This is a genomic window from Micromonospora sp. NPDC051141 (genome assembly GCF_044455765.1).
Lineage (GTDB): Bacteria > Actinomycetota > Actinomycetes > Mycobacteriales > Micromonosporaceae > Micromonospora.
Map to the genome: position 1 here is coordinate 1 of NZ_JBITFD010000004.1, position 111,334 is coordinate 111,334.

Annotated in this window: 108 protein-coding genes, 1 pseudogene and 1 riboswitch (1 of these 110 cut by a window edge); of the genes and pseudogenes, 34 read left to right on the forward strand and 75 right to left on the reverse strand. The window is 72.6% G+C overall.

The features are described 5' to 3' along the window. The 3 genes from ACIA6B_RS08240 to ACIA6B_RS08250 all read right to left on the reverse strand — a co-directional run. Nucleotides 1-197 (reverse strand): hypothetical protein (locus ACIA6B_RS08240; RefSeq protein WP_396772099.1); only part of this gene is annotated, 197 nt, incomplete at its 3' end. A gap of 388 nt (nt 198-585) precedes the next feature. Beyond that, nucleotides 586-879, reverse strand: coding sequence for a WXG100 family type VII secretion target (locus ACIA6B_RS08245; RefSeq protein WP_396772100.1), 294 nt, complete (start codon nt 877-879; stop codon nt 586-588). Nucleotides 880-900: 21 nt separating this feature from the next. Then, nucleotides 901-1,218, reverse strand: a complete 318-nt coding sequence (locus ACIA6B_RS08250; RefSeq protein WP_396772101.1) for a WXG100 family type VII secretion target — start codon at nt 1,216-1,218, stop codon at nt 901-903. Nucleotides 1,219-1,463: 245 nt separating this feature from the next. On the opposite strand from ACIA6B_RS08250, the gene eccE reads away from it, so the two are divergent. The 4 genes from eccE (at nt 1,464) to rarD (ending at nt 5,181) form a co-directional block, all read left to right on the forward strand. Next, a complete protein-coding gene (gene eccE / locus ACIA6B_RS08255) occupies nt 1,464-3,245 on the forward strand; it encodes a type VII secretion protein EccE (RefSeq protein WP_396772102.1) in 1,782 nt (593 codons plus the stop codon). Between the two features lie 47 nt (nt 3,246-3,292). Continuing rightward, nucleotides 3,293-3,679, forward strand: a complete 387-nt coding sequence (locus ACIA6B_RS08260) for a phage holin family protein (protein ID WP_107154690.1) — start codon at nt 3,293-3,295, stop codon at nt 3,677-3,679. Between the two features lie 100 nt (nt 3,680-3,779). Next, the gene (locus tag ACIA6B_RS08265; protein WP_396772103.1) at nt 3,780-4,211 is read left to right on the forward strand and encodes a GNAT family N-acetyltransferase; all 432 of its coding nucleotides are present in this window, start codon (nt 3,780-3,782) and stop codon (nt 4,209-4,211) included. 52 nt (nt 4,212-4,263) lie between these two features. Next, the gene (gene rarD, locus ACIA6B_RS08270) at nt 4,264-5,181 is read left to right on the forward strand and encodes an EamA family transporter RarD (protein ID WP_396772104.1); all 918 of its coding nucleotides are present in this window, start codon (nt 4,264-4,266) and stop codon (nt 5,179-5,181) included. 88 nt (nt 5,182-5,269) lie between these two features. On the opposite strand, the gene ACIA6B_RS08275 is transcribed toward rarD, so the two are convergent. Continuing rightward, entirely contained in the window at nt 5,270-5,959 is a 690-nt protein-coding gene (locus tag ACIA6B_RS08275) for an anti-sigma factor family protein (RefSeq protein WP_396772105.1), read from the reverse strand. After that, nucleotides 5,956-6,471, reverse strand: coding sequence for a sigma-70 family RNA polymerase sigma factor (locus ACIA6B_RS08280; protein WP_107154686.1), 516 nt, complete (start codon nt 6,469-6,471; stop codon nt 5,956-5,958). Before ACIA6B_RS08280 ends, ACIA6B_RS08275 begins: the two co-directional genes overlap by 4 nt. Before the next feature lie 252 nt (nt 6,472-6,723). Here ACIA6B_RS08280 and ACIA6B_RS08285 point away from each other — a divergent pair, with 252 nt between their 5' ends. Continuing rightward, nucleotides 6,724-8,847 carry a PhoX family protein gene (locus ACIA6B_RS08285; protein ID WP_396772106.1) on the forward strand — a complete coding sequence of 708 codons (2,124 nt, stop codon included), beginning with the start codon at nt 6,724-6,726 and terminating at the stop codon, nt 8,845-8,847. A 70-nt stretch (nt 8,848-8,917) separates the two neighbouring features. Here ACIA6B_RS08285 and ACIA6B_RS08290 read toward each other — a convergent pair whose 3' ends face one another. Next, the gene (locus ACIA6B_RS08290; RefSeq protein WP_396772107.1) at nt 8,918-9,700 is read right to left on the reverse strand and encodes an IclR family transcriptional regulator; all 783 of its coding nucleotides are present in this window, start codon (nt 9,698-9,700) and stop codon (nt 8,918-8,920) included. Between the two features lie 152 nt (nt 9,701-9,852). Here ACIA6B_RS08290 and ACIA6B_RS08295 point away from each other — a divergent pair, with 152 nt between their 5' ends. Beyond that, nucleotides 9,853-11,034, forward strand: a complete 1,182-nt coding sequence (locus ACIA6B_RS08295; RefSeq protein WP_396772108.1) for an MFS transporter — start codon at nt 9,853-9,855, stop codon at nt 11,032-11,034. Between the two features lie 377 nt (nt 11,035-11,411). On the opposite strand, the gene ACIA6B_RS08300 is transcribed toward ACIA6B_RS08295, so the two are convergent. From ACIA6B_RS08300 to paaA, 27 genes are all read right to left on the reverse strand, one after another. Next, nucleotides 11,412-12,452, reverse strand: coding sequence for a polyprenyl synthetase family protein (locus ACIA6B_RS08300; protein ID WP_281943592.1), 1,041 nt, complete (start codon nt 12,450-12,452; stop codon nt 11,412-11,414). A 90-nt stretch (nt 12,453-12,542) separates the two neighbouring features. After that, on the reverse strand, nt 12,543-14,096 hold the full coding sequence (gene nuoN / locus ACIA6B_RS08305) for an NADH-quinone oxidoreductase subunit NuoN (protein WP_396772109.1): 1,554 nt from the start codon (nt 14,094-14,096) through the stop codon (nt 12,543-12,545). Further along, entirely contained in the window at nt 14,093-15,625 is a 1,533-nt protein-coding gene (locus ACIA6B_RS08310; protein WP_396772110.1) for an NADH-quinone oxidoreductase subunit M, read from the reverse strand. Before ACIA6B_RS08310 ends, nuoN begins: the two co-directional genes overlap by 4 nt. A gap of 64 nt (nt 15,626-15,689) precedes the next feature. Next, nucleotides 15,690-17,615: an NADH-quinone oxidoreductase subunit L gene (nuoL, locus tag ACIA6B_RS08315; RefSeq protein ID WP_396772111.1), complete on the reverse strand. Its 1,926-nt coding sequence runs from the start codon at nt 17,613-17,615 to the stop codon at nt 15,690-15,692. A 10-nt stretch (nt 17,616-17,625) separates the two neighbouring features. After that, the gene (gene nuoK / locus ACIA6B_RS08320; protein WP_089154544.1) at nt 17,626-17,925 is read right to left on the reverse strand and encodes an NADH-quinone oxidoreductase subunit NuoK; all 300 of its coding nucleotides are present in this window, start codon (nt 17,923-17,925) and stop codon (nt 17,626-17,628) included. Then, the gene (locus tag ACIA6B_RS08325; RefSeq protein ID WP_281943597.1) at nt 17,922-18,692 is read right to left on the reverse strand and encodes an NADH-quinone oxidoreductase subunit J; all 771 of its coding nucleotides are present in this window, start codon (nt 18,690-18,692) and stop codon (nt 17,922-17,924) included. The genes nuoK and ACIA6B_RS08325 overlap by 4 nt, the downstream gene beginning before the upstream one ends. Continuing rightward, nucleotides 18,689-19,327, reverse strand: coding sequence for an NADH-quinone oxidoreductase subunit NuoI (gene nuoI, locus ACIA6B_RS08330; protein WP_396772112.1), 639 nt, complete (start codon nt 19,325-19,327; stop codon nt 18,689-18,691). The genes ACIA6B_RS08325 and nuoI overlap by 4 nt, the downstream gene beginning before the upstream one ends. Nucleotide 19,328: 1 nt before the next feature. Further along, nucleotides 19,329-20,684: an NADH-quinone oxidoreductase subunit NuoH gene (nuoH, locus tag ACIA6B_RS08335; RefSeq protein ID WP_281943601.1), complete on the reverse strand. Its 1,356-nt coding sequence runs from the start codon at nt 20,682-20,684 to the stop codon at nt 19,329-19,331. Continuing rightward, nucleotides 20,681-23,170: an NADH-quinone oxidoreductase subunit G gene (locus ACIA6B_RS08340; protein ID WP_396772113.1), complete on the reverse strand. Its 2,490-nt coding sequence runs from the start codon at nt 23,168-23,170 to the stop codon at nt 20,681-20,683. The genes nuoH and ACIA6B_RS08340 overlap by 4 nt, the downstream gene beginning before the upstream one ends. Continuing rightward, nucleotides 23,170-24,486, reverse strand: coding sequence for an NADH-quinone oxidoreductase subunit NuoF (gene nuoF / locus ACIA6B_RS08345; protein ID WP_396772114.1), 1,317 nt, complete (start codon nt 24,484-24,486; stop codon nt 23,170-23,172). The genes ACIA6B_RS08340 and nuoF overlap by 1 nt, the downstream gene beginning before the upstream one ends. Then, nucleotides 24,483-25,664 carry an NADH-quinone oxidoreductase subunit NuoE gene (gene nuoE, locus ACIA6B_RS08350; RefSeq protein WP_396772115.1) on the reverse strand — a complete coding sequence of 394 codons (1,182 nt, stop codon included), beginning with the start codon at nt 25,662-25,664 and terminating at the stop codon, nt 24,483-24,485. The genes nuoF and nuoE overlap by 4 nt, the downstream gene beginning before the upstream one ends. Next, a complete protein-coding gene (locus ACIA6B_RS08355) occupies nt 25,661-26,986 on the reverse strand; it encodes an NADH-quinone oxidoreductase subunit D (protein WP_396772116.1) in 1,326 nt (441 codons plus the stop codon). The genes nuoE and ACIA6B_RS08355 overlap by 4 nt, the downstream gene beginning before the upstream one ends. Beyond that, nucleotides 26,983-27,720, reverse strand: coding sequence for an NADH-quinone oxidoreductase subunit C (locus tag ACIA6B_RS08360; protein ID WP_396772117.1), 738 nt, complete (start codon nt 27,718-27,720; stop codon nt 26,983-26,985). The genes ACIA6B_RS08355 and ACIA6B_RS08360 overlap by 4 nt, the downstream gene beginning before the upstream one ends. Then, nucleotides 27,717-28,394, reverse strand: coding sequence for an NADH-quinone oxidoreductase subunit B family protein (locus tag ACIA6B_RS08365; protein ID WP_091062855.1), 678 nt, complete (start codon nt 28,392-28,394; stop codon nt 27,717-27,719). Before ACIA6B_RS08365 ends, ACIA6B_RS08360 begins: the two co-directional genes overlap by 4 nt. An 11-nt stretch (nt 28,395-28,405) precedes the next feature. Further along, nucleotides 28,406-28,771, reverse strand: a complete 366-nt coding sequence (locus ACIA6B_RS08370) for an NADH-quinone oxidoreductase subunit A (protein ID WP_089154551.1) — start codon at nt 28,769-28,771, stop codon at nt 28,406-28,408. Nucleotides 28,772-28,904: 133 nt separating this feature from the next. After that, nucleotides 28,905-30,179 (reverse strand): geranylgeranyl reductase family protein, encoded by a 1,275-nt coding sequence (locus tag ACIA6B_RS08375; RefSeq protein WP_396772118.1) that lies wholly within the window; start codon nt 30,177-30,179, stop codon nt 28,905-28,907. Nucleotides 30,180-30,313: 134 nt separating this feature from the next. After that, the gene (locus tag ACIA6B_RS08380; RefSeq protein ID WP_396772119.1) at nt 30,314-30,535 is read right to left on the reverse strand and encodes a hypothetical protein; all 222 of its coding nucleotides are present in this window, start codon (nt 30,533-30,535) and stop codon (nt 30,314-30,316) included. Nucleotides 30,536-30,605: 70 nt separating this feature from the next. After that, complete coding sequence (locus tag ACIA6B_RS08385) at nt 30,606-31,316, reverse strand: demethylmenaquinone methyltransferase (RefSeq protein ID WP_396772120.1); 711 nt, start codon at nt 31,314-31,316, stop codon at nt 30,606-30,608. A gap of 90 nt (nt 31,317-31,406) precedes the next feature. Continuing rightward, entirely contained in the window at nt 31,407-32,666 is a 1,260-nt protein-coding gene (locus tag ACIA6B_RS08390; protein WP_396772121.1) for a cell wall anchor protein, read from the reverse strand. 420 nt (nt 32,667-33,086) lie between these two features. Continuing rightward, nucleotides 33,087-34,277, reverse strand: coding sequence for a cyclic dehypoxanthinyl futalosine synthase (mqnC, locus tag ACIA6B_RS08395; RefSeq protein WP_396772122.1), 1,191 nt, complete (start codon nt 34,275-34,277; stop codon nt 33,087-33,089). A gap of 76 nt (nt 34,278-34,353) precedes the next feature. After that, a complete protein-coding gene (locus ACIA6B_RS08400) occupies nt 34,354-34,764 on the reverse strand; it encodes a PIN domain-containing protein (RefSeq protein ID WP_396772123.1) in 411 nt (136 codons plus the stop codon). Then, nucleotides 34,761-35,039: a type II toxin-antitoxin system Phd/YefM family antitoxin gene (locus ACIA6B_RS08405; protein ID WP_396772124.1), complete on the reverse strand. Its 279-nt coding sequence runs from the start codon at nt 35,037-35,039 to the stop codon at nt 34,761-34,763. Before ACIA6B_RS08405 ends, ACIA6B_RS08400 begins: the two co-directional genes overlap by 4 nt. Before the next feature lie 87 nt (nt 35,040-35,126). Next, nucleotides 35,127-36,248 carry a 1,2-phenylacetyl-CoA epoxidase subunit PaaE gene (gene paaE / locus ACIA6B_RS08410; protein ID WP_396772125.1) on the reverse strand — a complete coding sequence of 374 codons (1,122 nt, stop codon included), beginning with the start codon at nt 36,246-36,248 and terminating at the stop codon, nt 35,127-35,129. Continuing rightward, nucleotides 36,245-36,721: a 1,2-phenylacetyl-CoA epoxidase subunit PaaD gene (paaD, locus tag ACIA6B_RS08415; protein ID WP_396772126.1), complete on the reverse strand. Its 477-nt coding sequence runs from the start codon at nt 36,719-36,721 to the stop codon at nt 36,245-36,247. Before paaD ends, paaE begins: the two co-directional genes overlap by 4 nt. 55 nt (nt 36,722-36,776) lie before the next feature. Next, nucleotides 36,777-37,502: a 1,2-phenylacetyl-CoA epoxidase subunit PaaC gene (gene paaC / locus ACIA6B_RS08420; RefSeq protein ID WP_396772127.1), complete on the reverse strand. Its 726-nt coding sequence runs from the start codon at nt 37,500-37,502 to the stop codon at nt 36,777-36,779. Beyond that, nucleotides 37,499-37,843, reverse strand: coding sequence for a 1,2-phenylacetyl-CoA epoxidase subunit PaaB (gene paaB / locus ACIA6B_RS08425; RefSeq protein ID WP_396772552.1), 345 nt, complete (start codon nt 37,841-37,843; stop codon nt 37,499-37,501). Before paaB ends, paaC begins: the two co-directional genes overlap by 4 nt. A 110-nt stretch (nt 37,844-37,953) precedes the next feature. Next, nucleotides 37,954-39,021, reverse strand: coding sequence for a 1,2-phenylacetyl-CoA epoxidase subunit PaaA (gene paaA / locus ACIA6B_RS08430; protein WP_396772128.1), 1,068 nt, complete (start codon nt 39,019-39,021; stop codon nt 37,954-37,956). Nucleotides 39,022-39,391: 370 nt separating this feature from the next. On the opposite strand from paaA, the gene ACIA6B_RS08435 reads away from it, so the two are divergent. Both ACIA6B_RS08435 and ACIA6B_RS08440 read left to right on the forward strand, forming a co-directional pair. Next, nucleotides 39,392-40,384 carry a hypothetical protein gene (locus tag ACIA6B_RS08435; protein WP_396772129.1) on the forward strand — a complete coding sequence of 331 codons (993 nt, stop codon included), beginning with the start codon at nt 39,392-39,394 and terminating at the stop codon, nt 40,382-40,384. Next, a complete protein-coding gene (locus tag ACIA6B_RS08440; RefSeq protein WP_396772130.1) occupies nt 40,384-41,319 on the forward strand; it encodes a hypothetical protein in 936 nt (311 codons plus the stop codon). The genes ACIA6B_RS08435 and ACIA6B_RS08440 overlap by 1 nt, the downstream gene beginning before the upstream one ends. A 32-nt stretch (nt 41,320-41,351) precedes the next feature. Here the strand turns inward: ACIA6B_RS08440 and ACIA6B_RS08445 are convergent, their stop codons facing one another. From ACIA6B_RS08445 to ACIA6B_RS08465, 5 genes are all read right to left on the reverse strand, one after another. Next, on the reverse strand, nt 41,352-42,203 hold the full coding sequence (locus ACIA6B_RS08445; protein ID WP_396772131.1) for a menaquinone biosynthetic enzyme MqnA/MqnD family protein: 852 nt from the start codon (nt 42,201-42,203) through the stop codon (nt 41,352-41,354). Between the two features lie 92 nt (nt 42,204-42,295). After that, nucleotides 42,296-43,552, reverse strand: a complete 1,257-nt coding sequence (locus tag ACIA6B_RS08450; protein WP_396772132.1) for an MFS transporter — start codon at nt 43,550-43,552, stop codon at nt 42,296-42,298. A gap of 42 nt (nt 43,553-43,594) precedes the next feature. After that, nucleotides 43,595-44,176, reverse strand: coding sequence for an ArsR/SmtB family transcription factor (locus ACIA6B_RS08455; RefSeq protein WP_396772133.1), 582 nt, complete (start codon nt 44,174-44,176; stop codon nt 43,595-43,597). A gap of 55 nt (nt 44,177-44,231) precedes the next feature. Further along, nucleotides 44,232-44,552, reverse strand: coding sequence for a helix-turn-helix domain-containing protein (locus ACIA6B_RS08460; RefSeq protein ID WP_396772134.1), 321 nt, complete (start codon nt 44,550-44,552; stop codon nt 44,232-44,234). Then, nucleotides 44,549-44,920 (reverse strand): type II toxin-antitoxin system RelE/ParE family toxin, encoded by a 372-nt coding sequence (locus tag ACIA6B_RS08465; RefSeq protein WP_396772135.1) that lies wholly within the window; start codon nt 44,918-44,920, stop codon nt 44,549-44,551. The genes ACIA6B_RS08460 and ACIA6B_RS08465 overlap by 4 nt, the downstream gene beginning before the upstream one ends. A gap of 221 nt (nt 44,921-45,141) precedes the next feature. On the opposite strand from ACIA6B_RS08465, the gene ACIA6B_RS08470 reads away from it, so the two are divergent. The 4 genes from ACIA6B_RS08470 to ACIA6B_RS08485 all read left to right on the forward strand — a co-directional run bounded on the left by ACIA6B_RS08470 (nt 45,142) and on the right by ACIA6B_RS08485 (nt 49,779). Next, nucleotides 45,142-47,214 carry a HelD family protein gene (locus tag ACIA6B_RS08470; RefSeq protein ID WP_396772136.1) on the forward strand — a complete coding sequence of 691 codons (2,073 nt, stop codon included), beginning with the start codon at nt 45,142-45,144 and terminating at the stop codon, nt 47,212-47,214. Between the two features lie 77 nt (nt 47,215-47,291). Further along, nucleotides 47,292-48,179, forward strand: coding sequence for an ABC transporter ATP-binding protein (locus ACIA6B_RS08475; protein ID WP_396772137.1), 888 nt, complete (start codon nt 47,292-47,294; stop codon nt 48,177-48,179). A 9-nt stretch (nt 48,180-48,188) separates the two neighbouring features. Beyond that, nucleotides 48,189-48,926, forward strand: coding sequence for an ABC transporter permease (locus tag ACIA6B_RS08480; RefSeq protein ID WP_396772138.1), 738 nt, complete (start codon nt 48,189-48,191; stop codon nt 48,924-48,926). Between the two features lie 94 nt (nt 48,927-49,020). Continuing rightward, nucleotides 49,021-49,779, forward strand: a complete 759-nt coding sequence (locus ACIA6B_RS08485) for a VOC family protein (protein ID WP_396772139.1) — start codon at nt 49,021-49,023, stop codon at nt 49,777-49,779. Nucleotides 49,780-50,046: 267 nt separating this feature from the next. On the opposite strand, the gene ACIA6B_RS08490 is transcribed toward ACIA6B_RS08485, so the two are convergent. From ACIA6B_RS08490 to ACIA6B_RS08505, 4 genes and pseudogenes are all read right to left on the reverse strand, one after another. Beyond that, nucleotides 50,047-50,823, reverse strand: coding sequence for an ABC transporter ATP-binding protein (locus ACIA6B_RS08490; protein WP_396772140.1), 777 nt, complete (start codon nt 50,821-50,823; stop codon nt 50,047-50,049). Between the two features lie 173 nt (nt 50,824-50,996). Further along, entirely contained in the window at nt 50,997-52,085 is a 1,089-nt protein-coding gene (locus ACIA6B_RS08495; RefSeq protein WP_396772553.1) for a FecCD family ABC transporter permease, read from the reverse strand. 68 nt (nt 52,086-52,153) lie between these two features. Further along, nucleotides 52,154-53,086 carry an ABC transporter substrate-binding protein gene (locus ACIA6B_RS08500; RefSeq protein ID WP_396772141.1) on the reverse strand — a complete coding sequence of 311 codons (933 nt, stop codon included), beginning with the start codon at nt 53,084-53,086 and terminating at the stop codon, nt 52,154-52,156. 108 nt (nt 53,087-53,194) lie between these two features. After that, a riboswitch (cobalamin riboswitch) is annotated at nt 53,195-53,288 on the reverse strand. 120 nt (nt 53,289-53,408) lie between these two features. Next, nucleotides 53,409-54,719: pseudogene (locus ACIA6B_RS08505) on the reverse strand (M14 family metallopeptidase); the annotation flags it as partial. A gap of 206 nt (nt 54,720-54,925) precedes the next feature. Between ACIA6B_RS08505 and ACIA6B_RS08510 the strand changes: the two are divergent. Further along, on the forward strand, nt 54,926-56,266 hold the full coding sequence (locus ACIA6B_RS08510; protein WP_396772142.1) for a C39 family peptidase: 1,341 nt from the start codon (nt 54,926-54,928) through the stop codon (nt 56,264-56,266). Nucleotides 56,267-56,325: 59 nt separating this feature from the next. Here the strand turns inward: ACIA6B_RS08510 and ACIA6B_RS08515 are convergent, their stop codons facing one another. Genes ACIA6B_RS08515 through mqnE form a run of 3 tightly spaced genes read right to left on the reverse strand, consistent with a single transcriptional unit; the run spans nt 56,326 to nt 58,270 of the window. Then, nucleotides 56,326-56,604 (reverse strand): DUF4229 domain-containing protein, encoded by a 279-nt coding sequence (locus ACIA6B_RS08515; RefSeq protein WP_281943650.1) that lies wholly within the window; start codon nt 56,602-56,604, stop codon nt 56,326-56,328. 27 nt (nt 56,605-56,631) lie between these two features. Further along, on the reverse strand, nt 56,632-57,093 hold the full coding sequence (locus tag ACIA6B_RS08520; protein ID WP_396772143.1) for a hypothetical protein: 462 nt from the start codon (nt 57,091-57,093) through the stop codon (nt 56,632-56,634). A gap of 7 nt (nt 57,094-57,100) precedes the next feature. Beyond that, nucleotides 57,101-58,270 (reverse strand): aminofutalosine synthase MqnE, encoded by a 1,170-nt coding sequence (gene mqnE, locus ACIA6B_RS08525; protein ID WP_107154643.1) that lies wholly within the window; start codon nt 58,268-58,270, stop codon nt 57,101-57,103. Nucleotides 58,271-58,499: 229 nt separating this feature from the next. On the opposite strand from mqnE, the gene ACIA6B_RS08530 reads away from it, so the two are divergent. The 4 genes from ACIA6B_RS08530 (at nt 58,500) to ACIA6B_RS08545 (ending at nt 64,844) form a co-directional block, all read left to right on the forward strand. Then, on the forward strand, nt 58,500-60,146 hold the full coding sequence (locus ACIA6B_RS08530; protein WP_396772144.1) for a C40 family peptidase: 1,647 nt from the start codon (nt 58,500-58,502) through the stop codon (nt 60,144-60,146). Nucleotides 60,147-61,591: 1,445 nt separating this feature from the next. Then, on the forward strand, nt 61,592-62,119 hold the full coding sequence (locus ACIA6B_RS08535) for a hypothetical protein (RefSeq protein WP_396772145.1): 528 nt from the start codon (nt 61,592-61,594) through the stop codon (nt 62,117-62,119). Between the two features lie 187 nt (nt 62,120-62,306). Then, entirely contained in the window at nt 62,307-64,115 is a 1,809-nt protein-coding gene (locus tag ACIA6B_RS08540; RefSeq protein WP_396772146.1) for a DEAD/DEAH box helicase, read from the forward strand. A gap of 108 nt (nt 64,116-64,223) precedes the next feature. Further along, nucleotides 64,224-64,844: a putative glycolipid-binding domain-containing protein gene (locus ACIA6B_RS08545; protein WP_357304824.1), complete on the forward strand. Its 621-nt coding sequence runs from the start codon at nt 64,224-64,226 to the stop codon at nt 64,842-64,844. 16 nt (nt 64,845-64,860) lie between these two features. Here ACIA6B_RS08545 and ACIA6B_RS08550 read toward each other — a convergent pair whose 3' ends face one another. The 4 genes from ACIA6B_RS08550 to ACIA6B_RS08565 form a co-directional block, all read right to left on the reverse strand. Then, the gene (locus ACIA6B_RS08550; protein WP_396772147.1) at nt 64,861-65,013 is read right to left on the reverse strand and encodes a hypothetical protein; all 153 of its coding nucleotides are present in this window, start codon (nt 65,011-65,013) and stop codon (nt 64,861-64,863) included. A 49-nt stretch (nt 65,014-65,062) separates the two neighbouring features. Next, nucleotides 65,063-66,154 (reverse strand): PLP-dependent cysteine synthase family protein, encoded by a 1,092-nt coding sequence (locus ACIA6B_RS08555; protein ID WP_396772148.1) that lies wholly within the window; start codon nt 66,152-66,154, stop codon nt 65,063-65,065. Between the two features lie 10 nt (nt 66,155-66,164). Next, a complete protein-coding gene (locus ACIA6B_RS08560; RefSeq protein WP_396772149.1) occupies nt 66,165-67,007 on the reverse strand; it encodes an SDR family oxidoreductase in 843 nt (280 codons plus the stop codon). A gap of 333 nt (nt 67,008-67,340) precedes the next feature. Then, nucleotides 67,341-67,799, reverse strand: coding sequence for an Lrp/AsnC family transcriptional regulator (locus ACIA6B_RS08565; protein WP_396772150.1), 459 nt, complete (start codon nt 67,797-67,799; stop codon nt 67,341-67,343). Between the two features lie 268 nt (nt 67,800-68,067). On the opposite strand from ACIA6B_RS08565, the gene ACIA6B_RS08570 reads away from it, so the two are divergent. Then, on the forward strand, nt 68,068-68,334 hold the full coding sequence (locus ACIA6B_RS08570; RefSeq protein WP_013473529.1) for a BldC family transcriptional regulator: 267 nt from the start codon (nt 68,068-68,070) through the stop codon (nt 68,332-68,334). 46 nt (nt 68,335-68,380) lie between these two features. Here ACIA6B_RS08570 and ACIA6B_RS08575 read toward each other — a convergent pair whose 3' ends face one another. Further along, nucleotides 68,381-69,040 carry a UbiX family flavin prenyltransferase gene (locus ACIA6B_RS08575; RefSeq protein ID WP_396772151.1) on the reverse strand — a complete coding sequence of 220 codons (660 nt, stop codon included), beginning with the start codon at nt 69,038-69,040 and terminating at the stop codon, nt 68,381-68,383. A 99-nt stretch (nt 69,041-69,139) separates the two neighbouring features. Between ACIA6B_RS08575 and ACIA6B_RS08580 the strand changes: the two genes are divergently transcribed. Continuing rightward, the gene (locus ACIA6B_RS08580) at nt 69,140-70,105 is read left to right on the forward strand and encodes a terpene synthase (protein WP_396772554.1); all 966 of its coding nucleotides are present in this window, start codon (nt 69,140-69,142) and stop codon (nt 70,103-70,105) included. Between the two features lie 31 nt (nt 70,106-70,136). On the opposite strand, the gene mqnP is transcribed toward ACIA6B_RS08580, so the two are convergent. After that, nucleotides 70,137-71,039, reverse strand: coding sequence for a menaquinone biosynthesis prenyltransferase MqnP (gene mqnP, locus ACIA6B_RS08585; RefSeq protein WP_396772152.1), 903 nt, complete (start codon nt 71,037-71,039; stop codon nt 70,137-70,139). Next, a complete protein-coding gene (locus tag ACIA6B_RS08590; RefSeq protein ID WP_107154633.1) occupies nt 71,039-72,496 on the reverse strand; it encodes a menaquinone biosynthesis decarboxylase in 1,458 nt (485 codons plus the stop codon). The genes mqnP and ACIA6B_RS08590 overlap by 1 nt, the downstream gene beginning before the upstream one ends. Before the next feature lie 108 nt (nt 72,497-72,604). On the opposite strand from ACIA6B_RS08590, the gene ACIA6B_RS08595 reads away from it, so the two are divergent. Beyond that, nucleotides 72,605-73,477, forward strand: coding sequence for an alpha/beta fold hydrolase (locus ACIA6B_RS08595; protein ID WP_396772153.1), 873 nt, complete (start codon nt 72,605-72,607; stop codon nt 73,475-73,477). Nucleotides 73,478-73,489: 12 nt separating this feature from the next. Here the strand turns inward: ACIA6B_RS08595 and ACIA6B_RS08600 are convergent, their stop codons facing one another. Together ACIA6B_RS08600 and ACIA6B_RS08605 are read right to left on the reverse strand one after the other, a co-directional pair. After that, nucleotides 73,490-73,681 (reverse strand): DUF397 domain-containing protein, encoded by a 192-nt coding sequence (locus tag ACIA6B_RS08600; protein WP_281943667.1) that lies wholly within the window; start codon nt 73,679-73,681, stop codon nt 73,490-73,492. After that, the gene (locus ACIA6B_RS08605) at nt 73,669-74,460 is read right to left on the reverse strand and encodes a helix-turn-helix transcriptional regulator (protein ID WP_396772154.1); all 792 of its coding nucleotides are present in this window, start codon (nt 74,458-74,460) and stop codon (nt 73,669-73,671) included. The genes ACIA6B_RS08600 and ACIA6B_RS08605 overlap by 13 nt, the downstream gene beginning before the upstream one ends. Before the next feature lie 238 nt (nt 74,461-74,698). Between ACIA6B_RS08605 and ACIA6B_RS08610 the strand changes: the two genes are divergently transcribed. Beyond that, on the forward strand, nt 74,699-74,974 hold the full coding sequence (locus tag ACIA6B_RS08610; RefSeq protein WP_396772155.1) for a hypothetical protein: 276 nt from the start codon (nt 74,699-74,701) through the stop codon (nt 74,972-74,974). A gap of 60 nt (nt 74,975-75,034) precedes the next feature. On the opposite strand, the gene ACIA6B_RS08615 is transcribed toward ACIA6B_RS08610, so the two are convergent. Further along, on the reverse strand, nt 75,035-75,589 hold the full coding sequence (locus ACIA6B_RS08615; RefSeq protein ID WP_396772156.1) for a carboxymuconolactone decarboxylase family protein: 555 nt from the start codon (nt 75,587-75,589) through the stop codon (nt 75,035-75,037). Between the two features lie 63 nt (nt 75,590-75,652). Here ACIA6B_RS08615 and ACIA6B_RS08620 point away from each other — a divergent pair, with 63 nt between their 5' ends. Beyond that, a complete protein-coding gene (locus ACIA6B_RS08620; RefSeq protein WP_396772157.1) occupies nt 75,653-76,123 on the forward strand; it encodes a MarR family winged helix-turn-helix transcriptional regulator in 471 nt (156 codons plus the stop codon). Between the two features lie 52 nt (nt 76,124-76,175). On the opposite strand, the gene ACIA6B_RS08625 is transcribed toward ACIA6B_RS08620, so the two are convergent. Beyond that, entirely contained in the window at nt 76,176-77,387 is a 1,212-nt protein-coding gene (locus tag ACIA6B_RS08625; protein WP_396772158.1) for a pectate lyase, read from the reverse strand. Between the two features lie 111 nt (nt 77,388-77,498). Here ACIA6B_RS08625 and ACIA6B_RS08630 point away from each other — a divergent pair, with 111 nt between their 5' ends. The 4 genes from ACIA6B_RS08630 (at nt 77,499) to ACIA6B_RS08645 (ending at nt 81,377) form a co-directional block, all read left to right on the forward strand. Next, nucleotides 77,499-77,699, forward strand: coding sequence for a hypothetical protein (locus ACIA6B_RS08630; protein ID WP_396772159.1), 201 nt, complete (start codon nt 77,499-77,501; stop codon nt 77,697-77,699). 147 nt (nt 77,700-77,846) lie between these two features. Continuing rightward, nucleotides 77,847-79,208: a DNRLRE domain-containing protein gene (locus ACIA6B_RS08635; RefSeq protein ID WP_396772160.1), complete on the forward strand. Its 1,362-nt coding sequence runs from the start codon at nt 77,847-77,849 to the stop codon at nt 79,206-79,208. A gap of 502 nt (nt 79,209-79,710) precedes the next feature. Beyond that, nucleotides 79,711-80,046 (forward strand): hypothetical protein, encoded by a 336-nt coding sequence (locus tag ACIA6B_RS08640; protein ID WP_396772161.1) that lies wholly within the window; start codon nt 79,711-79,713, stop codon nt 80,044-80,046. Next, nucleotides 80,046-81,377: a hypothetical protein gene (locus ACIA6B_RS08645; protein WP_396772162.1), complete on the forward strand. Its 1,332-nt coding sequence runs from the start codon at nt 80,046-80,048 to the stop codon at nt 81,375-81,377. Before ACIA6B_RS08640 ends, ACIA6B_RS08645 begins: the two co-directional genes overlap by 1 nt. 41 nt (nt 81,378-81,418) lie before the next feature. On the opposite strand, the gene ccsB is transcribed toward ACIA6B_RS08645, so the two are convergent. The 6 genes from ccsB to hemL form a co-directional block, all read right to left on the reverse strand. Next, entirely contained in the window at nt 81,419-82,396 is a 978-nt protein-coding gene (gene ccsB / locus ACIA6B_RS08650) for a c-type cytochrome biogenesis protein CcsB (protein WP_396772163.1), read from the reverse strand. Next, nucleotides 82,396-84,015: a cytochrome c biogenesis protein ResB gene (locus tag ACIA6B_RS08655; protein ID WP_396772164.1), complete on the reverse strand. Its 1,620-nt coding sequence runs from the start codon at nt 84,013-84,015 to the stop codon at nt 82,396-82,398. Before ACIA6B_RS08655 ends, ccsB begins: the two co-directional genes overlap by 1 nt. After that, nucleotides 84,015-84,866 (reverse strand): cytochrome c biogenesis CcdA family protein, encoded by an 852-nt coding sequence (locus ACIA6B_RS08660; RefSeq protein ID WP_396772165.1) that lies wholly within the window; start codon nt 84,864-84,866, stop codon nt 84,015-84,017. Before ACIA6B_RS08660 ends, ACIA6B_RS08655 begins: the two co-directional genes overlap by 1 nt. Beyond that, nucleotides 84,866-85,441: a TlpA family protein disulfide reductase gene (locus tag ACIA6B_RS08665; protein WP_396772166.1), complete on the reverse strand. Its 576-nt coding sequence runs from the start codon at nt 85,439-85,441 to the stop codon at nt 84,866-84,868. Before ACIA6B_RS08665 ends, ACIA6B_RS08660 begins: the two co-directional genes overlap by 1 nt. Next, nucleotides 85,441-86,088: a histidine phosphatase family protein gene (locus ACIA6B_RS08670; RefSeq protein WP_107154617.1), complete on the reverse strand. Its 648-nt coding sequence runs from the start codon at nt 86,086-86,088 to the stop codon at nt 85,441-85,443. The genes ACIA6B_RS08665 and ACIA6B_RS08670 overlap by 1 nt, the downstream gene beginning before the upstream one ends. A gap of 106 nt (nt 86,089-86,194) precedes the next feature. Next, the gene (gene hemL, locus ACIA6B_RS08675) at nt 86,195-87,550 is read right to left on the reverse strand and encodes a glutamate-1-semialdehyde 2,1-aminomutase (RefSeq protein WP_396772167.1); all 1,356 of its coding nucleotides are present in this window, start codon (nt 87,548-87,550) and stop codon (nt 86,195-86,197) included. Between the two features lie 220 nt (nt 87,551-87,770). Between hemL and ACIA6B_RS08680 the strand changes: the two genes are divergently transcribed. Next, the gene (locus ACIA6B_RS08680; protein WP_396772168.1) at nt 87,771-88,088 is read left to right on the forward strand and encodes an STAS domain-containing protein; all 318 of its coding nucleotides are present in this window, start codon (nt 87,771-87,773) and stop codon (nt 88,086-88,088) included. 88 nt (nt 88,089-88,176) lie between these two features. Here the strand turns inward: ACIA6B_RS08680 and ACIA6B_RS08685 are convergent, their stop codons facing one another. Further along, entirely contained in the window at nt 88,177-89,769 is a 1,593-nt protein-coding gene (locus tag ACIA6B_RS08685; protein ID WP_396772169.1) for an ABC transporter permease, read from the reverse strand. Then, the gene (locus tag ACIA6B_RS08690; protein ID WP_396772171.1) at nt 89,766-90,668 is read right to left on the reverse strand and encodes an ATP-binding cassette domain-containing protein; all 903 of its coding nucleotides are present in this window, start codon (nt 90,666-90,668) and stop codon (nt 89,766-89,768) included. The genes ACIA6B_RS08685 and ACIA6B_RS08690 overlap by 4 nt, the downstream gene beginning before the upstream one ends. Before the next feature lie 53 nt (nt 90,669-90,721). Between ACIA6B_RS08690 and ACIA6B_RS08695 the strand changes: the two genes are divergently transcribed. Beyond that, nucleotides 90,722-91,246, forward strand: a complete 525-nt coding sequence (locus tag ACIA6B_RS08695; RefSeq protein WP_396772172.1) for a GbsR/MarR family transcriptional regulator — start codon at nt 90,722-90,724, stop codon at nt 91,244-91,246. A gap of 4 nt (nt 91,247-91,250) precedes the next feature. On the opposite strand, the gene ACIA6B_RS08700 is transcribed toward ACIA6B_RS08695, so the two are convergent. Together ACIA6B_RS08700 and ACIA6B_RS08705 are read right to left on the reverse strand one after the other, a co-directional pair. Continuing rightward, a complete protein-coding gene (locus ACIA6B_RS08700) occupies nt 91,251-91,808 on the reverse strand; it encodes a two-component system response regulator (protein ID WP_396772173.1) in 558 nt (185 codons plus the stop codon). Continuing rightward, entirely contained in the window at nt 91,805-96,169 is a 4,365-nt protein-coding gene (locus ACIA6B_RS08705) for a HAMP domain-containing protein (protein ID WP_396772174.1), read from the reverse strand. Before ACIA6B_RS08705 ends, ACIA6B_RS08700 begins: the two co-directional genes overlap by 4 nt. 180 nt (nt 96,170-96,349) lie before the next feature. Here ACIA6B_RS08705 and ACIA6B_RS08710 point away from each other — a divergent pair, with 180 nt between their 5' ends. Continuing rightward, nucleotides 96,350-98,410, forward strand: a complete 2,061-nt coding sequence (locus tag ACIA6B_RS08710; RefSeq protein ID WP_396772175.1) for a SpoIIE family protein phosphatase — start codon at nt 96,350-96,352, stop codon at nt 98,408-98,410. A 19-nt stretch (nt 98,411-98,429) separates the two neighbouring features. On the opposite strand, the gene ACIA6B_RS08715 is transcribed toward ACIA6B_RS08710, so the two are convergent. Then, on the reverse strand, nt 98,430-99,908 hold the full coding sequence (locus ACIA6B_RS08715) for an FAD-binding oxidoreductase (protein ID WP_396772176.1): 1,479 nt from the start codon (nt 99,906-99,908) through the stop codon (nt 98,430-98,432). Nucleotides 99,909-100,008: 100 nt separating this feature from the next. Between ACIA6B_RS08715 and ACIA6B_RS08720 the strand changes: the two genes are divergently transcribed. Further along, nucleotides 100,009-102,102, forward strand: a complete 2,094-nt coding sequence (locus ACIA6B_RS08720; protein WP_396772177.1) for a S9 family peptidase — start codon at nt 100,009-100,011, stop codon at nt 102,100-102,102. 8 nt (nt 102,103-102,110) lie between these two features. Beyond that, nucleotides 102,111-102,254 (forward strand): hypothetical protein, encoded by a 144-nt coding sequence (locus ACIA6B_RS08725; RefSeq protein ID WP_396772178.1) that lies wholly within the window; start codon nt 102,111-102,113, stop codon nt 102,252-102,254. 66 nt (nt 102,255-102,320) lie between these two features. On the opposite strand, the gene ACIA6B_RS08730 is transcribed toward ACIA6B_RS08725, so the two are convergent. Continuing rightward, nucleotides 102,321-102,887 (reverse strand): TIGR03086 family metal-binding protein, encoded by a 567-nt coding sequence (locus ACIA6B_RS08730; RefSeq protein ID WP_396772179.1) that lies wholly within the window; start codon nt 102,885-102,887, stop codon nt 102,321-102,323. Nucleotides 102,888-102,990: 103 nt separating this feature from the next. On the opposite strand from ACIA6B_RS08730, the gene ACIA6B_RS08735 reads away from it, so the two are divergent. Then, nucleotides 102,991-103,260, forward strand: a complete 270-nt coding sequence (locus tag ACIA6B_RS08735) for a hypothetical protein (RefSeq protein WP_396772180.1) — start codon at nt 102,991-102,993, stop codon at nt 103,258-103,260. A 15-nt stretch (nt 103,261-103,275) separates the two neighbouring features. Here ACIA6B_RS08735 and ACIA6B_RS08740 read toward each other — a convergent pair whose 3' ends face one another. Genes ACIA6B_RS08740 through ACIA6B_RS08765 form a run of 6 tightly spaced genes read right to left on the reverse strand, consistent with a single transcriptional unit; the run spans nt 103,276 to nt 108,862 of the window. Further along, on the reverse strand, nt 103,276-104,814 hold the full coding sequence (locus ACIA6B_RS08740) for a SpoIIE family protein phosphatase (protein ID WP_396772555.1): 1,539 nt from the start codon (nt 104,812-104,814) through the stop codon (nt 103,276-103,278). Between the two features lie 2 nt (nt 104,815-104,816). Beyond that, the gene (locus tag ACIA6B_RS08745; RefSeq protein WP_396772181.1) at nt 104,817-106,166 is read right to left on the reverse strand and encodes a sensor histidine kinase; all 1,350 of its coding nucleotides are present in this window, start codon (nt 106,164-106,166) and stop codon (nt 104,817-104,819) included. Then, nucleotides 106,163-107,176, reverse strand: a complete 1,014-nt coding sequence (locus tag ACIA6B_RS08750) for a SpoIIE family protein phosphatase (protein ID WP_396772182.1) — start codon at nt 107,174-107,176, stop codon at nt 106,163-106,165. The genes ACIA6B_RS08745 and ACIA6B_RS08750 overlap by 4 nt, the downstream gene beginning before the upstream one ends. Beyond that, nucleotides 107,173-107,592, reverse strand: coding sequence for an ATP-binding protein (locus ACIA6B_RS08755; protein WP_396772183.1), 420 nt, complete (start codon nt 107,590-107,592; stop codon nt 107,173-107,175). The genes ACIA6B_RS08750 and ACIA6B_RS08755 overlap by 4 nt, the downstream gene beginning before the upstream one ends. After that, nucleotides 107,589-108,002: an STAS domain-containing protein gene (locus ACIA6B_RS08760; RefSeq protein WP_396772184.1), complete on the reverse strand. Its 414-nt coding sequence runs from the start codon at nt 108,000-108,002 to the stop codon at nt 107,589-107,591. The genes ACIA6B_RS08755 and ACIA6B_RS08760 overlap by 4 nt, the downstream gene beginning before the upstream one ends. Then, nucleotides 108,002-108,862: an STAS domain-containing protein gene (locus tag ACIA6B_RS08765; RefSeq protein ID WP_396772185.1), complete on the reverse strand. Its 861-nt coding sequence runs from the start codon at nt 108,860-108,862 to the stop codon at nt 108,002-108,004. The genes ACIA6B_RS08760 and ACIA6B_RS08765 overlap by 1 nt, the downstream gene beginning before the upstream one ends. A 159-nt stretch (nt 108,863-109,021) precedes the next feature. Here ACIA6B_RS08765 and ACIA6B_RS08770 point away from each other — a divergent pair, with 159 nt between their 5' ends. Next, a complete protein-coding gene (locus ACIA6B_RS08770; RefSeq protein ID WP_396772186.1) occupies nt 109,022-109,378 on the forward strand; it encodes an STAS domain-containing protein in 357 nt (118 codons plus the stop codon). A 10-nt stretch (nt 109,379-109,388) separates the two neighbouring features. Here ACIA6B_RS08770 and ACIA6B_RS08775 read toward each other — a convergent pair whose 3' ends face one another. Next, on the reverse strand, nt 109,389-110,684 hold the full coding sequence (locus ACIA6B_RS08775) for an MFS transporter (protein WP_396772187.1): 1,296 nt from the start codon (nt 110,682-110,684) through the stop codon (nt 109,389-109,391). A 49-nt stretch (nt 110,685-110,733) separates the two neighbouring features. Between ACIA6B_RS08775 and ACIA6B_RS08780 the strand changes: the two genes are divergently transcribed. Next, nucleotides 110,734-111,334, forward strand: the 5' portion of a protein-coding gene (locus ACIA6B_RS08780; RefSeq protein WP_396772188.1) for a FadR/GntR family transcriptional regulator. 83 nt of this gene lie beyond the right edge of the window; the window shows 601 of its 684 coding nt (coding positions 1-601); its start codon is at nt 110,734-110,736; its stop codon lies off the right edge, out of view.

The window sequence follows — 111,334 nt, forward strand, 5'->3', positions numbered from 1 at the left end:
CCGGCGGCAGCGGTCTCGACCGGTTGCATCGCACTCAACTGGCAGCCCTCGCCGAGCAGATCGTGGGCCTCGACCGGCTCCTGAAAGCCAACCTCACCGAGATCCGCACCCTGGTCGACAAACTCTGCCCGACCCTGCTCGAGCAGCCCGGCATCGGCCCCGTCACCGCCGCGATCGCGCTGAGCGCCTGGTCGCACCGCCAAAACCCGGCAACGCTGCCACCAACCCACCAAGGACTACACCAACCGCCGCACCACCGAAGGCCGCACCCCAGCCGAGATCACCCGCAGCCTCAAACGCTACATAGCCCGCCAAATCTGGCGCACCCTCGAAGCCACCGCTTGACAAACACCTTCACAGATCTTGCACTTCGTGCCCGGACGAAACGGGCAAGACGCCTGAACCGAGGACCGAAAGTGCAAGATCGCGGAAGCGGGGCGGGCCAGGGAGGGGGTCGGGGAGGGGGTCGGGGAGGGGGTCGGGGAGGGGGTCGGGGAGGGGGTCGGGGAGGGGGTCGGGGAGGGGGTCGGGGAGGGGGTCGGGGAGGGCGGCCCGGGTGTGGGCACCCGGGCCGACCCGCCCGGCTCAGTGGAACAGGTTGGCGTTGCGCTTCTCGGTGTCGAGGTAGTCGGTTGCGGAGTCCTCCACCGCCAGCTTGATGTCGCGCAGCATCGCCTGCATGTCCTGCGAGGCGGCCCGCCAGCGGGACTGCCGCTGCTCGTACGCCTCGCGCGCCTCACCGTTCCAGCTCGCCACCAGCGGCGCCGCGTCCCGTTCGAGCTGCCCGAGCTGACTCTCCAGGGTGGTCAGCGCCCGTTGGATGTCGGCGCCGGCCTGTTGCAGGGCGGCGAAGTTGACGACCAGCACACCGTGCTCCATGGGTTCGATCCTTCCGATGGTCTAGAGCGGCAGCTGGATGCCGCGGTTGGTGCCGGCCACCCGGCCGGCGGCCTCGGTGTCGGAGACGTCGTACTGGCGGCCGGCGGTGCGGATCGCGGTGGCGGTTTCGCGCAGGGCCCGTTGCAGGGCCGTCTGATCCTGCGCCCACTGCTGCTTGACCTGCTCGAACGAGCGCCCGCCGGCGCCTCGCCACGCTTGTTGCAGCACCTCCAGCTCGGCCATCAGGCCGCTGAGCATGGTCTGCAGCGACTGGTCGACGTGCTCGAACTTCGCGGCGGTCTGCTGCATCACCGCGGCTTCTGCCTGGGTCTGGGACATCCCGGACGTCACCTCGTCTCCTCGGTCGTGGCTGGCCACCCGGGGTGACCACCGTGGGCTCGTCGGCGCGGCGCTCGCGGCCGCCGGAAGGGGGAGGGAGACGGCGGGCGCACGCGCAACGATTTTCGTCGCTGACGGTAGCGGCCCCAGTCCGGTTCTGCTACCCCCGGGACCTCCCCTGTGGACAACGACGCCACTACGATGTGCCACGGCAGAGTCACCCGGCGACCCGACGAGGAGGTGCGGTGACCGCGAGCACGACGGAGCGGCCCGCGCCCGTGCCGGCCCCACCCCCACAGTGGAGGCTCCGGCGGCTCCGCGCCGGACAGATCGTGACCACACAGGTCGCGGTCGCCGTCCTGCTGGCCGCCCTGGGGCGGGGCGTCGCGCCGACCGCCGTGGCGTTGTGCTGCGCGGCACTGCTGGTGCCCGCCGCATGGGTCCGGTTCCGGGGCCGTTGGCTGCACGAGTGGCTCACCGTCGCTACGGCGTACCTGAGCCGTCGCCGCGCCCTGCCGGCGGCCACCGACCCCTCGGCGCTGCTGGGCCTGGTCGGGCCGGGCACGGTGGTGCACGCCGCGGAGCTGGCCGGCGGTCCGGCCGCCGTGCTGCACGACGCCGCCGGGCTGACCGCGCTGCTGGAGCTCGGCGATCCGGACGACCTGCTCGGCGACGGCCCGCAGGCGCTCCCGGCCCCACCCGACCTGCTCCCGCCCGCCGGCCCGGAGAGCCCTCCGGTCCGGCTCCAGCTGGTCTTCTCGGCCTCACCGGCCCCCGTGCCGCCCGTCGCGGCCGGGCCGGCCGGGACGTCCTACCGCCAGCTCACCGAGGGCCGGCTGGCCGGGCGTACGCGGGTGGTGCTGGCCGTGCGGGTGCTGCGGGCCGACGGCTGGTCGGACGAGGAACTGCTACGGGCGCTCTCCGGGACGGTCCGGCGGATCGTCCGCCGGCTCGGTTCGCTCGGCGGCCGGCCGCTCGGCGCACCGGCCGCCCTGCGGGTGATCGACGAGCTGGCCCATCACGAGACCGGCGCCCCGGCCCGGGAGACCTGGCCGCTGCTCACCGTGGGTGGGCTGGCCCAGGCCACCTGGCGGCTGCGTCGCTGGCCGGATCCGCGGAGCGAGGCCGCCCGAGGGCTGGTGCCCCGGCTGCTGGCCGTGCCGGCCACCGCCACCACCGTCGCGCTCTGCGTCGGCCCCCGCGCCGACGCCGCGCCGACCCCGGCCGAGCTGACCGTCCGGGTGGCCGCCGGGAGCGCGGCGGAGTTGGCGCTCGCCGAGCGGGCGCTCCGCCGGGCGGCCGGGGACGCGGGAGCGGAACTGCACCGCCTCGACGGCGAGCACCTCACCGGGTTGGCCGCCACCCTGCCGCTGGCGGTGACCGGCGGTGTGCCCCCGACCGGGTCGCCACCGGCCGCACCGGACCTGCCGGTCGGTGGGTCCGGCCTGATGGTGGGCGCCAACCGGCGCGGCGGCCCGCTCACCGTCCGCCTGTTCCGCCCCGCGACGACCCGGGTGCTGCTGGTCGGTGGGGTGCCCGCCGCGCAGCTGCTGGTGCTGCGGGCGTTGGCGCTCGGTGCCCGGGTGGCGGTGCAGACCACCAGGCCGCGCGCCTGGGAGGCGTTCGCGCGCGGGGTCGACGGGGTGCCGCTGCTCCCGCCGGGGCGGCCGGTCGTCGGCGCGCCCGGCTCGCCGCTGCGACCGCTGCTGCTGGTGGTCGACGCCGGCCCGGTGCCGCCGGAGGTCGGTCCGGCGGCGTCCTGGCAGTCGGTGCTTGTGGTTCGCGACGAGCTGACCCCGGCGGACGCCCCGGCGCTGGCCCGCGCCGACCTGGCCGTTCTGCAGCCGCTCGACCCGGCCGAGGCCGAGCTGGCCGGCGCCGCGCTGGGGCTCGGCGGTGCCGCCGGCTGGCTCACCCGGATCCGCGACGACATGGTGGCGGTGGTCAACCGGCGGGCGCTGCGGTGGGCCCTGCTGTCGCCGACCCCGGTCGAGTCACAGTTGGTCGGTCGTCCGGCCCGCCGCTGAGGCGTACGCGCTTCCGCCGGTGGGAGCGGCGTGGCACGATCCCGGCCATGGATTTCCTGAAGGGTCTTCTGATCCGGGTGGCGTCGACGGCGGTGGCGTTCTGGCTCGCCACGTTGCTCATCCCGGGCATCACGCTCGACTCCGGGTCCGCCACCGAGACGGTGACGACGCTGCTGCTCGTCGCGGTGATCTTCGGCGTGGTCAACGCGGTGCTCCAGCCGATCATCAAGACCGTGGGGTGCGGCTTCTACCTGCTCACCCTCGGGCTGATCGCGCTGGTGGTGAACGGTCTGCTGTTCCTGCTCACGAGCTGGATCGCCGGGGAGGCCGGGCTGCCCTTCCACGTGGACGGGTTCTGGCCGGCGGCGGTGCTCGGCGCGCTCCTCGTCGGCATCGTCACCTGGATCCTGGGCGCGGTCCTCGACCGCGACTGAGACGTCGTCGCCGCCCGCCCGGCACTCCGTCCGGGCGGGCAGGCCAGTGCGCGGGAATTGGCTGGCGAGCGGCCCCCGAAGCGGCACTAGCCTCGGCCGGGTGTTCACTCTGACGCGCGCCGACGGCTACCAGCTCAGCACCGACCCCGACCGGCTCGACCTGGGCCGCGTGCACACCTGGCTCGCCACGGACGCGTACTGGGCGCGGGGGCGGGAGCGGGAGACGGTCGAGCGCGCCTTCGCCGGCTCGATCGGCTTCGGCGTCTACCGTCCCGGTGACGGCCGACAGGTCGCGGTCGGCCGGGTGGTGACCGACCGGGCCACGTTCGCCTGGCTGTGCGACGTCTACGTGGACCGGGCCGAGCGGGGCCGCGGGCTGGGCACCTGGCTGACCGCGGGCGTCCGCGACCACATGGCCGAGCTGGGCGTACGCCGGATCATGCTGGCCACCGTGGACGCGCACGGCGTGTACGGGAAGCTCGGCTTCCAGCCGGTGGCCGCGGACCGGTACATGGAGCTGGACGAGCGGTGACGCCGGTCACCAGAAAGGACCAATTGCCGGCTTCGCCACTTACGGTGGAGCGGTGAACCAGCTCCGCCTCGGCTATCTGTACGGCATCGGCGCGTACCTGCTCTGGGGTTTCTTCCCGATCTACCTGAAACTGCTCCGTCCGGCCGGGCCGGTGGAGATCCTCGCGCACCGGATCATCTGGTCGGTGGTGTTCGTGGCGCTGCTGCTGGCCGCCATGCGCCACGTCGGCTTCCTGCGGGCGCTGGCCCGGCGACCCCGCGCGCTGGCCGGGATCGCGTTCGCCGCCGCGCTGATCGCGGTGAACTGGGGCACCTACATCTACGGCGTGAACTCCGACCGGGTGGTGGAGACCGCGCTCGGCTACTTCATCAACCCGCTGGTGTCGGTGCTGCTCGGCGTGCTCGTGCTGCGGGAGCGGCTGCGCCCGGCGCAGTGGGCGGCGCTCGGCGTCGGCGCGCTCGCGGTGGCGGTGCTCACCGTCGACTACGGCCGCCTGCCCTGGCTGGCGCTCACGCTCGCGTTCAGCTTCGCCGGGTACGGCCTGGTCAAGAAGCAGCTCGGCCTGCCCGCCGCCGAGGGGCTCTTCGTCGAGTCGGCGGTGCTGGCGCTGCCCGCCCTGGCGTACCTGGGCTGGCTCGCCTCGCGCGGCGACTCGACGTTCGGGCACGTCTCCGCCGGGCACACCGCGCTGCTGGTGCTGGCCGGCGCGGCCACCGCGATTCCGTTGCTGTTCTTCGCCGGCGCGGCCAACCGGCTGCCGCTGTCCACCATCGGCATGTTGCAGTACCTGGCCCCGATCCTCCAGCTCGGCTGCGGCGTGCTGCTCTTCCACGAGCCGATGCCGCCGGCCCGCCTGGCCGGCTTCGCCCTGGTCTGGCTCGCCCTCGTCGTCTTCACCCTCGACGCCCTGAACCACACCCGCCAGGCCCGTCGCACCCGCGCCCCACTGCCCTCCCCCGTTGCGCGCTGATTCCCGGAAAGCGGGGCTATCGGGCCTGAAACAGCCACGCTTTCCGTGAATCAGCGCGCAACAGACGGGGCGGGGGCGAGGTGGACGGTCAGCGGAGGTCGTAGGCGAGGACGGGGGTGTCGGGGGCGCGGAGGAGTTCCAGGCGGACCAACTCCCCCTTGGTGAAACGGGTGACGCCGGAGAAGCGCAGGTCGTCGCCGGGAGCGGCCAGCCAGGACCCGATCTGCTCGGTCGCGCCGTCCGGGCCGTGCGCCACCAGCCGGAACGTGTACGCCTCGCGGTGCCCGGCCCGCCTGTCGTAGCCGCAGTGCATGGTGACCTCGGTGCCCCACGGCGTCTCGGTCAGCCCCACCTCGGCGTGTACCGGCGCGGTCCCGGCGACCGGCCGCATCGAGGTGAGCGCCACCGGCCGGGGAGCCGACTCGGCCGGCGGCCGGAGCAGCGTCACGCCCACGCCGGCCAGCACCGCGAGCGCGGCGGCGGCGAGCGCGGTCGACGCGTACCGTCGTCGGGCGCGGGAGCGGTCGCGGCGCTTGCGCGCCCGCGCGGCGTCGAGCAGCGCGGGCAGCCGTGAGGTCTCCGGGCCGACCTCCAGGAACTGCTCCAACCCGGCCGGGTCGAGCCGACCCAGCAGGCCGGGCAGCACGGCGATCTCGGCCACCGCCTCCCGGCACTGCGCGCACCCGCCCAGGTGCCGCTCGTAGGCGGCGCGGTCGGCCGGGGCGAGGGCGCCCAGCACGTACGCGCCGTCGTCGTGCGCGAACTCGCAGCGGGTCATCCGGTCACCCCCATCTCGGCCAGCGCCAACCGCAGTGAGCGCAGCGCGTAGTGGGTGCGCGACTTCACCGTGCCCGGCGGTACGCCCAGCCGGGCCGCCGCCTCCGCCACCGACCGGCCCTGGTAGAAGCATTCGACGAGCACCTCGCGGTGGGTCGGGCTGAGGCGGTTGAGCGCCTCGGCCACCGTCCACGCCTCCACCGCGCGCTCCGTCTCGTCGACCGTCTCCGCGGTTTCCGGCAGCTCGTCGGTGTAGACCTCGCCGACTCGGGCGGAGCGGCGACGCCAGGCGTCGATGGCCAGGTTCCGGGCGGTGGTGAAGAGCCAGGCCCGGACCGAGCCACGCCGTGGGTCCAGCGACTCCGGGTGCCGCCAGGCCCGCAGCAGCGTCTCCTGCACCAGGTCCTCGGCGCGCGGCCGGTCGCCGTTGACCAGTCGCAGGGCGTGCGCGAACAGCGCGTCGGCGTGCTCGTCGTGCAGCGCGCGCAGCAGTTGGGCGTCGTGGTCGCTGATGGCGGTACCTCGCTTCCGGCGGCGGGGAGACCGGCGATGCGTTCGCCCGTCCGGGCGGTTGCGTTCGTCCTTCCATACGTGCCGGGCCGCCGAACGGTTCAGCCGCAGGTCACGCCGGAGCTGTTCACCTCCGGTTCAGGTTCGGGCCGACGCGCGCTCACCACGTGCTGGCACCGTCCGGCAGGTACGCGTCCGGGTCGACCGCCCGGCACGCCGTCCGACGTCCGACGTCCGACCAGGAGGCTCCACCCCATGAGCGAACGTCCTCGCCTGCTTCCGCTGCTGGGCGGCACCCGCCACGGCAGCCGCGACGCGATGACCTGTCTGTACCGGTGCGGCAACGCCTGCGACCACCCGGTGCCCAACTCGTCCGACAACCCGTACTTCGGCGACCTGGTCGACGCCGAGGTCTCCCGCCGCGGCGTGGTCCGGGCCGGCGCGGTCGGCGCGCTGGTGCTCGGCTTCGGCGGGGCCGCCGCGGGCGCGCTCGCCGGCGCGGCGCCGGCCGCCGCCGCGCCGGCCACCCCGACCGCCCCGGGCACGGACGAGGCTCTCGCCGCGTCCGCCCGCCCGGGCAGCGGCGCGCTGTCGTTCAAGCCGATCCCGCCGAACAAGCTGGACACGCTCGTGGTGCCGAACGGGTACGACCACGCCGTCGTCATCAAGTGGGGCGACGAGGTGGTCCCCGGCGCGCCCGCGTTCGACGTGCGTCAGCAGAGCGCCGCCGCCCAGGCCAAGCAGTTCGGCTACAACAACGACTTCGTCGGCGTGCTGCCGATCGACCGTAGGCGCGCGCTGCTCGTGGTCAACCACGAGTACACCAACGAGGACCTGATGTTTCCCGGCTTCACCAGCCAGGACGCGCTGACCGTGGAGCAGGTGCGGGTGGCGATGGCCGCGCACGGCATGTCCGTGGTGGAGCTGGAGCGGGTCACGGACACCGGCCAGTGGCGGCCGGTACGCCGGGGCCGGCGCGAGTACAACCGTCGGGTCACGGCGTTGGCCACGACGTTCGAGCTGACCGGCCCGGCCGCCGGCTCGGCGTGGCTGCGGACCGCCGCCGACCCGAAGGGCCGCACGGTCGTCGGCACGCTGAACAACTGCGCCGGCGGCGTCACCCCGTGGGGCACCGTGCTCTCCGGCGAGGAGAACTTCAACCAGTACTTCGTCGGCGGCGACGGCGCGCCGGAGGAGCTGAAGCCGAAGCTGGCCCGCTACGGCATCCCGACCGACGTGCGCTACCCGAGCGGCAGCCGCAAGTGGGACCGGGCCGACGAGCGGTTCGACCTGGCGAAGCACCCGAACGAGGCGCACCGGTTCGGCTGGGTCGTCGAGATCGACCCGTTCGACCCGCAGGCCCGGCCGCGCAAGCACACCGCGCTGGGCCGGGTGAAGCACGAGGGCGCGAACGTCATCGTGGCCCGTAGCGGGCACGTGGTCGCGTACATGGGCGACGACGAGCGCTTCGACTACCTCTACAAGTTCGTGTCGGACAAGAAGTTCCTGCCGGGCAACTCCTGGGTGGCCCGCAAGCACAACCTGACGCTGCTGGAGTCGGGCACGCTCTACGTGGCGGCGCTGACCGGCGACAGCCCGGCCGGGGAGATCGACGGCAGCGGCACGCTCCCCGCCGACGGCGGCTTCGGCGGCCAGGGCCGGTGGATCAAGCTGGTCAGCGGCAACCGCTCGTACGTCGACGGGATGACCGCCGCCGACGTGCTCACGTTCACCCGGCTGGCCGGCGACAAGGTCGGCGCGACCAAGATGGACCGTCCCGAGGACGTCGAGCCGAGCCTGCTCACCGGCAAGGTCTACGTGGCGTTGACCAACAACAGCGACCGGGGCAAGACCGGCAAGGCACCGGCCGACGAGGCGAACCCGCGTAACGCCAACAAGCACGGGCAGATCCTGGAGCTGGTCGAGGAGCGCGGCGACAACACCGCCGAGACGTTCACCTGGTCGCTGCCGATCGTCTGCGGTGACCCGGCCGACGCCTCGACGTACTTCGCCGGGTACGACAAGACGAAGGTGTCGCCGATCTCCTGCCCGGACAACGTCGCGTTCGACGCCACCGGGAACCTCTGGATCTCGACCGACGGCAACGCGTTGGGCAGCAACGACGGCCTGTTCGCCACCGCCGTCGAGGGCCCGGAGCGGGGCCACCTGAAGCAGTTCCTCACCGTGCCGCTCGGCGCGGAGACCTGCGGCCCGTTCATCACCCGGGACAACCGGTCGGTGTTCGTGGCCGTGCAGCACCCGGGTGAGATCTCCGGCGCGTCCGTGGAGAACCCGGCCTCCACCTGGCCGGACGGTGACTTCGCCAAGCCCGGCGTGGTGGTCACCTGGCGCCTCGACGGCGGCCCGGTCGGTAGCTGAGCCAACTCGGGGCGGTCCGGCGCTGGACCGCCCGCTGGAGGGCCACCATCCGGCCGGGATGGTGGCCCTCTCAGTTCTCGGTGGCGATTCCGTCGGCGATCGCCCGCGCGACGGTGAGCAGCTTCGCCCGCACCACCCGCGCCGAGGTCATCATCTCGCTGGCCGGCAACGCGCAGGCCAGCACCACCCGCCGCTCGATGTCCTTGTCCGGGGCGACGAGCACCGCGGCGCACGCCACGCCCTGCCGGAACTGGCCCAGTTCCAACTGCATGCCGCGCCGGTCGCCGGCGGCCAGGTCGGCCTCGAACGCCTCGACCGTGGTGAGGGTGGCGGTGGTGAACGGCCGCATGCCGTACTCCCGCAGGTAGCGGAAGCGCTGCTCGGCGGTGAGCGTGGCGAGCAGGCTCTTGCCGAGCGCGGTGGCGTGCGCGCCCTCGGCGAAGCCCGGCACCAGATCCTCCAGGTACGGCGAGCGCGGTCCCTCGGCACACGCGGTCACCGCCACCTGCCCGCCGACGAAACGACCGAGGTAGTGGCTCCAGCCGGTCTCCGCGGCGGCCCGGCGCAACGCCTCACCGACCGCGGGCGGTCCCCGGAAGGCGGTGACCAGCTCACGGTAGCGGTCGGCGATCTCCAGCCCGACGATGTACGTCCCGTCCTCGCGCCGGATCACGTAGCCCTCGTACGCGAGCGTGCGCACCAGGTGGTAGGTGGTGGCGACGGTCAGCTCGCAGCGGCGGGCGATCTGCTTCACGGTGAGGCCCTTCGGCGCACGGCCGACCGACTCGAGCACTCGAAGCGCGCGGGAGACGCTGCGGATCAGGTCCGAAGGCTCCGCCAGAGGGTCGCGCACAACCACCTCCGCCGCCGGGGCTTACACCATATGAAAAAAGGTCCGGGTGCGAAATGCCTGTTCGGGTCGAGGATGTCAGATCACCGGGCACAGAACGTGCATCGACAGACACGATCAGCAGCGAAAACACGGTCGGCGTAGGTTGACCGACAATGACTGAAACTATTTCGCGAACCGGTCGGCCGGCGGCCGGGCGACCGGTTCGGGTCGGTGCCGGCGCCACCGTCACCACGATCGCCTGCGTCCTGCCGGTCTTCCTGGTCGGTGGCCTCGCCGTGCAGCTCGGCGACGAGTTGGGCTTCAGCCCGGCCGGGCTGGGGCTGGCCGTCTCGGTCTACTTCGGCATCAGCGCGCTCGCCTCGGTGCCGTCCGGCGCCCTGGTCGAGCGGTACGGGCCGGCGCCGGTGGCCCGCGTCGCCATCGTGCTCTCCGCCGGCTCGCTGCTGGCCGTGGCCGGCCTCGCCCGGTCGTACCCCACGCTGGTGGCGCTGCTCGCGCTCAGCGCCGCCGGCAACGCGCTCGGCCAGCTCGCCAGCAACGCCGCGCTGGCCGAGCACGTGCCCGCCCACCGGCAGGGGCTCTCCTTCGGCGTGAAGCAGGCCGCCATCCCGCTCTCCACGCTGCTGGCCGGCGCGGCGGTTCCCACCGTCGCGCTGACCGCCGGCTGGCGCTGGGCGTTCGTGGTGGCCGCCGGGGCCGCGCTGGCCGCGCTGCCGGCCGTACCCCGGTCCGGTCGGGACCGGCGTACCCGCTCCGCCTCCACCGCCCGGGGCGGCGGCCGGGCCGCGCTGGTGGTGGTCGGGCTGGCCGCGACGCTCGCGGCCGGCGCGGCGAACGCGCTGGGCACGTTCCTGGTCGACTCGTCGGCCGCGCGGGGGCTCTCCCCCGGCCTGGCCGGCCTGACGCTCACCCTGGGCAGCGCGGTGTGCGTGTCCGCCCGGGTCGGCGTGGGGTGGCTGGCCGACCGGCGGGCCGGCGGGCACGTCGGCGTGATCGCCGGGCTGCTCGTGGCGGGCTCGGTGGGGCTGCTCCTGCTCGCGGTGGCCGGCCCGGTGCCGCTGGTCGCCGGCGTGGTGCTCGGCTTCGGTCTCGGCTGGGCCTGGCCGGGGCTGCTGAACTTCGCGGTGGTCCGGCTCCACCCGCAGGCCCCGGCCGCCGCCACCTCGATCACCCAGACCGGCGTGTACGCGGGCGGCTGCCTGGGCCCACTCGGTCTCGGCGCGCTGGCCGGCACAGCCGGCTACCCGGCGATGTGGCTGACCGCGGCCGGCGCCATGCTCCTCGCGGCCCTGCTCATGCTCCTCGCCGCCCGCCTGCTGTCCCGCCCCGCCTGAGCTCACTCCGTCCCGACTCACGCCGCCCTGCCGGCGCGCGGCACCGCTCTGCCGGCGCGCGGCACCGCTCTGCCGGCGCGCGGCACCCGCTCTGCCGTTCCGCCGTTCCGCCGTTCTGCCGGGCCACCGGCCACCGGGCCACCGGGCCACCGGGCCACCGGGCCACCGGGCCACCGGGCCACCGGGCCATGCTGCATCGGACGGATATGACCAGGAGTCATATTTATGACCGTGCGGTATATGACTCCGCTGCGAACTGTTCCCGGCGGAGATCACGCTCGGTAATGGCCCAGGAACGGCCAGGAACGGCCAGGAACGCCACCGGGCGTCCGTGGTCGGGACGCACGGCGCAATCGCCACCTGACGACCGCAGCAGGTCAGCTGGTGCGGTCGGCGATGTAGTCGCAGAGGGATTCGAGGGCGCGGCGGGCCGGGCCCTCGGGGAGCGGGGCGAGGTGGGCCCGGGCGTCCTCCGCGTAGCTGCGCACCGTCTCCCGGGCGCGCTTGAGCGCCGGGGACTCACGGAGCAGCGTGAGCGCCTCGGCGTGCAGCGCGTCGTCGACGAGCGGGCCGGTGGCCAGGATCTCCCGCAGCCGGACGCTTGCCGCGTCCGAGTCGTCGCCGGCGAGCGCGTAGAGCACCGGCAGCGTGGGCACGCCCTCGCGCAGGTCGGTGCCGGGCGTCTTGCCGGACTGCACCGACTCGCTGGCGATGTCCAGCAGGTCGTCGGAGAGCTGGAACGCGACGCCGATGACCTCGCCGTACCCGGCCAGGGCCTCGATGTGCGCGGCGGAGGCGCCACCGAACATGCCGCCGAAGCGGGCCGAGGTGGCGATCAGCGAACCGGTCTTCTCGGCGATCACGTGCAGGTAGTGCGCGACCGGATCGGTGCCGCGCGGGCCGACCGTCTCGGCGATCTGACCGTGCACCAGGCGGGCGAACGTGCGCGCCTGCAACCGGACCGCCTCCGGGCCCAGGTCGGCCGCGATGTCCGCAGCCCGCGCGAAGAGGAAGTCGCCGACCAGGATGGCCACCGAGTTGCTCCAGCGGGAGTTGGCGCTCGGCGCGCCCCGCCGCACGGCCGCCTCGTCCATCACGTCGTCGTGGTAGAGCGTGGCCAGGTGGGTGAGTTCCATCACCACGGCGGCCGGGACCACCTGGGCGGCCTCCGGATCGCCGAACTGGGCGCCCAACGCCACCAGCAGCGGCCGGAACCGCTTGCCGCCGGCCTCCATGAGATGCCGGGCCGCCTCGGTGACCAACGGGTCGGCGCTGGCCACGCCGGACCACAGCTGGGCCTCGACCCGGTCGAGGACGCCCAGCACGGACGCTTCGACGCGCGGGTCGGCGAGGTGCAGGCCGAGCGCGCCGAACTGACCTGAACGCTCGCCAGCCGGGTTCACCACGTCTTCAACCATGCCACACCCGTTCGACCTGCTCGGTGAGGGGGATACGGACCGGGGGCCGGTACGCCACGGCGTACCGGCCCCCGGGTGGAACCACTTCCGTCATCGGACGAATTCGGCGGCACCGGTGGTCAGGTCCAGCAGGGGCCCGGGGACCACACCGAGGACGAGCGTGGCGAGCACGCCGATCATCAGGGCGGCCGAGGTGAGCGCGCCCGGCACGGTCACCGTCGGGGTCGCCTCACCCGGCTCCGACAGCCACATCATCACCACGACCCGCAGGTACGGGAAGGCCAGCACCATGCTGGTCAGCACGCCGGCGATCACCAGCCAGGCCTGGTCGGCCTCCAGCGCCGGGCCGAAGATCGCGAACTTGCTGGTGAAGCCGCTGGTGAGCGGGATGCCGGCGAACGCCAGCAGGATGAACGTGAAGATCGCCGCGAAGAACGGCGAGCGGCGACCCAGCCCGGCCCAGCGGGACAGGTGGGTGGCCTCGCCGTCCGCGTCCCGCACCAGCGTCACCACGGCGAACGCGGCGAGCACCGAGAAGCCGTACGCGGCCAGGTAGAACATCGTGCCCGACAGCCCCTCCTTGCTGGGGGCCAGCACACCCACCAGCAGGTAACCGGCGTTCGCGATCGACGAGTACGCCAGCAGGCGCTTGATGTCCGTCTGGGTGACCGCCAGCACGGCGCCGACCAGCATGGTCAGCACCGCCACCACACCGATCACCGGCGTGAAGTCCCAGGAGGCCCCGGCGAACGCGACGTGGAACACCCGCAGCAGCGCGCCGAACGCGGCGACCTTCGTGCAGGCCGCCATGAAGCCGGTCACCGGCGTCGGCGCGCCCTGGTAGACGTCCGGCGTCCAGACGTGGAACGGCGCGGCGGCGGCCTTGAAGAGCAGACCGATGGCGAGCAGCGCCATGCCGGCGAAGAGCAGCACCTGGCTGGACGAGGACTCGCCGACCGCGGCGTGCACGGTGGCGAAGTCGACGCCGGCGCCCCGGCCCGGGATGCCGGAGGTGAAGCCGTAGATCAGGGCCACGCCGAACAGGAAGAACGCCGAGGCGTACGCGCCGAGCAGGAAGTACTTCATCGCCGCCTCCTGGCTCAGCAGCCGCCGGCGGCGGGCCAGCGCGCAGAGCAGGTAGAGCGGCAGCGAGAAGACCTCGAGCGAGATGAACATGGTCAGCAGGTCGTTCGCCGCCACGAAGATCAGCATGCCACCGATCGCGAACGAGATCAGCGGGTAGACCTCGGTGGCCCCGCCGACGCCCTCGGCCTGCTTCCGGTCCTCGGGCGACTCGGCGGTGACCGCCGCGTGCGCCACGAAGGCGCCGCCCCGCTCCACCGTGCGCTCGCCGACCAGCAGCAGCGCCATCACGGCCAGCACCAGGATGGCGCCCTGGAGGAAGAGCGTCGGCCCGTCCACCGCGATCGCGCCGCCGGCGGTGACCAGCCGGGCGTCGGACTTCAGGATCACCATCGTGATCGCGGCCAGCGCCGCCACCAGGGCGAGCGCGAGCTGCACCGCGTTGCGCAGCCGGCGCGGCACGAACGCCTCGACCAGGACGCCCAGCAGGGCGGCGCCCAACATGATCAGGATGGGAGCGAGCGCCGCGTAGTCGATCGACGGCAGCTTCAGTTCACTCACTTTGAAGCCTCCTGGACGCTGCCGACCTCAGGGGCGGGATCGGACTTGCCGACGTCCTGCATGGTCGCCTGGACGGCGGGGTTGATGACATCGGTGACCGGCTTGGGATAGAAGCCGAGCAGCACGATCAGCGCGATCAACGGCGCGACGACGACCTTCTCGCGCAGGCTGAGGTCCCGACGCATGCCCTCGGCCTCGGTCAGCGCCGGGTTCAGCGTGCCCTGGGTGGTGCGCTGCACCATCCACAGCACGTACGCCGCCGCCAGGATGATGCCGAGCGTGGCGATCACCGCGACCGGCTTGTTGACGGTGAACGTGCCGATCAGCACCAGGAACTCGGAGACGAACGGCGCGGTGCCGGGCAGCGCCAGCGACGCCAGACCGGCGAAGAAGAGCACGCCGGCCAGCACCGGCACCAGCTTGCCCGCGCCGCCGAAGTCGCTGATCAGCGCCGAGCCGCGGCGGGCGATCAGCATGCCGACCACCAGGAAGAGCAGGCCGGTGGCGAGGCCGTGGTTGAGCATGTAGAGCACCGCGCCGGTGCCGGCCTGGGTGGTGAACGCGAAGATGCCCACCCCGATGAAGCCGAAGTGCGCGATCGAGGTGTACGACACCAGCCGCTTCAGGTCGTTCTGTCCGACCGCCAGCAACGCCGCGTAGATGATGCCGATCACGCCGAGCGCCAGCGCGTACGGCGCGAACCAGCGGGACGCCTCCGGGAACAGCGGGAGGCAGTAGCGCAGGATGCCGAACGTGCCGACCTTGTCCAGCACGCCGACCAGCAGCGCCGCCGCACCGGCCGGCGCGGCGCCACCGGCGTCCGGCAGCCAGGTGTGGAACGGGAAGAACGGCGCCTTGATCGCGAACGCGAGGAAGAAGCCGAGGAACAGCCAGCGGGCGGTGTTGGTGGCGAACTCGGCCTGGCTCAGCGTCTGCCAGTCGAACGTCTTCCCGCCGACCACCCAGAGACCGATCACCGCGGCCAGCATGAACAGGCCGCCGACCAGCGAGTAGAGGAAGAACTTCACCGCCGCGTACTGCCGCTGGTGGCCGCCGTAGCTGCCGATCAGGAAGTACATCGGGACGAGCATGACCTCGAAGAACACGTAGAACAGGAAGACGTCGGCGGCGGCGAAGACGCCGATCATCGTGCACTCGAGGACGAGCAGCAGCGCGAAGTAGACAGGCACCGAACGCTTCGACTGCTCGGCGTCGTGCCACGACGCGAGGATCACCAGCGGCACCAGGATCGCGATCAGCATCAGCATGACCAGCGCGATGCCGTCCACCTCGAAGGTGAACCGCACACCCCAGTTCGGGATCCACGCGTACGACTCGCGGAACTGGAACCGGTCACCGTCGGCGGAGAAGGCGAACCACATCACCACCGAGAGCACCAGCACCAACAGCGACCAGCCGAACGCCACCAGCTTGGCCAGGTCCGGCCGCCGACGTGGCAGCAGCGCCACCACCAGCGCGCCGACCAGCGGCGCCACGGTCAGCACCGAGAGGAACGGGAAGTTGGACATTATTCGGCCTTACCTCCGTCGTGACTGCGTGGCCCGCCGGCGGGGGCGGCCGCGTTGAGGTCGATCACGCCAGCCACCCCGCCTGTACCGCCAGGAACGCCGCCACCACGAGCAGCGCGCCGGTCAGGATCGAGGTCGCGTACGACCGCACGAAGCCGGTCTGGAGCCGCCGGAGCCGGCCGGAGCCCCCGCCCACCGCGGCGGCCAGGCCGTTGACCAGCCCGTCGACGCCCCGGTTGTCGAGGAAGACGAGCGCCCGGGTGAGGAAGATGCCCGGCTTCTCGAAGACCGCCTCGTTGACGGTGTCCGTATAGAGGTTCTTGCGGGCGGCGGTGACCAGCACGCCGGCCGGCTGCGGCTCGGTGGCCGTGCCGTTGCGGAACAGGAACCAGGCCAGCCCGGCCCCGAGCACGGTGAGCAGCAGCGAGAGCACGGTGATCACCCAGTGCGCGAGGACCGCCTCGTGCCCCTCCTCCTGGACGCCCAGGCCGGCGGTGGCCTCCAGCCAGTCCGGCACGGACGTGGCGAGCAGGAAACCCGCGCCGACCGAGCCGATCGCCAGCAGGATCAGCGGGATCGTCATCAGCTTCGGCGACTCGTGCGGGTGCTCGATGTCCTCGGTCCAGCGGGCCGGGCCGTGGAACGTGAGCACGAACAGCCGGGTCATGTAGAACGCGGTGAGCCCGGCGCCGATCAGCGCGGCCATGCCGAACAGCCAGGCCGTCCAGCCCTCCCGCTCGAACGCGGCCACGATGATCGGCTCCTTCGAGAAGAAGCCGGAGAAGGGGAACATGCCGATGATGGCCAGCCAACCCATCATGAACGTCAGCCAGGTGACCTTCATGTACTTGGACAGGTTGCCGAAGCGGCGGATGTCCACCTGGTCGTTCATGCCGTGCATGACCGAGCCGGCGCCGAGGAACATGTTGGCCTTGAAGAAGCCGTGCGCCAGCAGGTGCACGATGGCCAGCGCGTACGCCGCGCCGCCGAGGCCGACGCCGAGGAACATGTAGCCGATCTGGCTGACGGTGGACCAGGCCAGCACCCGCTTGATGTCGTCCTTCGCCGCGCCGATGACGCAACCCATCAGCAGCGTGAGCGCACCGACGCTGACCACCACGAGCTGGAGCGTCTCGTTCGCCGAGAAGATCGGGTTGGAGCGGGCGATCAGGTAGACGCCGGCGGTGACCATGGTCGCGGCGTGGATGAGCGCGGAGACCGGGGTCGGGCCCTCCATCGCGTCCGGCAGCCACGCCTGGAGCGGGAACTGGCCGGACTTGCCGGCCGCGCCGAGGAGCAGCAGCAGGCCGAGCACCAGCACGGTGGTGGAGGTCAGCGAGCCGACCCCGTTGAACACCTCGTCGTACTGGGTGGTGCCGAGCATGGCGAACATGACGAAGATGCCGATGGCCAGGCCGGCGTCGCCGACCCGGTTCATCAGGAACGCCTTCTTGCCGGCGGTGGCCGCGCTCGGCCGGCCGTACCAGAAGGAGATCAGCAGGTACGACGCCAGGCCGACGCCCTCCCAGCCGAAGTAGAGCATCACGTAGTTGTTGCCGAGCACCAGCAGCAGCATCGCGGCGACGAACAGGTTGAAGTACCCGAAGAACCGTCGCCGGCCCTCGTCGTGCGCCATGTACTCCACGGCGTAGAGGTGGATCAGGAAGCCCACCCCGGTGATCAGCAGCACGAACACCGCGGCCAGCGGGTCGAAGAGCAGACCGAAGTCCACCTTCAGGTCGCCGACCGTGATGAACTGCCAGAGGCTCGACTGGACCTGCTTGTTCTCCAGGCCACGGAGCTGGAAGAAGTAGGTCAGGCCGAGCACGAACGCGGCGCCGATGGCCGCCACGCCCAGCCAGTGGCCCCAGCGGTCCGCCCGCTTGCCGAGCAGCAGCAGGACCGCCGCGCTGACCAGCGGGATCGCCACCAGCAGCCAGACACTGCCCAGCAGCCCATCCGCCGTAGCGAATTCCACAGTCTGTTCCACGACTGGCCCCTCAGTACTTCAGCAGGTTGGCGTCGTCGACGCTGGCCGAGCGCCGGGTCCGGAAGATCGCCATGATGATCGCGAGCCCGACCACGACCTCGGCCGCCGCCACCACCATCACGAAGAACGCCATGATCTGGCCGTTCAGGTCACCGTTGATCCGGCTGAACGTGACCAGGGTCAGGTTGGCCGCGTTGAGCATCAGCTCGACGCACATGAACAGCACGATCGCGTTGCGCCGGACCAGCACGCCCACGGCGCCGATGGTGAACAGCACCGCCGCGAGGATCAGGTAGTAGTCCGGCGTCATTTGTCAGTGCCCTTCAGTGCGGTCTCCTCCGACGTCATGTCGCGCACCGGCATGATCTCCGGGATGCCGCGGTCGGTCAGCCGGCCGTCCGGCAGGCGGGCCGGCGTGGCCACCGAGGAGGAGGTGGCGAAGACGCCCGGGCCGGGCTTCGGGCCGGGGTAGTTGCCGGGACGGAACCGCGCCTTCATGGTGGCGACCTGGTCCATCCGGTCCTCCTTGCGCCGTTCCACGTGCGCCAGCACCATCGCGCCCACCGCGGCCGTGATCAGCAGCGCCGAGGTCAGCTCGAAGGCGAAGACGTACTTGGTGAACAGCAGCCGGGCGATGCCCTGCACGTTGCCCTCGGCGTTCGCCTGGTCGAGCCCGACCGCCCGCACGCCGTCGAGCGCGCGGTAGAGACCGGTGCCGACCAGGCCGGCGAAGCCGAGCCCGAGCACCACCGCGGCGACCCGCTGGCCGCGCAGCGTCTCGATCAGCGAGTCGGACGCGTCGCGACCGACGAGCATCAGCACGAACAGGAAGAGCATCATGATCGCGCCGGTGTAGACGATGATCTGCACCATGCCGATGAACGGGCCGGCCTGGAGCACGTAGAACACGCCCAGGCAGAGCATGGTCAGCACCAGCCAGAGCGCGGAGTGCACCGCGTTGCGGGCCCACACCATGCCGAGCGCCCCGATCAGGGCCAGCGGGGCGAGGATCCAGAACGTGACCTCCTCACCCCCGGTCACGTCGCCCGCCGCGGCGAGCACCGTAGAAGTGGTCATACCCCTGCTCCCTTGCCCGCCTCGGACCGCTGCGCGGCCTGCTCGGCGCCGGGGAAGGTCACGCCGGGGTGCTCCTCCACCGGATACCGGCCGCCCGCCGGCGAGTGCTCGGCGCCGGCCGAGGTGCCCGGGTTGGCCAGCGCGCCGACGTAGTAGTCCTTCTCGCTGTCGCCCAGCCGCATCGGGTGCGGCGGCTGCTCCATGCCTTCGAGCAGCGGCGCGAGCAACTGCTCCTTCGTGAAGATCAGGTCCTGCCGGTTGTCCCGGGCCAGCTCGTACTCGTTGCTCATGGTGAGCGAACGGGTCGGGCAGGCCTCGATGCAGAGCCCGCAGAAGATGCACCGGGCGTAGTTGATCTGGTAGTTGCTGGCGTACCGCTCACCCGGGGAGAAGCGCTGCTCCTCGGTGTTGTCGCCACCCTCCACGTAGATCGCGTCGGCCGGGCAGGCCCAGGCGCACAGCTCGCAGCCGATGCACTTCTCCAGCCCGTCCGGGTGCCGGTTGAGGATGTGCCGCCCGTGGTAGCGCGGCGCCGAGACCGGCGGCTTGAACGGGTAGTCGGTGGTGACGACCTTCTTGAACATGTGCGAGAAGGTGACCCCGAAGCCCCTGAACGTTCCGGTGATCGCGCCCACGTCACACCTCCCTGGACTCGGAGCCGGCGACGACGTTGGCCGGCTCCCGCTCGGCGACCACGCGCTTGGTACGCGGGCTCGGCGGAACCTGAAGATCCATCGGTGGCAGCGGGAAGCTGCCGTACGGCCGGCTGTCCGCCTGCTCCTGGGGCGACGGCTTCGGCTGCTTCTTCCGGCTCGGCCAGAAGAGCGTGGCCAGCAGCAGCACGCCCGCGCCGATGGCGGTGACGAGCAGCCGGTCCCGGGTCTGCCAGTCCTCGATCGAGCGGAGCCCGGCGAGCACCAGGATCCAGACCAGGTTGATCGGCAGCAGCACCTTCCAACCGAAGCGCATGAACTGGTCGTACCGGAGCCGGGGCAGCGTGCCGCGCAGCCAGACGAACACGAAGACCAGCAGGATCACCTTGCCGAAGAACCACAGCATCGGCCACCAACCCTCGTTGGCGCCCGACCACAGCGTGATCGGCCAGGGGGCCCGCCAGCCGCCGAGGAACAGCGTCGTGGTGACCGCGGACATGGTCACCATGGCGACGTACTCGGAGAGCATGAACAGCGCGAACTTCAGCGAGCTGTACTCCGTCATGAAGCCCGCGACCAGCTCCGACTCCGCCTCCGGCAGGTCGAACGGGGCCCGGTTGGTCTCGCCGACCATGGCGATGAAGAAGATGATGAAGCTGGGCAGCAGCAGGATCGCGTACCAGCCCGGGGTGGGCAGGTCGAACCCGCCGATGCTGAGCTGCGTGCCGTCGGCCTGCTTGGCGACGATCCCGCTCGTCGACATCGTGCCGGCGGTCATGAACACCGCCACGATGCTCAGCCCCATGGCGACCTCGTACGAGATCATCTGGGCGCTGGAGCGGAGACCGCCGAGCAGCGGGTACGTCGAGCCGGAGGCCCAGCCACCGAGCACGATCCCGTAGACGCCCATCGAGGAGCAGGCCAGGATCACCAGCACCGCCACCGACACGTCGGTGACCTGGAGCGGCGTCCAGTGGCCGAAGATGCTCACCTTCGGGCCGAACGGGATCACCGACAGCGCGGTGACCGCGGAGATCACCGAGATGGTCGGCGCGAAGAAGAAGACCACCTTGTCGGCGGCGCGCGGGAGGATGTCCTCCTTGAACGCCATCTTGAGGCCGTCCGCGAGCGTCTGGAGCAGGCCGAACGGGCCGACCTGGTTCGGGCCGGGCCGCACCGCCATCCGGCCGACCACCCGCCGCTCGAACCAGACGCCGAGCAGCGTGGCCAGCAGGCCGAACGCGAACGCGAAGACGATCTTCCCGAGGACCAGCCACCACGGGTCCTTGCCGAAGTCGGCCAGCGTCGGGTCCTGCGCCGCGAGGTAGACCGCGTTCACTGGTGTGCACCCCCTGCGTTGAGGAGCGGACCCGGCCGTGCGGCGGCGTCCGCGGCGACGGGCGCCGCGGTCACCTTCACGACGTGACCGGACGTCGCGCCGAGGCTGCGCCGCACGGTCGAACCGGGTGAGTTGGTCGGCAACCAGACGACACCGTCCGGCATCTCGGTGATCGCCGCCGGCAGGGTGACCGCGCCGCGGTCGGTGCCGACCGTGACCGGGTCGCCGTCGGCCACGCCGAGCGCCTCGGCGGTGCCCTTGCCCAGCCGGACGACCGGCAGGCGGGCGGTGCCGGCGAGGTGCTCGTCGCCGTCGGTGAGGCTGCCCAGGTCGAGCAGTTGGTGCCAGGTCGCCAGCACGGCCTCGCCCGGACCGGGCTGCGGCACGGTGGCCGGCTCGACCGAGGGGGCGGACGGCCGTTCGGTGCGGGTCCGGGGCAGCGCGCCCAGCTCGCGGCGCACGCTCAGCACGTCGCCGGTGCCGAGCCGCACGTCGAGCTGCGCGGCGATCGCGTCCAGCACCCGGCCGTCGGTCATCGCGCCGGTGTCCAGCACCCGCTCGAAGGTCCGCAGCCGGCCCTCCCAGTCCAGGAAGCTGCCGGCCTTCTCGACCACCGGGGCGACCGGGAAGACCACGTCAGCCCGGCGGGCCACCGCGCTCATCCGCAGTTCCAGGCTGACCAGGAACGGCACCGCGTCCAGGGCCGCCTCGGCCCGGCGCGGGTCGGCCAGGTCGGCCGGGTCGACGCCGGCCACCACCAGCGCGCCGAGCTTGCCGTCGGCCGCCGCGGCGAGGATGCCGTCGGTGTCCCGGCCCGCCTGGCTCGGGATCACCCCGGCCGGCAGGTCCCAGGTCTCGCCCAGCTCCGCGCGGGCGGCCGGCTCGGTGACCACCCGGCCGCCGGGCAGCAGGTTCGGCAGGCAGCCCGCGTCGACCGCGCCGCGGTCACCCGCGCGCCGCGGCACCCAGGCCAGCCGGGCGCCGGTACGCCGGGCCACGTCCGCCGCCGCCGACAGGCCGCCCGGCACCGCGCCCAGCCGCTCGCCGACGATCAGGATCGCGCCCGGCTGCCCCAGCGCCTCGGCCACCGTGGCGTGCTCGGCCAGCACGCTGGCCTCCTCGCCCGGCACCACCCGGGCCAGCTTGGCCCCGAGCTTCTCCAGGCCGCGGGTCGCGAACGGCGCGATCGCGTACACGGTGAGCGTCTTCTTCAGGTACGCCTTGCGCAGCCGCAGGAAGAGGATCGGGCACTCCTCCTCCGGCTCCAGGCCGACAAGCACCACGGCGGGCGCGTTCTCCACGTCCGCGTAGGTCACGTCGGTGACCCCGGCGACGTTGCTGGCCAGGAAGTCGGCCTCCTCGCGGGAGACCGGGCGGGCCCGGAAGTCGATGTCGTTGGTGTGCAACGCGACGCGGGCGAACTTGGCGTACGCGTAGGCGTCCTCGACGGTGAGCCGGCCGCCGGTCAGCACCGCCGTGCCGGTCGCCCCGTCGCGGGCCGCGCGCAGCCCCTCGGCGGCCCGGGTGAACGCCTCGCTCCAGGACGCCTCGCGCAGCTCACCGGTCTTCTCGTCGCGCACCAGCGGGGTGGTGAGGCGGTCGAACGCGCGGGCGTACTGGAAGCCCCAGCGACCCTTGTCGCAGTTCCACTCCTCGTTCACCGCCGGGTCGTCGCCGGCCAGCCGGCGCAGCACCTTGCCCCGCCGCCAGTCGGTGCGCTGCGCGCAGCCGGCCGAGCAGTGCTCGCAGACGCTGGGCGAGGAGACCAGGTCGAACGGGCGGGAGCGGAAGCGGTACTGCGAGCCGGTCAGCGCGCCCACCGGGCAGATCTGCACGGTGTTGCCGGAGAAGTAGGAGTTGAAGGGGACGTCCCCCTCCTCATCCCCGGGGTCCGCGCCGTACGCGTCGTCCCGGTAGATGTTGATCTCCTCGTGCGAGGAGCGTCCCATCAGGTCGATGAACTTGTCGCCGGCGATCTCCTCGGAGAACCGGGTGCACCGCTGGCAGAGCACGCAGCGCTCGCGGTCGAGCAGCACCTGGGTGCTGATCGGCAGCGGCTTCGGGTACTCCCGCTTGTGCTCGTGGAAGCGCGAGTCCGTCCGGCCGGTGGACATCGCCTGGTTCTGGAGCGGGCACTCGCCGCCCTTGTCGCACATCGGGCAGTCCAGCGGGTGGTTCAGGAGCAGCAGCTCCATCACCCCCTCCTGGGCCTTCTTCGCGACCGGCGAGGTGAGCTGGGTCCGCACCACCATGCCCTCGGCGACGGTCTGGGTGCAGGAGGCGACCGGCTTGCGCTGGCCCTCCACCTCCACCAGGCACTGCCGGCAGGCGCCGGCCGGGGCCAGCAACGGGTGGTCGCAGAAGCGCGGGATCTCGGTGCCCAACTGCTCGGCGACCCGGATCAGCAGCGCCCCCTTCGGCGCGGTGACCTCGACGCCGTCGATGGTCAGCGTGACGGTCTCGGTCTGCTTGGCTACGTCCGTCATCAGTGCGCCCCTACCAGGGTCTTCTCCGACAGCTTCGGTGCGGTACGTCCCTCGATGTAGTCGAGGTAGTCCTGCTTGAAGTACTTCAGCGACGAGGTCACCGAGCTGGTCGCGCCGTCACCCAGACCGCAGAACGAACGGCCGAGGATGTTGTCGCAGGTGTCGAGCAGGGTGTCCAGGTCCTCGTGGGTGCCCTGGCCGGCCAGGATGCGCCGGTAGACCCGGACCATCCAGTAGTTGCCCTCCCGGCACGGGGTGCACTTGCCGCACGACTCGTGGTGGTAGAACTCCAGCCACCGGTAGGTCGCGTACACCGGGCAGTCCTGGTCCGAGAAGATCTGGGTGGCCGTGGTGCCCAGGATCGAGCCGGCCGCCGCCACCCCCTCGAAGTCCAGCGGCACGTCCAGGTGCTCGGCGGTCAGCAGCGGCGTCGACGAGCCGCCCGGCGTCCAGAACTTCAGCTCGTGCCCGGATTGCATGCCGCCGGCCAGCTCGATCAGCTCGCGCAGCGTGATGCCCATCGACGCCTCGTACTGGCCGGGGTTGGCGATCCGGCCGGAGAGCGAGTAGATCATCGGGCCGGACGACTTCTCCGTGCCCATGGTCTTCCACCACTCCGCGCCGCCCAGCACGATGTACGGCACGCTGGCGATGGTGCCGACGTTGTTGACCACGGTCGGGCTGGCGTACAGGCCGTGGGTCGCCGGGAACGGCGGGCGCAGCCGGGGCTGGCCCCGGAAGCCCTCCAGCGAGTCCAGCAGCGCGGTCTCCTCACCGCAGATGTACGCCCCGGCCCCGGAGTGCACCACCAGGTCCAGGTCGAACCCGGAGCCGAGGACGTTCCGGCCGAGGTAGCCCTTGGCGTACGCCTCGGCGACCGCGCTGCGCAGCCGACGGGCGGCGTGTACGGCCTCGCCGCGGATGTAGATGTAGGCCCGGTTGGCCCGGATCGCGTACGAGGCGATGATGACGCCCTCGACCAGCGAGTGCGGGTCGTGGGTCATCAGCGGCAGGTCCTTGCAGGTGCCCGGCTCGCCCTCGTCGGCGTTCACCACCAGGTAGTGCGGCTTCCCGTCGCCCTGCGGGATGAAGCCCCACTTGAGCCCGGTCGGGAAGCCCGCGCCGCCCCGGCCACGCAGCCCGGAGTCCTTGATGAGCTGGATCAGGTCGTCCGGGTGCGCCTTGAGCGCCTTACGCAGGGCGGCGTAGCCGTCCAGCTTCTCGTAGGTGCCGAGCCGCCAGGCGTCCGGCGACAGCCAGCGCTTGGTGAGCACCGGCGTGAGCTTGGCCAGCGTCTCCGGCCGAGGAGTGGTCACTTCCGGACCCCCGTTCCGTTCGCGTCCGCCGGGTCGGCGCCGTCGGCGTCCGTACCGGCTTCGGCGTCCTTGAGGTTGCGCTCCTGGGCGCCGGCCGCGTCGCCGGCGGGCTTGCCGTCGCCGGCCGGCGGGTTCGCCGCCGCGCCGGCCGCCTCCGCCGCCCGCGCGTCGCGGGGCGCCGGGGCCGGGCCGTCCGTCGGGACCTTGGTGCCGGGCGCGTCCGCGACCGGGGTCCGCGCGTCCGGCTGCCGGGTCTCGGCGGTACGCACCTGCGGCGACTTGTCGTCCGGCGCCTTCACGTCCGGCGCGGTGCTGCCGCTGGCCGCCTCCGGCGTCGCCGGCTCGGCCGCGCCCGCGTTGCCCGGGGTGCCGGCCTTGGCGGGAGTGCCCGTGGCATCGGCCTTCGCCGGCTCGGGCGCCTTCTCCGGCGCGGGGGCCGGCTTCCCGGCCTCGGCCTTCGCCTTCGCCTCGGCGGCGGCCCGGTCGGCCTCGGCCTTGCTGCGGATCGGCGTCCTCGGGTCGAAGCCCGGCACCGAGATGCCGTGCTGCTCGGCCAGGCGCAGGCCGCGCAGGCTCGGCTCGCCCGGCCCGCCGTCGGCCACCGCGCCGTCCCGCTCGTCGGCGAAGCCGGCGAGCTGGACCGCCATCTCCTTGAGCGTGCAGAGCCGCGCGCCCCGGGTCGGCATCGGACGGCCGCCGGCCTGCAACTCCTGCACCACGCCGAGCGCGCCCTGCGGCTCCACGTTGTCGAAGAAGTCGTAGTTGACGGTCATCACCGGGCCGTAGTCGCACGCCGCCAGGCACTCGGCGTGCTCCAGGGTGATCTTCCCGTCGGCGGTGGTCTCCTCGTGCCCGACGCCCAGGTGCTCGGCGAGCGTGTCGTAGACCGCCTGGCCGCCCAGCACGTCGCACATCGTGTTGGTGCAGACGCTGACCAGGTAGTCGCCTGTCGGCTTGCGCTTGTACATGGTGTAGAAGGTGGCGACGGCGCCGACCTGGGCCTTGTTCAGCCCGAGCACCTCGGCGCAGAACTCGACGCCGGCCGGGGAGACGTACCCCTCCTCGGACTGCACCAGGTGCAGCAGCGGCAGCAGCGCCGAACGGGACCGGTCCGCCGGGTACCGGGCGATGATCTCCCGTGCCCGCAGCCGGGTCTCCTCAGTGAACGTCGTACTCATCGGTCACAACCACCCATCACGGGGTCCAGCGAGGCGCCGCCGGCGATCACGTCGGCGATCAGGCCGCCCTCGGCCATCGCCGGGAGGGCCTGGAGGTTGACGAAGCTCGGCTCCCGGTAGTGCACCCGGTAGGGCCGGGTGCCGCCGTCGGAGACCGCGTGCACGCCCAGCTCGCCGCGGGGCGACTCGATGCCGACGTAGACCTGGCCCGGCGGGACCCGGAAGCCCTCGGTGACGAGCTTGAAGTGGTGGATCAGCGACTCCATCGACTGACCCATGATCTTGGCGACGTGCTCCAGCGAGTTGCCCATGCCGTCGACGCCGATGGCGAGCTGCGCCGGCCAGGCGATCTTCTTGTCGGCGACCATCACCGGGCCCGGCTTCAACCGGTCCAGCGCCTGCTCGACGAGCTTCAGCGACTCCCGGATCTCGGCCAGCCGGACCAGGTAGCGGCCCCACACGTCGCCGTCGGTGTGGGTCGGCACGTCGAACTCGTACGTCTCGTACCCGCAGTACGGCATGGTCTTGCGCAGGTCCCAGGCGAGCCCCGCCGAGCGGAGCACCGGGCCGGTGATGCCGAGCGCCACGCACGCGGTCACGTCGAGCACCGCGACGTTCGTGGTGCGCTCGATCCAGATCGGCTGCCCGGAGAGCAGGTTCTCGTACTCCTTGAGCTTCTTCGGCATCAGCGCCAGGAAGTCGCGGATCTTACGGATCGCGTCGTCCGGCACGTCCTGCGCCACCCCGCCCGGCCGCACGTACGCGTGGTTCATCCGCAGGCCGGTGATGGTCTCGAAGATGTCGAGGATGTACTCCCGCTCGCGGAAGCCGTACAACATCATGTTGATCGCGCCCAGCTCCATGCCGGTGGTGGCCAGCCAGACCAGGTGCGAGGAGATCCGGTTCAGCTCCATCATCAGCACCCGGATGGTGGTGGCCCGCTCGGTGACGTCGTCCGTGACGCCGAGCAGCTTCTCCACCGCGAGCGCGTACGCCGTCTCGTTGAAGATCGGCGAGAGGTAGTCCATCCGGGTCACGAACGTCGAGCCCTGGACCCAGTTGCGGTACTCCAGGTTCTTCTCGATGCCGGTGTGCAGGTAGCCGACGACGGAGCGGGCCTCGCGGACCGTCTCGCCCTCCAGCTCCAGGATCAGCCGGAGCACGCCGTGCGTGGACGGGTGTTGCGGACCCATGTTGACGACGATCCGCTCGTCGTTGATCGGGTCGGTGCCGGAGACGACCTGGTCCCAGTCCCCACCGGTGACGGTGAAGACCTTGCCCTCGGTGGTCTCGCGCTCGGTCGCGTAGTTCGACGTGGTCACTGGTAGGACCTCCTACGGTCCGGCGGGGGAATTTCCGCACCCTTGTACTCGACGGGTACGCCGCCGAGCGGGTAGTCCTTGCGCTGCGGGTGCCCCTCCCAGTCGTCCGGCATCAGGATCCGGGTCAGGTTGGGGTGGCCGTCGAAGACGATGCCGAACATGTCGTACGTCTCCCGCTCCTGCCAGTCGGCGGTCGGGTAGACGGCGGTGACGCTCGGCAGGTGCGGCTCCTCGGCGGAGACCGCGGCCTCCAGCCGGACCTGCCGCCGGTAGGTCATCGAGGTGAGCTGGTAGACCACGTGCAGCCGGCGCGCGTCGGCGCCCAGGTAGTCCACCCCGGACACCGAGGAGAGCAGCTCGAAGCGCAGCGACATGTCGTCGCGCATCACCTGGCAGACCTCGGCGATCCGCTCCGGGCGGACGTGCAGGGTCAGCTCGCCCCGGTCGACCACGACCTTCTCGATCGCGTCGCCGAAGGCCGGGTACGCCTCCTCCAGCGCGTCCCGCACCTCGTCGAAGTAGCTCCCGTACGGCCGGGTGGCCTCCTCGATCGGCTTGCGCTGGCGGACCAGGCCGCCGTAGCCGGAGACGTCACCGGTGCCCTGGTTGCCGAACATGCCCCGCCCGGCCGGGCTGGCCGGCGGGTACTCCGCCGGCGCGGTGCTGCTGGCCCCGGCGGGAGTGGTCGGCACCGGGACCCCGCCGTCGTTGTTCCTGTCGTTCGGCGAGGTCATTTCGGGCCCCCCTGCGTCTGGAGGTGGTTCTGCGCCTTCATCCAGTTCTCGATCCGCAACTGTTCCTCGCGTCCCTCGCGGACCGCCTTCGTCCACTCGGCCCGCCGGGCCTTGTCGTTGCGGTACGACGACGGCATCGAGCCGTACGGCACGACGGGCACGTCACCGCGCTCCTTGCGGGCCTCCAGCATCTTGCGGCCGTTCGGGCCCAGCGGCTCGTACATGATCTTCTCGCGCAGCTTGAGCACCGCGTCGATGAGCATCTCCGGCCGGGGCGGGCAGCCGGGAAGGTACATGTCGACCGGGACGACGTGGTCGACGCCCTGCACGATGGCGTAGTTGTTGAACATGCCGCCGCTGCTGGCGCAGACGCCCATCGAGATGACCCAGCGGGGCTCGGCCATCTGGTCGTAGATCTGCCGCAGCACCGGGGCCATCTTCTGGCTGACCCGGCCGGCCACGATCATCAGGTCCGCCTGCCGGGGCGAGGCGCGGAAGACCTCCATGCCCCACCGGCCCATGTCGTAGTGCGGGCCACCGGCGGCCATCATCTCGATGGCGCAGCAGGCCAGACCGAAGGTGGCGCCCCAGACGGACGACTTCCGCGACCAGTTCACCAGCTTCTCGACGCTGGTGAGCAGGACGCCGGAGGGAAGCTTCTCCTCGATGCCCATCTGCTACCTCCTCAGTCCCAGTCCAGGCCGCCGCGCCGCCACACGTAGGCGTAGGCGACGAAGACCGCGACGATGAACATGACCATCTCCACGAAGCCGAAGATCGGCAGGGCGTCGAAGGAGACCGCCCAGGGGTAGAGGAAGATGATCTCGATGTCGAAGACGATGAAGAGCATCGCCGTCAGGTAGAACTTGATCGGGAACCGGCCGCCGCCGACCGGCTGCGGGCTCGGCTCGATGCCACACTCGTACGCCTCGAGCTTGGCCTTGTTCAGACGCCGGGGGCCGGCGAATCGGGCAGCGGCCACGGAGAACAGCGCGAACCCCGCGGCGAGGGCGAACAGCCCGATGATGGGTGCATAAGGAGAGAGCGTCATCGTTGTCCCCTGCTCGTCCTTCCCTGACCTCGGTGGTTGGCCAAAATCACACTATTCACGTCCCTGACGACAGCGGTCGGCGGGGGTCGATCTCTCCGCTCCGTGGTCGGTCGACCGCGGGCCGGTGGTCTTCTCACACGGCCGGGGCCACCTTCGTCATGGCGTTGATGACCCGGTCCATCGCGTCCCCGCCGCGCGGGTCGGTCAGGTTCGCCAGCAGCTTCAGCACGAAGCGCATCAACATCGGGTGCGGCATGCCGTGCTTGGTGGCCATCCGCATCACCTCGGGCCGACCGATCAGCTTCACGAAGATCCCGCCGAGCCGGTAGTAGCCGCCGAAGCGGGCCTTCAGCTCCTGCGGGTACGCCATCAGCGCCCGTTCCCGATCCGCGCCGGCCGGGCGGGCGAGCGCCTGCACGGCGACCTCGGCGGCCAGCTCGCCGGACTCCATCGCGTACGCGATGCCCTCGCCGTTGAACGGGTTGACCATGCCGCCGGAGTCGCCGACCAGCAGCACGCCGCGGCTGTAGTGCGGGACCCGGTTGAAGCCCATCGGCAGCGCGGCGCCGAGGATCGGCCCGTCCGCGTTGGCCTCGTCGGTCATCCCCCAGTCCTCCGGGGTGTTGGCCAACCAGTCGGTGAGCAGCCGGCGGTAGTTCGTCTTACCGAACGCCGTGGAGGAGTTGAGCACGCCGAGGCCGACGTTCACCCGGCCGTCGCCGAGGCCGAAGATCCAGCCGTAGCCGGGCAGCAACGCGTCGTTGCCCTTGGCGCGCAGCTCCAGCCAGGACTCCAGGTAGTCGTCGTCGTGCTTGGCGGGTGAGCGGTAGTAGCGGCGTACCGCCACGCCGATCGGCCGGTCCTCCCGCTTGGCCATGCCGAGCGCGAGCGGGAACCGACCGGAGACGCCGTCCGCGGCGACCACCAGCGGCGCGTGGAAGGTGGCCGGCTCCTTGTCGGGGCCGACCTCGGCCTGCACGCCGGTCACCCGGTCGTCGGCGTCGAGCACCGGGGCGAGGACGTTGACGCCGGTGCGCAGCTTCGCGCCGGCGGCGACGGCCCGCTGGGCGAGCAGGTCGTCGAAGTCGAGCCGGGTCCGGACCAGGCCGTAGTTGGGGAAGCTGGCCAGGTCGGGCCAGTCCAGCTCCAGGCGTACCCCGCCGCCGATCACCCGCAGGCCCTTGTTGTGCAGCCAGCCGGCCTCGGGCGAGGTGTCCACACCCATCCGGACGAGCTGCCGCACGGCGCGGGGCGTGAGCCCGTCGCCGCAGACCTTCTCCCGGGGGAACTCCGTCTTCTCCAGCAGCAGCACGCGTACGCCGTGCCGCGCCAGGTGGTATGCCGTGGCCGATCCTCCGGGACCGGCGCCCACGACGATGACGTCGGCGTCGTTCTCCACCGCGGTCATCCGCGCCTCCTCCCGCATGCTCGTGAAATGCTTCACAAGCCGATCGGGTTGGAGTCTATGACCGGCGTTACACCTGTATGCGCTGAGGGGGTCCTAACTTCCCGGAAACCGGCTGGTAAGGGAGCGGAGATCGGTCACGGGCGGGCCGGCGCGGCCGGTCCCAGCCCGGCGTCGAGCCGGATGGTCTCGGGCAGATGGTCACGCAACGCGCCTCCGGCCGCCCGGTCCAGTGCCGCCAGCACCTCGGCGACCACCTGGCGGACCTCGGTGGGATCCGCGCCGGCCAACTCCTTGAGCTGCGCGATCAGCTCTGCGGCGTCGTCGTCGGTGGCGGCGGCGTGGTCGGGTCCCGTCATGGGCGCGAGCCTACGGGGAGAATCATCCTCAAGCCGGATATTCACGAAATGCCCGGCTGGGCCGGACCGATCAGTTCCGGACGGCCCGGTGCAGCGCGACGACGCCGCCGGTCAGGTTCCGCCACGCCACCCGACCCCAGCCGGCCGTGCCGACGCGCGCCGCCAGCGCCGCCTGGTCCGGCCAGGCCCGGATCGACTCGGCGAGATAGACGTAGGCGTCCGGGTTGCTGGAGACCGCACGCGCCACCGTCGGCAACGACCGCATCAGGTACGACAGGTAGACCGTGCGGAACGCCGGGTTGACCGGGGTGGAGAACTCGCAGACCACCAGCCGCCCGCCCGGCCGGGTGACCCGGGCCAGCTCGCGCAGGGCGGCGTCGGTGTCGTTCACGTTGCGCAACGCGAAGGAGATGGTCACCGCGTCGAAGCTGGCGTCCGCGAACGGCAGCCGCAGCGCGTCGCCGGCCAGCAACGGCACCGCCGGGCGGGTCCGCTTGCCGGCGTGCAGCATGCCCAGCGACAGGTCCGCGCCGACCGCGTACGCCCCGGAGTGGGCCAGCTCCTCGGTCGAGACGCCGGTGCCGGCGCCCACGTCCAGCACCCGCTCGCCGGGGCCCAGCCCGAGCGCCGCCCGGGTGGCCCGCCGCCAGAACCGGTCCTGCCCGAAGGAGAGCACGGTGTTGGTCAGGTCGTAGCGGGCCGCCACGCCGTCGAACATGGCGGCGACCTCGTGCGGCTGCTTCTCCAGGCTGGCGCGTCGGCCCTGCGGGGTACGGCTCACCCCTCCACTCTGCCAGCCGCACCCACCCGGGTACGGCGCGGGGGCGAGGTGGTCGCCCACCCCGCCCCCGCCGTGTCCGGAGCGCCCGGCTCAGTCCCCGGTGCGCTCGTCGGTCGGGGCGACCAGAACCACCCTGCGGCGGCGGGACAGCATCACCAGCGCCGCGCCGGCGGCCAGCACCAGCGCGCCGATGCCGCCGACCAGGCCGACCTGCATACCGGTCACCGGCAGGCCGCCGTCACCGGAGCCACCGCCGCTGCCGCCACCCGTGGTCGGGGTCGGGGTCGGGACCGCGGTCGCGCCGCCGCTCGGGGTCGGCTCGGCGGTCGGGGTGCCGGTCGGCGTCGGCGTCGGCGTCGGCTGCCCGTTCGGGTCCACGAAGACGTCGAACTGGGCGGTGTTGTCGACGTCGTCGACCTCGGCGAAGGCGCGGCGCTGCGCCGAGCTGGCGACGCGCGGCTCCTCCTCGGGCTCGCCGGACGCGGAGTCCAGGCCGGCGGCGAAGACGAAGCCGGGCCGGAGCAGCTTCTCGGTCACGTCCGTGCCGACCTTCACCCGCACGCCGGCGGTGTAGAACTCGCCCGGCTCCAGCACCGCGCCCCGGTCCTCGCAGTACGCCTGCGCGAAGCCGCCCAGGTCCTGCTCGACGCAGCCCTCGGGCAGCTCGGCGAAGGTGACGCCGGCCGGCAGCGTGATGCCGTACGCGACGCCGGTGGCCTTGCGGCTGCCGTCGTTGAAGACGGCCCAGTCCAGCGGCGCGGTCTCGCCCGGCCGGACCGGACGCAGGTTCGCCTCGCCGGCATCGTCGCCGTCGACCTGCACGTCGGCGTACACGTCCTGCACCCAGGTGGTGAGGTCGTAGCCGGGGGCGGTCACGGTGATGTCGTGCTCGACCGAGTTGTTCTCCAGGTCGGGGTCGGCGGTGGCGGCGCTGATGGAGACCTTCAGCGTGCCGGCCGCACCCTTGCCGCCGGTGGAGAAGAGCGGGATGCCGAAGTCCTCGGTGGTGCCCGCGGCGAGGTCGCCGAGCAGGCAGGTGAAGGAGGTGCCGGTCACCTCGCAGCCCTCCGGGACCAGCACGCCGACCTTGCGGTCCTTCAGGCCCTTCGTCTCCACCGTGACCCGGACGCCCTTCGCGTCGACGGCGCCGGTGGTGTTGTCCACCTGGAACTTGAACGGCTTGGCCCGGGCCTCGTCGACGCCCTTGGCGAGCTGGTAGCTGAGCGGGACGAGCTGAAGGTCGGCCTCGTCGGCGGCGTGCGCCGGGCCGGCGACGGCGGCGAGGCCGGCGGTGGAGAACAGGGCGACCACGCCGGCACGCGCCAGTGTGGATCGGTATCGGAAAGTCATGGTTCCCCCGGGGGTAGGGACGCGCCGATCAGGCACGGAACGAACGGACGGTACCGGAGCGACGCGGCGCGGCGCCAGCGGCGCACGGGTGAAATTCCCACCGGCCCTACCGACAGCAGGGGCGGGATGGTCACCCATCCCGCCCCTGCCGCGGTGCGTTATGTGAACGGCCCTCATGGGCCGATGGAGGACGACGGTCCGCCGAACGCCGCCAGCGTAGCCGCGACGGCGACCGGCGTGGCCACGCTCGCCCGGGTCGCCGCCGACCTGTTACCTGGCAGCTCGCGACCCGGATGGGCGGTGTCGAGCGGGGACGTTAGCGGCTCCCGATCAGGCCCGTCGAGGGCCACGCCGAAGCTCCACCGGAAACGGGACGACACCCGGCCGCACGACGCCCCCGACCGACCGAACGGTGGACCGTCAGCTCGCCTCCACCAGCGGCAACGACTTCCCGACGCCGCCGCCCGGCAGCGCGATCGAGGAGAAGTGCGACACCACGCGGTCGTCACTCGGGTCGTCGGCGGGCGTGCGGTGCACCGCGAGCCGGCGGTAGAGCGTGTCCCGCTGGGCCGGGATCCGGTCCGCCGACCGGATCATGCCGATCAGCTCGTGCAGGTTGGACCGGTGGCGGGCGCCGGCCGAGGAGATGACGTTCTCCTCCAGCATGATCGAGCCCAGGTCGTCCACGCCCATGTGCAGCGCGAGCTGCCCGACGTCCTTGCCCGTGGTCAGCCAGGAGGCCTGGAGGTGCGGCACCGTCTCGAAGAAGAGCCGGGCCACCGCGACCAGGCGCAGGTACTCCAGCGCGGTGGCCTGGGTGCGGCCCTTCAGGTGGTTGTTCTCCGGCTGGTACGTCCACGGGATGAAGGCCCGGAAGCCGCCGGTGCGGTCCTGCACGTCCCGGATCATCCGCAGGTGCTCGATGCGCTCCGCGTTGGTCTCGCCGGTGCCCATCATCATGGTCGCGGTCGACTCCAGGCCCTGCCGGTGCGCCAGCTCCATGACCTCCAGCCAGCGGGCCCCGGACTCCTTCAGCGGCGCGATCGCCCTACGCGGCCGGTCCGGCAGCATCTCGGCGCCGGCGCCGGCGATCGAGTCCAGGCCGGCCGCCTTGATCCGGGCGATGGCCTCGTCCAGGCTCACGCCGGAGACCTTCGCCATGTGCAGGATCTCGCTCGGGCCGATCGAGTGGATGGCGAGCTGCGGGTAGGCCCGCTTGACCGAGGAGAACAGCTCCTCGTAGTACTCCACGCCGTAGTCCGGGTGGTGGCCGCCCTGGAGCATGACCTGGGTGGCGCCCAGCTCGACCGCCTCGCCGCAGCGGCGCAGGATCTCCTCGGTCGGGTGGGTCCAGCCCTCGGCGTGCTTGGGGGCCCGGTAGAACGCGCAGAACTTGCACGCCGTCACGCAGACGTTCGTGTAGTTGATGTTGCGGTCGATCAGGTACGTGACGATGTTGTCCGGGTACCGGCGCCGCCGTACCGCGTCGGCCGCCTCGCCCAGCGCGTGGAAGGGCGCCTCGGTGTAGAGCAGCAGCGCCTCCTCGGGCGTGATCCGCCCGCCGTCCGCGCCGCGCTGCAGGATGTCGTCGATCTCCCGGTTCGCCGTCACGTCACCGAGCCTACGTCGCGGGTCTCGATGGCGGGCACACCACCCGGGCCGGGTGACGAGGGCCGCAGTCGCGACGTCAGGCCGATCCAGGGCTCGCCACCGGCAGCCCCACCGCCTTGGCCGCCGCCAACAGACGCCGGTCGTACGTCACGAAGGCGATGAACTCGGCGGCCGACTGGCGGGCCAGAACCTCCGCGGTGGCCAGATGGATCGCGTCCAGGCTGCGCAGCGTCGGTTCGACGTACGCGCCGGCAGCCGCCCGGACCGTCGCGTCGATCTCGACCCGGTAGAGCCGACCCAGTACCGACGGGACACCGACCAACGCCTGCGGCGCGGCCCGACGCAGCGCCCGTGGCACCTCGACCTCGACCAGCACCGACGAGACCAGTGCGGTCCCGGAACGGTCGTTCAACCAGCCGATCAGATCCGGCGTCTCCTCCTCGCGTCGAAGCATCTTGATGACCGCCGCGGAGTCGAGGTAGATCACCAACGCTCCTCATCGCGCGATTCGGCCAGGAACGCCGCGACGTCCACCGACTCGTCACCGAGAACCGGCGGCATGGGGACCGGGCCGGCCGCGGTCGGTGCCGTGGCCCGCCCCTCGGCGACGAGTCGACCCAGGAGCGCGTCGCCGGCCAGCACCGGAACGAGACGGGCGATGGGCTCACCGCGGTCGGTCACCTCGACCGTCTCACCCGCCCGTACCCGCGCCAACACCCGGCTGGTGTGCTGGTTCAGCTCTCGTATCGCGATCTGCTCCACCAACAAAGTGTAGAACGAATCGTTCTACCCGGGCATCGTCCTTCTCCGGCCGCGGCGTGACCCGCACCGGCGCACACGTTCGTGGCGTCACGCGTCGTAGTCGACCGTCAACTGCTCGGTCACCGGGCTGGACTGGCAGGTCAGGACGTAGCCGGCGGCCACCTCGTCCGGCTCCAGCGCATAGTTGCGGGCCATCGTCACCGCACCGGAGGTGACCCGGGCCCGGCAGGTCGAGCAGACCCCGCCCTTGCACGCGTACGGCAGCTCGCCCCGCACCCGGAGCGCGGCGTCCAGCACCCGCTCGTCCCGGCGCATGGTGAAACTCGACGAACGCCCGTCCAGCACGATCGTCACCTCGGCGCCCGCGCCCGGCTGCTCGACCGGGCGGCGCACCGGCTCCGGCGGGGCGTCCACGTGGAACAGCTCGGTGTGCACCGCCGCGTCGGGCACGCCGCGCCCGGCCAGCACCGCCTTGGCGTCCACCACCATGCCGTACGGACCGCAGAGGAACCACTCCTCGATCTGGTCGCCCGGCACCACGGTGTCCAGCAGCCGGGTCAACCGGTCCGCGTCGATCCGCCCGGACAGCAGCGCCGACTCGCCCATCTCGCGGCTCAGCACGTGCACCAGGTGCAGCCGGGTCGGGTAGCGGTCCTTCAGGTCGGCCAACTCCTCGGCGAACATCACCGTGTTCGCCGTGCGGTTGCCGTACACCAGGGTGAAGGTGCTCCGCGGCTCGACGGCCAGCGCGGTCGCGACCAGGCCGAGCACCGGCGTGATGCCGGAACCGGCGACCACCGCGCCGTACCGGCGGACCCGGTCCGGCGCGAACGCGGAGGTGAAGTGCCCGAGCGGCGGCAGCACCTCGACGGTGTCCCCGTCGCGCAGCGCGCCGCACGCATACCCGGAGAACGCCCCGCCCGGGACCTCGCGCACCCCGATCCGCAACCGGCCGTGCCGGGCCAGCTCGTCCGGGGTGGAACAGATCGAGTACGACCGTCGCGCCTCCGCGGACTCCGGGTCGTCGGCGACGGCCGGACGCCGGACCGTGAGGTGCTGCCCGGCGGAGAACGCGAACGTCTCCCGCAGCTCCTCCGGCACCGCGAAGGTGATCGACACGGAGTCGTCGGTGAGCCGGTCGACGGCGACGACCGGCAGCGGGTGGAAGACCGGCCGGCGGCGGACCGGCCGGGTGATGGTGACAGTCACAGCGCCTTCAGGTGGTCGAAGGGTTCGGCACAGGAGCGGCAGCGCCACAGCGCCTTGCAGGCGGTGGAGCCGAACCGGCTGACCTGCGTGGTCTCCGGTGATCCGCAGCGCGGGCAGCGGACCGCCAGGGTCAGCGGCACCACCGTCTCGTCGCCGCGCGGGGCGGGCGGGGCGATGCCGGCGGCGGCCAGTTTGGCCCGGCCGGCGTCGGAGATCCAGTCGGTGGACCAGGCCGGCGCGTAGACGGTGCGGACCTCGGCGTCCGGATGCCCGGCGGCGGCGAGCGCGCGGCGGATGTCCCCGCGGATCACGTCCATGGCCGGGCAGCCGGTGTAGGTGGGGGTGATGGTGACGACGACCCGGCCGGTGGCCGGCTCCTCCTCGACCGCGCGCAGGATGCCCAGCTCGTCGATGGTGATGACCCGGATCTCCGGATCCACCACCGCCGCCACGGCCGCCCTGGGGTCGGTCACCAGTGCCACCCACTGTTCGCGACTGCGGGGCTCCGCCGCGCTGCACTCCTCGCGCTCACCAGTGCGCTCCGGGGTGGGCGCGGTGCAGCACCTGCATCTCGGCCAGCAGGTAGGAGAGGTGCTCGGTGTGCACGCCGTCGCGTCCCCCGCCGGGCGTCCAGCGCGTCTCCGGCCGGGTCAGCGTGGCCTCGTCCAGCACCGCGGCCACGGTGGCGTCGAAGTCGGCCCGCAGCGTGGCCGGGTCGACCGGCGCCGCCGGGTCGCTGGTGAACAGCTCGTGGACGTACGGCCAGACCTGGTCGACCGCGTCCTGCATGCGACGGTGCGACTCGTCGGTGCCGTCGCCGAGCCGCTTCACCCAGAGCGAGGCGTGGTCCAGGTGGTACGCCGACTCCTTGCGCGCCTTCGCGCCGACCGCGGCCAGCCGGTCGTCGCCGCAGCCGGCGAGCGCGGTGTAGAGCGGAAGCTGCCAGGCGGCCAGGAAGAACAGCTTCGCCATGGTCACGCCGAAGTCGCCGTTGGGCAGCTCGACCAGCAGGCAGTTGCGGAACTCCCGGTCGTCGCGCAGGTAGGCCAGGTCGTCCTCGTCCCGGCCGGCGCCCTCCAGCTCGCCCGCGTAGGTGAGCAGCAGCCGGGCCGCGCCCAACTGGTCGAGGGCGATGTTGGCCAGCGCGATGTCCTCTTCCATCTCCGGCGCGCGGGTGGTCCACTCGCCGAGCCGCTGCGCCGCGACCAGCGCGTCGTCGCCGAGGGCGAGCGTGAAGTCGAAGACGCCGCTCACAGGTGGGCCACCCCGTCCGGCACCTCGTAGAACGTCGGGTGGCGGTAGACCTTGTCGGCCGCCGGGTCGAAGAACGCGTCCTTCTCGTCCGGGCTGGACGCGGTGATCGCGCCCGCCGGCACCACCCAGATGGAGACGCCCTCCTGCCGGCGGGTGTAGAGGTCGCGGGCGTTGCGCAGCGCCAACTCGGCGTCGGGAGCGTGCAGGCTGCCGACGTGGGTGTGCGACAGGCCGCGCCGGGCCCGCACGAAGACCTCCCACAGGGGCGAGGACTGACTACTCATGCCGTGCTGACCGGGCACGCCCGCACGGCCCTCGCTCCGCTCGGTGCGTTCGCTCATGCCGTGCTGACCGGGCACGCCCGCACGGCCCTCGCTCCGCTCGGTGCGTTCGCTCATGCCGTGCTGACCGGGCACGCCCTCACGGCCCTCGCTCCGCTCGGTGCGTTCGCTCATGCCGCCACCGGTTCCTTCCGCTCCACCCGCTTCGCGGCGTACGCCGCGGCGGCCTCCCGTACCCACGCGCCGTCGGCGTGGGCCCGCTGCCGGTGCGCCATCCGCTCCCGGTTGCACGGCCCGTCGCCCTTGATGACGCGCATCAGCTCGGCGTAGTCGGGCTGCGTGTAGTCGTATGCCTGCCGCTCGTCGTTCCAGCGCAGGCCCGGGTCGGGGATGGTCAGGCCGAGCACCTCCGCCTGGCCGACGCACATGTCGACGAAGCGCTGGCGCAGCTCGTCGTTGGAGAAGCGCTTGATCTTCCAGGCCATGGACTGCGCGCTGTGCGTGGAGTCGCCGTCCGGCGGGCCGAACATCGCCAGTGACGGGTACCACCAGCGGTCGAGCGCGTCCTGGGCCATCGCCTTCTGGGCTTCGGTGCCGTGTGCCAGCGTGTGCAGGATCTCGTAGCCCTGGCGCTGGTGGAACGACTCCTCCTTGCAGACCCGGATCATGGCGCGGGCGTACGGGCCGTAGGAGCAGCGGCACAGCGGCACCTGGTTGACGATCGCGGCACCGTCCACCAGCCAGCCGATGGCGCCCACGTCGGCCCAGGTCAGCGTGGGGTAGTTGAAGATCGAGCTGTACTTCTGCCGGCCGTCGAGCAGCAGCTCCACCAGCTCGTCGCGGCTGATGCCGAGCGTCTCGGCCGCCGCGTACAGGTAGAGCCCGTGGCCGGCCTCGTCCTGCACCTTGGCCAGCAGGATGGCCTTGCGCTTGAGCGAAGGGGCCCGGCTGATCCAGTTCCCCTCCGGCTGCATGCCGATGATCTCGGAGTGGGCGTGCTGGGCGATCTGCCGGATCAGCGTCTTCCGGTACGCCTCGGGCATCCAGTCCCGGGGTTCGATCTTCTGGTCGGCGTCGATCACGTCGGCGAAGTACGCCTCGAAGTCCTCGTCCGGTCCGGCGCCGCCCCGGCGGGCCCGCGCCGCGGCCTCGCGCAGCGCCGCCTCCGCCGCTTCCACCTCGCCGAGCAGGCCGCCGCCCGGAGCGTCCTCGGGCGGGGCGAAGTCGTTGCCATACATGAGGCCAGTGTTACAGCTCGCGACGCGTGACACCAGAGGGTGTAACAGGATTCCGCAATCACCTCCGGTGGCCACGCGGGAGCCGAGGGTGGTCACCCCTGAGCTGGGAAAACGTTTGTGACGTCGACCACTTGGCGGAAATGAAACCCCCCAGGAGCCGCAAATCTGCTCAATATCCCGTCCACCCGGCGAGTCGCCGGGTGTCGGGATCTGGCGGAATGCCAGTCCGGAAGTAGACTTCCCCCGGCACACCGATCGGCTGCCGTTGATCGCCACCGTTTCAGGCCACCGTCCCCCGGCCTCGTGGTGATCGGGCCGAACACATGCGGAAGCCGGTCCCCCCGGCCATACATCTGGAGTTCACCCACTCATGCGACCTCGCGTGACCATGGTGCTCGCCGTCGTGGCAGTGCTCGTCGGCGGCGGCATGCTGGTGCCCGCCGCGTACGCGCAGCTCTCCGGCGGAGACGGCCCGAGCAGCCTCGGCGGCCTCGGCGGCGGCGCCGAGCAGGTGCCGGCGCCCGCCCCGAGCGCACCCCCAGCCCCGACGCTCGCCGACGCCCCGGTCGCGGTGGACTTCAAGGGCGACTTCTTCTCCTGGGCGTTGATGGACCGCACGACCGGCACCGTCACCGGCGCGAAGAACATGAACCGGACCAGTTCCACCGAGTCGATGCTCAAGACCTGGATCGTCGCCGACTACCTGCGCCAACTCGGCGACCGGGAACCCCCCGCCGAACTCAAGAAGGCGGCGAGCGTGGCCATCCGGGACAGCAACGACGACGGGGCGAACCGGGTCTACCGGGCGGCCGGCGGGTCGTACCAGAAGCAGCCGGGCAACAAACTGAACCCGGTGCTCCAGCGCGCCGTCAAGATCTGCGGGCTGACCGACACCAGGGCCGGCACCGTGCCCGCGTACCTGGGTTGGTGGAGCTTCACCGAGATGTCCCCCCGGGACGCCGTCCGGCTCGGCGACTGCATCGCCGACGGCAAGGCCGCCGGGCCGAAGTGGACGAAGTGGGTCATGAACGAGATGGCCAACGTCCGGGGCAGCATCAAGAGCCAGCAGGCGAAGTCCGGTGGCGGCAAGTGGGGCATCGTGGACGGCCTCCCCGCCTCGATCAAGGCCCAGGGCCCGGTGAGCATCAAGAACGGCTGGACGGTGCTCGTCTACGACGGCAACTGGCACGTCAACTGCCTGGCGGTCACCGAGAAGTGGAGCCTCGCGGTGATGATGCGCTACCCCCGCGCCGCCGGCCTCTCGTATGGATCCAAGGTGTGCGCGAGCGTCGCCACGCAGCTCGTCACCCCGCAGCCCGGCGCCGCGCTCAAGGTGCCGCAGCAGCCGGTCGGGAAGCTCTGATGGCCGGCGCCCGACGACGGCCCGGCAGTCACCGCCGCCCGCTGGCGTTCAGCGCGGTGGCGGTGGCCCTGGTCGGCCTGCTGGTCCTCTCGCTCCGGCTGGTCCCCGGTTCGCCGCTGCGGCCGACCGCCGCCTCGCATCCCGACGTGGCGGGTGACCGGTCCACCGCGCAGCCCACCGACCGTAGCGACCGGCCGGCGCCGACCCCGTCGCCGTCGCTGGAGCCGCTGCCGTTCCAGGCCAGGAACCTCGACGACCTCGACCTCAAGGGCTGGTACGCCTGGTCCGTGCTGGACAAGCGGACCGGGCAGATCATCGGCTCGAAGAACATGGGCGAGACCAGCACCACCGCGTCCCTGATCAAGTCCTGGGTGGTCGCCGACTACCTGCGCCGCAGCGCCGAGGCGGGGAAGACCCCGAGCGACGCCAAGCTCGACGACGCCACGCGGATCATCCGCGACAGCGACAACACCCGCGCCCAGCAGTTCTACGAGAGCGTGGGCAGCGCCGCCTCGATCAAGCGGCTGATCTCGATCTGCAAGCTGACCGACAGCAAGGTCGCCGCCGACGGCGGCTGGAGCCGGACGCTGCTGTCCCCGCGGGACACCGCCCGGCTCGGACTCTGCATCGACGACGGCCGGGCGGCCGGGCCGAAGTGGACCAAGTGGCTGCTCAACGAGATGCGCCTGGTGCGCGGCGCCGGCGACTTCGGCATCCGCAAGGCGTTCCCGGCCGCCGAGCAGAAGAAGATCGCCATCAAGAACGGCTGGATCGACCGGGAGAAGGAACAGGAATACCACGTCAACTGCCTGGCGATCGGCGACACCTGGACGATGGGCGTGATGGTCAAGAGCCCGTTCAGCGTCGGTGGGTGGGACTACGGCATGAAGGCGTGCGAGCAGATCACCGAGGCGCTGCGGCGCGAGCCGACCTGATCCCGGCGCGGCGGCGCTGACCATCGCCCCGGTCAGCGGTGGAAGAACTCCGGGCCGCCCGGCGGCAGCGCCGGCACCTCCCCGTACGCGGCGGCGCGGCGGGCGAACTCGCGCAGCCCGGCCACCTGCCGCTCGCCCAGCGAGAAGTCGAGCGCGCGGAAGTAGGTCGCCAGCGTCGCCGCGTCGAACGGCTCCCAGCGGGCCGCCGCCTCGGCCACCTGGTCCAGCTCGGCCAGGCAGAGGTCACGCGAGCGCAGGAACGCCTCGTGCACCTCCTTGACCAGCCCCGGGTGGGCGGCGGCGAAGTCGCGGCGGACCGCCCAGACGGCGAACACCATCGGCATACCGGTCCACTCGTGCCACGCCTGCCCGAGGTCGGTCACCGCGAGGCCCTTGCCGGGCGCCTCGTAGAGCGCACGCAGCGCCACGTCGCCGATCAGCACGCCGGCGTCGGCCTCCAGCAGCATCTGGGTCAGATCGGGCGGGCAGCGGAAGTACTCCGGACGCACCCCGTACCGCTCGGCGAGCAGCACCTGGGCCAGCAGCACCCCGGTACGCGAGGTGGAGCCCAGCGCCACCTTGCCGCCGTCCAGCTCGGTCAGCGGCCGGGTGGAGACCATGTTGACCGAGAGCACCGGGCCGTCGCTGCCGACCGCCAGGTCGGGCAGGAGCAGCAGTTCGTCGGCGTGCTTCAGGAACTCCACGAGCGTGATCGGGCCGATGTCGAGGTCGCCCCGGACCAGGTCGGCGCTCAGCCGGTCCGGTGAGTCCTTGTGCAGGTCGACGTCGAGCAGCGCGCCGGACCGCATCAGCCCCCAGTAGATCGGGAGGCAGTTGAGGAACTGGATGTGCCCCACCCGGGGGCGGGCGATGCGGTCGGCCATGACCCGACCGTATCCCCGCCCCCGTATCCCCGCCCCGCAGGGAGCCCCGGGAGTGGCCCATCCCGCACCGGGATGGAAGGAGGGGCCCCTTGTTAACGCATCCGGTGGAGAAGGGGCCCCTTCTCACCGTCCCATTCCGCGACCGCGGCGCGCTCGGCGCGTACCGCGCGGCGGACCGGCCCGGCCAGCGCCGCCACGACCAGCAGGCCGGCCACCCCGCAGCCGACGACCAGCGGCCGGGGGTCGGCCACCGCCAGCAGCAGGCCGCCGAGCAGGTAGCCGCCCATCGCGGCGCCCTGCACCGCCGCCCCGAAGACCGCGAACGCGCGCCCCCGGGCCGCCTCCGGCACCCGGCGGGCCAGCAGCAGGTTGTTGAAGACGTTGTCGCCGCCGTTGGCGATGCCCCCCACCAGCCAGATCGGCACGAGCAGCCACGCCGACGGCACCGCCGCCGAGACGAGCACCGCCAGGCAGCAGCCGCCGAGCAGCGCCAGCCCGGCCCCGAGCAGCGCGCCGTCGTCCGCGAGCCGGCGGGCGACCCGGGCGAACAGCCAGGCGCCGAGCACGATGCCGGCCGTCCAGGCGCCGGTGACCAGGCCGTACACGGTGGTGGAGCTGTTCAGCGTCTCCCGGATGAAGAAGACCTCGATCACGTTGATCGCCCCCACCGCGCCGACCACCGCGGCCACGCTGCCGACCATGACCAGCAGCATCGGGTCGCGACGCAGCCGCCAGGCGGGCGTGGCCACGGCGACGCCGGCCGCCGCCGTGGCCCGGCCACCCCGTCGGGTACGGATGAGCAGCGCGGCCACCACCAGCGCGAGGTAGCTGACCGCGTCCACGAGCAGCGGCACCCGGGTGCCGAACTGCCCGACGAGCAGGCCGGCCAGCGCGGGCCCGGCGAGCGCGCCGAGCGTGCCGGCGGTCTGGTTGAGCGCGCCGGCCCGGGGCAGGTCCTCGGCCCGGACCATGACCGGCACCAGCGCGGCGAGCACCGGCTGGGTGACCGCGAGCCCGGTCGCCAGCAGCGCCACCAGCGCGAGGATCAGGGCCGGTGCGGTCGCGTACGCCAGCGCCGCGCAGATCGCGGACTGCACCAGGCCGGCGACGATCAGCAGGGTCCGGCTGTCCACCCGGTCGGCGAGGCGTCCGGTCAGCGGGGCGAGCGCGACGAGCGGCAGCGTCGCGGCGAGCAGCAGCCCGGAGACGGCGAGGCCGCCCGCGCCGGCGGACTGGAGCGCGAGTGTCAGCGCGGTGGCGGCGAGGAAGTCCCCGCAGCTGGAGACGCCTCGGGCGGTGGCGGCGAGCCAGACGTCCGGCCAGCGCGAGGGGCCAGTTGTGAAGGACATACTTCGAAAATAATCCTTCACAACTGATGCGCGCAACCCACCTCAGTCGATGGGCATCGCCCGGTACTGCACCGCCACCTTGCGTGCCCCCGCCGGCGGATCGGTCCGGCTCCGCTGCCGGTACGGCGACGTCAGCGCCCGGACCGCCTCGTTCAGCTCGGCCAACTCCTCGGCGGTCACCAGCAGCACGCTGTCGCTGAACCAGAACGACTCGTACCACTCGCGCGGCTCGTCCGGCACCCGGCGCAGCCAGTCCCGGACCCGCTGCGCGTCGCGGACCAGGTGCGCCTCGATCAGCGCCGCCTCGGCGGCGTGCGTCTCCGGGTCGGCGTCCGGCCCGGCCTCGACCGAGTACGACGGGTTCACCGCCTGCCACACCCGCTCCCGCGCGTCACCCCGGCCGGCCGCCTCGCGGACCAGGCCGAACTTCGCCAACTCGCGCAGGTGGTAGCTGGTGGCGCTCGGCGACAGGCCGGCGACGCCGGCACACTCGGTGGCGGTCGCGCCACCCTCCACCGCGCTGAGATGTTCGATGATCGCCATGCGGGCCGGGTGGGCGAGCGCCCGCATCACCTGCGGGTCGCTGATCGTCACCCGGTGCTGTTCGGGACGCGCCTCGGTCATGTCCCCATGATCCCGCGTCGACGGGCGACGGGCGCACGAGGCAGCGCCGGCCGGCTCAGGCCACCTTGAGTTGCTCGTCGCCGAAGTCCGCGATCAGCTTCAGCGTGCCGCCGAGAGCGGCGATGTAACGTGCCAGGACCTCCTGGGTCGCCACGTTGCCCGCCTCAATCTGCGACACCCGAGCCACCGACACACCCATCCGGGAAGCGACCTGCTCCTGGGTCATCTCGCGCCGCTTCCGCAACTCGGCAAGACGCCAGCCACGAGCCTGGTCGAGCATCCCGTCGACCTCGGCCTCGAACACACGCTCGCCCCCGGCGGTATTCACCGCCCGTTCGAGATGCGTGGTGTCACGCCACCGCTTCGTCGCACTCATCGGCTCTCCTCCCGCCGTTCCTTGAGGTACGTGTCGTAGAGCTGCTCCGCCTCCGGTGTGGCTTCGCGGTACCACTGCCTCCACCGCCCCGACTTGTCGCCCGCCACCAGTAGGACCGCCGAACGCCACGGGTCGAAGACGAAGAGCAGCCTGATCTCGGTGCGCCCCGCAGACGGGGGCCTCAACTCCTTCAGGTTGCTGAGCCGAGAAGCGGTGATGCTGTCGACGAGGGGCCGCCCCTCTGCCGGCCCGTTGCGCTCCAAGACCAGGATGGCCTGGTTGACGAGACGGTGGGATTCAGGATCAGCAGCGTAGAGATTCTCAAGGAACTCGTCGACCTGGCTGGTCATCAGGATCTCCCACTCCATGCCCCACCTCCACCTTAACAATATTCTTAAGTTCGGTCAGAGGTCGACACGACTCGGGCACGGCCGGAATTCGGTGGCGTCGCCGATCCGGGCCTCCGTATAGTGGATGACCGCCCGACGGCCGCGGTGAGCATGCACCGCAGCGGACGTCCCCGCGCCGGGAGCAGGCCAACCGCCCCGGACACGCGAGCGAGCATCATGTTGAGCCCTGGGAGTTCACAGTGCCCGCACCGGAACTGACCGCCACCACCCCGCTCGACGACGAACTCGTCGCCGAACGGGCCCATCTGGACACCTCCCGCGCCGCGCTGCGCCGGATGCGGGAGCGCGCCGAGTCGCTGTTCGCCACCGGCGACAAGGTGGCCGGCGACGCGTACACCGCCGAACAACTCGGCCGGCACATGGCCCGGCGGGTCAAGGAGCTGGCCGACGATCCGACCACCCCGCTCTTCTTCGGCCGGCTGGACTTCGGCGGGCAACCCGACAGCCCGCCCAACGGGGAGACGGACCCGGACCACGCCGGGCGGAACTACCACGTCGGGCGGCGCCACGTCACCGACGATCTGGGTGAACCGCTGGTGCTCGACTGGCGGGCCCCGGTGTCCCGATCGTTCTACCGGGCCAGCGCCCGCGACCCGCAGGGCGTCGCGGTGCGCCGCCGGTTCGGCTTCAGCGCCGGCGTGCTGACCAGCTTCGAGGACGAACACCTCGACCGGGGCGAGGAACTCGGCACGGCCAGCCGCATCCTCACCGCCGAGATCGAGCGCCCCCGCGTCGGCCCGATGCGGGACATCGTCGCCACCATCCAGCCCGAGCAGGACGAGCTGGTCCGGGCCGACCTGGCCGACTCGATCTGCGTGCAGGGCGCGCCGGGCACCGGGAAGACCGCGGTCGGGCTGCACCGCGCCGCGTACCTGCTCTACCTGCACCGGGAACGGCTGCGCCGCTCGGGTGTGCTGATCGTCGGGCCGAACCGGGCGTTCCTGTCGTACATCGCGGCGGTGCTGCCGGCGCTCGGGGAGGTCGAGGTCGAGCAGGCCACCGTCGAGGACCTGGTCGCCCGCGTGCCGGTCCGCGCGGTCGACGACCCGGCCGCCGCCGCGCTCAAGCACGACATCCGGATGGCCGAGGTGCTGCGTCGCGCCGTCGACGCCCACATCGGTACGCCCACCGAGCCGATCATGGTCTCGGACGGCTCCTACCGCTGGCGGATCGGGCTCGACCCGCTGCACCGCCTGGTCACCGAGACGCGGCAGGAGGGGCTGCCCTACGCCACCGGCCGGGACCGGGTCCGGGCCCGGGTGGTGGGGCTGCTGCAACGCCAGGCCGAGGCCCGCCGCGCCGAGTCGCCGTCGGACGCCTGGCTGCGCCGGATGAGCCGGATCAAGCCGGTCACCGACCTGCTCGACGCGGTCTGGCCGGCGCTCACCCCGGACGGGCTGCTGCACCGGCTGCGGACCGACGCCGAAGCGCTCGCCGCCGCCGCCGACGGGCTGCTCAGCGCCGACGAGCAGGAGCTGTTCCGCGCCGGCAAGGTCGGGCGCACCGCGAAGGCGACCCGGTGGACCGCCGCCGACGCGGTCCTCCTCGACGAGGTCGCCGGGCTGCTGGAGCGACCCGCCGGGTTCGGCCACGTGGTGGTCGACGAGGCGCAGGACCTCTCCCCGATGCAGTGCCGGGCCATCGCCCGCCGCAGCGAACACGGCTCCGTCACGCTCCTCGGCGACCTGGCCCAGGGCACCGCGCCCTGGGCCGCGACCGACTGGCGGGAGTCCCTGGCCCACCTGGGCAAGCCGGACGCCGCGGTGGTGCCGCTGAGCGTCGGCTTCCGGGTGCCGGCCGCCGTGGTGGCGTTCGCGAACCGGCTGCTGCCCGCGCTCGCCGTCGACGTGCCCCCGGCCCGGTCGCTGCGCCACGACGGGGCGCTCGATGTGCGTACCGTCGATGACCTGACGGCCGCGACGGTGGCCGAGGTGCGGGCGGCGCTGGCACACGACGGCTCGGTCGGCGTGATCGCCGCCGACGACACGGTGGACCGGCTCCGCGCGGCGCTCGACGCCGCCGGTGTCGAGACCGCGACCGCCGACGACGTCGAGGCCGCGGCGCGCGTCACCGTCGTCCCGGCGACGCTGGTCAAGGGCCTGGAGTACGACCACGTGGTGGTCGTCGAACCGGCCGCGATCGTGGCCGCCGAGCCGCGTGGCCTGCACCGCCTCTACGTGGTGCTGACCCGGGCGGTCTCCGGGCTGGCGGTGCTGCACCGCGCCCCGCTGCCCGCCCCGCTGGCCGGCTGACCGGCCCGGGGCAACGCGGCTGGCACCGGGGCGGTACACAGGGGAGGCAGCGTTCCCGCCGCCCGAGGAGTCTTGCCATGATCCTGGCCCGCGCCGAACAGGTCAGTCGCCGCTACGGCGAGGTGCTGGCGCTGGACCGGGTCGACCTGACCGTCCGGGCCGGGGAGCTGGTCGGCCTGCTCGGCCCGAACGGCGCCGGCAAGAGCACCCTGATCAACCTGCTGGTGGGGCTGCGCCGCCCGACCGCCGGTCGGGTCGAGCTGCTCGGCGGTGACCCGCGCGACCCGGCGAGCCGGCGACAGCTCGGGGTGACCCCGCAGGAGACCGGCCTGCCCGGCACGCTACGGGTCGGTGAGGTGGTCGACTTCGTCTCCGCGCACTTCCCCGACCCGGTGCCCCGGGGCGAGCTGCTCGATCGGTTCGGCCTCACCGACCGGGTACGGCGGCAGACCGGCGGCCTCTCCGGCGGGCAACGCCGGCGGCTGGCCGTGGCGCTGGCGTTCGTCGGCCGGCCCCGGCTGGTGGTGCTGGACGAGCCCACCACCGGGCTCGACGTGGAGGCGCGGCACGCGCTCTGGGACGCGATCCGCGGCTTCCACGCCGACGGCGGCACGGTGCTGCTGAGCAGCCACTACCTGGAGGAGGTGGAGGCGCTCGCCCAGCGGGTGGTGGTGATCGGCCACGGGCGGGTGCTCGCCGACGACTCGGTGGCGGCGATCCGGGGCATCGTCGGCGTACGCCGGGTCAGCCTGGTCGCCGACGACCTGCCGGCGCTGCCCGGGGTGGTCGCCACCGAACGCGTCGACGGACGGGTCCACCTGCTCACCACCGACGCCGACCAGCTCGTCCGCGACCTGGTCACCGCCGGCGTGGCGTTCCGCGACCTGGAGGTCCGCCCCACCTCGCTGGAGGAGGCGTTCCTCGCCATCACGGCCGACGCCCGGCCCGCGCCCACCCCCGCCTAGGAGACCGCCGTGCCGCTTGCCCTGGTCCACGCCCGCTACCAGCTCCTGGAGATCATCCGGATCCCGGTGGCGGTGGTGGGCAGCGCGTTCTTCCCCGCCGCCGCGATGCTCTTCTTCGTGGTGCCGTTCGCCGGCGACGACTCCACCGGCGCCACCTACGCCACCGCCGCCATGGTCACCTTCGCGACCATGAGCGCCAACATCTTCCAGTACGGCGTGGGCGTCGCCGAGGACCGCGACCAGCCCTGGAACCCGTACACCCGGACCCTGCCGGCCGGGCCGGCGCCGCGCCTGGCCGGGCGGATCCTGGCCGGCCTGGTGCTGACCTACCTGTCGATGGTGCCGGTGGTGGTGATCGCGGCGGTGGCCACCGCGGCGCGGGTCACCGTGGCGCAGTTCCTGATCGGGCTCGCCGCGGTCGCCGTGATCTCGGTGCCGTTCACGCTGCTCGGCCTCGCGATCGGCTACTCGTTGCCGAGCAAGGCGGCGATCGTGGTGGCGCAGGTGCTCTTCTTCCCGCTGGCGTTCGGCGGCGGCCTGCTCTCCGCACCGGACCAGGCACCCGGTTTCGTCCAGGCGGTCGCCCCCTACCTGCCGACCCGGGGCGCGGTGGAGCTGATGTGGGCGGCGGTCACCGACTGGCAGCCCGACCCCCGGGCGCTGGTGATGCTGGCGGTCTGGGTGGTGGCGCTCGCCGCGGTCGCCGGCTGGGCGTACCGGCGGGACGAGGGACGCCGCTTCCGCTGACGTTTTGTCCGGTTCCGGCCCGGCGGCCGGTCCGGTGGTGCCACGATGCCGGCAGGGCGGGCCAGCGGGACCGCCCCCGGCGGAAGGGGTCACCGTGAACGGCGTCGAGCCCGGCACACCCTGCTGGACCGACCTGGCCACCCCCGGACTGGACGACGCGAGACGGTTCTACCCGCAACTGTTCGGCTGGACCGGGCGGATCTCCACCGTGCCGGACGCCGGCGGCTACACCGTCTTCCTCAAGGACGGCAAGGCGGTCGCGGGTGTGGGCCCACCGGCCACCCCGGACCAGGTGCCGATCTGGTCGACGTACGTGGCCACGGACGACGCCGACCTGGTCGCCACCCGGGTCGCGGCGGCCGGCGGGCAGGTGGTCGTCGCCCCGTTCGACGTCGCCGCGCAGGGTCGGATGGCGGTGCTCGCCGACCCGGCCGGGGCGGTGTTCAGCGTCTGGCAGCCGATGGCGATGCGCGGCGCGGAACTGTTCAACGCGCCCGGCGCGATGTGCTGGAACGAGTTGGTCACCCCCGATCCGGAGGGAGCCCGGGAGTTCTACGCGCTGGTCTTCGGCTGGCATCCCGAGGAACGGTCGACCGGGCCGGCCCCCTACATCGGATGGCGCTGCGGCGCCCGCATCGTCGCCGGGATGCTGCCGGCGGCCGAGCCGCTCCCCGCCGATTTGCCGGCGTACTGGACGGTCTACTTCGGCGTGGCGGACACCGACGCCACCGCGGCCCGCGCCGCCGAACTGGGCGGCACCATCCTCGTCCCGCCCCGGGACAATCCGGCCGGCCGCTCCGCCGCCCTCCGCGACCCCCACGGCGCGCTCTTCTCCATCTCCACCCTCCGCTGACCCACACCACGCCCACACCACCCCGCGCCACACCCACACCATCCCCATGCCACACCCAGGCCACCCCGCGCCACACCCAGGCCACCCAACGCCACCCCGCGCCCGCCACACCGCCCCGCCCCAACGCGCCCCGCCGCGCAGTTTCACGGAAAGCGTGGCTATTCGCAGCCGAATAGCCACGCTTTCCGTGAATTAGCTGAGGGCGGGGTGGGGGGAAGGGGGGCGGGGTGGGGGGAGAGGGGCGGGGTGGGGGGAGAGAGGGGCGGGTCAGTGGGGGCGGACGGGGACCACCAGGGGGCCGTGGTCGCCGGGGATCACGCGGACGTGGGCGCGGTAGTGGCGGGCGAGCAGGTCCTCGGTGAGCACCTCGGCGGGTGGGCCGGCGGCGGCCACCCGGCCGTCGGCGAGCAGCACCAGACGGTCGGCGTACTCGCCGGCGATGGAGAGGTCGTGCATGGTGGCGAGCACGGTCAGGTCGTGCTCGCGGCGGAGCTGGTCGACCAGTTCCAGCACCTCCTGCTGGTGCCCGATGTCCAACGCGCTGGTCGGCTCGTCGAGCAGCAGCAGGGTGGCGCCCTGGGCCAGCGCCCGGGCCAGGAAGACCCTCTGCCGCTCGCCGCCGGAGAGCGTGGCCAGCTCTCGGCTGCCGAACCCGGCCAGGTCGAGCCGGTCCAGCACCTGGCGCACGGCGGCCAGGTCGGCGGCGGACTCCCGACCCAGCGGCGGCATGTGGGGCGTACGCCCGAGCAGCACGTAGTCGAAGACCGCCATGCCGGCCGGCACCGCCGGTGACTGCGCCACGGTGGCCACCACCCGGGCCCGGTCGCGCCGGCGCATCGCGCGGATCGGCGTACCGAAGAGGGAGACGGCGTCCGGCGCGGGCAGCAGGCCGCCGACGGCGCGCAGCAGCGTCGACTTGCCGGCGCCGTTGGGGCCGATGACGGTGACCCACTCGCCCACCGCGACGGTCAGGTCGACGCCGGCCAGGACCGGACTGCCGCCCAACTCGACCCGCAGGTCCCGGACCTCGACCGCGGCGCTCACGCTGGTCCCCCGGCGTGCGACTGCGGGGCTCGCAAACCCGGCTCACTCCTCGCGCTCACGCTGGTCCCCCGGCGTGCGACTGCGGGGCTCGCAAACCCGACTCACTCCTCACGCTCACGCTGGTCCCCCGGCGTGCGACTGCGGGGCTCGCAAACCCGACTCACTCCTCACGCTCACGCGCGCACCCCGCGGGCGGTCCGCAGGATCAGGACGAAGAACGGGCCGCCGAGCAGCGCGGTCACCACGCCGATGGGGATCTCGGCGGGTGCCGCGGCGGTCCGCGCGACCACGTCGGTCAGTGCCAGGAACGCGCCGCCGAAGAGCATCGACAGCGGCAGGATCACCCGGTGGCTGGAACCGGCGAGCAGCCGGACGGTGTGCGGCACGATGATGCCGACGAAACCGATCAGGCCGGAGGCGGAGACCGCGGCGGCGGTGCCCAGCGAGGCGGCGGCGATCAGCAGGTAGCGGGACCGCTGCGGGTGCAGCCCGAGGCTGGTGGCCTCGTCGTCGCCGAGGGCGAGCACGTCCAGCTCCCGCCGGTGCGCCAGCACCACCACGGCGGTGAGCAGGAAGTACGGCAGGACCAGCAGCACGTCGTGCCAGCCGGCGGTGGAGAGCCGCCCGAGCAGCCAGGAGTACACCTGTTGGAGGCTGTCCGAGTGCGCTTGCAGCAGGTAGGTCTGCCCGGCGGCGAGGAACGCCGACACGGCCACCCCGGCCAGGATCAGCGTGGCCGGGGAGCGGTCCCGGCCGCCGGCGGCGCCGAGCAGGTACGTCATCGCCACCGCGCCGAGCGAGCCGACGAACGCGGCGAGCGGGACGGTGACCGGCAGCCCGGTGAGCGCTCCGCCGGCCCCGGCGCCGAGCACGATCGCCGCGGTGACCGCGAGCCCGGCCCCGGCGGCCACGCCGAGCAGGTACGGGTCGGCCAGCGGGTTGCGGAAGACGCCCTGGTAGCAGCCGCCGGCCAGGGCGAGCAGCGCGCCGACGAGCAGACCGAGCACGACCCGGGGCAGGCGCAGCTCGGTGACGATGGCGACCTCCTGCTCGGTGAGCCCGCTGTCGAGGTGTACGCCGGGCAGCAGGTTGAGCAGTTCCGCCGCGACGCTGCCGGGCGGCAGGCTGACCGGGCCGAACGAGACGCCGGCCACCAGCGCGACGAGCACCGCCGCCAGGCCGGCGAGCAGCCAACGTGTACGCAGCCCGGCCGGCCGGGCCGGAGCGTCAGCGGGTGCCGCGCCCCGGCGTGGGTGCGGCAGCCGACCGGCCGGCCGGGACGCGTCGGGCGTCCCGGCCGGCACGGGGTCCGCCGGTCGTACGGCCACGGTCAGGCCGGAACCTTGGCGGTGGCGTCGACGATCGCCTTCAGCAGCTCGACGACGCGCGGGCCCCAACGCGAGGCGATGTCGTCGTCAAGCGCCACGACCTGGTTGTTCTTGACCGCGGTGAGGCCGGTCCAACCGCTGCGTGCCTTGACCGTGTCGGCGCTCTGCTGGCAGCACTTGGTGTCGGCCAGGAAGACGAAGTCGGGGTTCGCCTTGACGATGACCTCCTGGGAGAGCTGCGGGTAGCCGCCGCTCTTGCCGCCGGCGTCGGCCGGGTCGGCGATGTTCTCCAGCCCGGCGAGCGCGTAGATGGTGCCGATGAACGTCTTGCTGGTCGCGGTGTACAGCTCCGGGCCCAGCTCGTGGTAGTAGGTCAGCTTCTCGGCGCGCTTGGGCAGGTCCTTGGTGAGCGCGGTGATGTCGTCCTTCATCTTCCGCACCACGGCGTCCGCCTCGGCCGGGTGGCCGGTGAGCTTGCCCAGGTCGGTGAGCTGCCGGTACGTGTCGTCGAGCGTGGTCGCGGCCGGGGTGAGCAGGACCGGAATCTTCAGCGCGACGAGCTGGCTGGCGATCTTGTTGGTGTCATTGGTGATCACCACCAGGTCGGGGCTCTTCGCGGCGATCGCCTCGGCGTTCGGCTGGTAACCGGAGAGGTCGGTCTTCGGGGCGTCCGCCGGGTAGTTCGACTGGTCGTCGACGGCGGTGACCTGCTTGCCGGCGCCGATGGCGAAGAGCATCTCGGTCGAGGTCGGTGACAGCGAGACGATCTTCTCGGGGCGCTTCTCCAGCGTCAGGTTGCCCACGCTGGCGGGGAACGAGCCGCCGGACGCGCCGGTGGCGGGGGTGTCGGTCGAGGTCTTCTCGGCGCAACCGCCGAGCAGCAGCACGCCGGCCGCGAGCGCGGTGGCGAAGAGCCGAGGGGTACGTCGGGTCACAGGTCCTCCTGTCGGTCGAGGAGCGTGGTGCTTCGCCGACAGGTGAGGAGAGCCCGTCCGCGAGGCGCCCTTCCTCGAAGGCGCGTGTCGCGACCGGGCAGCAGGCGACCTGGCTCGTCCCACGTCCGTCGGCGCCGGCGGGAGGCCGACGCCGACCGTACGGGGCATCACAGTTGCGGGACAGCGCCGGTTTCGCACCGGCTTCGCTGTGGCACGGTCGGTGCCACCGTAGCGCACGACCAGCGAAGATCACCCGGACGGGCGGGGTGGGCGGGGACCCCGGTGGGGGTGGAGCCGGGGTCCCCGCCGCCGGGTGAGGTCAGCAGTACTGGCTCTGCTTGCCGATCGCCCGGTACGGGCAGTCGGCGTACTCGGAGAGCGTCAGCACGGCGTCCCGGTTGCGCGAGGTCTGCGCCGGGATCACCTCGTCGGGCGGGTAGAAGCCGCCGCCGGAGGCCGAGCCGGGGTACATCTCGAACGTGTACGCCCAGATCTTGTGGGTGCCCCACATCCAGTCGATGCTGGTGCCGTCCGCGATGTAGAGGTCGCTGGACTGCTCCGGGGTGTAGCCGTTGCTGGCCGCCATCTGCTGGCCGATGGTGGCGAACGTGTTGTACTGGTCGGCCGTCATCCCGGTGGCGGTGTTGCTGTACGTGTAGCCGTACGGCCAGAGCACCAGCTGGGAATACGTGTGGAAGTCGATGTTCGCCTTGATCTGCTGCACCCCGCCGACGACCCGGCTGTTGACGAAGTTGCGCAGCGCGGCGGTCTCCGGGGCGGAGAAGGCGGACGGACCGCGGTAGGTGTCCGACGACTTCGTGCCGGATGAGCCGCCGCAGCAGCCCCACTGGTAGCTCCAGTTGCGGTTCAGGTCGGTGCCGACGTACGTGGAGCCGCTGTTGGGCTGCCGGTTCTTCCGCCAGGAGCGGTAGGAGCCGGTGGCGATGTCGTACTCGCTGCCGTCCGGGTTGACGGTGGGCACGATCCAGATCTCCCGGGAGTTCACGATGCCGGTGATCCGGGAGTCCGTGCCGTAGTTGTCGGTGAACAGGTTGAGCAGGTAGATCGCCATCTCGACGGTCAGGTGCTCGCGGGCGTGCTGCTGGGCGTTGAACAGGATCTCCGGTTCGCTCTCGTCGGTGCCGACGTTGTCGGAGATCTTCACGGCCATCAGGTCCCGGCCCTGGTAGGACGTGCCGATGCTGAGCTTGCGGGCGATGCTCGGGTGGTCGGCGACCACCTGGTTCACCACCGCGGTCAACTCGGCGTAGTCGTGGTAGTTCGAGTCGGCGGGCGGGAACGCGTACGCGGTCGCGCCGCCGGCCGTCGCCGGGGCGACGTCCTTCTCCAGCCGGAAGCCGAGCCGGGTGATCGCCTTCGCCTCGGCGGTGGTGGCCGTGACGTGCAGCACGCCGTGTTCGGAGTAGTCGATGGCGGCGCCGGTGCGGGCGACCGCGGTGCGGTCAGCGACGGTGCGCGGGCCGAGCACCCGGTAGGCGACGGCGGCCGACTCGCCGGCCCGGTCCGGGTCGGGGCGGGCGGCGGCCGGCCCGGCGGCGGCGGTGACCAGGATGAGGCCGACGGCGGCGACGAACGCGAGCCGGCGGCGCAGCGGGGACGTGCGGAGGGCCATGGACAACCTCCTCGGGGTACGGGGAGATCCCGTTGTCCGCACACTTCACCAGCACTCACATGGTCATATCAACATCCGTCGTTGTCACGTACCATCCCGACCTGATCCTCACGTCGGCAATGATTTTCCATGGCTGAACATCTGGCGAAACTTCCCGCCAAGGACGACAGTGAACGGCAACGATGCCGTTTCCCCGTGGAGCTGCCATGTTCGGAAGACCCCTGCGCGCGGTCGCCCTCGCCGGCCTGACCGCGCTCACCCTGCTCGGCACCACCGCACCCGCCCAGGCCAACGGCCCCCGGCCGGGCGTCACCCACGACGAACAGATCACCTTCCAGGAGTTCTCCCGCTACCCCGACTGGCGTACCGGCACGCACCAGGGCACCCGCGCCGTGCCCGGCCGCCAGCCGGCGCTCACCATCGCCCGGCCCGCCGGCACAGTCGAGTTCACCGACGAACACACCGGCGCCACCCGCACCTGGGAGTACGCCACCTGGACCTCACCCGAGCGGCGGATCGGGTTCGACGCCACCGAACTTGTCGCGTCCTGGAACGCCAGCACCCCCGCCGGCACCTGGATCCAGGTCGAGCTGCACGGCACCTACAACACCGGGGCCCAGACCCCGTGGTACGTGATGGGCCGCTGGGCCTCCGGCGACCAGGACATCAAGCGGGCCACGCTGGACGGCCAGGGTGACCCCTGGTCGAGCATCTGGACCGACACGTTCGCCGTCGACGACGCCTCGGCCGGGGTGCTGCTGCGCTCGTACCAGCTCCGGCTGACGCTCTACCGCGCGCCCGGACAGGCCGCCGCGCCGCAGGTCCGGATGGTCGGCGCGATGGCCTCGAACGTGCCGGACCGGTTCACCGTCACGCCGAGCCGGGGCGGCATCGCCTGGGGCACCGAGCTGGCCGTGCCCCGCTACTCGCAGAACGTCCACATCGGCGAGTACCCGGAGTACGACGGCGGCGGCGAGGCGTGGTGCTCGCCCACCTCCACCGAGATGGTGGTCGAGTACTGGGGACGCAAGCCCTCGGCCGAGGACACCGCCTGGGTCGACCCCGCCTACGCCGACCCGACCGTCGACCACGCCGCCCGGATGACCTACGACCACGAGTACGAGGGCGCCGGCAACTGGCCGTTCAATACCGCGTACGCGGCCGGCTTCCCCGGTCTGGAGGCGCGCGTCACCCGGCTGCACTCGCTGGACGAGGCGGAACGGTTCATCGCCGCCGGCATCCCGGTGGTCACGTCGCAGTCGTTCCTGGCCAGCGAGCTGGACGGGGCGAACTACGGCACCTCCGGGCACCTGTTCGTGATCGTCGGCTTCACCGCCGACGGCGACGTGATCGTCAACGACCCGGCGTCGTCGTCGAACGAGGCGGTGCGCAACGTCTACAAGCGCGAGCAGTTCGAGCAGATCTGGCAGCGCACCAAGCGCTACCGGGCCAACGGCACCGTCGCCTCCGGCTCCGGTGGCATCGCGTACCTGATCAAGCCGATCGACCGCCCGTGGCCGACCGTCCCGGGCTCCACCAACTGGTGAGCTGAGCGTAGGGGCCCCTTGTTAACGCCTGGAGTCGAGAAGGGGCCCCTCCGCACCACTCAGCCTCGGGGTTCGCCGGGCGCGTCGGTGGGCTGGTCGTCGCCGGCCAGGGCGGAGCGCAGCCGGTCCTTCTCCGCGCGACGGCGCTCCGCCGCGTCGGCCATCTCCCCGGCCATCTCGTCCCGCCACCCCTTCAGCAGGAAGAACGACAGCGTGGCGGAGAAGACCAACGCCAGCATCAGCCGCAGGAACATGTTCATCTCGACGAACCAGAGGGCCGCCAGCACCGCGACGAACAGCCCGATCCGGCCCAGCGTGTACTTGACCGCCGCGCTCATGCCCGCATTCCCACTCTCTCCGCCGCCTCAGCCCGTCCGCCGGGCCAGCCAGTGCACGCCATGAAACCAGATCACCGCGTAGACCACGGTGAAAACCGCCGCGGCCAGCGCGCCGGTGAACAGCGCCGGCAGCCCCGCGGCCAGCCCGGCCGCCAGCAACCCGGCCAGCACGCCGACCCCGAGCCCGACCAGCGCCGCCAGCACCCGGGCGGCACCGAACTCCCAGGCCCGGAAGTCGTCCCAGAACAGCCAGAGCGGCAGGATCACCGCCAGCCAGCCGTTGGTCCCCCCGAACCCGCCGGCGCCGAGGGCGGCGAACGCCCACTCGAAGAGCAGCAGCGCCAGCACGCCGATGACCAGCCCGGCGAGCGTCACGCCGAGCAGGTCGCCGAGCGTCAGGATGCGTCCCTCGGCGTCCCGCCGAGGAAAACCGCGCTGCTGCTCCCCGGTGTTCGTCACCGGGTCGGGCCCAGACCTGCCGGTGCTCATCGCCGGGTCAGGCCCAGACCTGCTGCGGCTCGGAGCGGCGCTCGGCCATCGACGGCGCGGCAGCGTACTCGCGGACGGTCTCGTAGCGGGTGTTCCGCTCCACCGGGCGGAAGCCGGCGTCCCAGATCAGGTGCAGCAGGTCGTCCCGGTGCATGGTGTTCGGCGTGCCGTACGAGTCGGCGTCGTGCGTGATCTTGTATTCCACCACCGAGCCGTCCAGGTCGTCCACGCCGAAGTTCAGCGAGAGCTGGGCCACCGAGAGCCCGTGCATGACCCAGAAGCACTTCACGTGCGGGACGTTGTCGAACAGTAGGCGGGAGACCGCGAACGTCTTGAGCGACTCGGCCGGGGAGGCCATCGTGGTGCGCGCCTGGATCCGGTTGCGGACCTTGCCGTCCGCCGAGTCGACGAAGTCGTGCTGGTAGCGCAGCGGGATGAAGACCTGGAAGCCGCCGGTCTCGTCCTGGAGCTCACGCAGCCGCAGCACGTGGTCGACCCGGTGCCGGGGCTCCTCGATGTGGCCGTAGAGCATGGTCGACGGCGTCTTCATGCCCTTCGAGTGGGCCAGCCGGTGGATCCGCGACCAGTCCTCCCAGTGGCAGGCGTGGTCGACGATGTGCTGCCGGACCTCCCAGTCGAAGATCTCCGCGCCGCCGCCGGTCAGCGACTCCAGCCCGGCGTCCATCAGCTCGTCGAGGATCGCGTCGGCCGTCAGCCCGCTGATCTTCTCGAACCACTGCACCTCGGTCGCGGTGAACGCCTTGAGGTTGACCTTCGGCAGCGCGGCCTTCAGCTCGCGCAGCACCTTGGGGTAGTAGCGCCAGGGCAGCGTCGGGTGCAGGCCGTTGACGATGTGCAGCTCGGTGAGCTGCTCGTCCTCCATCTCCTTGGCCTTGCGGACCGCCTCGTCGATCCGCATCGTGTAGGCGTCCTTCTCGCCCGGCTTGCGCTGGAACGAGCAGTACGCGCACGACGCGGAACAGACGTTGGTCAGGTTGAGGTGCCGGTTGACGTTGAACATCACCCGGTCGCCGTTGAGCTCCGTACGCCTGTGGTGGGCCAGCCGGCCCAACCAGGTCAGGTCGTCGCTCGCGTAGAGCGCGATGCCGTCCTCGCGGGTCAGCCGCTCCCCCGCGTAGACCTTCGCTTCGAGCTCGCGCTTGAGTCCGGCGTCCATCCGAAAGCCACGTCCTTCCACCTGGGGTCCCGATCGAGCGTACGTCGCGGGTCCGGCGCGCCGCCCGCGCGGTCGACCGCAGCGACCCAGTTCACCGGTCGTCACGCTCCGCACATCGACATCGTTGCGTCGGTGAGGTAAGACAGGGTGGGGCGGAACACACACCAGGGCCGCCCTGTCTCATCACGCCCACCACACGTGGCGCGCACCAGACCGGACGGGGAGCGGAATGGTCGACAGCACCAAGGCCCGAAGGCGACGGCGACGCTCACCGGTGATCTCACCGGTGCTGCGCCCGGCGCTCTGGTCCGCCCTGCTCGGGGCGGTCGCGGCCGCGGCGCTCGCGACCCCGGCCTGGGCCGATCCGCTGCCCGACACCGTTCCCAGCACCGGGTCCCGGCCGCAGGTCACCGGCCCGCTCCAGCTGCCCACCGTGCCGGGCGCCACCACCGGCCGCCCCGGCGCCACCGTCCCCGGCCAGCCCGGCGCACCGGTGCCCGGCCTGCCCGGCGGCGCGCCGATCCTGCCGGGTGCCACGACCGGCGTCACGAACCCGGCGGACGGGCCGCTGATCGCGCAGATCAACCAGGTGGACGGCCAGGTCGCCCAGCTCGGCGACAACCTCCTGCGGGTCAAGGGCGAGCGGGACGCGGCCCAGGCCGAGCTGACCGCTGCCGCCGCCCGCCTCAAGGACGCCCAGGCCGCGCTGGCCCGGGCCCAGGAGAACGCCAAGAGCGCCGCCGCCGACGCGGTCAAGGCCGACGCCGCGCTGCCGCCCGGCGAGTTCGGCGCCAGCCTGCGCCAGTTCTCCGATCTCCAGCGGATCACCCGGGGCGACAAGGCCGAGGGCGCCACCACCTCGGTGACCGGCGAGCTGCTGCGCGCCACCACCGACGAGCGGGTCGCGCGCGAGGCGCACGCCTCGGTCCAGCGCCGGGTCACCGAGAAGATCGCGGAGTTCACCCGGGTCGAGACCGACCTGCACAAGCAGGAAGCCGCGCTGCTCAAGCTCCGCCGCGACAACGCCGCCAAGCTGCTCGAGATCGAGCGCCGCGAGGACGCCGCCGAGCAGCGGCTCGGCAACCCGTACGTCGTCAACCAGAGCATCAACGGCCTGGTCGCCGACCCGCGGGCGCTGGCCGCCGTGCGCTACGCCCTGGCCCAGTTGGGCGACCCCTACCTCTGGGCGGCGGAGGGCCCGGACCGGTTCGACTGCTCCGGTCTGATGCTCGCCGCGTACCAGTCGGCCGGCTACCGGGGCCTGCCCCGCGTCTCCCGGGACCAGTACTACGCGACCCGGTCCCGCACCGTCAGCCCGACCGCCCTCCTCCCCGGTGACCTGCTCTTCTTCGCCTCCGGCGGGAGCTGGAGCAGCATCCACCACGTCGCCATGTACATCGGTAACGGCAAGATGGTGGAGGCGCCGCGGACCGGCGACGTGGTCAAGATCTCGGTGGTCCGGTGGTCCCGGCTCTACGCGGCGACCCGGGTGGTCGGGGCCGTCCCCGGGCCCGCCACGCCGGTGCCGCTCCCGACCGTGCCGGCCAACCCGCCGAAGCCCGGCGCCACGCCGAAGCCGACGCCGAAGCCGACGAAGTCCGCCACGCCGAAGCCCACGCCGAAGCCGACGAAGACCGCCACGCCGAAGCCCACGCCGACCACGTCCAGCCCGACGCCCACCCCGTCGACGAGCACCAGCCCGACGCCCACCCCGTCGGACACGCCGAGCCCGTCGCCGAGCCGCACCGCCACCGTCGCGCCGTCGTCGACCTCGGCGGAACCGACCGACAGCGCCGCCGCGCCGTCGAGCAGCACGGCGAAGCCGACGGAGAGCACGGCCGGCAGCGAGTCCGCCAGCCCGACCAGCACCGACTGACCCAACCGTCCGCTCCGACTGTGTTCCCGGGCCGGAATGTGGCACGGTGAGATCCAGGCACTTCCGGCCGGCGCCACGGTCGGGGGCGAGCGTGGGTGCGGAGGGGCGAGATGGGCGAGCACGAGGTTCCGGCGGAGACGGTCCAACCGGGACCCACGCCCGACCCCGTCGGGAACGCCGACGAGCGCCCGGCTCAGCCGGGTCCGGTCGCCGTCGCGCGGGCCCGGGTCAGCGTGGCCGGCTCGGCCGTAGCGCCGCCGTCGGGCGGGGAACGGCCCGGTCCGCCGGCCACCGCCACCACCTACCGGGCGGGTGCCCCGGCGGAGAGCGTCCCGCCGCTGGACCGCCGCCGCCCGGGGGCGACCGTCTCGCCGCCGTCCAGTTGGTCCGCCTTCGCGGCGGCCGACCGGCCGGCCTCGACCGACGACGCCGGTTCGCCGGCCGCCTCGACGCCGCCGACGCCGATTCCGGTGGCTCCGATTCCGTCACCGCCCGCCGCCCCGGCCTCGGCTGCCCCGAGCCCCGCTGCCCCAAGCCCCGCTGCCCCGAGCCCCGCTGCCCCGATCGCGCTCCCGGCCGCCGCGACGCCGGCGCCCGTTCCGACCGTGGACGCCGCCGACCATCTCGGTTCGGCTCCCGACGACGCCGCGCCGGGCCCGACCGACGGCGACTCCCCGGCCACCCCGGCCTCCGGGGCCACCCCGACCTCCGGGGCCACCCCGACCCCCAGCGCCGCCCGGATCTCCGGCGCTGCCCAGGTGCCCGGTTCGATCCAGGTGCCCAGCTCAACCCGGGCACCCGGTTCAACCCGGGCACCCGGTTCAACCCAGGTGCCCAGCGCCGCCCAGGTGCCCAGCGCCGCCCAAGTGCCCAGCGCCGCCCAAGTGCCCAGCGCCGCCCACGTCTCCGGAGCCGTTCAGGTGCCCGCGCCGCGTGCGGAGCTTCCGGACACGAGCCGGGACGCCCGCCCCGTCGGCGACGCCGGGCAGCAGCCGCCCGACCGGTTCGCCGGCCGGGTCGCGCCCGCGCCGCGCACCGAGTCCCCGGCACCGCCCGCCCGGGCCAGCGCTTCGGTGCCCGGCCTGAGCCGGGTCTCGGCGGACGAGGTCGCCGTGTCGGTGGCAGCCGCGCCCACCGCCGCGAAGCTCTACCGGGCCGCCCCGGTCAACCCGGAGCCACCGGAGCCCGCCCAGCCGCCGGAGCCGGCGCAGCCGCCGTCCCCGCCGGGCCCCGAGCCCGAGCCGGCTCCGACCCCGGTGCCCGGGCCGACGCCCCCGTCACCGGCTCCGCCCGTACCCGAGCCGGAGCCCCCGCTCCGCCCGACGCCCCCGGTGCCCGTCCCCGCGCCGGCTCCGTCCCCGAATCCGCCCGGACCGTTTCCGCCCGCACCGAATCCACCAGGGCCGAATCCACCGGGACCGGTTCCGCCGATACCCGGGCCACCCGTGCCGCCTCCGGGGCCGGCGGTGCCACCGCCGCTGCCCGGCCCGATGCCCGCGCCCCCGTTCCCGCCGCCGCCGGCGATGGCCGGCGTGCCCGGAGCGCAGCCGGTCTGGCCCCCCACCTCCGCGCCCCCCACCTCCGCGCCGCCGGCCCCGGCCGTCCCGGCGCCGGCGCCGCCGACCTGGCCGCCGCCGGCCGCTTCCGCACGGCAGACCGAAACCGCCCCTCCGGTACGTCCGCCGCTCGGCAGTCAGGACCTGGCCGGAACCGCGTACGGCGGCACGGATGGCCCGGGCTTCGCCACGGTCGCGCTCCCGCAGAGCAGCCCGTCGGAGAACACCGGTTCGCTGACCGGGCACATTTTGGCCCAGGGCTGGGCCGAGGACACTCCGGCCACCCGGGCCAGCAACACCAAGGTCATCATCGTGTTGGCCGTCGCGCTGACGGCGCTGATCGCCATCAGTCTGCTCGTGGTGTTCCTGGCCAACGACGCGTTGAGCGGTCTGACCGGCACCGTGCTGACGCGCTGACGGGGTGAGCCCGCCCACTACGGCCGCGCGATGCGGTGGCCGTGTCGGTGAAGCGCCGTACACTTGTCGGGATCACTGACCCGGCGCGCCCGACTGCGCGCCCATGGGCGATCTTGCGGGCGATTCGGCGGCGTGACGGTGCCGCGGCAGGCCATCGCGAAGATGCGCCCCGCTCGAAAGGTATTTCTTGACCACCTTCGCTGAATCCAGCATGTCCCCGTCCACCGACCCGATCACCGACGCCCCCGACTTCGCCTCGCTCGGCCTTCCGGCGCAGGTGGTCGACGCGCTCGCCCGGCAGGGAATCACCACCCCGTTCGAGATCCAGCGGGCCACCGTGCCGGACGCGCTCGCCGGCCGCGACGTGCTCGGCCGGGGCCAGACCGGCTCCGGCAAGACGCTCGCCTTCGGCCTGCCGGTGATCGCCCGGCTCGCCGACCGCAACCGGGCCCGGCCGCTGCACCCCCGCGCGCTGGTCCTGGTTCCCACCCGCGAGCTGGCCATGCAGGTCAACGACGCGCTGGTGCCGCTCGGCAAGGCGGTGGGCATCTTCCTGAAGACCGCGGTCGGCGGCGTGCCGTACGACCGGCAGATCGACGCGCTCCGCCGGGGCGTGGAGATCGTGGTGGCCACGCCGGGGCGGCTCGGCGACCTGATCGCGCGCGGTGTCTGCCGACTCGACGACGTCGAGGTCACCGTGCTGGACGAGGCCGACCAGATGGCCGACATGGGCTTCCTGCCCGAGGTCACCGAGCTGCTGGCGAAGACGCCTGCGGACGCCCAGCGGCTGCTCTTCTCCGCCACTCTGGACAACGACGTCGACTCGCTGGTCAAGCGGTTCATGACCGACCCGGTCACCCACTCGACCGCACCGGCCACCGCGGCGGTGTCCACCATGGACCACCACATGCTGCTGATCCCGCCGCACGACAAGTTCGCGGTGACGGCGTCCATCGCCGCCCGTGAGGGGCGCACCATGGTCTTCGCCCGTACGCAGCTCGGCGTCGACCGGCTGGTCGAGCAGCTCGCCGCGGTCGGCGTACGGGCCGGTGGCCTGCACGGCGGAAAGACCCAGCGGATGCGCACCAGGACGCTTGCCGAGTTCCGCGAGGGCCGGATGAACGTGCTTGTCGCCACCGACGTGGCGGCCCGGGGCATCCATGTCGACGGGGTCTCGCTGGTGCTGCACGTGGACCCGCCGAAGGACCCGAAGGACTACCTGCACCGGGCCGGCCGCACCGCTCGGGCCGGCGAGTCCGGCGCGGTGGCGACCCTGGTGCTGCCGAAGCAGCGCCGGACCACGTTGGCCATGCTGGAGAAGGCGGGCGTCGAGCCGTCCCAGGCTCGAGTCCGCGCCGGTGACGAGGCGCTGGCCGAGCTGACCGGCGCGCGGGAGCCCAGCGGCGTACCGGTCCGCGAGGAGCCGGAGCCCCGCCGTGGCGGCGGCCCCCGCCGCTTCGGCGACCGGGACGGACGCGGCTACGGCGACCGGCCCACCGGCGAGCGTCGCTACGGGGACCGACCCACCGGCGAGCGTCGTTACGGGGACCGGCCCAGCGGCGGACGCGGCTACGGCGACCGGCCCACCGGTGAGCGCCGCTACGGCGACCGGCCGACCGGCGGACGCGGCTACGGCGACCGACCCACCGGCGAGCGTCGCTACGGGGACCGACCCAGCGGTGAGCGCGGCTACGGCGACCGACCCACCGGCGGTCGTGACTTCGGCGAGCGCCGCCACGGGGACCGCCCGCAGGGCGAGCGTCGCTTCGGGGACCGCGACGGCCACACCGAGCGTCGCTTCGGGGACCGGGACGGCCACACCGAGCGTCGCTTCGGGGACCGCGACGGCAGCACCGAGCGCCGCTTCGGGGACCGGGGCGAGGCCCGACCGGCCGAGCGTCGGGGCGGCTTCCGTCCCGAGGGCCGGGGCCGGGACGACCGGCCGCGCGACGACCGGCGCGGTTTCGGTGGGCGTCCGCCGGCTCGTACCCACTGATCCGGAACCTCTGGAAGATCACTTCGGACGCCGCCGTCGAGCACCCGCTCGGCGGCGGCGTTCGCGCATCCGCTGCCGGCGCCCGGCCGGTCGCGTAACGTCCGGTCCATGCCGAAGTCGCTCTTCTGGGCCCGGACCGACACCGCCGGATCCGAGCACGTCGTGCTCGACGACCGCCAGGGGCTGACCGCGCAGGGCGTGGCGCTGGCCGTGGACCCGATCCCGTACACCTGCCGTTACCGCCTGACGGTCGCGCCGGACTGGTCGACCAGCCGGCTGGAGGTGGACGCGGACGGCGCCGGCTGGGCGCGGAGCGTACGCCTGGAGCGGGGCGGCGACGGGTGGCGCGTGCGCACCGGCGAGGAGGGTGACCTGGACGCGGCGCTGCGGGCGGCCGGGCATCCGCCCGTGGGCCTGCCCGGTACGGATGACCCGGACCGGCTGGCCGAGGCGCTCGACGTCGACCTGGGCGGTTCCCCGCTGACCAACACGCTGCCGATCCGCCGGATCGGGCTGGGCCGGCTCCCCGCCGACCTGGCGACGAGCGTGACGGTGGTGTGGGTGCTGCTGCCCGGCCTGACGGTGCTTCCCGCCGAGCAGGTCTACACCTCGCTGGGTCCGGGCCGGGTGCGGTACGCCGGTGACGGGTTCACCGCCGACCTGGAGGTCGACCCGGAGGGCTTCGTGGTGCGCTATCCCGGGCTCGCGGAGCGGGTCGACCCGCGCTGACCGTCGGGCCGGCCGATCACGCGCGTAGTCCGCGCAGCAGGACGCCGAGGTAGCGGTCGGCGGCGTCCGCGTCGCTGATCGCCACGGCGTGTTGCACGCCGCACATCAGGCTGCGCAGGTCGTCGGCCGTGATGTCGGATCGGACGGCGCCGGACTGCCGGGCCCGCACCTGGTCCGCCGTCGAGTACCCGCCGGACCTGTATGACGACCGACGCCGGTCAGGTCGGCCAGGTGCCGTCGTCCAGGAACCGGTCGACGGCGGTGAGGTACGGGGTGAGGTCGAGGCCCTGCCCGGCCACCCACCGGTCGGAGTAGTACGTGTCGACGTAGCGGTCGCCCGGGTCGCAGATCAGCGTCACCACCGAGCCGGTCCGCCCGGCGGCGCGCATCTCGGCGATCAGCCCGAACGCGCCCCAGAGGTTGGTGCCGGTGGAGCCGCCGACCCGGCGGCCGAGCACCGCCGAGCCGGCGCGCATGGCGGCCAGCGACGCGGCGTCCGGCACCTGCACCATCCGGTCCACCACGCTGGGCAGGAAGGACGGCTCGACGCCGGGCCGGCCGATGCCCTCGATCCGGGAGCCACGACCGGTGCGGAACGACCAGTCGCCGGCCTGCCACGCCGGGTAGAACGCGGAGTTCTCCGGGTCCACCACGCACAGCTTGGTGGGCAGTCGGCGGTAGCGGGCGTACCGGCCGATGGTGGCGCTGGTGCCGCCGGTGCCGGCGCCCACCACGATCCAGGCCGGCACCGGGTGCCGCTCCAGCGCGAGCTGCGCGTAGATCGACTCGGCGATGTTGTTGTTGCCCCGCCAGTCGGTGGCCCGCTCGGCGTAGGTGAACTGGTCCATGTAGTGACCGCCGGTGTCCTCGGCCAGCCAACGCGCCTCGATCACCACCTTGGCCGGGTCGCGGACCAGGTGGCAGCGCCCGCCCTGGAACTCGATCTGGGCGATCTTCTCCGGCGAGGTGGAGGCCGGCATGACCGCGATGAACGGCAGCCCGAGCATCCGCGCGAAGTACGCCTCGGAGACCGCCGTCGACCCGGAGGACGCCTCGACGATCGTGGTGTCCCGGCCGATCCAGCCGTTGCACAGCCCGTAGAGGAACAGCGAGCGGGCCAGCCGGTGCTTGAGCGAGCCGGTCGGGTGCACCGACTCGTCCTTGAGGTAGAGGTCGATCCCCCAGGCCCGGGGCAGCGGGAACGGCAGGAGGTGGGTGTCGGCGGACCGGTTGGCGTCCGCCTCGACCGTGGCGATCGCCTCGGTGAGCCAGCGCCGGGCGGCCTCGTCACACCGGTCGAGATGAGTCACGGCGGCAACGTTACAAGCGAGGGCGGCGCGCATCCGCCCGGACCCGGCGTGCCTGCCGGCGCTGCCCGGCCCGGCCGGCGGCGCGCACCACCGGCGTGAGCGCCAGCGCGAGCCGGGGGAACGCGTCGAGCAGCCGGACCTGCGCGCCGCGCCAGCGCGGCAGGCTGACCACCGGGCGCGGCCGGCGGGCCAGCCGGACCGCCCGCGCGGCCACCCGCTCCGCCGTCAGCAGCGACCCGGTGAAGGACGCCAGCGCCCCGGGGTCGTCGAGCCTGTCGTGCAGCATCGGCGTCCAGATCCCGTCCGGGCACAGACACGACACGTGTACGCCCCGGACGCCGGCCATCCGCAGGTCGGTCAGCGTGCCGAGGCTGAACGCCAGCAGGGCGTGCTTGCTGGCCGCGTACACCGTCTCGCCGGGCGCGGCGATCAGCCCGGCCAGCGAGACGACGTTGAGCACGTGGCCGTGGCCCTGCTCCCGCATGACCGCCACGGCGGCCAGCGTGCCGTTGACCGCGCCGAGCGCGTTGACCTCGATCACCCGCTGCCGGGTTTCGGCGTCTTGCTCCCAGGCGGGGCCGGTGACCAGGATGCCGGCGTTGTTCACCCACAGCCCGAGCCCGCCCGGCCCGCCGGCCGCCTCGGCGGCGACCGCCGCGCAGGCGGCCCCGTCGCGGACGTCGAGCGGACGGGACCAGCCACCCAGCGGCCCGGCGACGGCGCCCACCGCGTCGGCGTCGACGTCGGTCAGCAGCACCCGCCAGCCGTCGGCGTGCAGCGCGGCGGCGAGCGCGCGGCCCAGCCCGCCGGCCGCGCCGGTCACCACGGCGGCACCCCGCCCCGAGGTCGTCATCGCCGCACGCTATCCGCCCGCACCGGGCGCGGGCCAGACCTGTGCCGGCGCGGGATGCCCGGTTCTTCGGGGACGACGTCGGGGCCGCAGAGCCGCGCCGAAGCTGGAGGCCGACGGGCGGCAGAGGTGTCCCCCGCGATCCGCCTGCCAACTTGATGGCACAGATGACTCAGGCCCGTACCTCCAAGATCCCGGTCCACGTCGGGCCGGTGGTCGGCAACCCGGTGGGCAGCCCTGGGTGGACGGGCGGCGGTGCGCCTGAGTCGTTCGTGCCATCAAGTTGGCAGCGGTGCGACGACACCAACGTCGCCGGGCGAGGCCGGCGGACGTCCGTCAGGAGGTGGGTGGTTCGAGCGGCTGGGGACGGTTCTCCCACTTGGTCGACAGCGCGATCCCGGTGCGGGTGGAGGCGACCCCGGGCGTCCGGTTCAACCGGACGATCAGCTGTTCCAGCTCGGCGATGGTGCCGACCCGCGCCTTGAGCAGGAAGGATTCGACGCCGGCCATGAAGTAGCAGGATTCGATCTCGGGGATCTGGCGGAACGCCTCCAGCACGTCGTCGGTGTCCGCGTCGGAGTTCTCCATGATGCCGATCAGCGCGGTGACCCCGAGCCCGATCGCCTCCGGCTCGACCTCGGCACGGTACGCCCGGATCACCCCACCGGACTCCAGTTTGCCGACCCGCTCGTGCACGGCCGGGGCGGAGAGGCCGACCTGCCGGGCCAGCTCGGCGTACGACAGGCGGGCGTTGCCCCGTAGCAGCTCCACGAGGGCCAGGTCGATCGTGTCCACGGAGAGTGACCCTATCCTCTGGGCCGTGACCGGAGGTGAACGGCACCCGTTGAACATGACGGTACGTTGCCATTCACAAACGTCCCGTCACGGAGGTTCTACGCCGGTACCATTTCCTAACTTCGCAGTGTGTGCGTATTTCGCGTTTGGCGGACACGCCCGGTCCCTGGTGCTGTAATTGCCATACGTCCCTCATGACGGCTCTGGGCTCGCACCGGCCGGGGGCAGTGTGTTCAGCCGGGGGCTTCGTCGACGCGAGGAGGGGGCTGTGGACACTGGAGATCGCCTGCTGACACCGGGTGAGGTCGCTGCGCTGTTTCGGGTGGACCCGAAAACCGTGACCCGATGGGCAGCGGCCGGCCGGATCGGCAGCATCCGGACTCCAGGCGGGCATCGCCGGTTTCGGGAATCCGAGGTGCGAGCCCTGCTTGAGGGGGAGGGCATGCTGGACGAGGCGGAGGACATGGGTAAGGCCCGCAACATGGGCCCGACCGCTTCGACCGGCCCCGGCCCGGCAAACGCCGGCATGTACTGAGCGAGCGGGCGCGGTCCGGCCGGTGAGGCGGGCCGCGCCCGGCCGGTCAGGCCCCGTCCACGTCCCGGCCGGTCACGTCCCGGCGGTCCGCGGCGAGCGTGCCCGACCAGCGCCGGAACAGCGTGTGTTCGACGCCGAGCGCGTCGAGCACCTTTCCGGCCACGAAGTCGACCAACTGCTGCGCGGAGGCCGACGCCCCGGCGCCGTAGAAGCCCGGACTGGCCGGTAGCACCACCGCGCCGGCGTCGTGCAACGCGATGAGGTGTTCCAGGTGGCTGCGGGTCACCGGGGTCTCCCGGGGCACCACCACGACCGGACGGCGCTCCTTGAGGTTCACCTCGGCGGCCCGTTGGAGCAGGTCCTTGGAGAGGCCGATCGCGATGCCGGCGCAGGCCGCGGTGCTGGCCGGCACGACCACCATGCCGCGTACCCGGTAGGAGCCGCTGCTCGGGCCGGCGGCCAGGTCACCGGCGGGCCAGTACCGGAGGTCCGCGCCGGTGAGGTCACGGTCGAGCCACCCGGCCAGGTCCGCGGCCCAGTGCGCGTCCCGGAAGGGCCGGCCGGTCTCGTCGAGCACGGTCAGCCGGGCGGCCCGGGAGACGACCAGGTCGACCGCCGCGCCGGCGTCCAGCAGTCCCCGGACGACCGCCGCCGCGTACGGGGTCCCGGAGGCACCGGAGACGCCCACCACCCATGGTTCGCGCATGCCGTAAGCCTGCCAGGCCAAATGTCCGGTGGGTCGACGGGGCTTCCCGCCGCATGGGATTCTCTGAGCCGGCGATCCACCTCCATGGAAGGGCCGGTGATGACGGCGGCGGTGCTGCGGGCGCTGCGATCCGACTGCCCCGTCGCGCCCCGGTTCTCCCCGTACGCCGACGAGGTGCAGGGCTGGCTTGTCGACCACCTCGACCGGCTCGGCCTGCCGCTGGATCCGGGCACCCGCCGACGGCTGGCCCGCGCCGGCTTCGCCCGGTACGCCGGCCGGCTCTACCCGGACGCCACCGAGCCCGACCTGCGGGTGCTGTCCGCGCTGTTCACCTGGTTCTTCCTGGTCGACGACGCCTGTGACGGGCCGGACGGGCTGGCCCCGGCGCAGATCCGCGCGCTGCGCGACGGCGCGCTCGCGCTGCTCCGCGAGGGGCCGCGAGCCCGCCACCCGGGGTTCACCGGTCCGCTGCGCCGGCTGCTCGTGCAGGCGTGGCGGGAGCCACGGCACCGGATGCCGGCACGCTGGCGGCTGCGCTTCGCCGACGCGGTGGCCGACCACCTCGACGGCGTGTCGCGGGAGACGGCTGCCACGTCGGCCGGCCGGCCGCCCGGCGTCGCGGAGTATGTCCGGTTACGCCGGGCCACCTCGGCGGCGTACGTGTCGTACCCGCTGATCGAGTTCGCCGCCGGTCGCCCGCTGCCCGACGCGGTCTACCACCATCCCACGCTGCGCCGTCACGCGGACCTCGCCAACGACCTGCTCTCCTGGTTCAACGACATCGCCTCGCTGGAGCGGGACCGGGTCACCGGCGGGGGGCACAATCTGGTGCTGGCGGTGGCCGCCGAGCGGGGCGTGCCGTTGCCGGCCGCGGTCGACCTGGTGGCGGCGCACTGGCGCGCCGAGATGAGCCGCTTCATGGCGCTGCGCGCGGCGGTGCCGTCGTTCGGCCCGGCGTTGGACGAGGCCGTCACCATCCATCTCGACGGGGTGGCCGCCGCCGTGCGCGGCACTGTCGACTGGACGCTGGAGAGCGCCCGCTACCCGGTCACCGCGACGCCCTGACCGGCTGACCGGGGCCCGGGGACCGGGGAGGTCAGGGGCGCAGGCCGAGCCGGACCACCAGGTCGAGCAGCGCGAGCACGAACAACGCGATGCCGACGAACCCGTTGGCGGTGAAGAACGCCCGGTTGACCCTGCTCAGGTCGGTGGGGCTGACCACCAGGTGCTGGTAGCCGAAGGCGACCGCGGTGAGCGCCAGCCCGATCCACCACAGCCAGCCGAAGCCGACGAGCGCGCCGAAGCAGATGAACAGCGCGAACGTCACCACGTGCGCGACCGTGGAGGCGTGCAGCGCGAAGCGCCGGCCGTACCGGGCGGGGACGCTGTGCACCCCGATCTCCCGGTCGATCTCGGAGTCCTGGCAGGCGTAGATCAGGTCGAAGCCGCCGATCCAGAGGCCGACCGCGGCGCCGAGCAGCCAGGCCGGGCCGGACCCGTCCAGCGTGCCGGTGACCGCCAGCCACGCGCCGACCGGGCCGACCGCCTGGGCGACCGCGAGGATGGCGTGCGGCCAGTTGGTGAAGCGCTTGCCGTACGGGTAGACGACCAGCGGCACCACGGCCAGCGGCGCGAGCATCAGGCAGAGCGGGTTGAGCAGCGCGGCGGCGGCCAGGAAGACCACGAGCGCGACGGCCGCGCCGGTCCAGGCCGTTCGTACGCTCACCGCCCCGGTGACCAGTTCCCGGTTCGCGGTACGCGGGTTCCGGGCGTCGATCCGCCGGTCCAGGATCCGGTTGGCGGCCATCGCGAACGTCCGCGCGCCGACCATCGCCACGGTGATCAGCAGCAGGTCGAGCCAGCGCACCCGCCCCCCGTCGACCCGCATCGCGGTCAACGCCGACAGGTACGCGAACGGCAACGCGAACACCGAGTGCTCGATCGCGACGAGCTTCAGGAAGGACGTGACCCGGCCGGGCCGTTCCGCCACCGCGGTCATCAGATTCCGTACTCCTGCCAGCGCTTGTCGACCAGGGAGGTCACCTCGGGGGACATCCGCATCTCCTCCGGCCAACCTCGGGTGTACCCCTCGGTGGGCAGCTTGCGGGTGGCGTCCACGCCGGCCTTGCCGCCCCAGAACTGCTGGTACGAGGCGTGGTCCAGGTGGTCCACCGGGCCCTCGGTGAGGAGCAGGTCACGGGCGTAGTCGACGTTGCCGAAGGCGCGGAACGCGACCTCGTTGTAGTCGTGCACGTCGCAGTCCTCGTCGACGATCACGATCAGCTTGGTCAGCGACATCATGTGCGCGCCCCAGATCGCGTTCATCACCTTCTGCGCGTGCTTCGGGTAGCGCTTGCGGATCGACACGATCGCGCAGTTGTGGAACACGCCGGCGGCGGGCAGGTCGTAGTCGACGATGTCCGGGATCAGGAAGCGCAGCAGCGGAGCGAAGATCCGCTCGGTGGCCTTGCCGAGGCCGTGGTCCTCCTGCGGCGGCTGGGACGTGACGATCGAGTGGTAGACCGGGTCGCGCTGCATGGTCATGGTCTCGATGTGCAGCACCGGGAACGGCTCCACCGGCGTGTAGAAGCCGGTGTGGTCGCCGAACGGCCCCTCGGGCAACCGCTCGCCCGGTTCGAGGTACCCCTCCAGCACGACCTGCGCGTGCGCCGGCACCTGCAACGGGACGCTCAGGCAGTCGACCATCTCGACCCGCTCCCCGCGCAGGAAGCCGGCGAACAGGTACTCGTCGATGTCGGCGGGGAGCGGCGCGCTGGCCGCGTACGCGACCGCCGGGTCGGCGCCGATGGCGACCGCCACCGGCAGGCGCTGCCCGAGCCGCTCGGCGACCGCGTGGTGCGCGGTGGAGTTCTTGTGGATCTGCCAGTGCATGCCGAGCGTGTTCCGGCCGTGCTGCTGGAGCCGGTACAACCCGAGGTTGCGCTTGCCGGTCTCCGGGTGCTTGGTGTGGGTCAGCCCGAAGTTGTGGAAGATGCCGCCGTCGCCCGGCCACACCTGCAACCCGGGCAGCCGGTTCAGGTCGACGTCGTCGCCCCGGTAGACCACCTGCTGGCAGGGGGCGGTCCGGACCTTCTTCGGCGGCATGGACTTGAGCTGCATGACCTTGCCGAGCCCACCCATCATGCCGGTGAAGCCCTGCGGCAGTTCCGGCTTGAGCAGCTCGCCGATCCGCGCGCCGATCTCGTCGAGCGACTCGACGCCGAGCGCCATGGCCATCCGCTTCTCGGTGCCGAACAGGTTCACCGCCACCGGCATCTCGCCCCGGGTGGGCCGCTCGAACAGCAGCGCCGGCCCACCGGCACGGACGGTCCGGGTGACCACCTCGCTGATCTCCAGCGTGGGGTCGACCGGGACGCTCACCCGCCGCAGCTCACCGGCGCGTTCCAGCGCCGCGAGGAAGTCCTTGAGATCGTCGTACGGAAAGCCACGCCCCATGCCTCCATCCTCCCCCACCCTGCTGAGGTGCAAGGAAGGGCCCCTTGTTAACGCATTCGGCAGAGGCGGGGCCCCTTTTAACGCCCCGTCGGGCGGGTAGTCGGCGGCATGGGCGACGAGCGGGTGCCGGCGGGATTCAGCGAGCAGCGGGCCCAGGTCGGCGATGTGGAGATCAACTACGTCCGGGGCGGTCAGGGGCCGACGCTGGTGCTGCTGCACGGCTACCCGCAGTGCTGGCGCATGTGGCGGCACGTGCTGCCGGAGCTGGCGCGCTCCTTCGAGGTGATCGCCCCCGACCTGCGCGGCTTCGGCGACAGCGACGCCCCGCCCGGCGGGTACGACAAGAAGACGGTCGCCGCCGACCTGCACGGGCTGCTCACCGCGCTCGACCTGGCCGGGGACATCCGGCTGGTCGGCCACGATCTCGGCACCATGGTCGCGTACGCCTATGCCGCCGCCCATCCCGACTCGGTCGCCCGGCTGGTGCTCAGCGAGGCGCCGATCCCGGACGAGAGCGTTTACGCCATGCCCGCGCTCACCGCGGCCGGCCCGGCGGTGTGGAACTTCGGCTTCTTCACCGTGCCCAACGGCCTGCCCGAGCAGCTCGTCGCCGGCCGCGAGGCGCTCTGGGTCGACCGGTTCACCGACTCGATCATGGTGAACAAGGGCAGTCTCGACCCGGACGACATCGAGGAGTACGCCGGTCACCTGCGCGACGAGGCGCACCTGCGGGCCAGCTTCGCCTACTTCCGGGCGTTCGGGCAGGACGTCGCGGACAACACGGCGTACCGGGGCACGAAGCTGGCGATGCCGGTGCTGGCCGTCGGCGCGCAGGCCAGCCTCGGCGCCCAGGTGGCCGAGCAGGTGCGCCGGTACGCCGACTCGGTCACCGGCGAGGTGGTCGAGGACTGCGGCCACTGGCTGTTCGAGGAGCAGCCGGCGACGCTCACCGCCCTGCTGCTGCCGTTCCTCAAGGGCTGACGGGCGGGCGGGTCAGCCCCGGCGGGCCGACTCGACGAACGCGCGCCAGGCGGCCGGGCGGAACGTCAGCACCGCGCCGGCGCGGTCCTTGCTGTCGCGGACGGCGACCACGCGCGGCAGGTTGTCGGCCACCTCGACGCAGTTGCCGCCGTTGGTGCTGCTCCGGGTGCTGGTGCGCCACCGGGCGCCGGTCAGGTCCGCCATGTCTCCGCCACCTCCACTAGCAACTCCATCGACTGCCGGGGCGGCAGCGCCTCCCCCTCGATCGACTCCCAGGACGACCGGACCGCCAGCACGTCCTCGGTGTGGTCGATCACCTGACCCTTGAGCTGATCGTCCAGATAGACGACGTCCTCCCCGCTGGGGAGCGTAGCCAGCACGAAGGCCCCGGCGACACCGGGATATGCGCCGACCGAGGCGGGCACCACCTGGAGCCGGACCCGGGGCCGCTCATTGACCAGCTTGACCAGCCGCAGCACCTGCTCGCGCATCACCAGCGGGCCACCGACCGGCCGGCGCAGCACGTGCTCGTCAAGCACCGCGACGAGCTGCGGCGGCTTCTCCCCGGTCAGCACCGCCTGCCGGGCCAGCCGGGCCTCCACCCGCTGCTCCACCTCCGCCTCCTCGAACAGGCCGACGCTGCGGAACAACGCGCGAGCGTACGCCGAGGTCTGCAACAGCCCGGGCACCACCGTGTTCTCATACGACCGCAGCACGGTGGCCTGCCGCTCGTTGGCCTCCCACGCCCGCATCCACTGCGGCGACCCGAATCGGGTCAGCATCCGGCCGAACGCGCCACCGGTGTCGAGTGCCACGTCGGCCCGCTCCCAGAAATCCGGCGGCGGCTTGCGCGCCCCGGTCTCGACCATCGCCACGGTCGACGGCGAATAACTGATCGCCTTCGCCAGATCCTCCTGGGTCATCTTCCGGGCCGCGCGCATGTGTCGCAGCTCCTCGATCAGCACCTGTAAGCGGTCGTCCATCCGCACGCCCTCCTCACGGCCGCGTTCCGCGTGTCTCACCGACCTCACCGAGCGCCCGCCCCGACACACTGGGTGACCATACGCCTTCCGGCAGTAGCCCCGCCGTCCCGAAACTGGGCGCAGCGGAATCGTTCGGATCCGACCCGAAAGGACGGACGAAACTGCGGAGGGGCCGTCCGGTACGTCGGCGGCGGACGGCCCCTCCCTCCAGCCCGGCGATCGAGGAGAGGACCGTGCGATGACGCGACGGCACGACCCGCACCGCCCACTGTGGCTCTGCCGGGCCTGCGGCGGCCCGTGGCCGTGCGGCGCCGCCCGACTCACCCTGCTGGCCGAGTACGGGGACAGCCACGTCACTCTCTGCGTCTATCTCGCCGGGATGTTCCACACCGCCGTGGAGGATCTGTACCGGCTCGCCCCGCAGGACGCGCCGAAGCCCGCCGCGCTGCACGAGCGCTTCCTCGGCTGGGCCGCCCCGCGCCGCCCCCGACGTGAAGGAGGGGCCCCCGGTTAACGCCTCCGGTAGAGGCGGGGCCCCGCTTAACGCCCGCCGCCTTTTCGCCCACCGCCCGCTTCAGGCGGCCGGCTCCCAGGCGTACCGGTGCAGTGGCGCGTCGAGCGGCGCGGCGGTGAGCCGGTTCGCGAACGTCGAGATGGTGTAGGTCCCGACGCCGAGCACGACGTCCAGCGCGTGTCGTGGCTGCCAGCCGGCGGCCAGGAACGCGTCCAGTTCGGCGTCTCCGACCGCGCCCCGGTGGTCGAGCACGGCGACGGTGCACCGGCGCAGCGCCTCCAGCCGGGGCTCGGGCAGCATGCCGCCGGTTCGCAGCGCGTCGATCAGCTCGGGCGCGGCGTCCTGCCGGGTGAGCGTGGCGGTGTGCATGGCCACGCAGAGGTGGCACTCGTTGCGGGTGGCGACCGTCAGCACGACCACCTCCCGGGCGACCGGGTCGAGGTCGGTGGCCTCGAAGGCGGCGTTGGCGGCGAGGAAGCCCTTGAGCAGCTCCGGTGAGCCGGCCATCAGGCCGACGGCGGCGGGCAGGTGGCCGAGTTTGCGGTGGACGCCGGCCATGACCGGGCGGGCGGCGGCCGGTGCGGTGTCGGGTTCGTACGCGGTGAAGCGGGACATCCGCGGTCCCCTCTCGTAAGATGGTCAACGTGGTTGACCAAACCGTAAACCAGGTTGTCGAACATGGCAACGCCTGACCGCCCCGGCTTCGCGCTGCCGCTGCTCCTGCTGGCCGGCTTCCGCACGCTCGTCGACGACCTGCACGCCGAGCTGGCCCGGCACGGGCACCCCGAGTTGCGACCGGCGCACGGCTTCGTCCTCCAGGCCGTCGGGCCGGCCGGCACCACCGCCTCCGACCTCGGGCAACGCCTCGGCGTCTCCAAGCAGGCCGCCGGCAAGACGGTGGACCGGCTGGTCGCGCTCGGCTACCTGGAACGCGTGGACGACCCCGCCGACGCCCGCCGGAAACTGGTCCGGATGACCGCCCGGGGCCACGACGGGTTACGCCGCTCGGCGGTCGTCTTCGACGCGCTGCGCGACCGCTGGGCGGCCACGCTCGGCGCGGACCGGGTCGCGGCCATCGAGGACGACCTGCGCCGGATGGTCCCCACCGACGTGTTCCGCCTCGACGTGCCGGGCTGGTTCGGCGGGTGATGGACACGAACGGGGCACCCGACCGGCGTCGGGTGCCCCGTTCCGAACACCACTACCGGAAGATGACGTCACTTCTGGTGACCTTGCAGTTGGCGTCGTTCCAGCCCTCACCGAGGTAGCTGGGTTCGCTGCCCTTGGCCACGCCCTTGTACTTGCCGCAGATGACCGCCGAGCCGATCACGACCACGCGGGTGATCGTCGCGGTGTCGTTCCAGTTGCTGTTGATGCCGGCGAGCATGTCGATGTCGTCGACGAGGACGTTGTCGACACGCACGTGGCGGGTGTACGAGGTGGAGCAGTTGCCGCAGGCGCGGTACAGCTTGCCGGACCCCTTGAGGTAGAAGCCGGAGATGCTGACGGTGCCGTTGCCGTTGTGCTGGAAGGTCTTGTCGCTGCCGCTGCGCGCGCCGCCACCGATGACGTAGGACGTACCGCCGTTGGTCTGCTTGAAGGTGGCGGCGTCCTCACCGATGTCGTTCCACCACACGTTGCGCAACGTGCAGGTGCCCTCGCAGTGCACGCCGTCACCGGCGGGCGAACCGAGGATGACGTTCTGGAGCGTGCCCCCGTTGGCAATCTTGAACATCGGGTCCTGCGACTCGCCCTGCCCACCGTCACCCATGCAGCAGTACGTCTTCATTCCACCGTCGAAGGTGCCGGAGACGTTGACCGTGCTGGAGATGTTCACCGAGCCGGCCGACGACGGCCACGCACCGGTCGGCGTGCCCGGGTTGCCGGTCGGGCCGGACGTCGGACCGCTGGTGGGACCACTGGTCGGGCTGGTGGTCGGCGTCGACCCGCCGCTGGAGTACGTCTCGAACTCGGCGATCCGCGGGGTGCCGGACGCGCCGGTGATGACGAAGGAGATCTTCTTCAGCGACGTCGAGGAGAAGGTGATGACGCTCGGGGCGCTGCCGCCGCTGGCCAGGACGGAGCCCGTGTCGTAGTTCTTGAGCTGCCAGCCGCTGATCGAGCCGCCGCCCGAGGCCTGCACGATGACGGCCGAGGACACCGTGGTGGCGCTGCCCCACTTGACCGAGACCGTGCCGGTCGAGCCGCTCGGCGACCAGTAGGTGCCGGCGTTGCCGTCGATGACGTTGCCGTAGCTGGTGCCATCGGCCTTGCTGGAGCCGTCGGCGCCGGCGCCGAGGCTCAGGTTCGTGGCGGCCGACGCGCTGGGGACCTGCAACGCCAGCGCGACGACGGCACCTGCGACCGCAGCGACACCGCCGGTCAGCCACCGAGTGGCGACTTTGCGTCTCATCCGGTTTCACCTTTCAAGCGTGTGTACCCTGTGTTAGAAAGCGCTTTCAGGTAAACCATAGACATCTATCGATGTCAAGGCAAGGGCCATCCTCTCTGTCATGCTGGCCGGATGGACGACGCGTACGTGGTGGGTGATCCAGACGGCCTCAGCCCGCTTCAGACCCAGATCCGTGACGCGGTGGCCCGCGAGCTGCACGCCCAGTTCGCGCTCCGGGCCGACCGCCTCGACCTGGCCGACCTGCCCGAGGTGGCCTACCAGATCACCTGTCGGATCGACGAGGTGCTGAGTCGCCGCGTCACCGCCTCGTAGGCGTCCTCACCTCCGCCCCCGCCGTCACCGCCCTCTCGCCGTCGGTGACGGCCGCGTCACGTGCCCCCACGTCAACTGGGTTCCCGCAACGAGGCGGCCGGTCCGCCTCGACGGGCACGAGCGAACGGCCGTGGAATCGGAGATCCCATGAAGAGGCTCGCTCTCCAGGCCGGGCTGGCCGCGTCGGCCCTCACCGCCGCGCTGCTCGCCGGCGCGTCCCCGGCCTCGGCCGCCACCACCACGATCCCGTTCGCCGCCACCCAGGACAGCTACGTCAGCTCGTCCAGCCCGAACGCCAACTTCAACAGCACCAACTCCCTCGTGGTCGGCGCCGCCCCGGTCCGGATCTCCTACCTCCAGTTCACCGTCACCCGCCTGACCGACCCGGTCTCCAGCGCACGCCTGCGGCTGCACGTCCAGAACACCGCGAACGCCCCGAGCCCCAACGGCGGCACCGCGCAGGAGGTCGGCACGGCCTGGTCGGAGAGCACGCCCACCTACGCCAACCGGCCGGCGTCCGTCGGGGCTCCGCTCGGCTCGCTCGGCACGGTCCGGAGCAACACCTGGTACGAGCTGGACGTCACCGACCCCGTCACCGGCAACGGCGAGGTGGCGTTCTCGCTGTCCTCCCCCAACCCGGACGGCGCGTTCTACGACAGCCGGGAGTCCGGCACGTACGCGCCGATGCTGATCGTCACCACCGGCCCGCCACCGACCGGGGACAACGTGCTGCTCAACGGTGGTGACATCTCCGCGTGCAGCACCACCGGGGCCGCGCAGACCGCGCAGATCATCGCCCGCGAGCCCGGCACCGTGATGGCCGGCGGCGACCTGACCGACAGCGGCACGGCCGACCAGCTCGCCAACTGCTACGACCCGACCTGGGGACAGTTCAAGAGCCGCACCAAGCCCATCCTCGGCAACCACGACTACCTCACGGCCGGTGCGATCCCCACCTTCACCTACTTCGGCGCGGTCCTGCCGCCCGGCAAGGGCTACTACTCCTTCGACAAGGCCGGCTGGCACATCATCGTGCTGAACAGCGACTGCTCCCACGTGGGCGGCTGCCAGGCCGGCTCGCCCCAGGAGACATGGCTGCGTGCCGACCTGGCCGCACACCCGAACCGGTGCACTCTGGCCCACTACCACCACCCGCTGTTCAGCTCCGGCGGCCGGACCTCCTCGAACATGCGCCCGCTGTTCCAGGCGCTCTACGACGCGGGCGCCGAGATCGTCATCAACGGTCACAACCACCAGTACGAGCGGTTCGCCCCGCAGAACCCGTCCGGCGTGGCCGACCCGGAGCGGGGCATCCGGGAGTTCGTGGTCGGCACCGGGGGCCGGCCACTGATGAAGACGTTCCCCGAGCCGGCGGCGAACAGCCAGGCCAAGAACGGGAACACGTTCGGGGTGCTCAAGCTGACGCTCTCCCCGAACGCCTACATGTGGCAGTTCCTCCCGGTGGCCGGCGCGACCTTCACCGACTCCGGCAGCGGCACCTGCCACTGACCGACTGTCACACCCTCCCCACAGGATCCCCGGTCGTCGTCGGCTGAGCGGGCGACGATGCGACCGCCGGGAGTCGGGCGACTCCCGGCGGTCGGCGCCGCGCCCCGGTCGGTGAGGGAGGTGGCGACACGCGCCACCGGGGAGCCGCCGTCGTCAAGACCCCCGAACGGTGATCGGCCGGACGGCCGAAGACCGAACGGCCCGTCTCCACACACGTTCGGCAGTCCGGGCGCCCCGACGGGGCCACGACCCGCCCCTGGCGGTCCGCTTGCGCACTGCCTGTTCGGGCCCGCCAACACGAATTCCCGAGAAACGCGTCACCCGTCCGGACCGAGCCACCTGAACAATTCGTACCACCGTGGACGGTCGCCGTCGGGCAAGTAATTTTTCCGACGTTGCGATGCCCCCTCGGCGAATGGTTCGGTCAGTTCACCGAAACAATTCTCACGTGAATTGGCGGGTGACAACGGCCATGGCAACATTCGATCAGAGACACCAGACCGTGCGTGGCAACCAATTCAACGCCGACCGGATCGACCTGGGCGACGCCACGTTCACCGGGCTTCCGGACGACGACCCGGCTGCGCTCCTCCACCGGCTCGACGCCGTCCGCGCCGCGGTCACGCAGGCCACTGCACGTGGCGTCATCGACCCGTCGGCCGGCGCGACGATCGCCGAGGAGCTGCGGGTCGCCGCCACGAGCATCGCCCGCGACGACCGGGCGGAGGCGTCGACCCGCGTACGCCGGGCCACCGAGGCGCTTCAGGTCGCGGCGCCCGTGGCGGCCATCGGCGCCGCGCTGGTGACCGTGTGGAACGCGCTCGGCGGGGTGTCCTGATGGCCGGCTACGACCAGAGCAACCAACGGGTCTTCGGCGCGCAGATCAACGCCGACACGGTCATCGCCGGCGTGGCCACGAGCCCGGACGAGTTGATGGGGTACGGCCGGCGGGCCATTGCGGAGGGGCTCTATCCGAAGGCGGTCGAGTTCTTCTCCGAGGCGATCGCCAAGGGCGCGGCCGGCGCCGACCCACACTATTATCTGGCGCTCGCACTGCTCGGCGGTCGCAAGCCCAGCCGGATGGGAAGCGGCGCCCAACGGACCATGGACCAGGTGGACGATCACCTCGGTCGGGCCCTCGGGATCGAGCCGACCGCCGCCCACGTCCGCGCCCTCTGGATCGCGCTCAAACGGGACCACTACGCCGACCGCATCGACCACGGGCCGAGCGTGGCGGAACTCCAGACCGGCCTCGGCGCGGTGGCCCCGGTGCACGCCGCCGAGATCACCCCCTTCACGGAGAGCCGGGAGGACCCGCTCTGGCAGGCCACGCTGGCGGTGGCCCGGGCCGGGATCGACGCGCGTCGGCCGAACGTGCACCGCTACTTCATCCGTACCCCGAATCCACCGCTGCTCGGGACCGCCACGACGATGATGATCATCGGCGGGGTGCTGGCCGGGCTGGGCCTGATCCTGCTGCTGATCGCGCTGAAGGAGACGGCGCTGTGCTGCCTGGCGGTGCCGCTCGGCATCGGCGGCGCGGTCATGCTGGTCAAGGGCTTCCAGGAGTACACGTCGCTGACGTCGGCCTACCAGCGCGACCTGGCCGCGTCGCAGCCCAAGCCGACCGACGAGCAGATGGACCTCTGGCTGTACTTCGACAAGTTCGGCATCAGGGACCACGCGTTGCGTCACCTGGACACCGCCCTGGACGATCTCGTCTGCGAGCCGCAGCTCGTCATCGGGCCGGCGTCCCCCACCCAGCAGGCGCGCGGCCAGGACGGCGTGCTGCGCTTCTCGCGCTACAAGATCGTCATCCTGCTCCTGGGGCAGAGCCGGATCTCGGTGTTCTCCTGCGAGTGGGACTTCATCCGCTGCATCGTGTCGAACACCGACGCGTTCGACTTCCGCTACCGCGACATCACCGGCCTGCGGATGCGGCAACTGCACGGGGTCACCGAGGGCAGCCAGCTCGTGATCAAGGGCGAGGACGGGCGGGACGTCCCGGTCCACTTCAACAAGATCTTCGAAATGATCATCGCGGGCACCGACCGGATCGCCGTCACCATCGACGTCACCGAACAGGGCACCGGCACCGGGCTGCAACCTACCGGGGCCACCGCCACCGAACGTCTCATCCGACGCCAACTGGACGAGGCGGGACGCTAGACCGCCGCGGTCGGTACCCCCCGGCCGGCCGCGGCCCAGCGTCAGTTGACCCCGGCGTACGAGTGCAGGCCGGTGAAGAAGAAGTTGACCCCGAACAGGTTCATCAGCATGGTCAGGAAGCCCACCACGGCGATCCAGGTGGCCACGTTGCGTTTCACGCTCGGCGTGGCCCGCGCGTGCAGGTAACCGGCGTACACCACCCAGGAGATGAACGCCCAGGTCTCCTTCGGGTCCCAGCCCCAGGCGCGACCCCAGGCCGCCTCGGCCCAGATCGCGCCCGCGATGACCGCGAACGTGAAGATCGGGAACGCGAAGGCGTGCGTCGTGAAGGTCAGCCGCTCCAGCCCGGCCGCCGCCGGCAGCCGGCGGGCCAGGGTGTACGGGAAGCTGCGCCGTCCCTGCTCCCAACCGGCCCGCATCAGGTACGCGGCGGCCGGCACCACGCCCAGCAGGAAGATGCCCGAGGCGAAGATGATCGTCGACACGTGGATGATGAACCAGTACGACTGGAGCGCCGGCATCAGCGGCACGACCTGGACGTAGAGCTTCAGCTCGGCGAACGCCAGCAGCAGCACCATCACCAGCGTCAGGAACAGCCCGAGCCGGCGCAGCGACGGCTGCTTCCAGAGCACCACGAGCCACGCGGCCACCCCGATCCAGGTGACCGTCAGCACGAACTCGTACATGTTGCCCCAGGGCATCCGCTCGGCGGCGATGCCCCGCGTGACCACCGCGCCCAGGTGCAGCGCGGCGGCGAGCGCGGTGAGCCAGGCGGCGATCCGCCCGGCGAGCGCGGCCCGCGCGGCCGAGCGGTCGGGACGCGGCGACGCGACCGGCGCGACCGGCTCGTCGACGGTCCCCCCGGGGCTGCCGACGCCCGCGCCGACCAGTTCGCGGGCCGGGGCGGCCACGGCCACCTTCCGCGCGTTGCCCAGCGCGAACTCCACGGCGTGGCTGATCATCGCGATCAGGTACGTCAGGATCGCGAACGTGACCAGCTGATCCGAGAGTGCGGACATCACTCGTCTCCTTCTCGCGCCCGCCGCTGCTCCGGCCCGCCGCCGCTGACCGCGGCGACGAGCTGCGCGAACTCGTCGGCGAACCCTGGGTGCTCGGTGCGCGGCAGCCCACCGGCCTCCACCAAACTACTACCGCCCGTCGGAGATCCACCGTCGGGGGGCGACACCCGGAACCAGACCCGCCGCCGCCGGGCGAACAGCGAGCCCATCAGCCCGAGCAGCAGCGTGCCGCTGGCCACCAGCAGCAGCGTCTGGCCGGGCGCGTGCCGGACCGCCAGCGTCACGTACGGTCGGGTGCCGACGAACTCCAGCGTGCTGCCGTCGTCCAGGGTCCACGTCTCGCCCGGCCGCAGCAGCTTGGTGCCGATCTGCTTCAGCTTGCCGTTGTCGACCTGCCGCGTGTCGAGTTGGTAGACCGAGCCGGGGATGCCGGCGTCCAGCCCGAGGTTGCCCCGGTAGGCGGTCAGGTTCAGCGCCGGGTTCCGCTCGGCCGGGAACTGCGACGCCACGTACGGCGCGCGGTCCCCGGCGGTGGGCAGGTAGAGCCCGTCGAAGGCGACCTGCTGGTCCGGGGCCCGGGTGCCGGTCTTCGGGTCGACGTTCGCGTCCGGGAAGACCGCCACGCCCTCCTCGGTGGCGTTCGGGTCACCGGTACGCAGGAACGGGTCGTCGCTGGTCTGGCTGGTGCCGAACCGGTCGGTGTACTTCAGCACCGGCGCGTAGCCGTTGCCGAGCAGGTACACGTTCGCCGAGTCGAGCCGCAGCGGTGAGTTGACCGAGAAGCCGGCGGTGCGGGTCGGGTCACCGGGCGAGTCCACGCTGACCGTGGCCCAGAAGCGGGACGCCTGCCCGGAGTCGAGGTAGTCGGCCTCGAACTTCTCCAGCGTGAGGCAGAACGGCGGCAGGTCGGCGCTGTCCACCCGAGGGCCGAGCGACGCCTCGGCGTACTGCTGGCGGGTGTTGCAGAACGCGTTGTCCGCGCCGGCGACCAGGATCCGGTTGCCGTGCCAGCCGTACCAGGAACCGATCGCGACCCCGAGCAGGACGGCGATCAGCGACGTGTGGAACAGCAGGTTGCCGGTCTCCTTGAGGTAGCCCTTCTCGGCGGAGACCTCGTTGCCACGGACGGTGACCCGCCACCGGCGGCGGCGCAGCACCGCCGCGATCGCCGCCGCGTCGGCGGCGGCCGGGGCCTCCAGCACCGCGTGCTGCGGCAGCCGCTCCAGCCGTTTCGGCGCGGCCGGCGGACGCATCCGCAGCGCCCGGACGTGGTCGCGGGTACGCGGCAGGATGCAGCCGATCAGCGAGGTGAACAGCAGCACGTAGATCGCGGCGAACCAGACCGAGCCGAAGACGCCGAACATGCCGATCTGGTCGAGCCGGGGCGCCAGGTCGGGGTGGTCCACGAACCACTTGTCGACGTTCTCCGGGTTGACCCCGCGCTGCGGCAGCACCGAGCCGGGGATGGCGGCGACCGCGAGCAGGAACAGCAGGATCAGCGCGGTACGCATGCTGGTGAGCTGCCGCCACGAGTTGCGCAGCAGGGCCAGCACCGGGTTGACCCGCCGCCGGGGCGCCTCGGCCGGCGGAGTGGCCGGTCGGTCGTCCACGGACGTCATCAGATGCTCACCTCACCCACGCCCACGTGCGTCTGCAACCAGATCACCACGTTCGTCCAGCCGCCGGTGACCAGCGCCAGGCCGATCACGATCAGCAGGGCCCCGCCCACGCGGGTGACCCATCGGCTGTTGCGCCGGACGGCGCGGAACACCCCGAGCAGGCGTTGGAAGCCCAGCCCGAAGACGACGAACGGTACCCCCAGCCCGAGGCAGTACGCCACGGCGAGCACCACGGCCCGGTCGGCCCGGCCCTCGGTGGCGGCCAGGCCGAGCACCGCGCCGAGCGTCGGCCCGGTGCAGGGCAGCCAGCTCAACGCGAAGACCGCGCCGAGCACCGGCGCGCCGAGCAGGCCGGCGGCGGGCAGCGCGCGGATGCGGAACTCGCGCTGCATGCCGGGGATCACCCCGAGGTAGCCGAGCCCGAGCACCACCACCAGCGCGCCGATCACGATCTCCAGCGTGCGCTCGTACCGGAAGAAGAGCTTGCCGACGCCGGAGAAGAGGATGGCGGTGGAGACGAACACGGCGGTGAAGCCGGCGATGAACAGCAGCGTGCCGGCGAGCACCCGTCCCTTCACGGCGGCGGCGCTCCGCACCGGTGCCCGCTCCGCCACCGCGACCCCGCCGCCGCTGTTGACGGGGGGCCCCTCCGCTACCGGAGGCGTTAGGCGGGGCCCCTTCCTTGCACCCTCCAGGTCGGCGCCGGCGAGGCCGGTCACATACGACAGGTAGCCGGGCATCAGCGGAAGCACACACGGGGACAGGAAGCTGACCAGGCCGGCCAGGGCCGCCGCGCCGACCGCGAACAGCAGCGGGCCGGACGCGGCGAGCCGGGCGAACGTCTCGCCCATCAACGGGAGCCGTTCGGCGCCGGCCGCTCGGCGGCGACCTTCTCCACGACCGGCCGCAGCTCGTCCCGGGTCACCGCGCGGCGGATCACCACCGCGATGCGTCCGTCCCGGTCCAGCACCACGGTCGCCGGAGTGCTGTTCGGCGGGATGTCGAAGTTGAGCGCCTGCCGACTGGACGGGTCGAAGATGCTCGGATAGGTGACCCGGCCGGACTCGAACGCGATCGCCTTGTCCTTGCTGTCCTGCACGTTGATGCCGAGGAACGTCACGCCGGCGCCCTTGGTGGCCTGGTAGGTGGCCTCCAGGTCGTCCGCCTCGGCCCGGCAGGGCGCGCACCAGGAGCCCCAGAAGTTGACCACCACGACCTGCCCACGGTCGCGGGCGACGTCGTAGTTTCCGCCGGTGAGCAGCTCACCGCTCACCTTCGGGGTCTTGGACCGCTGGTCCGGGGCGCACGTCACGGTGAGCCCGTCGGCCGCGCACCGGCTCTCCTGGCTGCCGGAGGAGCAGCCGACCAGCGCCGTACCGGCGGTGACGGCGGCGAGCAGGGCGGCGGCGAGCCTCCGGGTGAGCATCAGGCCCCCTTGGCCGTCCGGGCGGTCGGCGAGATCGCGATCAGGTGGGCCGCCGGCTCGGAGTAGCCGATGCCGGCGATCCGGGCGCCGTCGAAGTGGAACGAGGTGAGGCTGGCCAGGCCGCACTGCCGGCGACGCGGGTCGTGCCAGAGCCGCTTGCGCTCGACGTAGCGGCGCAGCGTCCAGATCGGGAGCTGGTGCGAGACGAGCACCGCCTCGCGCCCCTCGGCGGCGACGCGGGCGGCGTGCAGCGCGGCGAACATCCGCTCGGCGATCACCTGGTACGCCTCACCCCAGGACGGCGTGACCGGGTCGCGCAGCACCCACCAGTTACGCGGGTCGCGGAACGAACCGTCCCCCGGGGAGACCTTCTTGCCCTCGAACCAGTTCGCGCTCTCGATCAGCCGCTCGTCGACGCCGACGGAGAGGCCGAACTGCGCCGCGATCGGCTCGGCGGTCTGCTGGGCGCGTTCCAGCGGGCTGGCCACCACGTGCACCACGGTCCGCTCGGCGAGCGCCTGGGCCGCCGCCTTGGCCATCTGCACGCCCAGCTCGGAGAGGCGGAAACCGGGCAGCCGGCCGTAGAGGATGCCGTCCGGGTTGTGCACCTCACCGTGCCGCAGCACGTGAACCACAGTCTCCGCCATTGGCTATACCCCCTTCGTTCGCGACTGCGGGGCTCGCAAACCCGGCTCACTCCTCGCGCTCACTGCGGCCCCCTTCGTTCGCGACTGCGGGGCTCGCAAACCCGGCTCACTCCTCGCGCTCACTGGCCCCCCCGTGTCCCGCTGCTGCCGCCGCCCGCGCCGCCACCGGCAGGGCGGCGGCGATCTGGTCCCACGCGGCGTCGTCGATCGCCGCCGAGACGAACCACGACTCGAACGCGCTCGGCGGAAGGTAGACGCCACCGTCGAGCATCGCGTGGAAGAACGCCTTGAACGCCGGCACCTGCTGGGTGCGGGCGCTGTCGTAGTCGCGCACGTCGGCGTCGGTGAAGAAGATCGAGAACATGTTGCCGGCGGTGGAGAGGCGGTGCGGCACGCCGGCCTCGGAGAGCGCCTCGGAGGCGAGCCTGCCCAGCGCGGCGGACGTCTCGTCGAGGCGCCGGTAGAGCGCGTCGTCCGCGAGCCGCAGCGTGGCCAGGCCGGCCGCGCAGGCCAGCGGGTTCCCCGACAGCGTGCCGGCCTGGTAGACCGGGCCGGCCGGGGCCAGCTTCGCCATGATCTCCGCGCGCCCGCCGAACGCCGCCGCGGGCAGGCCACCACCCATGACCTTCCCGTACGTCCACAGGTCGGCGTCGGAGGCGTCGAGGCCGTGCCAGCCGGCGCGGGAGACCCGGAACCCGGTCATCACCTCGTCGACGATGAGCAGCGCGCCGTGCGCGTGGGCGATCCGGGCCAGCTCGGCGTTGAAGCCGTCGCGGGGCGCGATCACGCCCATGTTGCCGGCCGCCGCCTCGGTGATGACCGCCGCGATGTGCGGCCCTTCGGCGGCGAAGGCGGCCTCGACCGCGCCCAGGTCGTTGTAGGGGAGCACGATGGTGTCGCCGGCCGCCGCGCCGGTCACGCCGGGCGAGTCGGGCAGCCCGAACGTGGCGACGCCGGAGCCGGCGGCGGCGAGCAGCGCGTCGGAGTGGCCGTGGTAGCAGCCGGCGAATTTGATGATCTTGGCGCGACCGGTGAAGCCCCGGGCCAGCCGGATCGCCGACATGGTCGCCTCGGTGCCGGAGTTGACCAGGCGCACCTGCTCGACCGGCGTCCGCGCGACGATCTCCTCGGCGAGGTCCACCTCGCCCGGGGTCGGGGTGCCGAAGCTGGTGCCCAGCGTGGCGGCCTCGCGCAGCGCCTCCACCACGGCGGGGTGGGCATGGCCGAGGATCAGCGGGCCCCAGGAGCAGACCAGGTCGACGTAGCGTCGCCCGTCGGCGTCGAACAGCCAGGGCCCCTCCCCCCGGACCATGAAGCGTGGGGTGCCGCCGACCGCGCGGAACGCACGCACAGGGGAGTTGACCCCGCCGGGCACGAGGGCCTTGGCGCGGTCGAACAGGGCCTCGGAGGCCGGAGCGTCGGCCGGGTAGCGGCCGGATCCGGCGGAAAAGGTCTCGGTCACGATGCCCCCATTGTGTCAGCGCCCGCCCCCTCCCCGACCAGCACCCCGCCCCGGGCGTTACCCGCCTCACCCCGCGCGGTTCCCCGGAAAGAGTGGCCGTCTCGCGTTCCATGGCCACTCTTTCCGGGAAACCGCGCGCGCCCGGAGGTGCGGCGGGTGGGCGGGAAGGGCGGGAAGCGCTCGACGGGCCCGTTGGTGGGGATCGCGATAGGCTGACCGGGTGGATCGTGCCGAACTGTCCATCACCGTGCACCGGACGGGTGACGAAGCCGTGCTTCGCCTGGCCGGTGAGATCGACATGCTCACGGCCGCCCAGCTCTCCACGGTGGTCAACGAGGTGCTGGCGGATCCGCCGCCGCGCATCGTGCTCGACCTGGGCGGCGTCACCTTCTGCGACTCACAGGGCCTCGGCACGCTCGTGGTGCTCAGCCGCAAGGCCAGCCACTCCCAGTGCGTGCTGATGCTGAGCAACGTGGGCGACTTCCTGCTCCGCGTCCTCGACATCACCGGCCTCCGCAGCGCCCTGATGATCCGCTGACCCGACCTCCTCGCGATCGTGCACTTTCGGCCCCACGTTTGGGTGATTCATCCCTTACGTCGGGGCCGAAAGTGCAAGATCAACGAGGTCAGGTGATGGGGAGGTCGCGGCGGCGGAAGGTGTGCAGGCCGGTCAGGGTCAGGGTGACGGCCAGGGCGGTGAGCAGGAGCAGCGGAGTGGGGGTCCAGGTGGCGCGCAGCACCTGGGGGGTGTGCGTGAACGGGGACAGGTCCAGCAGCCACTGGTTCAGGTTCAGCACCGCGCCGAGCTGACCGAGCAGCACGCAGAGCGCCAGCACCGCCCACGCGGCCGACGCGAACCGGGGCAGCAGCCCGTGCAGCAGCACGGCCAGCCCGGCCAGCACCCAGGCCGCCGGCGCCTGGGCCAGCCCGGCGCCGAGCATCCGGCCCACCTGCCGGGGCACGTCGCCCACGCTGAAGCCGTACGTGAGGCCGGTGGCCAGCCCGGTCACGGCGAGCACCACCACCGGGCCGAGCAGCGCGAACACCACGTGCGAGAGCAGCCACGTCGAGCGGCGCGCGCCGGTGGCGAGCACCGGTTCGGCGCGCCCGGCGGACTCCTCCGCGCGCATCCGCAGCGCCGCCTGGATGCCGTACCCGGCGGCGGCCAGCCCGGCCAGGCTCAGCGTGGCGCCCAGGTAGGCGTCCGCCAGCCCGGACGCCCCGCCGAGCCGGGCCATGATCTCCTCCAGCCGCGGGTTCCCCTCCACCGAGCGGCCGGCCGCCTCGGCAGCGCCGCCCAGGATCAGCCCGAGCAGGCCGAACCCGACCGACCACCAGAGGAGCTGCCCCCGGTGCAGCCGCCAGGCCAGGCCGAACGGACCGGACAGCGCGCGGTCGGCGGTGGCCGGCCCGAGGCGGGGCGGCAGCAGGCCCGCGCCGAGGTCGCGGCGGACCGAGATCGGGTACGCGAGCGCGGCCAGCAGCACCGTGGCGGCCAGCGGGAGCAGCAGCACCCACCACCGGTCCCCCTCGTACGCCCGCACCCGGGCCGCCCAGCCCAGCGGCGACAGCCAGCTCGGCCAGTCGTTGCCGGCGGTGTCCCCGACCAGGCGCAGCCCGAAGGCGGCGCCGAGGCCGGCGAGGCCGATGCCCCGCGCCCCGCCGGCCGTCTCGGTGAGCTGCGCGGCCAGCCCGCCGAGCGTGGCGAAGACCATCCCGGTCGACGCCGCGGCCAGGCCGTACGCCCAGGAGCCGGCAGCCGGCAGCCCGGTCGAGGCGAGCCCGGCGGCGGTGAGCAGCCCGAGCAGCAGGTCGGCGGCGTACGTGACGAGCAGCGCGGCGGTCAGCCCGGCGTACCGGCCGAGCACGCTGCCACCGAGCAGCTCCCGCCGGCCGGCCTCCTCCTCGGTGCGGGTGTGCCGGATCACCGTGAGCAGGCTGGCCAGCGCCACGATCACCAGCAGGAACCCGCTGCGCTGGGCGGTCAACGCGCCGACGCTGTCGCCGTAGACCGGGCCGAGCAGCGCGACGATGGACGGGTTGCGGGCGGTCCCCTCGGTGTAGGCGGCCCGCTCGGCGGCGGTGGGGAACAGCTCGAAGAAGCTGGTCGCGTACGACATCGGCAGCACGGCGAGGACCAGCACCCAGAGCGGCAGCAGGACGCGGTCCCGGCGCAGGATCAGCCGGGCCAGGTGCCGGGTCCCGGTGAGCGCGCTCACGAGGCGACCTTCTCGGGCGTGGTCTCGTAGTGCCGCAGGAACAGTTCCTCAAGCGTCGGCGGGGTGCTGACCAGGCTGCGGACGCCCAGCTCGGTGAGGCGGCGCAGCGCGGCGTCCAGCGCGGCGGCGTCCACGTCGAAGCGCACCCGGTGCCCGTCCACCCGCAGGTCGTGCACGCCGGGCAGGTCGGCCAGCCCGTCGAGCGGGGCGGAGACCTCGGCGTCGATCGCGGTGCGGTGCAGGTGACGCAGGTCGCCGAGCGTGCCGGACTCCACCGCGCGGCCGGCCCGGATGATGGTGACCCGGTCGCAGAGCGCCTCCACCTCGGCCAGGATGTGGCTGGAGAGCAGCACGGTGCGACCGTCGTGGCGGGCCCGGCGGACCCAGTGCTGGAACACCTCCTCCATCAGTGGGTCGAGCCCGGAGGTCGGCTCGTCGAGGATGAGCAGCTCGACGTCGGAGGCGAGCGCGGCCACCAGGCCGACCTTCTGCCGGTTGCCCTTGGAGTAGGTCCGGCCCTTCTTGCGCGGGTCCAGCTCGAACGACTCCAGCAGCTCGGCGCGACGCCTCGGGTCGAGCCCGCCGCGCATCCGGCCGAGCAGGTCGATCACCTCACCGCCGCTCAGGTTGGGCCAGAGCGTGACGTCGCCGGGCACGTACGCGAGGCGGCGGTGCAGGGCGACGGCGTCCCGCCAGGGGTCGCCGCCGAGCAGTCGGACAGCCCCCGCGTCCGCCCGCAGCAGGCCGAGCAGCACCCGGATGGTCGTCGACTTGCCGGAGCCGTTGGGGCCCAGGAAGCCGTGCACCTCACCGGTGCGGACGCTCAGGTCGAGTCCGTCGAGCGCCCGGGTCCGGCCGAACGTCTTCACCAGGCCGGACACCTCAATGGTGTTTTCCATACTTCGGAAGTTACGCTCGTTTCAGAAACTTGTGAAGACTGTAGGGTCACAGCGTGAGTGTCGAGGAGCCGACCATGACCGAGCTGTCCCACCACGACGACGAAGAGGTCCACCTCTTCGTCGAGCGGATGGCGATGGCCTTCGCCGACGTGGGCTTTCCCCGGATGGCCGCCCGGGTCCTGTTCACCGTGATGAGCGCCGACGAGCCGCTGACCGCGGCCGAGATCGCCGCCCGGCTGGGCGTCAGCGCGGCGGCCGTCAGCGGCGCGGTCCGCTACCTGACCCAGTTCGCCATGCTGGTCCGCGAACCGGTCAAGGGCTCCCGGCGCGACCGCTACCGGATGCCGGACAACCCCTGGTACGAGGCGACCATCACCAAGACCAACCTCTACAAGAACTTCATCGACATCGCCGGGGGTGGCGTCGACGCGTTGCGCGGGCGGAGCACGCCGGCCGGCGAACGGGTCGCCGAGATGCGGGACTTCTTCCTCTTCGTACAGGAAGAGGTGGAGTCGCTCGGCGACCGGTGGCGGGCCCGGCGTGCCGCGACCGGGCACGGCGGCCCGGCCGGCGGCTGACCGCTCAGCGGGTGTTGCCCCAGCGGGCCTGCTCCAGCAGGTCCGCCGCCCGCTCCCGGGCCGCCGGGTCGTCGTCGGCGCGCAACAGCGCGGTCGCGGCGTCCACCGCCTCGGCGAGACGCCGCCACTGGAGGTCCCGCTCCCGCACCAGGTCGGACTGGGCGGCGAGCCGCCGGGTCTTCACCCACAACTCGACGAAGACGGTTACCTTGGCCCGCAGCACCCACGGATCGAACGGCTTGGTCAGGTAGTCGACCGCACCGACCGCGTAGCCGCGCAGCGCGAGCTGGGCGTCCTTGTCCGCCGCGGTGAGGAAGATGATCGGTACGTGCCGGGTGCGCTCCCGCCGCTTGATGTGGGTGGCGGTCTCGAAGCCGTCCATGTCCGGCATCTGGGCGTCGAGCAGGATCACCGCGAAGTCGTCCACCAGCAACTGCTTGAGCGCGGCCTCACCGCTCTCCACCGCGACCGACTGCACCGGGAGCCCCTGGAGGATGGCCTCCAGGGCCATCAGGTTCTCCCGCCGGTCGTCCACCAGCAGTGCCTTGGCCGTCTGCGTCACGTGCTCTCCTCGCCCTTGCTCCGGCTGATCCAGGACGCCATCAGCCCGATCAACTCGTCCAGGTCCACCGGCTTGGTGATGTAGTCGCTGCCACCGGCCGCGAGCGCCGACTCCCGGTCACCGGGCATCGCCTTGGCGGTCAGGAACACGATCGGCAGGTCCGCGAAGCGGTGGTTGCGGCGGATCTGCGCGGTCGTCTCGTAGCCGTCCTGGTCCGGCATCATCGCGTCCATCAGCACGATGTCCACCTCCGGATGCTCGGCGAGCTGGCGCACCCCGTCCACCCCGTTGTCCGAGTACAACACGGTCATCCCGTGCAGTTCCAACGCGGAGGTCAGCGCGAACACGTTCCGGACGTCGTCGTCGATGATCAGCACGGTCACGCCGTCCAGCCGGCGGGTCGCCGGCGTCTCCTGCGGCTGCGGCAGCTCCATCGGCATGAGCAGCGACGACGGCAGGCCCGCGCGGCTCGGCGACGGCGGCGCGGGCGCGACCACCGCGTCCGGCGCCAGCACATCCGGTACGAAGAGCGTGAACGTCGACCCCTGCCCCGGCGCGGACGACACGGTGATCGTGCCGCCGAGCAGGCGGGCCAGGTCGCGGCTGATCGACAGGCCCAGCCCGGTGCCGCCGTAGCGCCGGCTGGTGGTGCCGTCGGCCTGCTGGAACGCCTCGAAGATCAGCGAGAGCTTGTCGTCCGAGACGCCGATCCCGGTGTCGATGACGGTGAACGCGATGACCCGCTGGGCGTTGGTCAGCGCCGGCACGTCGAAGACCGCGTTCTCGGCGGCCGGCCCGATGCGCAGCGTCACCGCCCCGTTGTCGGTGAACTTCACCGCGTTCGACAGCAGGTTGCGCAGGATCTGCTGCAACCGCTGGGCGTCGGTGACCAGGGCCGGCGGCAGCTCCCGGCTGACCCGGACCTGGAAGTCGAGCCCCTTCTCCTCGGCCTGCGGCGCGAACGCCTGCTCGACGTAGCCGCGGATCTCGGCAAACCGGATCTCGGCCGGCTCCACGTCCATCCGGCCCGCCTCGATCTTGGAGAGGTCGAGGATGTCGTCGATCAGCGACAGCAGGTCGGACCCGGCGCCGTGGATGGTGCGGGCGAACTCGATCTGCTTCGCGCTCAGGTTCCGCTCCGGGTTCTCCGCCAGCAGCCGCGCCAGCAGCAGCAGCGAGTTCAGCGGCGTCCGCAGCTCGTGGCTCATGTTGGCCAGGAACTCCGACTTGTACGCCGACGCGCGGGTGAGCTGCTGCGCCTTCTCCTCCAGGCCGAGCCGGGCCAGCTCGATCTCCCGGTTCTGCGTCTCGATGTTGGCCTTCTGCTCCGACAGCAGCTTCGCCTTGTCCTCCAGCTCGGCGTTGGTGCGCTGCAACTCCGCCGACTGGTCCTGCATCTCGTGCGCCAGCCGCTGCGACTGCGCCAGCAGCTCCTCCGTACGCCGGTTGGCCTGGATGGTGTTGACCGCGACGCCGATGGTCAGCACCAGCCGCTCCAGGAACGACAGGTGCAGCTCGGAGAAGGTGGTCACGCCGGCGAACTCGATTACGCCGAGCAGCTCCCCCTCGAACAGCACCGGCAGCACCACCAGGTCGGCCGGGGGCGTGTCGGCCAGCCCGGAGCGGACCACCAGCCGGCCGCCCGGCTGCGCCTTGACCCGGATCGTCCGGCGGGACAGCGCGGCCTGCCCGACCAGCCCCTCGCCGGGGCCGAACGTGACGTCGTGGCCCCGGGCCACGTAGCCGTAGGAGGCGGTGAGCCGCAGCCGCATGCTGCCCTCGGAGCTGTCCGCCAGGAAGAACGCGCCGAGCTGCGCGTCGACGAGCGGCGTCACCTCCATCATGATCATGCGGCAGACCTCGCCCAGGTCCCGCTGACCCTGGAGCAGGCCACCGATGCGGGCCAGGTTGGAGTCGAGCCAGCCCTGCTCGGCGTTCTTCTTGGTCGTCTCCCGGAGGGTGACGATCATCTGGTTGATGTTGTCCTTCAGCTCGGCGACCTCGCCCTGCGCCTTCACGTTGATCCGCTGGGTCAGGTCGCCCCGGGTCACCGACGTGGAGACCTGTGCGATGGCGCGCAACTGCGTGGTCAGCGTCGAGGCGAGCTGGTTGACGTTCTCGGTGAGGTCGCGCCAGGTGCCGGAGACCCCCTTCACCTGCGCCTGACCGCCGAGCTTGCCCTCGGTGCCCACCTCACGCGCCACCCGCGTCACCTCGTCCGCGAACGAGGAGAGCTGGTCCACCATCGTGTTCACGGTGTTCTTCAGCTCCAGGATCTCGCCCTGCGCGTCCACCGTGATCTTCTGACCCAGGTCACCCCGCGCCACCGCCGTGGTCACCGACGCGATGTTGCGGACCTGACTGGTCAGGTTCGACCCCATCGAGTTCACGTTGTCGGTCAGGTCCCGCCAGGTGCCGGAGACCCCCTTCACCTGCGCCTGACCGCCGAGCTTGCCCTCGGTGCCCACCTCACGCGCCACCCGCGTCACCTCGTCGGCGAACGACGAGAGCTGGTCCACCATCGTGTTCACCGTCGACTTCAGCTCCAGGATCTCGCCCTGCGCGTCCACCGTGATCTTCTGCGACAGGTCGCCCTTGGCGACCGCGGTGGAGACCTGGGCGATGTTCCGCACCTGGGCGGTCAGGTTGGACGCCATCGAGTTCACGTTGTCGGTGAGATCCCGCCAGGTGCCGGCCACGCCCCGCACCTGCGCCTGCCCGCCGAGCTTGCCCTCGGTGCCCACCTCACGGGCCACCCGCGTCACCTCGTCGGCGAACGACGAGAGCTGGTCGACCATCGTGTTCACCGTCGACTTCAGCTCCAGGATTTCGCCCCGGGCGTCCACGGTGATCTTCTGCGACAGGTCGCCCTTCGCCACCGCCGTGGTGACCGACGCGATGTTGCGGACCTGGGAGGTCAGGTTCGACGCCATCGAGTTGACGTTGTCGGTGAGATCCCGCCAGGTGCCGGAGACGCCCTTCACCTGTGCCTGACCGCCGAGCTTGCCCTCGGTGCCCACCTCACGCGCCACCCGCGTCACCTCGTCCGCGAACGAGGAGAGCTGGTCCACCATCGTGTTCACGGTGTTCTTCAGCTCCAGGATCTCGCCCTGCGCGTCCACCGTGATCTTCTGACCCAGGTCGCCCTTCGCCACCGCGGTCGACACCTGGGAGATGTTCCGGACCTGGCTGGTCAGGTTGCCGGCGAGCTGGTTGACGTTCTCGGTGAGATCGCGCCAGGTGCCGGAGACACCGCGTACCTGGGCCTGGCCGCCGAGCTTGCCCTCGATGCCGACCTCGCGGGCCACCCGGGTCACCTCGTCGGCGAACGACGAGAGCTGGTCCACCATCGTGTTGACGGTGTCCTTCAGCTCCAGGATCTCGCCCTGCGCCGCCACCGTGATCTTCTGACTGAGGTCGCCCTTCGCCACCGCCGTGGAGACCTGGGCGATGTTGCGGACCTGGGAGGTCAGGTTCGACGCCATCGAGTTGACGTTGTCGGTCAGGTCCTTCCACGTGCCGGCCACGCCCGGCACCTGCGCCTGCCCGCCCAGCTTGCCCTCGGTGCCCACCTCACGAGCCACCCGGGTCACCTGCTCGGCGAAGAGGCGCAGCGTGTCGGTGAGCGAGTTCATGGTGTCCGCCAGTTCGGCCACCTCGCCGCGCGCGCCGACGGTGATCTTCTGCGACAGGTCGCCCTTCGCCACCGCGGTCGCCACCTGGGAGATCGACCGCACCTGGCCGGTCAGGTTCGACGCCATGGTGTTCACCGAGTCGGTGAGGTCCTTCCAGGTGCCGGCGACGCCGCGCACGTCGGCCTGGCCGCCGAGCTTGCCCTCGGTGCCCACCTCACGGGCCACCCGCGTCACCTCGTCGGCGAACGACGAGAGCTGGTCGACCATGGTGTTCACGGTCCGGCCGATCCGCAGGTACTCACCGCGCAGCGGGCGCCCGTCGATCTCCAACGCCATGTGCTGGGACAGGTCGCCGTCGGCCACCGCCACGATGACCCGGGCGATCTCGGTGGCCGGCCGGCCCAGGTCGTCGATCAGCGAGTTGACCGCCCGCTGCCCCTCCGCCCAGGAGCCCTCCAGGCCCTCGTCGTCGAGGCGCTCGGTCAGCCGGCCGTCCCGGCCGACGATCCGGCTGATCCGGCGCAGGTCCAGCTGCTGCCGTTCCTGGAGCGACACCACGTCGTTGAACGCGTCGGCCACCTCGCCGGAGCGCCCCGCCCGCCGCGGCAGGCGGACCCGGAGGTCGCCGCGAGCCACCCGCTGCAACGCCTCGACCAGCTCGCCGAGGAGCACCTCGTGGTCGGCGGCGGACGGATCCGCGCTCACCGACTGTTTCGCCGTGGTCATCATTCCTCGCTCAGCTCGGGGCCCACCGGCTCGTGCCGACACGCGGCCATCCCATCATTCTGCCGCGCGATCCGTCGAGGTCACGGCGGGCGGGGGCGCGTCACGGACGGTATCCGCCCGAGTTTCCGGGTTCGGCCGGAGCGCTTGGCACCCGGGGCGGCGGCGGTAGAGGATACGGAGGTGTCAGCGGAGGCAGGGCCGACCCTGAGCGGCGGCGCGGACGAGCACGTCCGCCGCGTCCGCCTCCCCGCCGACCGGCGCACCCCCGCGGCGGCCCGGGCGCTGGTGCGGGCCATGCTCCTCGAAGCCGACCTGCCCGAACTGCTCAACGAGGCGCTACTGCTCACCACCGAGCTGACCACCAACGCGGTCGAGCACGCGCGCACCGAACTGGACATCGAGGTCGAGGCCGACCCAGCCGGGTTCACGGTCACCGTCACCGACTTCGCCTCCGGCCCGGTCGACGAACTGGTCGTCGGCGTGCGCAACACCACCGCCGACATCACCGAGGTGGCGGCGCGCGGTCGTGGCCTGCTGCTCGTCGACCACTTCGCCAGCCGGTGGGGCACCACGTACCTCCCGACCGGCAAGGGCGTCTGGTTCCGCCTGGACCGGCCCGGTCGGGGCGGGCCCGCCCGGCTGTCCGCCGCACCGGGCCGGACCGGCACGGAACGCCCGGACCAGGGCACGCCGAGCGCCGCGGCGATGAGCGAGCTGATGCAGACCACCCCCGACGCGTACGCCGACGATCCGCTGCCCGAGTTCGCCGCCGGGCTGCTGACCCGGGTGGGCGAGATGGTCGGCGCGGCCGGCGGCACGGTCCGACTGGACCGCGGGGACGGGCTGGGCACCCAGGTGCTCGCCCGCTACGGCCGGGCGCCCCGGGAGGGCAACGAGCTGCTGCGCGTACCACTCGCCGTGCACCGCCCGTACGCCGGTGAGCTGGAGCTGGACGCGGCGCCCTCGGCGTACGCCCGGCCGCTCGCGGTGCTGGCCGCCGAGCGGCTGTCGCTGCACCTGGAGAACGACCGGCTGCGTCGCGCCGACGTCCGCCGGTCCGCCTGGCTGACCTTCCTCGCCGAGGCGAGCGAACTGCTCGCCCAGTCGCTCGACGTCGAGCTGACCATGGCGCTCGTGCCGCAGCTCGTGGTGCCCCGGCTCGGTCAGTGGTGCGCGGTGCACACCACCGACGAATGGGGGCGGCTGCGCCTCGCCGCGTCCAGCCACGCCGACGAGGCGATGCTGCCCCACCTGCACCGGGTCCTCGCCGAGACCGGCCCGGACTCGATCCAGTCCCGGCTGCGCGAGGCGTCCCGCAGCCAGACGCAGGTGCCGTTGGGCGGGCCGATGGAGGGCTTCGCCGTCCCGTTGATCGCCCGCGGGCAGCGACTCGGCACGCTCGCCGTGGGCCGCCACCAGCGGCACCGGCACGACCCCGACGAGGTCTCGGTGCTGGAGGACGTGGCCCGGCGGGCCGCGCTCGCCATCGAGAACGCCCGCATCCACGCCGAGCGTCGCCGGGTCGCGCAGACGCTCCAGCAGTCGCTGCTGCCGCCGGTGCTGCCGGTGGTGGAGGGCATCGGCTTCGCCGCCGAGTACGTCCCGACCGGCGACGACGCCGAGGTCGGCGGCGACTTCTACGACGTGGTGCCGCTGCCGGACGGTCGCTGGCTGGTGGTGGTCGGGGACGTCTCCGGCAAGGGCGTGCAGGCCGCCGCCGTGACCGGCCTGGTCCGCGACGTGATCCGGGTGCTGGTGGGCGACGGCAAGCCGCTGCCGGAGGTGCTCGGCCGACTCAACGAGACGCTTGTCGAGCGGGGCGGCGGGCGCTACTGCACGCTCGCGCTGGCGGCGGTCACCCCCGGCGACGGCGACCAGCTCGACGTCTCCCTGCACCTGGCCGGCCACGACCGGCCGGTGCTGCTGCACGGCGGTGGCGGCGCGACGTTCGTCGGCGCCAGCGGCACCGCGCTCGGCCTGCTCGACGCCATCACCACCCCGACTGCCGAGCTGGCGCTCAAGCCGGGCGACGCGCTCATCTTCTACACCGACGGGGTGACCGAGCGACGGCGCGGCCGGGAGCTGTTCGGCACCGAGCGGCTGCGTGAGTCCGCGGCGCCGCTGGCCGGCTACTCCGCCGACGTGGTCGCCGCCCGCCTGCGCGCCGCCACCATCGCGTTCTCCGCCGAGCCTCCGCGCGACGACATCGCCGTCCTGGTGCTCCGCAACGACATCCCCTGACCGTCCAGGCTGCTCGGGCTCAGAGGCCGCCGGGGAGGCGGCCGGGGGCCAGCCGGCGGTGCGGATCCAGGTGCGCCTTGGCGCTACGCAGTCGCGGCAGCGCGGGCAGCTCGCCCCAGAGGTCGACGCCGCGGCGCACCGGGGCCGGCGCCGCCACCACCACGCACCGGCCCTGCCGGGCGATCAGCACGCCGCGGACCGCGGTGAGGATCGAGGCGACCCGCTCGGGCGCCAGCGACCCGGGCAGGGCGGCGTACGCGGAGCCGATCCCGGCGGAGCCGCGCACCGGCATCGGGGTGCCGGCGGCGTCGCGCAACGCGTAGACCGCGGCGTGCAGGTCGGTGGCGGGCAGGTCGATGCGCAGCGCGGTGTCGCCCGGGGCGAACGGATAACGGCCCCACCACTCGGGCGCGTGGTGGTTGACCACGGCCTCACCGCCGAGCACGGCGGTCAGTCGCTCGGCGCGTCCCGCCACGTCGGACGGGCCGCCCTCCAGCAGCACCACCAGGCTACCCACCGCCGGCCGACCGGTGACCGCCGGATGGTCGGGGCGGCCGGCCACCGAGGGATGGCTGGCGGGGATCCGGCGGCGGGGCAGGGGGATCGGGACCGGCAGGTCCAGCTCGACGGCGGCCGGATCGACCCCGGCGGCCTGCACCGCCCGCACCAGGTCGGGCAACTCCAGCGGCGACCAGAGCGGGCGGGACACCCAGACCCGGCCGGCCGGCGCCGCGTGCACCCGCATGGTGGCCGAGACCAGGACGCCGAGGCCGCCCTGCGAGCCGCAGAGCAGCCGGGCCACGTCCAGCCCCGGCAGGCCGCCGGCACCGAGGACCGCGTCACCACCACCGGCAACCGGGCCGCCGGCACCGGGGCCACCACCGACGGCGACGAGGCCACCGAGGTCGAAGCCGCCCGTCGGGGCCGCGCGTTCGAGGCGTGCCGTGCCGGACTCGCCGACGCTGACCAGCTCGCCGTCGGCGTCGAGGTAACGCACGCCGACGAGTTGCGCGCACGGGCTGCCGTGCCCGTGGCGCAACGGGCCGGCCTCGTCGGCGGCCAGCACCCCGCCCAGCGTCGCCCCCGGCGAGGGCGCGTCGACCGGGAGCCGCCGACCGGTGCGGCCCAGCGTGGCCTGCACCGCCCGCAGCGGCGTACCGGCCCCGATCTCGGCCACCGCGGCGTCCCTCGGCTCGTGCCAGACGCCGGCCAGCCGGCCGGTGTCGAGCATGATGTCGACCCGGCCCGGGGCGGCACCCCAGTCGATCTTCGTGCCGGCGCCGCGCGGCACCACGGTCAGGTCGTGCGCCGCCGCCAACCGGAGCACCTCGGCGGCGGCACGCGGGCCGCCCGGCACGGCCACCCAGCGGGCGGTGCGGCCGGCCACCTCGTCGGCCGGGCCGGCGAAACGGGCGAACGGACGGCCGCAGATCTCGGCCAGCTTCCGGGTGATCTCGAGGGCTCCGGGTCGGTCGGTGGAACGCGCAGCAGCCGCCATGGCGGCAATCGTACACATGTTCGAAGATGCTGGCGGCGCATCGCGGGGCTTCGCGCGGCGCGGAGCCCGGCGGCGGTGCGTCGACCGGTAACGTGACGCCGTGACCACGACCCCACAGCCCACGGCGAAGCGCGTTCCGGCCGAGCGGACCCACCACGGTGACACCGTCGTCGACGAGTACGCCTGGCTCGCCGCCAAGGACGACCCGGAGACGATCGCCTACCTGGAGGCCGAGAACGCCTACACCGAGGCGCGCACCGCGCACCTGGCCGAGCTGCGGGCCGAGCTGTTCGAGGAGACCCGCCGGCGCACCCAGGAGACCGACCTGTCGGTGCCGACCCGCAAGGACGGCCACTGGTACTACACCCGCACGGTCGAGGGGCAGCAGTACGGCGTGCGCTGCCGGCGCGCCGTCCGCCCCGGTGAGACCACGCCCCCGGTCAGCGCGGACGGCGCCCCGCTCGACGGCGAGGAGGTGCTGCTCGACGGCAACCAGCTCGCCGAGGGGCACGACTTCTTCTCGCTCGGCGCGTTCGACGTGAGCCCGGACGGCCGCTGGCTGGCCTACTCCACCGACTTCTCCGGCGACGAGCGGTTCACCCTGCGGATCAAGGACCTGTCCACCGGGGAGCTGCTGCCCGACGAGGTGCCCGACACGTTCTACGGCACGGCGTGGTCCGGCGACGCCTCCACGCTGTTCTACGTCACCGTGGACGACGCCTGGCGGCCGAACCGGGTGTGGCGGCACACCGTCGGCACCGGCCCGGACGAGGACGTGGTGGTCCACCAGGAGGACGACGAGCGGTTCTGGGTGGGCGTCGAGCTGACCCGCTCCGAGCGTTTCGTGGTCATCGACATCCACAGCAAGATCACCAGCGAGGTCCGGGTCATCCCGGCGGCCAACCCCACCGGCGAGCCGGCGATCGTGGCCCCGCGGCGACAGGGTGTCGAGTACGCGGTCGAGCACCACGGCCACCGCTTCCTGATCCTGCACAACGACGGCGCGGAGGACTTCGCGCTGGCGTACACCTCGGCCGACGCGCCGGGCGACTGGACGCCGCTGATCCCGCACACGCCGGGCACCCGGCTGGAGTCGGTCGATGCGTTCGAGAACCATCTCGTGGTCTCGCTGCGCAGCAACGGGCTCACCGGGCTGCGGGTGGTGCCGGTCGGCAGCGACGACAGCTGGGACATCGACTTCCCCGAGCCGATCTACAGCGTCGGGCTGGACGCGAACCCGGAATACCGCACCGACGCGATCCGACTGCGCTACGCCTCGCTGGTCACGCCCGAGTCGATCTACGACTACGACCTGACCGGCCGCGAGCTGACGCTGCTGCGACGCAAGCCGGTACGCCCCGGCCCGGACGGGCGGGCGTACGACCCGGCCGACTACGAGCAGCACCGGGACTGGGCGCTGGCCGACGACGGCACCCGGGTGCCGATCTCGCTGGTCTGCCGCCGGGACACCCCGCGCGACGGCTCCGCGCCGGCGGTCATCTACGGCTACGGCTCGTACGAGGCCAGCATGGACCCGTGGTTCTCGATCGCCCGCCTGAGCCTGCTCGACCGCGGCGTCATCTTCGCGGTCGCGCACATCCGCGGCGGCGGCGAGCTGGGCCGCCGCTGGTACGACGAGGGCAAGCTGCTGGCCAAGAAGAACACGTTCACCGACTTCGTGGCCTGTGCGCGGCACCTGGTCAAGGCCGGCTGGACGACGAGCGACCGGCTGGTCGCCCGGGGCGCCTCGGCCGGCGGCCTACTGATGGGCGCGGTGGCCAACCTGGCCCCGGACGCGTTCGCCGGGATCGTCGCGCAGGTGCCGTTCGTGGACGCGCTCTCCTCGATCCTCGACCCGTCGCTGCCGCTGACGGTCACCGAGTGGGAGGAGTGGGGCAATCCGCTGGACGACCCCGAGGTCTACGCGTACATGAAGTCGTACACCCCGTACGAGAACGTGAGGTCGGCCGACTACCCGGCGATCCTGGCGGTGACCAGCCTCAACGACACCCGGGTGCTGTACCACGAGCCGGCCAAGTGGATCGCCCGGCTGCGCGCGCTCGCCCCGCAGGGCGACTACCTGCTCAAGACCGAGATGGGCGCCGGCCACGGCGGGCCCAGCGGCCGGTACGACTCCTGGCGCGAGGAGGCGTTCGTCAACGCGTGGACGCTGGACCGCCTCGGCCTCGGGTAAGGGCCCGGGTGAGCGAGGAGGAGCAGCCGGCGGCGCGACGCGGGCCGACCTGGCTGATCCTCGCGGTCGTCGCCGCCGCGCTGGTGGTCTGCTGCTGCTCGACCGCGATCGGCCTGGCCGTCGCCGGCCCCGCCGGCCTGCTCGGCCGCTGACTCAGGTGGTGCCGGCGGCGCAGACCTACGGCCCGCGTCGGCCGAGGCGGACGCGGGCCGGTCGGTTCAGCGGGGCCAGGCCGGGTCGCGTCCGGTCCGGCCCAGCAGCGCGTCCAACGTGCCCGGGGCCGCGTCGGTCGGCACCGGCGCGGCGAACACGCCCATCTGCTGACCCATGTCGCCCCGCTCGTCCAGGAACTCGTGCAGGGCCGTCACCACCGACGGGTCCACGGTGAACTCCTGGTCGGTGGCGCGGGCCAGGTCCCAGCCGTGCACGGTGAGATCGATCAGAGCCATCGAGCCGATCGTCTTCTGGGGCACGCCCATGCCCGCCGAGACGCCCTCCAGCACGGCCGGATCCGACCACGTCTCGACCAGCCGCGCCGCCTCCTTCGGGAACCGGTCGCGCCAGCCGCTGGTCAGGTGGTCGGTCCGGACCGACCAGTCGGCCTCCTCGCGCCGGGCCAGCGCCTCGAAGTTGACCACCACGTCGAACAGGTGGTTGAGCAGGTCACGCACCGTGTAGTCACGGCACGGCGTGGGTCGGTCGAGGTGGTCGTCGGAGATGCCCCGCACCACCGCCACCGTGCCCGGCTCGGCGAGGGCCAGCAGCTCACTAGTCTTCGTACTCATAGGACCCAGGGTATGAGCGCGGTCTTGCAGAAATGCGACACGAACGGCCCTGCCGGGACGGGCCGCGTGCCGACCGGCCCGTCGAGGTCGCCACAGTGGGCGGTTGCGGCGGTTCGTCCAGGTCAAGGCGTTGCGCTGCGTGACGGCGGTCGGCACTGTCGACGTCCTCGCGAACCGCCTTTGCTCTGCAGCCACGGAGGCATCACGCACGGAAGGTGACGATGCTGACCCGATCGTCGTAGCATCACTCGGCGCGCAAGACCTGCTCAAGACCATGCTGCGCCGGTGGCTGCAGAGCAAAGGCGGCGGAAGCCCGCACCCACCGCCCGAGCCTACGAACACCGTCAGTAACCACTGCGGACAACTACTGTGAGTGGTCGACCGGGAGTCAGCGGCGGCGGACCGCCACCACCGCGACATCGTCGTGGATCTCCGGCGGCGCCAGCTCGATCAGCAGCCGCTGGCAGAACTGGTCGAGGTCGTCATCCACCCGGGTGGCCGCCACGCCGAGCGCGGCCATCCCGTCGTCGATGGTGGCGTCCCGACGCTCGATCAGCCCGTCGGTGTAGAGGACGAGCGTGGCGCCGGCCGGCAGCACGAACTCCAGGTCGGGCGGGCGGGGCGCGCGCACGCCGAGCAACGCCGCGGACTGCGAGACGAACTCGACCCGCCCGTCCCGGCTCAGCAGCGCCGGCAGGTGCCCGGCGCTGGCCATCCGGATCAGCCCGGTGCCCGGGTGGAGCAGCAGGACGCAGATGGTGGCCAGCTCGGTCGGCAGCAGCGTCCGCATCAGCTCGTTGACCCGGTCCAGGATCACGCCCGGCTGGTGCCCCTCGACCGCGTACGCCCGGACCGCGTGCCGCAGCTCGGCCATCACGGTGGCGGCGTGCAGCGAGTGCCCGGCCACGTCGCCGATCGCCACCAGCAGGTGCCCGTCGAGCATCACCAGCTCGTAGAAGTCCCCGCCCACCTCGGTCTGGGCGCTCGCCGGCTCGTAGCGGACGGCCAGGTCCAGGCCGGCCACCTCGGGCAGCCGCCGTGGCAGCAGGCTGCGCTGGAGCGTCACCGCGATCCGGTGCTCCTCGTCGAAGGAGCGCTGCGCCTCCACCGCCGATGCCACGGCCTGGGCGAGCTGCACCAGCACCGGCGTCCGCACGGTCTGGGTGGACGTCGGCACCACCACGTAGAGCGGGGCCCGGTCCTCCCGCAGCCGCGTGGCGGCCACGGTCACCGTGTCGCCCTCCGGCCAGTCGGTCAACGGCCAGTTGCCCGGCTGGTCCACCCACACCCGGGTGCCGATCGGCACGCCGGTGTCGTCCACCACCCACGGCACGATCCCGGCCGGCGTGTGCGGGTCGGCGGCCACGCCCGCCAGACAGTCCCCGTCGAACGTCTCGGCCACCACCGCCGCCGGCGACCGGAAGATCCGCGCGGCGCCGGACGCGGCGGCCTCCAGCAGCCGGACGAAGTTCGGCGACGCGTGCATCTCCACCGTGGCGTCGGCCAGCGCCGCCAACCGCTCGGCGAGCTGCTCGGCCCGCCGCCGCGCCTGGTAGTAGCGCAGCACCGCGTGCGCGGTGGCGACCAGTTCCTCCGGCTCGATCGGCTCGGCCAGGTACGCGTCCGCGCCCCGGGTGAGCCCCTGCGCCCGGTCGATTACGTCCACCGCGTGCGCGGAGACGTGGATGACCGGCACGGACGGGTACGCCTCCTTGATCCGCTCGCAGACCTCGAAGCCGCTCATGTCGGGCAGTCGCACGTCGAGCACGACCAGATCGACCGGCTCCCGGGCCACCCGCTCCAGCGCCGCCGTGCCGTTCTCGGCCTCCACGGTCACGAACCCGGCCCGGGTGAGCCAGTTCACCAGCAGGTAACGCTTCGGGCCGCTGTCGTCGACCACCAGCACCGTCGCCGGCCCGCCCTCCACCGTCACGCTCCGCCCACGGGTAGGACCACGGTGAACGTGCTGCCCCGGCCCGCTTCGCTGGTCAGCGTCAGCGTGCCGCCGAGCAGGGCGACCAGCCGCCGGGCGTACGGCAGGCCGAGGCCGGTGCCGCCGACCCGGGTCGTGCCCGGCACCTGGTAGAACTCCTCGAAGATCCGTTCGTGCAACTCCGGCGGGATGCCGACGCCGGTGTCGGTGACCGAGAGCGACCACACCTCGTCCCGACGCTCGGCGCGCAGCCGCACCTCGCCCCGCTCGGTGAACTTCAGGCCGTTGTGCAACAGGTTGCGCAGCACCTGGGCGAGTAGCACCTCGTCCGAGCGGACCGTCGCGGGGACCGGCGGCTCCTCCACCACCAGCTCCACCTCGGGTCGGGTGGCCAACGCCCGCAGCGTGCCGCGAAGCTGCCCGAACACGGCCCGCAGGTCGACCTCGGACCAGTCCGGCTCGATCCGGCCCGACTCGGCCTTCGCCAGATCGAGCAGCTCGTTCACCAGGGCCAGCAGGTCACCCGCGGAGGACCGGATCAGCCCCACCTGGCGGGCCTGCTCGCCGGTCAGCGGATCGGACGCGGAGTCGGCCAGCAGCCGCCCCAGACCGATGATCGCGGTGACCGGGGCACGCAGCTCGTGACTGACGTTGGCCAGGAACCGGCTCTTCGACTCGCTGGCAGCCCGCAACTGGGCGGACTTCTCGTCCAGCTCGGCGTAGAGCGCCACCACGCCACGGTTGGTCTCCTCCAGCTCCTCGGTGAGCTGGTTGTAGAGCGCCATCACGCCCTGGTTGGTCTCCTGGAGCTCGGCGTTGAGCACCGCCAGCTCGTCCCGCTGCGAGCGCACCTCGTCGAGCGCGGCGATGAGCTGGGCGTTCTGTGCGGCCAACTCGTCCAGCGCGGAGCCCGGAGCGCGTTCCGCCAGCTCGGCGCGGAGCTGGTCGGCGCGTTCCGGCGTCAGCTCCTCGGCGTGGTCCGGCACTCGTCGGGACATCCTCACGACGGTAACGCCCTCGACCGACATCACCCGCAACGAGTCCACGAGACGAGCGACCGCGCCGGACTGCGGCTCGTACCGGCCGTCGGGGAACGGACGGACCGGAGACAGGTCCACCCGCAGCTCCGTCCGGCCGGCCGTGACGTCCCGGTCGACGGCGAACGTGACGTCGGCGCCGGCCACCCCGTGCAGCAGTTCCCGCGCCACCTCGCTGAGCGCGGTGGCGATCCGGACCTGGTCCTGGTGCTCCAGCCCGATCGCCGCGGCCACCTCCCGGCCCCGCTGCCGGACCAGGAAGATGTCCTGCTCGACCCGGAGCGCCAGGTGCAGGAGTGGTTCACTCATGGGGCCACCCGGGCGACCAGGACACAGGCGTCGTCACGGCGGGTCCCGGCGTCGCGCAGCAACGCGGCGGCGGCCAGCAGCGGCGGGCGGGCGACCAGCCCGGGGTAGTCGTCCAGGTCCCAGCGGTCCACCACGCCGTCGCTGTGCATCACCAGCGTCGCGTCGGGCGGGAACGGGTAGTCGTACCCCCGGACCGTGGGGCGCTGGTGCCCGGCGATGCCCGGCAGCGACACCAGGCCGCGCCGCCGCTCGCCGGTGGCCACGATCATGGCGGCGATGTTGCCCAGGCCGGCGTAGTGCAGTTGCCCGGTCCCGGCATCGGGCTCGGCCACCGCGAGCGCCGCGCCCCGGGTGTGCGAGATGGCGGCGTGCAGGTGCCGCACCACGGCGTCCGGCGGGCCGGCCGGGGCCGAACGGAACGCGGCGACCGCGGCACCGGTGGCGGCGGCGGCCAGCGGGCCGTGTCCCAGGCCGTCGCAGACCAGCACCTGCCGACGGCCCTCGACCAGCCGGACCGCGTACCCGTCGCCGCTGTCCTGCTCGCCGGTGATCGGCCGGGCCAACCCGCCGGCCCAGTCCGGCGCCGGAGGCGGCCCGTCCCAGACCTGGGCGGTCAGGACCGTGCCGCGGCCGGGCCGCGAGTAGGCGTCGAACCGGCTCGACTGCCGGGCGATCGCGCCGAGACCGATGCCGAGCGTGCCGACCGTGGAGTGCCCGTCGGCCGAGGAGACCGTGAGATCGGCCATCCCCGGGCCCGAGTCGATGGCCACCAGTTCCACCCCGGCCCGCCCGTCCCGACGCGCCGGACGGAGCAGCAGGGCGCCCTCGCGGGCGTGCTTGACCAGGTTGCTGGTGATCTCGGCGGTGACGATGGCCAGATCCGCGATGCGCTCCGTGCTGAGCCCGAGCTGCCCACCGAGCCGCTCGGCCACCCGGCGTACGCCGCCGGCGGTCGCGCCGTTGTCGACCCGGAACCACACGCCGTGGTCGGGGACCACGTCGGTGCTCATCGCGACCACTTGGTGATGGTGATCTCCGTGCCCTCGCCGACGGCGGTCCGGATGTCGAAGTCGTCGACGAGCCGACGGGCGCCGCTGAGGCCCAGGCCCAGCCCGCCGCCGGTGGTGTAGCCGTCGGTGAGGGCCAGGTCGAGGTCGGGAATGCCCGGGCCCTGGTCGGCGAAAACGATCCGGACGCCCCGCCGCCGGCCGTCGGAGACGGTGCTCACCTCGGCGCTGCCCCCGCCGCCGTAGATCAGCGTGTTGCGGGCCAGCTCGCTGGCGGCGGTGACCAGCTTGGTCTGGTCGACCAGGGAGAGCCGGACCGCGACCGCGGTGGTCCGCACCAACTGCCGGACCCGCACCACGTCCTCGTCGCTACGGATCGCCTGCGTCGCCGGCACCCCCAGGTCGACGCCCGTGGTCATGGCGTCGCCGTCGTCTCGGTGTCCTCGTCGTCGACGAGCGCCGCGTCCCAGTCGTCGGCGCGACTCGCCGCGATCAGCTCCATGCCGCGCTCGACGTTCAGCGCGGTCCGGATGCCGTTGAGCGACAGCCCCAGCTCGACAAGCGTGATGGCGACGGCGGGACGCATCCCGACCACCACCGTCTCGGCGTCCAGCACCTTCGAGATGGACGCGATGGTGGAGAGCATCCGGCCGACGAAGGAGTCGACGATGTCCAGCGCCGTGATGTCGATGATGACGCCGTGGCAGCCGGTGGCGACGATCCGCTCGGCCAGATCCTCCTGGAGCTGGACCGCCGTCTGGTCGGACATGTCGACCTGGATGGAGACCAGCAGGATGTCGCCGATCTTGAGGATCGGCACCCGCTCCATCACGCCTCCCGGCGGGCGCGGCGGGCGGTGGTCTCGACCCCGGTCAGGCGCAGCACGTGACGGAGCGCGTCGGCCAGGCTCGCCTTGGTGGCGATGTCGCCGAACTCGATGCCGAGCGCGACGATCGTCTGGGCGATCTGCGGGCGGATGCCGGAGATGATGCAGTCGGCGCCCATCAGCCGGGCGGCCACCACGGTCTTGAGGATGTGCTGGGCGACCTGGGTGTCCACCGCCGGCACGCCGGTGATGTCGATGATCGCGTACGGCGAACCGGTGTCGACGAGCGTCTGGAGCAGGCGCTCCATCACCACCTGGGCACGGGCCGAGTCGAGCGTGCCGACCAGCGGGACGGCGACCACGCCCTCCCAGAGCTTGACCACCGGCGTGGAGAGCTCCAGCAACTGCTCCGCCTGGTCGGCGATCAGGCTCTCCCGGGCCCGGACGAACGTCTCGAAGGTGAACAGCCCCATCTGGTCGATCAGCGCCGAGAACGCGACGAAGTCGCGGAGCGTGTCCTCGCCCCGCTCCTGCTCCATCAACTCCAGCAGGGCGTCCTTGATCGCGAACACGCTGATCGCGGTCTCGGTGGCGCTGAATCCCTGGCGGGCCCGGCTGGTGGAGATCTCGGCGAGCACCGCCCGCAGCTCCCCGCCGTGCTCGTCGGCCAGGTCGCCGATGCCCTGTCGGCCGGCGTCGGCCACCGCGCGGTGCAGCTCCTGCACCTGGCGGGCCAGCTCGGCCCGACTGAGTCGGCCGCGCAACGAGCCGGCGACGATCTCGATCCAGCGGTTGGTCAACCGGTCCGCGTGCTGACTCAGCAGTTCGGCGAGCCGACCGCCCTGCTCTGCGCCCAATGCCACGTTGACCTCCCAGATCTGGACGGGCGGACTCTATCACCGGGGGTTGCCGCACTACTTGCCACGGGGCAAAGAAATGATCGACAGCACCTGTGCCGGCTCCCGTTCTGCGCGGCGCGGTCATTGTGGGATACCGTTCCCCCGAACACAGGAGGTCGACGAATGTCCCTGACGGTGCACACGGAACAGCGCGGCGACGTGGTCGTGGTGTCGGTCGCGGGCGAGCTGGACATGGCCACCGCACCGCAGCTCCAGGATCAGATCACCGACCTGCTCGACAAGGGGCGCAGCCGCCTCGTGTTCGACCTGGCCGAGGTGTCGTTCTGCGACTCGACCGGGCTGTCGGTGTTCGTCCGCGCCAAGAACAGCTGCGACGAGGCCGGCGGCGTGGTCCGGCTGGCCGCCCCCCAGCGTGGCGTGTTGCGCATCCTTGAGGTCAGCGGCCTGGTCGAGGTGCTGCACACGTACCCGACGGTGGACGAGGCCGTCGCGGGCAACCCCACCCCGGCCTCTTCCTGACCGACTCCGCTCAGCGCTCGTCCTCGATGTAGCGGGGACGGGCGATCACCATGCCCGCGGTCGTCTGCACGGCGAGTGCCACCAGCAGGAAGCCGAGCGGGGCGGTCCAGCCGCCGGTCGTCTCGTAGAGGATGCCGACCAGCAGCGGGCCGAGCGCGGCGATGACGTACCCGGTGCTCTGCGCGAAGGCGGAGAGCGCCACCGTGCCCTCGGCGGTCCGGGCCCGCAGCCCGATCGTGGTCAGGATGAGCGGGAACGCGCCCTGGCCGAGCGCGAGCAGCAGCACCCAGAGCGGCGCCAGGCCGCGCGGGGCGAGCGCCAGTCCGACGTACGCGGCGGTGGAGAACGCGGTCAGCGACAGCACCAGCGGACGCAGGGTGGCCAGCCGGCCGGCCAGCGCCGGCATCGTCAGCGCCACCGGCACGCCGAGCGCGGTCACGCCGGCGAGCAGCAGGCCGGCCGCCTCGGGCCGGTAGCCGGCGTCCCGGAAGAGCTGGGCCAGCCAGCCCATGATCGCGTACCCGCTGAGCGACTGCGCCCCGAAGTAGACCGCCATGGCCCAGCCGAGTCGGGTCCGGCCGGGCCGTACCCGCGCCGGGGCCGCGACCACCGCCGGGGGCGCGGTCCGGTCGGCCGCCCGGCGCGCGGCGCGCGCCCGCAGCGCCAGCGGCACCCACGGGATCACGGCCAGCGCGGCCAGCCCGGCCCAGACGCCGAGCCCGGCCCGCCAGGAGCCGAAGGCGTGGGCCACCGGCACCGCGGAGGCGGCGGCCACCGTCGTGCCCACCGTCAGCGCCATCGTGTACGCCCCGGTGACCAGCCCGGTGCGGTGCGGGAAGTGCTGTTTGACGAGCATCGGCAACAGGATGTTCGCCACCGCGATGCCGGCCAGCGCGAGCGCGCTGGTGAGCACGAAGACGGCCGCCGAGCCGGTGACCGCGCGCAGCACCTGGCCGGCGGTGAGCGCGATCATGGCCAGCACCAGCACCCGGGGCGCCGCCCAGCGGCGGACCAGCCACGGGGTGAGCGCGCCGAGCCCGGCGAACGCGATGGTGGGCAGCGTGGTGACCAGGCCGGCCATGGTGCCGGAGAGGCCCAGCCCGACCCGGATCTCGTCGAGCAGCGCGCCGAGGCTGGTCACCGCCGCCCGGAGGTTCAACGCGACAAGCAGCATCCCGACCAGCACCAGGAGCCCGCCGCGCGCCGGGGAGACCGCCGCCGGCGGGTCCGGGGTGGCCGCCGGCGCCGGCCCGGGGGTGACGTCGGCGGAGGGCACGGTCGCGGTGGGCGGGGGTGGCGGCGTCATGACCTCGAACCTACAATCATGGGATGAATTTCGGCAGCAGGTGTAACCGGTGACACCCGCCGTGGATTCCGTCGTCGTGCCGCCGCGCGGCCATCGGGTCCACCGGACGATCGAGCAGCTCCGGGCGCGCATCCTGGGCGGCGAGTGGCCGGTGGGCGCACGCATCCCCACCGAGCCGCAGCTCGTGGCCGCGCTCGGCGTGGGGCGGAACACGGTCCGCGAGGCGGTCCGCGCACTGGTCCACGCCGGCGTGCTGGAGTGCCGGCAGGGCTCCGGCACCTACGTGGTGTCGACCGACGAGCTGGCCCCGGTGGTGGCCCGCCAGCTCACCGACGACCGGATGACCGAGGTGGTCGAGGTCCGGCGCGCGTTCGAGGTGGAGGCCGCCCGGCTCGCCGCGTTGCGGCGTACCCCCGAGGACCTGGCGGCGCTCGACGCCGCGCTCGACGCCCGGGAGGCCGCGTGGCGCTCCGGCCGGGTGGACGAGTTCGTGGAGGCGGACGCCGCGCTGCACACGGTGGTGGTGGCCGCCGCGCACAACCCCATGCTCGCCGAGCTGTACGCCTCCGTCGGCGCCGCGCTGCGCCGCACCGTCGCGCAGGCCATGGGCCCGGCGCTGACCCCCGAGCGGTACGTCGACCACGGTCGAC

What these genes read in the sequence shown, in the direction of transcription:
- ACIA6B_RS08620 (WP_396772157.1), top strand. Translation starts at nt 75,653, where the DNA reads ATGGCAACGCCTGACCGCCCCGGCTTCGCGCTGCCGCTGCTCCTGCTG.
- ACIA6B_RS08625 (WP_396772158.1), bottom strand. Translation starts at nt 77,387, where the DNA reads ATGAGACGCAAAGTCGCCACTCGGTGGCTGACCGGCGGTGTCGCTGCG.
- ACIA6B_RS08770 (WP_396772186.1), top strand. Translation starts at nt 109,022, where the DNA reads ATGTCCCTGACGGTGCACACGGAACAGCGCGGCGACGTGGTCGTGGTG.
- paaB (WP_396772552.1), bottom strand. Translation starts at nt 37,843, where the DNA reads ATGAGCGAACGCACCGAGCGGAGCGAGGGCCGTGCGGGCGTGCCCGGT.
- ACIA6B_RS08460 (WP_396772134.1), bottom strand. Translation starts at nt 44,552, where the DNA reads ATGAGTGCGACGAAGCGGTGGCGTGACACCACGCATCTCGAACGGGCG.
- ccsB (WP_396772163.1), bottom strand. Translation starts at nt 82,396, where the DNA reads ATGTCCGCACTCTCGGATCAGCTGGTCACGTTCGCGATCCTGACGTAC.
- ACIA6B_RS08730 (WP_396772179.1), bottom strand. Translation starts at nt 102,887, where the DNA reads ATGAGTACGAAGACTAGTGAGCTGCTGGCCCTCGCCGAGCCGGGCACG.
- ACIA6B_RS08275 (WP_396772105.1), bottom strand. Translation starts at nt 5,959, where the DNA reads ATGACCCGCTGCGAGTTCGCGCACGACGACGGCGCGTACGTGCTGGGC.
- ACIA6B_RS08530 (WP_396772144.1), top strand. Translation starts at nt 58,500, where the DNA reads ATGGTCGACAGCACCAAGGCCCGAAGGCGACGGCGACGCTCACCGGTG.
- ACIA6B_RS08655 (WP_396772164.1), bottom strand. Translation starts at nt 84,015, where the DNA reads ATGACGTCCGTGGACGACCGACCGGCCACTCCGCCGGCCGAGGCGCCC.
- ACIA6B_RS08300 (WP_281943592.1), bottom strand. Translation starts at nt 12,452, where the DNA reads ATGGTTGAAGACGTGGTGAACCCGGCTGGCGAGCGTTCAGGTCAGTTC.
- paaA (WP_396772128.1), bottom strand. Translation starts at nt 39,021, where the DNA reads ATGTATGGCAACGACTTCGCCCCGCCCGAGGACGCTCCGGGCGGCGGC.
- ACIA6B_RS08445 (WP_396772131.1), bottom strand. Translation starts at nt 42,203, where the DNA reads ATGGCCGACCGCATCGCCCGCCCCCGGGTGGGGCACATCCAGTTCCTC.
- ACIA6B_RS08260 (WP_107154690.1), top strand. Translation starts at nt 3,293, where the DNA reads ATGGATTTCCTGAAGGGTCTTCTGATCCGGGTGGCGTCGACGGCGGTG.
- ACIA6B_RS08475 (WP_396772137.1), top strand. Translation starts at nt 47,292, where the DNA reads ATGATCCTGGCCCGCGCCGAACAGGTCAGTCGCCGCTACGGCGAGGTG.
- ACIA6B_RS08745 (WP_396772181.1), bottom strand. Translation starts at nt 106,166, where the DNA reads ATGAGTGAACCACTCCTGCACCTGGCGCTCCGGGTCGAGCAGGACATC.
- ACIA6B_RS08465 (WP_396772135.1), bottom strand. Translation starts at nt 44,920, where the DNA reads ATGGAGTGGGAGATCCTGATGACCAGCCAGGTCGACGAGTTCCTTGAG.
- ACIA6B_RS08660 (WP_396772165.1), bottom strand. Translation starts at nt 84,866, where the DNA reads ATGGGCGAGACGTTCGCCCGGCTCGCCGCGTCCGGCCCGCTGCTGTTC.
- ACIA6B_RS08515 (WP_281943650.1), bottom strand. Translation starts at nt 56,604, where the DNA reads ATGAGCGCGGCGGTCAAGTACACGCTGGGCCGGATCGGGCTGTTCGTC.
- ACIA6B_RS08510 (WP_396772142.1), top strand. Translation starts at nt 54,926, where the DNA reads ATGTTCGGAAGACCCCTGCGCGCGGTCGCCCTCGCCGGCCTGACCGCG.
- ACIA6B_RS08520 (WP_396772143.1), bottom strand. Translation starts at nt 57,093, where the DNA reads ATGAGCACCGGCAGGTCTGGGCCCGACCCGGTGACGAACACCGGGGAG.
- ACIA6B_RS08375 (WP_396772118.1), bottom strand. Translation starts at nt 30,179, where the DNA reads ATGACCGCGGTGGAGAACGACGCCGACGTCATCGTCGTGGGCGCCGGT.
- ACIA6B_RS08340 (WP_396772113.1), bottom strand. Translation starts at nt 23,170, where the DNA reads ATGACGGACGTAGCCAAGCAGACCGAGACCGTCACGCTGACCATCGAC.
- ACIA6B_RS08575 (WP_396772151.1), bottom strand. Translation starts at nt 69,040, where the DNA reads ATGCGCGAACCATGGGTGGTGGGCGTCTCCGGTGCCTCCGGGACCCCG.
- ACIA6B_RS08370 (WP_089154551.1), bottom strand. Translation starts at nt 28,771, where the DNA reads ATGACGCTCTCTCCTTATGCACCCATCATCGGGCTGTTCGCCCTCGCC.
- ACIA6B_RS08760 (WP_396772184.1), bottom strand. Translation starts at nt 108,002, where the DNA reads ATGGAGCGGGTGCCGATCCTCAAGATCGGCGACATCCTGCTGGTCTCC.
- ACIA6B_RS08310 (WP_396772110.1), bottom strand. Translation starts at nt 15,625, where the DNA reads ATGTCCAACTTCCCGTTCCTCTCGGTGCTGACCGTGGCGCCGCTGGTC.
- mqnP (WP_396772152.1), bottom strand. Translation starts at nt 71,039, where the DNA reads ATGACCGCGGTGGCGGAACGGCCCGGCCGGGTCACGTCCTTCCTGAAG.
- nuoK (WP_089154544.1), bottom strand. Translation starts at nt 17,925, where the DNA reads ATGACGCCGGACTACTACCTGATCCTCGCGGCGGTGCTGTTCACCATC.
- ACIA6B_RS08665 (WP_396772166.1), bottom strand. Translation starts at nt 85,441, where the DNA reads ATGCTCACCCGGAGGCTCGCCGCCGCCCTGCTCGCCGCCGTCACCGCC.
- ACIA6B_RS08295 (WP_396772108.1), top strand. Translation starts at nt 9,853, where the DNA reads ATGACTGAAACTATTTCGCGAACCGGTCGGCCGGCGGCCGGGCGACCG.
- ACIA6B_RS08365 (WP_091062855.1), bottom strand. Translation starts at nt 28,394, where the DNA reads ATGGGCATCGAGGAGAAGCTTCCCTCCGGCGTCCTGCTCACCAGCGTC.
- ACIA6B_RS08670 (WP_107154617.1), bottom strand. Translation starts at nt 86,088, where the DNA reads ATGGCGGAGACTGTGGTTCACGTGCTGCGGCACGGTGAGGTGCACAAC.
- ACIA6B_RS08580 (WP_396772554.1), top strand. Translation starts at nt 69,140, where the DNA reads ATGACGGCGGCGGTGCTGCGGGCGCTGCGATCCGACTGCCCCGTCGCG.
- ACIA6B_RS08705 (WP_396772174.1), bottom strand. Translation starts at nt 96,169, where the DNA reads ATGACCACGGCGAAACAGTCGGTGAGCGCGGATCCGTCCGCCGCCGAC.
- ACIA6B_RS08775 (WP_396772187.1), bottom strand. Translation starts at nt 110,684, where the DNA reads ATGACGCCGCCACCCCCGCCCACCGCGACCGTGCCCTCCGCCGACGTC.
- ACIA6B_RS08600 (WP_281943667.1), bottom strand. Translation starts at nt 73,681, where the DNA reads ATGGCGGACCTGACCGGCGCCCGGTGGCGCACCAGCACCCGGAGCAGC.
- ACIA6B_RS08630 (WP_396772159.1), top strand. Translation starts at nt 77,499, where the DNA reads ATGGACGACGCGTACGTGGTGGGTGATCCAGACGGCCTCAGCCCGCTT.
- ACIA6B_RS08250 (WP_396772101.1), bottom strand. Translation starts at nt 1,218, where the DNA reads ATGTCCCAGACCCAGGCAGAAGCCGCGGTGATGCAGCAGACCGCCGCG.
- ACIA6B_RS08605 (WP_396772154.1), bottom strand. Translation starts at nt 74,460, where the DNA reads ATGGACGACCGCTTACAGGTGCTGATCGAGGAGCTGCGACACATGCGC.
- ACIA6B_RS08360 (WP_396772117.1), bottom strand. Translation starts at nt 27,720, where the DNA reads ATGACCTCGCCGAACGACAGGAACAACGACGGCGGGGTCCCGGTGCCG.
- ACIA6B_RS08450 (WP_396772132.1), bottom strand. Translation starts at nt 43,552, where the DNA reads ATGTCCTTCACAACTGGCCCCTCGCGCTGGCCGGACGTCTGGCTCGCC.
- ACIA6B_RS08615 (WP_396772156.1), bottom strand. Translation starts at nt 75,589, where the DNA reads ATGTCCCGCTTCACCGCGTACGAACCCGACACCGCACCGGCCGCCGCC.
- ACIA6B_RS08590 (WP_107154633.1), bottom strand. Translation starts at nt 72,496, where the DNA reads ATGGGGCGTGGCTTTCCGTACGACGATCTCAAGGACTTCCTCGCGGCG.
- ACIA6B_RS08285 (WP_396772106.1), top strand. Translation starts at nt 6,724, where the DNA reads ATGAGCGAACGTCCTCGCCTGCTTCCGCTGCTGGGCGGCACCCGCCAC.
- ACIA6B_RS08455 (WP_396772133.1), bottom strand. Translation starts at nt 44,176, where the DNA reads ATGACCGAGGCGCGTCCCGAACAGCACCGGGTGACGATCAGCGACCCG.
- ACIA6B_RS08560 (WP_396772149.1), bottom strand. Translation starts at nt 67,007, where the DNA reads ATGACGACCTCGGGGCGGGGTGCCGCCGTGGTGACCGGCGCGGCCGGC.
- ACIA6B_RS08435 (WP_396772129.1), top strand. Translation starts at nt 39,392, where the DNA reads ATGCGACCTCGCGTGACCATGGTGCTCGCCGTCGTGGCAGTGCTCGTC.
- ACIA6B_RS08545 (WP_357304824.1), top strand. Translation starts at nt 64,224, where the DNA reads ATGCCGAAGTCGCTCTTCTGGGCCCGGACCGACACCGCCGGATCCGAG.
- ACIA6B_RS08645 (WP_396772162.1), top strand. Translation starts at nt 80,046, where the DNA reads ATGGCCGGCTACGACCAGAGCAACCAACGGGTCTTCGGCGCGCAGATC.
- ACIA6B_RS08750 (WP_396772182.1), bottom strand. Translation starts at nt 107,176, where the DNA reads ATGAGCACCGACGTGGTCCCCGACCACGGCGTGTGGTTCCGGGTCGAC.
- ACIA6B_RS08690 (WP_396772171.1), bottom strand. Translation starts at nt 90,668, where the DNA reads ATGGAAAACACCATTGAGGTGTCCGGCCTGGTGAAGACGTTCGGCCGG.
- mqnE (WP_107154643.1), bottom strand. Translation starts at nt 58,270, where the DNA reads ATGGACGCCGGACTCAAGCGCGAGCTCGAAGCGAAGGTCTACGCGGGG.
- ACIA6B_RS08380 (WP_396772119.1), bottom strand. Translation starts at nt 30,535, where the DNA reads ATGACGGGACCCGACCACGCCGCCGCCACCGACGACGACGCCGCAGAG.
- nuoE (WP_396772115.1), bottom strand. Translation starts at nt 25,664, where the DNA reads ATGAGTACGACGTTCACTGAGGAGACCCGGCTGCGGGCACGGGAGATC.
- ACIA6B_RS08440 (WP_396772130.1), top strand. Translation starts at nt 40,384, where the DNA reads ATGGCCGGCGCCCGACGACGGCCCGGCAGTCACCGCCGCCCGCTGGCG.
- ACIA6B_RS08635 (WP_396772160.1), top strand. Translation starts at nt 77,847, where the DNA reads ATGAAGAGGCTCGCTCTCCAGGCCGGGCTGGCCGCGTCGGCCCTCACC.
- ACIA6B_RS08390 (WP_396772121.1), bottom strand. Translation starts at nt 32,666, where the DNA reads ATGACTTTCCGATACCGATCCACACTGGCGCGTGCCGGCGTGGTCGCC.
- ACIA6B_RS08325 (WP_281943597.1), bottom strand. Translation starts at nt 18,692, where the DNA reads ATGACCACTTCTACGGTGCTCGCCGCGGCGGGCGACGTGACCGGGGGT.
- ACIA6B_RS08610 (WP_396772155.1), top strand. Translation starts at nt 74,699, where the DNA reads ATGACGCGACGGCACGACCCGCACCGCCCACTGTGGCTCTGCCGGGCC.
- ACIA6B_RS08595 (WP_396772153.1), top strand. Translation starts at nt 72,605, where the DNA reads ATGGGCGACGAGCGGGTGCCGGCGGGATTCAGCGAGCAGCGGGCCCAG.
- ACIA6B_RS08715 (WP_396772176.1), bottom strand. Translation starts at nt 99,908, where the DNA reads ATGGCGGCTGCTGCGCGTTCCACCGACCGACCCGGAGCCCTCGAGATC.
- ACIA6B_RS08245 (WP_396772100.1), bottom strand. Translation starts at nt 879, where the DNA reads ATGGAGCACGGTGTGCTGGTCGTCAACTTCGCCGCCCTGCAACAGGCC.
- ACIA6B_RS08755 (WP_396772183.1), bottom strand. Translation starts at nt 107,592, where the DNA reads ATGACCACGGGCGTCGACCTGGGGGTGCCGGCGACGCAGGCGATCCGT.